This window comes from Nonomuraea purpurea (genome assembly GCF_042650645.1).
Lineage (GTDB): Bacteria > Actinomycetota > Actinomycetes > Streptosporangiales > Streptosporangiaceae > Nonomuraea > Nonomuraea purpurea.
Genome location: NZ_JBHSBI010000016.1, coordinates 1 through 113023, shown reverse-complemented (window position 1 = coordinate 113023; position 113023 = coordinate 1). Strand labels below are relative to the sequence as shown.

Annotated in this window: 105 protein-coding genes (1 of these 105 cut by a window edge); 62 read left to right on the top strand and 43 right to left on the bottom strand. The window is 70.6% G+C overall.

From position 1 onward, the window contains the following. From ACFOY2_RS29870 to ACFOY2_RS29860, 3 genes are all read left to right on the top strand, one after another. Nucleotides 1–1606, top strand: the 3' portion of a protein-coding gene (locus ACFOY2_RS29870) for an AfsR/SARP family transcriptional regulator (RefSeq protein ID WP_379531427.1). Its footprint begins 1244 nt before the window's first position; the window shows 1606 of its 2850 coding nt (coding positions 1245–2850); its start codon lies beyond the left edge, outside the window; the stop codon is at nucleotides 1604–1606. A gap of 101 nt (nucleotides 1607–1707) precedes the next feature. Continuing rightward, nucleotides 1708–2589: a hypothetical protein gene (locus tag ACFOY2_RS29865; protein ID WP_379531426.1), complete on the top strand. Its 882-nt coding sequence runs from the start codon at nucleotides 1708–1710 to the stop codon at nucleotides 2587–2589. Further along, entirely contained in the window at nucleotides 2586–3197 is a 612-nt protein-coding gene (locus ACFOY2_RS29860) for a hypothetical protein (protein ID WP_379531425.1), read from the top strand. Before ACFOY2_RS29865 ends, ACFOY2_RS29860 begins: the two co-directional genes overlap by 4 nt. Nucleotides 3198–3223: 26 nt before the next feature. Here ACFOY2_RS29860 and ACFOY2_RS29855 read toward each other — a convergent pair whose 3' ends face one another. Beyond that, complete coding sequence (locus ACFOY2_RS29855; RefSeq protein WP_379531424.1) at nucleotides 3224–3631, bottom strand: hypothetical protein; 408 nt, start codon at nucleotides 3629–3631, stop codon at nucleotides 3224–3226. Nucleotides 3632–3730: 99 nt separating this feature from the next. Between ACFOY2_RS29855 and ACFOY2_RS29850 the strand changes: the two genes are divergently transcribed. The 5 genes from ACFOY2_RS29850 (at nucleotide 3731) to ACFOY2_RS29830 (ending at nucleotide 10776) form a co-directional block, all read left to right on the top strand. Continuing rightward, the gene (locus ACFOY2_RS29850; protein ID WP_379531423.1) at nucleotides 3731–4699 is read left to right on the top strand and encodes a GlxA family transcriptional regulator; all 969 of its coding nucleotides are present in this window, start codon (nucleotides 3731–3733) and stop codon (nucleotides 4697–4699) included. A 50-nt stretch (nucleotides 4700–4749) separates the two neighbouring features. Continuing rightward, the gene (locus ACFOY2_RS29845; RefSeq protein ID WP_379531422.1) at nucleotides 4750–6510 is read left to right on the top strand and encodes a serine/threonine-protein kinase; all 1761 of its coding nucleotides are present in this window, start codon (nucleotides 4750–4752) and stop codon (nucleotides 6508–6510) included. After that, entirely contained in the window at nucleotides 6507–9593 is a 3087-nt protein-coding gene (locus tag ACFOY2_RS29840; protein WP_379531421.1) for an AfsR/SARP family transcriptional regulator, read from the top strand. The genes ACFOY2_RS29845 and ACFOY2_RS29840 overlap by 4 nt, the downstream gene beginning before the upstream one ends. 75 nt (nucleotides 9594–9668) lie before the next feature. After that, a complete protein-coding gene (locus tag ACFOY2_RS29835) occupies nucleotides 9669–10256 on the top strand; it encodes a hypothetical protein (RefSeq protein ID WP_379531420.1) in 588 nt (195 codons plus the stop codon). Beyond that, nucleotides 10240–10776, top strand: coding sequence for an OmpA family protein (locus ACFOY2_RS29830; RefSeq protein WP_379531419.1), 537 nt, complete (start codon nucleotides 10240–10242; stop codon nucleotides 10774–10776). Before ACFOY2_RS29835 ends, ACFOY2_RS29830 begins: the two co-directional genes overlap by 17 nt. Nucleotides 10777–10876: 100 nt before the next feature. Here the strand turns inward: ACFOY2_RS29830 and ACFOY2_RS29825 are convergent, their stop codons facing one another. Both ACFOY2_RS29825 and ACFOY2_RS29820 read right to left on the bottom strand, forming a co-directional pair. Beyond that, complete coding sequence (locus tag ACFOY2_RS29825) at nucleotides 10877–11953, bottom strand: S1C family serine protease (protein ID WP_379531418.1); 1077 nt, start codon at nucleotides 11951–11953, stop codon at nucleotides 10877–10879. 19 nt (nucleotides 11954–11972) lie between these two features. Further along, a complete protein-coding gene (locus ACFOY2_RS29820; RefSeq protein ID WP_379531417.1) occupies nucleotides 11973–13403 on the bottom strand; it encodes an AMP-binding protein in 1431 nt (476 codons plus the stop codon). Nucleotides 13404–13483: 80 nt separating this feature from the next. Here ACFOY2_RS29820 and ACFOY2_RS29815 point away from each other — a divergent pair, with 80 nt between their 5' ends. Continuing rightward, nucleotides 13484–14377: a hypothetical protein gene (locus ACFOY2_RS29815; protein WP_379531416.1), complete on the top strand. Its 894-nt coding sequence runs from the start codon at nucleotides 13484–13486 to the stop codon at nucleotides 14375–14377. A 63-nt stretch (nucleotides 14378–14440) separates the two neighbouring features. After that, nucleotides 14441–16681 carry an acyl-CoA dehydrogenase gene (locus tag ACFOY2_RS29810; RefSeq protein ID WP_379531415.1) on the top strand — a complete coding sequence of 747 codons (2241 nt, stop codon included), beginning with the start codon at nucleotides 14441–14443 and terminating at the stop codon, nucleotides 16679–16681. Here the strand turns inward: ACFOY2_RS29810 and ACFOY2_RS29805 are convergent. Beyond that, nucleotides 16614–18446: a hypothetical protein gene (locus tag ACFOY2_RS29805; protein ID WP_379531414.1), complete on the bottom strand. Its 1833-nt coding sequence runs from the start codon at nucleotides 18444–18446 to the stop codon at nucleotides 16614–16616. The two genes, ACFOY2_RS29810 and ACFOY2_RS29805, sit on opposite strands and share 68 nt — an antisense overlap. Before the next feature lie 78 nt (nucleotides 18447–18524). Between ACFOY2_RS29805 and ACFOY2_RS29800 the strand changes: the two genes are divergently transcribed. The 5 genes from ACFOY2_RS29800 (at nucleotide 18525) to ACFOY2_RS29780 (ending at nucleotide 26430) form a co-directional block, all read left to right on the top strand. Then, on the top strand, nucleotides 18525–20102 hold the full coding sequence (locus ACFOY2_RS29800) for a hypothetical protein (protein ID WP_379531413.1): 1578 nt from the start codon (nucleotides 18525–18527) through the stop codon (nucleotides 20100–20102). Between the two features lie 104 nt (nucleotides 20103–20206). Beyond that, nucleotides 20207–20341 (top strand): hypothetical protein, encoded by a 135-nt coding sequence (locus ACFOY2_RS29795; protein ID WP_276617307.1) that lies wholly within the window; start codon nucleotides 20207–20209, stop codon nucleotides 20339–20341. 10 nt (nucleotides 20342–20351) lie between these two features. Beyond that, nucleotides 20352–21155, top strand: coding sequence for a glycosyltransferase (locus ACFOY2_RS29790; protein ID WP_379531412.1), 804 nt, complete (start codon nucleotides 20352–20354; stop codon nucleotides 21153–21155). Further along, nucleotides 21152–22246 (top strand): glycosyltransferase family 4 protein, encoded by a 1095-nt coding sequence (locus ACFOY2_RS29785; protein WP_379531411.1) that lies wholly within the window; start codon nucleotides 21152–21154, stop codon nucleotides 22244–22246. The genes ACFOY2_RS29790 and ACFOY2_RS29785 overlap by 4 nt, the downstream gene beginning before the upstream one ends. Then, nucleotides 22243–26430, top strand: coding sequence for an alpha-(1->3)-arabinofuranosyltransferase domain-containing protein (locus tag ACFOY2_RS29780; protein WP_379531410.1), 4188 nt, complete (start codon nucleotides 22243–22245; stop codon nucleotides 26428–26430). The genes ACFOY2_RS29785 and ACFOY2_RS29780 overlap by 4 nt, the downstream gene beginning before the upstream one ends. On the opposite strand, the gene ACFOY2_RS29775 is transcribed toward ACFOY2_RS29780, so the two are convergent. Next, nucleotides 26357–27502, bottom strand: a complete 1146-nt coding sequence (locus tag ACFOY2_RS29775; RefSeq protein WP_379531409.1) for an acyltransferase family protein — start codon at nucleotides 27500–27502, stop codon at nucleotides 26357–26359. The two genes, ACFOY2_RS29780 and ACFOY2_RS29775, sit on opposite strands and share 74 nt — an antisense overlap. Before the next feature lie 167 nt (nucleotides 27503–27669). On the opposite strand from ACFOY2_RS29775, the gene ACFOY2_RS29770 reads away from it, so the two are divergent. From ACFOY2_RS29770 to tgmC (ACFOY2_RS29730), 9 genes are all read left to right on the top strand, one after another. Further along, on the top strand, nucleotides 27670–28590 hold the full coding sequence (locus tag ACFOY2_RS29770) for a DUF3068 domain-containing protein (RefSeq protein WP_379531408.1): 921 nt from the start codon (nucleotides 27670–27672) through the stop codon (nucleotides 28588–28590). 162 nt (nucleotides 28591–28752) lie between these two features. Continuing rightward, on the top strand, nucleotides 28753–29859 hold the full coding sequence (locus ACFOY2_RS29765; protein ID WP_379531407.1) for an NAD(P)H-dependent flavin oxidoreductase: 1107 nt from the start codon (nucleotides 28753–28755) through the stop codon (nucleotides 29857–29859). Between the two features lie 256 nt (nucleotides 29860–30115). Further along, on the top strand, nucleotides 30116–31306 hold the full coding sequence (locus ACFOY2_RS29760) for a helix-turn-helix domain-containing protein (RefSeq protein ID WP_379531406.1): 1191 nt from the start codon (nucleotides 30116–30118) through the stop codon (nucleotides 31304–31306). Nucleotides 31307–31399: 93 nt separating this feature from the next. Continuing rightward, on the top strand, nucleotides 31400–31705 hold the full coding sequence (locus tag ACFOY2_RS29755; RefSeq protein ID WP_379531405.1) for a hypothetical protein: 306 nt from the start codon (nucleotides 31400–31402) through the stop codon (nucleotides 31703–31705). A gap of 8 nt (nucleotides 31706–31713) precedes the next feature. Continuing rightward, on the top strand, nucleotides 31714–32427 hold the full coding sequence (locus ACFOY2_RS29750) for a putative ATP-grasp-modified RiPP (protein ID WP_379531404.1): 714 nt from the start codon (nucleotides 31714–31716) through the stop codon (nucleotides 32425–32427). A 5-nt stretch (nucleotides 32428–32432) separates the two neighbouring features. Further along, complete coding sequence (gene tgmB, locus ACFOY2_RS29745; RefSeq protein ID WP_379531403.1) at nucleotides 32433–33395, top strand: ATP-grasp ribosomal peptide maturase; 963 nt, start codon at nucleotides 32433–32435, stop codon at nucleotides 33393–33395. Beyond that, nucleotides 33392–34546, top strand: coding sequence for an ATP-grasp peptide maturase system methyltransferase (gene tgmC / locus ACFOY2_RS29740; protein WP_379531402.1), 1155 nt, complete (start codon nucleotides 33392–33394; stop codon nucleotides 34544–34546). Before tgmB ends, tgmC (ACFOY2_RS29740) begins: the two co-directional genes overlap by 4 nt. Before the next feature lie 654 nt (nucleotides 34547–35200). Next, nucleotides 35201–35653 (top strand): ATP-binding protein, encoded by a 453-nt coding sequence (locus ACFOY2_RS29735; protein ID WP_379531401.1) that lies wholly within the window; start codon nucleotides 35201–35203, stop codon nucleotides 35651–35653. A 1128-nt stretch (nucleotides 35654–36781) separates the two neighbouring features. Then, on the top strand, nucleotides 36782–37924 hold the full coding sequence (tgmC, locus tag ACFOY2_RS29730; RefSeq protein ID WP_379531400.1) for an ATP-grasp peptide maturase system methyltransferase: 1143 nt from the start codon (nucleotides 36782–36784) through the stop codon (nucleotides 37922–37924). 11 nt (nucleotides 37925–37935) lie between these two features. Here tgmC (ACFOY2_RS29730) and ACFOY2_RS29725 read toward each other — a convergent pair whose 3' ends face one another. The 4 genes from ACFOY2_RS29725 to ACFOY2_RS29710 form a co-directional block, all read right to left on the bottom strand. Next, nucleotides 37936–38634, bottom strand: a complete 699-nt coding sequence (locus ACFOY2_RS29725; RefSeq protein ID WP_379531399.1) for a hypothetical protein — start codon at nucleotides 38632–38634, stop codon at nucleotides 37936–37938. Nucleotides 38635–38730: 96 nt separating this feature from the next. After that, entirely contained in the window at nucleotides 38731–39369 is a 639-nt protein-coding gene (locus ACFOY2_RS29720; protein WP_379531398.1) for a response regulator, read from the bottom strand. A gap of 31 nt (nucleotides 39370–39400) precedes the next feature. Beyond that, complete coding sequence (locus ACFOY2_RS29715) at nucleotides 39401–40225, bottom strand: sensor histidine kinase (protein ID WP_379531397.1); 825 nt, start codon at nucleotides 40223–40225, stop codon at nucleotides 39401–39403. Nucleotides 40226–40860: 635 nt separating this feature from the next. Continuing rightward, the gene (locus ACFOY2_RS29710; protein WP_379531396.1) at nucleotides 40861–41670 is read right to left on the bottom strand and encodes a crotonase/enoyl-CoA hydratase family protein; all 810 of its coding nucleotides are present in this window, start codon (nucleotides 41668–41670) and stop codon (nucleotides 40861–40863) included. Between the two features lie 108 nt (nucleotides 41671–41778). Between ACFOY2_RS29710 and ACFOY2_RS29705 the strand changes: the two genes are divergently transcribed. From ACFOY2_RS29705 to ACFOY2_RS29685, 5 genes are read left to right on the top strand one after another with little or no spacing between them, the layout of a single operon-like run. Continuing rightward, on the top strand, nucleotides 41779–43326 hold the full coding sequence (locus ACFOY2_RS29705; RefSeq protein WP_379531395.1) for an acyl-CoA synthetase: 1548 nt from the start codon (nucleotides 41779–41781) through the stop codon (nucleotides 43324–43326). Then, complete coding sequence (locus ACFOY2_RS29700) at nucleotides 43310–44215, top strand: Zn-ribbon domain-containing OB-fold protein (protein ID WP_379531394.1); 906 nt, start codon at nucleotides 43310–43312, stop codon at nucleotides 44213–44215. The genes ACFOY2_RS29705 and ACFOY2_RS29700 overlap by 17 nt, the downstream gene beginning before the upstream one ends. Beyond that, a complete protein-coding gene (locus tag ACFOY2_RS29695; RefSeq protein ID WP_379531393.1) occupies nucleotides 44212–45237 on the top strand; it encodes a thiolase domain-containing protein in 1026 nt (341 codons plus the stop codon). The genes ACFOY2_RS29700 and ACFOY2_RS29695 overlap by 4 nt, the downstream gene beginning before the upstream one ends. Nucleotide 45238: 1 nt before the next feature. Further along, nucleotides 45239–46387, top strand: coding sequence for a thiolase domain-containing protein (locus tag ACFOY2_RS29690; protein WP_379531392.1), 1149 nt, complete (start codon nucleotides 45239–45241; stop codon nucleotides 46385–46387). Continuing rightward, nucleotides 46387–47976: an acyl-CoA synthetase gene (locus ACFOY2_RS29685; RefSeq protein ID WP_379531391.1), complete on the top strand. Its 1590-nt coding sequence runs from the start codon at nucleotides 46387–46389 to the stop codon at nucleotides 47974–47976. The genes ACFOY2_RS29690 and ACFOY2_RS29685 overlap by 1 nt, the downstream gene beginning before the upstream one ends. Here ACFOY2_RS29685 and ACFOY2_RS29680 read toward each other — a convergent pair. The 4 genes from ACFOY2_RS29680 to ACFOY2_RS29665 all read right to left on the bottom strand — a co-directional run bounded on the left by ACFOY2_RS29680 (nucleotide 47931) and on the right by ACFOY2_RS29665 (nucleotide 54599). Then, nucleotides 47931–52973, bottom strand: a complete 5043-nt coding sequence (locus ACFOY2_RS29680; RefSeq protein WP_379531390.1) for a hypothetical protein — start codon at nucleotides 52971–52973, stop codon at nucleotides 47931–47933. The genes ACFOY2_RS29685 and ACFOY2_RS29680 overlap by 46 nt on opposite strands. A gap of 87 nt (nucleotides 52974–53060) precedes the next feature. Beyond that, nucleotides 53061–53687, bottom strand: a complete 627-nt coding sequence (locus ACFOY2_RS29675; protein WP_379531389.1) for a LysE family translocator — start codon at nucleotides 53685–53687, stop codon at nucleotides 53061–53063. Between the two features lie 32 nt (nucleotides 53688–53719). Further along, nucleotides 53720–54214 carry a hypothetical protein gene (locus tag ACFOY2_RS29670; RefSeq protein WP_379531388.1) on the bottom strand — a complete coding sequence of 165 codons (495 nt, stop codon included), beginning with the start codon at nucleotides 54212–54214 and terminating at the stop codon, nucleotides 53720–53722. Then, entirely contained in the window at nucleotides 54162–54599 is a 438-nt protein-coding gene (locus tag ACFOY2_RS29665) for a hypothetical protein (protein WP_379531387.1), read from the bottom strand. The genes ACFOY2_RS29670 and ACFOY2_RS29665 overlap by 53 nt, the downstream gene beginning before the upstream one ends. Nucleotides 54600–54731: 132 nt before the next feature. Here ACFOY2_RS29665 and ACFOY2_RS29660 point away from each other — a divergent pair, with 132 nt between their 5' ends. Further along, a complete protein-coding gene (locus tag ACFOY2_RS29660; protein ID WP_379531386.1) occupies nucleotides 54732–55253 on the top strand; it encodes a cysteine dioxygenase family protein in 522 nt (173 codons plus the stop codon). On the opposite strand, the gene ACFOY2_RS29655 is transcribed toward ACFOY2_RS29660, so the two are convergent. Further along, on the bottom strand, nucleotides 55232–55870 hold the full coding sequence (locus tag ACFOY2_RS29655) for an alpha/beta fold hydrolase (RefSeq protein WP_379531385.1): 639 nt from the start codon (nucleotides 55868–55870) through the stop codon (nucleotides 55232–55234). The genes ACFOY2_RS29660 and ACFOY2_RS29655 overlap by 22 nt on opposite strands. A gap of 128 nt (nucleotides 55871–55998) precedes the next feature. On the opposite strand from ACFOY2_RS29655, the gene ACFOY2_RS29650 reads away from it, so the two are divergent. The 3 genes from ACFOY2_RS29650 to ACFOY2_RS29640 all read left to right on the top strand — a co-directional run bounded on the left by ACFOY2_RS29650 (nucleotide 55999) and on the right by ACFOY2_RS29640 (nucleotide 57496). After that, on the top strand, nucleotides 55999–56610 hold the full coding sequence (locus ACFOY2_RS29650; RefSeq protein ID WP_379531384.1) for a winged helix-turn-helix domain-containing protein: 612 nt from the start codon (nucleotides 55999–56001) through the stop codon (nucleotides 56608–56610). Further along, nucleotides 56610–56783: a hypothetical protein gene (locus ACFOY2_RS29645; protein WP_379531383.1), complete on the top strand. Its 174-nt coding sequence runs from the start codon at nucleotides 56610–56612 to the stop codon at nucleotides 56781–56783. Before ACFOY2_RS29650 ends, ACFOY2_RS29645 begins: the two co-directional genes overlap by 1 nt. Nucleotides 56784–57007: 224 nt before the next feature. Continuing rightward, the gene (locus tag ACFOY2_RS29640; RefSeq protein WP_379531382.1) at nucleotides 57008–57496 is read left to right on the top strand and encodes an NUDIX domain-containing protein; all 489 of its coding nucleotides are present in this window, start codon (nucleotides 57008–57010) and stop codon (nucleotides 57494–57496) included. Here ACFOY2_RS29640 and ACFOY2_RS29635 read toward each other — a convergent pair. After that, nucleotides 57493–58848, bottom strand: coding sequence for a dipeptidase (locus tag ACFOY2_RS29635; RefSeq protein ID WP_379531381.1), 1356 nt, complete (start codon nucleotides 58846–58848; stop codon nucleotides 57493–57495). The genes ACFOY2_RS29640 and ACFOY2_RS29635 overlap by 4 nt on opposite strands. 243 nt (nucleotides 58849–59091) lie before the next feature. On the opposite strand from ACFOY2_RS29635, the gene ACFOY2_RS29630 reads away from it, so the two are divergent. Then, complete coding sequence (locus ACFOY2_RS29630) at nucleotides 59092–60474, top strand: aspartate aminotransferase family protein (protein ID WP_379531380.1); 1383 nt, start codon at nucleotides 59092–59094, stop codon at nucleotides 60472–60474. A gap of 63 nt (nucleotides 60475–60537) precedes the next feature. Further along, nucleotides 60538–61647, top strand: a complete 1110-nt coding sequence (gene ald / locus ACFOY2_RS29625; protein ID WP_379531379.1) for an alanine dehydrogenase — start codon at nucleotides 60538–60540, stop codon at nucleotides 61645–61647. A gap of 27 nt (nucleotides 61648–61674) precedes the next feature. On the opposite strand, the gene ACFOY2_RS29620 is transcribed toward ald, so the two are convergent. The 7 genes from ACFOY2_RS29620 to ACFOY2_RS29590 form a co-directional block, all read right to left on the bottom strand. After that, on the bottom strand, nucleotides 61675–63060 hold the full coding sequence (locus ACFOY2_RS29620; protein WP_379531378.1) for a tetratricopeptide repeat protein: 1386 nt from the start codon (nucleotides 63058–63060) through the stop codon (nucleotides 61675–61677). 54 nt (nucleotides 63061–63114) lie between these two features. Next, the gene (locus tag ACFOY2_RS29615; RefSeq protein ID WP_379531377.1) at nucleotides 63115–63972 is read right to left on the bottom strand and encodes an urease accessory protein UreH domain-containing protein; all 858 of its coding nucleotides are present in this window, start codon (nucleotides 63970–63972) and stop codon (nucleotides 63115–63117) included. Between the two features lie 47 nt (nucleotides 63973–64019). Further along, entirely contained in the window at nucleotides 64020–64220 is a 201-nt protein-coding gene (locus ACFOY2_RS29610; RefSeq protein WP_379531376.1) for a hypothetical protein, read from the bottom strand. Between the two features lie 101 nt (nucleotides 64221–64321). Further along, nucleotides 64322–64693, bottom strand: a complete 372-nt coding sequence (locus tag ACFOY2_RS29605) for a VOC family protein (protein WP_379531375.1) — start codon at nucleotides 64691–64693, stop codon at nucleotides 64322–64324. Further along, a complete protein-coding gene (locus ACFOY2_RS29600; protein WP_379531374.1) occupies nucleotides 64677–65441 on the bottom strand; it encodes a class I SAM-dependent methyltransferase in 765 nt (254 codons plus the stop codon). The genes ACFOY2_RS29605 and ACFOY2_RS29600 overlap by 17 nt, the downstream gene beginning before the upstream one ends. 105 nt (nucleotides 65442–65546) lie before the next feature. Beyond that, the gene (locus tag ACFOY2_RS29595) at nucleotides 65547–66008 is read right to left on the bottom strand and encodes a Clp protease N-terminal domain-containing protein (protein WP_379531373.1); all 462 of its coding nucleotides are present in this window, start codon (nucleotides 66006–66008) and stop codon (nucleotides 65547–65549) included. 8 nt (nucleotides 66009–66016) lie between these two features. Then, nucleotides 66017–66220 carry a hypothetical protein gene (locus ACFOY2_RS29590; protein ID WP_379531372.1) on the bottom strand — a complete coding sequence of 68 codons (204 nt, stop codon included), beginning with the start codon at nucleotides 66218–66220 and terminating at the stop codon, nucleotides 66017–66019. Between the two features lie 51 nt (nucleotides 66221–66271). Between ACFOY2_RS29590 and ACFOY2_RS29585 the strand changes: the two genes are divergently transcribed. After that, on the top strand, nucleotides 66272–67705 hold the full coding sequence (locus ACFOY2_RS29585) for an FAD-dependent monooxygenase (RefSeq protein ID WP_379531371.1): 1434 nt from the start codon (nucleotides 66272–66274) through the stop codon (nucleotides 67703–67705). On the opposite strand, the gene ACFOY2_RS29580 is transcribed toward ACFOY2_RS29585, so the two are convergent. Continuing rightward, entirely contained in the window at nucleotides 67686–68333 is a 648-nt protein-coding gene (locus tag ACFOY2_RS29580) for a response regulator (RefSeq protein WP_379531370.1), read from the bottom strand. The genes ACFOY2_RS29585 and ACFOY2_RS29580 overlap by 20 nt on opposite strands. Next, entirely contained in the window at nucleotides 68330–69436 is a 1107-nt protein-coding gene (locus ACFOY2_RS29575; protein WP_379531369.1) for a sensor histidine kinase, read from the bottom strand. Before ACFOY2_RS29575 ends, ACFOY2_RS29580 begins: the two co-directional genes overlap by 4 nt. Before the next feature lie 95 nt (nucleotides 69437–69531). On the opposite strand from ACFOY2_RS29575, the gene ggt reads away from it, so the two are divergent. Next, entirely contained in the window at nucleotides 69532–71259 is a 1728-nt protein-coding gene (gene ggt, locus ACFOY2_RS29570; RefSeq protein WP_379531368.1) for a gamma-glutamyltransferase, read from the top strand. Here the strand turns inward: ggt and ACFOY2_RS29565 are convergent. Then, entirely contained in the window at nucleotides 71249–72703 is a 1455-nt protein-coding gene (locus tag ACFOY2_RS29565) for a flavin-containing monooxygenase (RefSeq protein ID WP_379531367.1), read from the bottom strand. The genes ggt and ACFOY2_RS29565 overlap by 11 nt on opposite strands. 142 nt (nucleotides 72704–72845) lie before the next feature. After that, a complete protein-coding gene (locus tag ACFOY2_RS29560; protein WP_379531366.1) occupies nucleotides 72846–73025 on the bottom strand; it encodes a hypothetical protein in 180 nt (59 codons plus the stop codon). 105 nt (nucleotides 73026–73130) lie between these two features. Between ACFOY2_RS29560 and ACFOY2_RS29555 the strand changes: the two genes are divergently transcribed. After that, nucleotides 73131–73913 carry an SURF1 family protein gene (locus tag ACFOY2_RS29555; protein WP_379531365.1) on the top strand — a complete coding sequence of 261 codons (783 nt, stop codon included), beginning with the start codon at nucleotides 73131–73133 and terminating at the stop codon, nucleotides 73911–73913. A gap of 3 nt (nucleotides 73914–73916) precedes the next feature. Further along, nucleotides 73917–74228 carry a DUF3817 domain-containing protein gene (locus ACFOY2_RS29550; RefSeq protein WP_379531364.1) on the top strand — a complete coding sequence of 104 codons (312 nt, stop codon included), beginning with the start codon at nucleotides 73917–73919 and terminating at the stop codon, nucleotides 74226–74228. Nucleotides 74229–74253: 25 nt separating this feature from the next. Here ACFOY2_RS29550 and ACFOY2_RS29545 read toward each other — a convergent pair whose 3' ends face one another. The 3 genes from ACFOY2_RS29545 to ACFOY2_RS29535 form a co-directional block, all read right to left on the bottom strand. Then, nucleotides 74254–74445 (bottom strand): hypothetical protein, encoded by a 192-nt coding sequence (locus tag ACFOY2_RS29545; protein ID WP_379531363.1) that lies wholly within the window; start codon nucleotides 74443–74445, stop codon nucleotides 74254–74256. 106 nt (nucleotides 74446–74551) lie between these two features. Next, nucleotides 74552–75613, bottom strand: coding sequence for a protein kinase domain-containing protein (locus ACFOY2_RS29540; protein ID WP_379531362.1), 1062 nt, complete (start codon nucleotides 75611–75613; stop codon nucleotides 74552–74554). Between the two features lie 39 nt (nucleotides 75614–75652). Then, nucleotides 75653–76507: an arylamine N-acetyltransferase family protein gene (locus ACFOY2_RS29535; protein ID WP_379531361.1), complete on the bottom strand. Its 855-nt coding sequence runs from the start codon at nucleotides 76505–76507 to the stop codon at nucleotides 75653–75655. Between the two features lie 73 nt (nucleotides 76508–76580). On the opposite strand from ACFOY2_RS29535, the gene ACFOY2_RS29530 reads away from it, so the two are divergent. From ACFOY2_RS29530 to ACFOY2_RS29505, 6 genes are all read left to right on the top strand, one after another. Next, the gene (locus ACFOY2_RS29530) at nucleotides 76581–77264 is read left to right on the top strand and encodes a response regulator transcription factor (protein WP_379531360.1); all 684 of its coding nucleotides are present in this window, start codon (nucleotides 76581–76583) and stop codon (nucleotides 77262–77264) included. Continuing rightward, the gene (locus ACFOY2_RS29525) at nucleotides 77261–80296 is read left to right on the top strand and encodes a DUF4153 domain-containing protein (RefSeq protein ID WP_379531359.1); all 3036 of its coding nucleotides are present in this window, start codon (nucleotides 77261–77263) and stop codon (nucleotides 80294–80296) included. Before ACFOY2_RS29530 ends, ACFOY2_RS29525 begins: the two co-directional genes overlap by 4 nt. An 8-nt stretch (nucleotides 80297–80304) precedes the next feature. Beyond that, a complete protein-coding gene (locus ACFOY2_RS29520) occupies nucleotides 80305–81831 on the top strand; it encodes an N-acyl-D-amino-acid deacylase family protein (RefSeq protein WP_379531358.1) in 1527 nt (508 codons plus the stop codon). 76 nt (nucleotides 81832–81907) lie between these two features. Continuing rightward, nucleotides 81908–82978 carry an alanine racemase gene (locus tag ACFOY2_RS29515; RefSeq protein ID WP_379531357.1) on the top strand — a complete coding sequence of 357 codons (1071 nt, stop codon included), beginning with the start codon at nucleotides 81908–81910 and terminating at the stop codon, nucleotides 82976–82978. Nucleotides 82979–82987: 9 nt separating this feature from the next. Further along, a complete protein-coding gene (locus ACFOY2_RS29510; RefSeq protein WP_357811489.1) occupies nucleotides 82988–83368 on the top strand; it encodes a RidA family protein in 381 nt (126 codons plus the stop codon). Between the two features lie 9 nt (nucleotides 83369–83377). Next, nucleotides 83378–84574 carry a hypothetical protein gene (locus ACFOY2_RS29505; RefSeq protein WP_379531356.1) on the top strand — a complete coding sequence of 399 codons (1197 nt, stop codon included), beginning with the start codon at nucleotides 83378–83380 and terminating at the stop codon, nucleotides 84572–84574. 6 nt (nucleotides 84575–84580) lie between these two features. Here the strand turns inward: ACFOY2_RS29505 and ACFOY2_RS29500 are convergent, their stop codons facing one another. Both ACFOY2_RS29500 and ACFOY2_RS29495 read right to left on the bottom strand, forming a co-directional pair. Continuing rightward, nucleotides 84581–85120, bottom strand: coding sequence for a TetR/AcrR family transcriptional regulator (locus ACFOY2_RS29500; RefSeq protein ID WP_379531355.1), 540 nt, complete (start codon nucleotides 85118–85120; stop codon nucleotides 84581–84583). A gap of 5 nt (nucleotides 85121–85125) precedes the next feature. Beyond that, a complete protein-coding gene (locus ACFOY2_RS29495; protein WP_379531354.1) occupies nucleotides 85126–85743 on the bottom strand; it encodes a LysE family translocator in 618 nt (205 codons plus the stop codon). 102 nt (nucleotides 85744–85845) lie between these two features. Between ACFOY2_RS29495 and ACFOY2_RS29490 the strand changes: the two genes are divergently transcribed. Next, on the top strand, nucleotides 85846–88587 hold the full coding sequence (locus ACFOY2_RS29490) for a helix-turn-helix transcriptional regulator (RefSeq protein ID WP_379531353.1): 2742 nt from the start codon (nucleotides 85846–85848) through the stop codon (nucleotides 88585–88587). A gap of 9 nt (nucleotides 88588–88596) precedes the next feature. On the opposite strand, the gene otnC is transcribed toward ACFOY2_RS29490, so the two are convergent. From otnC to ACFOY2_RS29475, 3 genes are read right to left on the bottom strand one after another with little or no spacing between them, the layout of a single operon-like run. Continuing rightward, nucleotides 88597–89214 (bottom strand): 3-oxo-tetronate 4-phosphate decarboxylase, encoded by a 618-nt coding sequence (gene otnC, locus ACFOY2_RS29485; protein WP_379531352.1) that lies wholly within the window; start codon nucleotides 89212–89214, stop codon nucleotides 88597–88599. Continuing rightward, nucleotides 89211–90458, bottom strand: coding sequence for a 3-oxo-tetronate kinase (otnK, locus tag ACFOY2_RS29480; protein WP_379531351.1), 1248 nt, complete (start codon nucleotides 90456–90458; stop codon nucleotides 89211–89213). The genes otnC and otnK overlap by 4 nt, the downstream gene beginning before the upstream one ends. A 60-nt stretch (nucleotides 90459–90518) precedes the next feature. Next, nucleotides 90519–91304: a hypothetical protein gene (locus ACFOY2_RS29475; RefSeq protein ID WP_379531350.1), complete on the bottom strand. Its 786-nt coding sequence runs from the start codon at nucleotides 91302–91304 to the stop codon at nucleotides 90519–90521. Nucleotides 91305–91920: 616 nt separating this feature from the next. Between ACFOY2_RS29475 and ACFOY2_RS29470 the strand changes: the two genes are divergently transcribed. The 7 genes from ACFOY2_RS29470 to ACFOY2_RS29440 all read left to right on the top strand — a co-directional run bounded on the left by ACFOY2_RS29470 (nucleotide 91921) and on the right by ACFOY2_RS29440 (nucleotide 97225). After that, complete coding sequence (locus tag ACFOY2_RS29470; protein WP_379531349.1) at nucleotides 91921–93084, top strand: DUF418 domain-containing protein; 1164 nt, start codon at nucleotides 91921–91923, stop codon at nucleotides 93082–93084. A 98-nt stretch (nucleotides 93085–93182) separates the two neighbouring features. Then, on the top strand, nucleotides 93183–93356 hold the full coding sequence (locus tag ACFOY2_RS29465; RefSeq protein WP_379531348.1) for a hypothetical protein: 174 nt from the start codon (nucleotides 93183–93185) through the stop codon (nucleotides 93354–93356). A 49-nt stretch (nucleotides 93357–93405) separates the two neighbouring features. Further along, entirely contained in the window at nucleotides 93406–93993 is a 588-nt protein-coding gene (locus tag ACFOY2_RS29460) for an Rv1733c family protein (protein ID WP_379531347.1), read from the top strand. Between the two features lie 49 nt (nucleotides 93994–94042). Beyond that, nucleotides 94043–94600 carry a hypothetical protein gene (locus ACFOY2_RS29455; protein WP_379531346.1) on the top strand — a complete coding sequence of 186 codons (558 nt, stop codon included), beginning with the start codon at nucleotides 94043–94045 and terminating at the stop codon, nucleotides 94598–94600. 80 nt (nucleotides 94601–94680) lie between these two features. Further along, complete coding sequence (locus tag ACFOY2_RS29450; RefSeq protein ID WP_379531345.1) at nucleotides 94681–95730, top strand: ABC transporter substrate-binding protein; 1050 nt, start codon at nucleotides 94681–94683, stop codon at nucleotides 95728–95730. Further along, nucleotides 95730–96554: an ABC transporter permease gene (locus tag ACFOY2_RS29445; protein WP_379531344.1), complete on the top strand. Its 825-nt coding sequence runs from the start codon at nucleotides 95730–95732 to the stop codon at nucleotides 96552–96554. The genes ACFOY2_RS29450 and ACFOY2_RS29445 overlap by 1 nt, the downstream gene beginning before the upstream one ends. Continuing rightward, on the top strand, nucleotides 96530–97225 hold the full coding sequence (locus ACFOY2_RS29440; RefSeq protein WP_379531343.1) for an ABC transporter ATP-binding protein: 696 nt from the start codon (nucleotides 96530–96532) through the stop codon (nucleotides 97223–97225). The genes ACFOY2_RS29445 and ACFOY2_RS29440 overlap by 25 nt, the downstream gene beginning before the upstream one ends. Here ACFOY2_RS29440 and ACFOY2_RS29435 read toward each other — a convergent pair. The 4 genes from ACFOY2_RS29435 to ACFOY2_RS29420 form a co-directional block, all read right to left on the bottom strand. Then, a complete protein-coding gene (locus ACFOY2_RS29435) occupies nucleotides 97216–98319 on the bottom strand; it encodes a glycosyltransferase family 4 protein (RefSeq protein ID WP_379531342.1) in 1104 nt (367 codons plus the stop codon). The two genes, ACFOY2_RS29440 and ACFOY2_RS29435, sit on opposite strands and share 10 nt — an antisense overlap. A gap of 68 nt (nucleotides 98320–98387) precedes the next feature. After that, the gene (locus tag ACFOY2_RS29430; protein ID WP_379531341.1) at nucleotides 98388–98966 is read right to left on the bottom strand and encodes a GDSL-type esterase/lipase family protein; all 579 of its coding nucleotides are present in this window, start codon (nucleotides 98964–98966) and stop codon (nucleotides 98388–98390) included. Then, nucleotides 98963–100060, bottom strand: coding sequence for a glycosyltransferase (locus ACFOY2_RS29425; protein ID WP_379531340.1), 1098 nt, complete (start codon nucleotides 100058–100060; stop codon nucleotides 98963–98965). Before ACFOY2_RS29425 ends, ACFOY2_RS29430 begins: the two co-directional genes overlap by 4 nt. An 85-nt stretch (nucleotides 100061–100145) precedes the next feature. After that, entirely contained in the window at nucleotides 100146–100835 is a 690-nt protein-coding gene (locus tag ACFOY2_RS29420; protein ID WP_379531339.1) for a TetR/AcrR family transcriptional regulator, read from the bottom strand. Between the two features lie 84 nt (nucleotides 100836–100919). Between ACFOY2_RS29420 and ACFOY2_RS29415 the strand changes: the two genes are divergently transcribed. From ACFOY2_RS29415 to ACFOY2_RS29390, 6 genes are all read left to right on the top strand, one after another. Beyond that, the gene (locus ACFOY2_RS29415; protein WP_379531338.1) at nucleotides 100920–101117 is read left to right on the top strand and encodes a hypothetical protein; all 198 of its coding nucleotides are present in this window, start codon (nucleotides 100920–100922) and stop codon (nucleotides 101115–101117) included. A gap of 327 nt (nucleotides 101118–101444) precedes the next feature. After that, the gene (locus ACFOY2_RS29410) at nucleotides 101445–104183 is read left to right on the top strand and encodes a tetratricopeptide repeat protein (RefSeq protein ID WP_379531337.1); all 2739 of its coding nucleotides are present in this window, start codon (nucleotides 101445–101447) and stop codon (nucleotides 104181–104183) included. Between the two features lie 293 nt (nucleotides 104184–104476). After that, nucleotides 104477–104983 carry a SigE family RNA polymerase sigma factor gene (locus tag ACFOY2_RS29405; protein ID WP_379531336.1) on the top strand — a complete coding sequence of 169 codons (507 nt, stop codon included), beginning with the start codon at nucleotides 104477–104479 and terminating at the stop codon, nucleotides 104981–104983. After that, entirely contained in the window at nucleotides 104980–106098 is a 1119-nt protein-coding gene (locus ACFOY2_RS29400) for a hypothetical protein (RefSeq protein WP_379531335.1), read from the top strand. Before ACFOY2_RS29405 ends, ACFOY2_RS29400 begins: the two co-directional genes overlap by 4 nt. Before the next feature lie 25 nt (nucleotides 106099–106123). Continuing rightward, nucleotides 106124–106558, top strand: coding sequence for a MarR family winged helix-turn-helix transcriptional regulator (locus tag ACFOY2_RS29395; RefSeq protein WP_379531334.1), 435 nt, complete (start codon nucleotides 106124–106126; stop codon nucleotides 106556–106558). Nucleotides 106559–106637: 79 nt separating this feature from the next. Then, nucleotides 106638–107126, top strand: coding sequence for a hypothetical protein (locus ACFOY2_RS29390; RefSeq protein WP_379531333.1), 489 nt, complete (start codon nucleotides 106638–106640; stop codon nucleotides 107124–107126). 6 nt (nucleotides 107127–107132) lie between these two features. Here the strand turns inward: ACFOY2_RS29390 and ACFOY2_RS29385 are convergent, their stop codons facing one another. Next, nucleotides 107133–107669, bottom strand: a complete 537-nt coding sequence (locus tag ACFOY2_RS29385; protein WP_379531332.1) for a carboxymuconolactone decarboxylase family protein — start codon at nucleotides 107667–107669, stop codon at nucleotides 107133–107135. 121 nt (nucleotides 107670–107790) lie between these two features. Here ACFOY2_RS29385 and ACFOY2_RS29380 point away from each other — a divergent pair, with 121 nt between their 5' ends. Further along, a complete protein-coding gene (locus tag ACFOY2_RS29380; protein WP_379531331.1) occupies nucleotides 107791–107982 on the top strand; it encodes a hypothetical protein in 192 nt (63 codons plus the stop codon). On the opposite strand, the gene ACFOY2_RS29375 is transcribed toward ACFOY2_RS29380, so the two are convergent. Next, nucleotides 107969–108748 carry a trypsin-like serine protease gene (locus ACFOY2_RS29375; RefSeq protein WP_379531330.1) on the bottom strand — a complete coding sequence of 260 codons (780 nt, stop codon included), beginning with the start codon at nucleotides 108746–108748 and terminating at the stop codon, nucleotides 107969–107971. The genes ACFOY2_RS29380 and ACFOY2_RS29375 overlap by 14 nt on opposite strands. A 143-nt stretch (nucleotides 108749–108891) precedes the next feature. Next, on the bottom strand, nucleotides 108892–109845 hold the full coding sequence (locus ACFOY2_RS29370; RefSeq protein ID WP_379531329.1) for a phage baseplate protein: 954 nt from the start codon (nucleotides 109843–109845) through the stop codon (nucleotides 108892–108894). Nucleotides 109846–110019: 174 nt separating this feature from the next. Here ACFOY2_RS29370 and ACFOY2_RS29365 point away from each other — a divergent pair, with 174 nt between their 5' ends. Further along, nucleotides 110020–110559 (top strand): DinB family protein, encoded by a 540-nt coding sequence (locus tag ACFOY2_RS29365; protein ID WP_379531328.1) that lies wholly within the window; start codon nucleotides 110020–110022, stop codon nucleotides 110557–110559. Here ACFOY2_RS29365 and ACFOY2_RS29360 read toward each other — a convergent pair. Continuing rightward, complete coding sequence (locus ACFOY2_RS29360; RefSeq protein WP_379531327.1) at nucleotides 110525–111007, bottom strand: GNAT family N-acetyltransferase; 483 nt, start codon at nucleotides 111005–111007, stop codon at nucleotides 110525–110527. The two genes, ACFOY2_RS29365 and ACFOY2_RS29360, sit on opposite strands and share 35 nt — an antisense overlap. Nucleotides 111008–111365: 358 nt before the next feature. On the opposite strand from ACFOY2_RS29360, the gene ACFOY2_RS29355 reads away from it, so the two are divergent. Further along, nucleotides 111366–112400, top strand: a complete 1035-nt coding sequence (locus ACFOY2_RS29355) for a trypsin-like serine peptidase (protein ID WP_379531326.1) — start codon at nucleotides 111366–111368, stop codon at nucleotides 112398–112400. A gap of 9 nt (nucleotides 112401–112409) precedes the next feature. Here ACFOY2_RS29355 and ACFOY2_RS29350 read toward each other — a convergent pair whose 3' ends face one another. Next, entirely contained in the window at nucleotides 112410–112595 is a 186-nt protein-coding gene (locus ACFOY2_RS29350) for a hypothetical protein (RefSeq protein ID WP_379531325.1), read from the bottom strand. Between the last annotated feature and the right edge of the window lie 428 nt (nucleotides 112596–113023).

Below are 113023 nucleotides of genomic sequence, written 5' to 3'. Positions count from 1 at the left end.
GGACGTCCTGCCGCTCAGGGACGGCACGGCGTTGTTCGCCTCGATCGCGGGCGAACGCGCGGCGGCCGAACCGGGCGCGGTCCTCGACGTGCTGCAACTGTGCGGGTTCCTGCCGCTGGCGGTGCGGATCGCGGCCGCGCGGCTGCACCACCGCCCGAGGTGGAGCGTCGCGTACCTGGCGGGCCGGCTGCGTGACGAGCGGCGCAGGCTGGCCGAGCTGTCCACGTCCGACAGGGGCGTCGCGGCCGCGTTCACCCTGTCCTACGAACACCTCGATCCCGCGGCCCGGCGGATGTTCCGGCTGCTGGGCACGCATCCGGGTCGCGACGTGGCCGCCCCCGCCGCCGCGGCGCTGGCCGACGTGCCCGTCGCCGACGCCGACGCGCTGCTGGAGGACCTGCTGGACGCCCACGTCCTGACGCAGCACGAGCCTGGCCGCTACACCTTCCACGACCTGCTGCGCGAGCACGCGCACGGCACCGCGGCAGCCGAGGAGAGCGACGAGGCCCGGCACGCCGCCCTGACCCGGCTGCTCGACCACTACCGAGGAACGGCGGTCGCGGCCATCGGCCACGTCTACCCGTTCGGAGGGCGGCGCAGGCCCGCCGTGCCCGCGGCGGAGAGCGTGCCGTTCCTGGACGCCGCCGAGGCGATCGCCTGGCTGGACGCCGAACGCGCCAACCTGGCCGCCGCGACCTCCCACGCGGCCAACAACGGATGGCCGGTCCACGCCGCGCACCTGGCGACCACGTTGCACCCCTACCTCGACGGCCACGCCCGCCACGCCGACGCGATCACGTTGCACACGAAGGCGCTGGAGGCGGCCCGCCGCAGGGGCGACCAGGCGGCCGAGGCGCTGGCGCTGCTCGATCTGGCGTGGACGTACTGGCGGCAGGGCCGTTACGAGGAGGCGTCCGGCGCCTGCGTCCCCGCCATGGAGCTGTGCCGGGAGATCGGCGACCCGCTCGGCGAGTCGCGGGCGCACAACACGCTCGGCAACGTGTGCCTGCGCCGGCACGCCTACGAGCGGGCGGAGCGCCATCTGACGCGGACCCTCGAACTGAGCCGCGAGATCGGCAACCCCGTCGGCGAGGCGTACGCGCTGGCCAACCTCGGCATCAGCCACGAGCGTCAGGGACGCCTCGAAGAGGCCCTCGGCCATCATCGCCGGGCGCTGGAGCTGCATCGCCGGCTCGGGAGCAGGAACGGCGAGGCCCGCGTCCTGGACCTTCTCGGCCAGGTCCACCGGCGGCGGGGAGAGCACGAGCGGGCCCGCGACCACCACCGGCAGGCGCTGGAGCTCTACCGCGAGCTGGGGACCAGGGGCGAGGAGGTCGCGCCGCTCAACGGGCTGGGGGAGGTCGCCCGCTGCCTCGACGACCCCGACGAGGCCGTGGCGCGGCACGGCGCCGCCCTGGCCATCGCACGCGAGCTGGGCGACCGGCCCGAGGAGGCGCGCGCCCACGAGGGCTTGGCCCGCGTCCACGGCGACGGTGGCCGGATCGACGCGGCCCGCGACCACGCCAAACGGGCGCTGGACCTGTACGCCGAGCTGGGCGTTCCAGAAGCTGACCAGATTGAGATGTTTCTAGCGGAGCTTGAGTGATCCTCGGGAGTTAGAAGGCAGATATCCTCTCCGTCACCAAAGATTGCTTTGCGTGTGCTTAGGTAGTCCTTGACTATTTGTGTGTCGGATGGGGTTGACGGGTGTCAGGGTTCGGCTGGCGTCACTCGGCGTTCGCGCCTGTGGTGAGCCTGGTGGTCTCCGCGCTGCTACTGGTGGCCGGAGTGGTGGAAATGTTGCTGGTGTCCGTGGGCGCGACCACGGCTCCGGTGGCCGCGGAGCTCGTGGTCACGCTCATCATCGCGGTGTTCGTGACCGCCGTGCTCCGGATCGTCAGGGCCGTGCCGGACATCCGGCGGGAGAGCGAGGCCACGGCTCGGGCCGTGGTGAACATCCAGACGGTCAAAGCAGGCGACGACACGCTCGTCGCGCGACGCCTCAAGCTGTTCAAGGAGGCGGCCGATGCGGGCAGCGACTGCGAGGCCGTGCTGAGCGCCCGCTCCGCGCTGGACGACAGCGAGATGGCCAACAAGCACCATCTCGATCACGCGCTCATCTGGGCGCTGCCGGTCTTCGGCTTCATCGGCACCGCGTTGACGATGGCCGCGATGGTGACCTCGTTCTCCGGCGCCCTCGATCGCCAGGGCGACCCCACCGTGCTGATCACCGCACTCAAGCAGCACGTGCTGCCCGAGCTGGCCTCCGCGTTCGGCGTGACCCTGATCGCGCTGTTCTTGAGCGTGGTCTCGTTCGGCGCGATGGCCCTGGTCGAACGGTACGAGCGGGCCAGCGTGGTGGCCGCCGACGAGGTGTTCCTGATCTACATCGCGCGTCTGCCCGGCAAGCACGCCGGGCCCGCCACGCAGGCCGCCCCCGCCATGCAGGGGCTCACGCAGGAGCTGGCCCACTCCAGAGGCAGGACGGAGGAGCTCGTCAAGGGCCTGGACGCGCTGCGCACCGCCGTGGAGCGGCTCAGCGCCGTCGAGAGCCGGCCGCAGAAGTACACGCTGGTGAGGGAGCCGTGAGGAAACGATCCGTCAGATCGTTCGCGCCACCGCTCGACCTGCGCTTCATCGACCTGTTCATGTCCATCGTGCTCGCGCTGTCGTTCATCGCGATCATGCTGACCATGGTGGCGCGGGTGTTGCCGACCGAGGACGCCACGCCGCCGCCGCGCCAGCAGAAGAGCGTGGCCCAGCTCGAACGGCAGCTTGACGCCGCCCTGGCCGCCAAGCAGAAGGCCGAGGCCGAGCTGCGCACCACCCAGGCGCAGATCGCCGAGCAGACCGCCTTCGCCCTGCCCTGGTGGCTGATCGGGTTCTGCGCGCTGCTGGGTGTGGTGTCGGTGTTCATGAGCTGGCGCCTGCGCCTGTGGAACAAGGGCAACCTGCCGCGCCTGCGAAGCTGGCTGATGGTGACGGTGGTGGTGGCCGTGGTCACGGTGGTGATCAGGTCGCTGAGCGACAGCGACGGCAACCTGCTGCTGGCCGAGATCCCCTGGTGGGCGGCCGACGCCCTCTGCCTGGGGCTGTTGCTGGTCGCGTACGTGCTGATCACCGACATCCGCGGCAACCACCTGCGGCTCGGCGAGATCAGGACCCGGCCGGGAGCCGGCTCGGTCCCCCGCGGCTGACCGATCTCCCCCTGAACGGCCTGAGATCAGTGGCAGGCCGCGTACTCGTCGAGGCGGCGCAGCATCGCGGCCAGCATGAGCGGGAACATCGCGACGTGCGAGACCATCATCAGCACGTCGCCGTCGATGAGGCCGAGCCAGAGCATGGGGAAGAGCGGCACGATCGGGACGAACATCGCGGCGCCCATCTCCAGCGTCGAGGCCCAGCTATGGCCGCGGATCCGCATCCAGACGGCCATGCCGACGGACATGTTGAAGGCCATCGCCAGATACGCCGGCTCGGGCTGCTCGTCGTAGGACAGCCCGAGCCCGACGGCCGACTGCAGCATGCCGAGCGCGAACATCCCGACGAACATCGCGATGATCATTTCGAGGTAGTGGAGGGCGAACCGGCCCCAGCGGCGGTTGGTCTTCGTGCTTGTCGTCGTGGTCATGTGCCGACTGTGTCCGGTACGGCGGCCCAGGGACAAAGGGGACAGCCATGGAGGTCCGGAAACTTGGGTTCTTGGTCCATCGGACCTAGAGTCGGCGCCATGGACGTACGACGGGTCGTGGTCGTGGCCTACGACGCGGTGGCGCTGATCGACGTCGCCTGCGTCACCTCGACGCTGGAGGAGGCCAACTGGCACGGCGCCGCGCCCTGCTACGAGGTGCGCGTGGCCGCGCCCGGAGGGCACGCCGTCACCAGCGGCACCGGCCTGGTCCTCCAGCCTCAGCAGACGCTGGAGCGCATCACCGGGCCGATCGACACGCTCGTGGTGTCGGGCGGCATCGGCTACGCGGACGCCGCCGCCAACCCGCTCGTCGTCGGCCACGTCCGCAGGCTGGCCCGCGAGAGCCGCCGGGTCTCCTCCGTGTGCACGGGAGCGTACATCCTGGCCGCCGCCGGGCTGCTCGACGGGCGCCGCGCCACCACACACTGGCAGCAGGCGCAGGACCTGGCGGCCCGCTACCCCGAGGTGACCGTCGACCCCGACCCGATCTTCATCCGCGACGGGAACGTCGCCACGTCCGCGGGCGTCACCGCCGCCCTCGACCTCACGCTCGCCTTCGTCGAGGAGGACAACGGCGCAGAACTGGCCAGGACGGTGGCCCGCAACCTGGTCACCTACCTGCAGCGGCCCGGCAACCAGGCGCAGATGAGCATGTTCGTCGGCACACCCTCCCCGGCCAACAGCCTGGTCAGGCGGACCGTCGAACACATCGGCTCCCACCTGCGCGACGACCTGAGCACGGTCACGCTGGCGGCCGAGGCGGGGGTGAGCGAGCGGCACCTCACCCGGCTGTTCCTCAAGCACCTGGGGCAGACGCCGGGGCGCTACGTGCGGCAGGCCCGCACCGAGGCCGCCGCCCACCTGCTGGCCTCCACGTCGCTGCCGCTGCCCGCGATCGCGGTGCGGTGCGGGTTCGGCACGGCCGAGACGCTGCGGCAGGCCTTCGTCGACCGGTACGGGATCCCGCCCTCGCGCTACCGCCTCACTCAGTCCTCGGTGGCCGGATAACCGCATCGGTGGGATGGGGAAAATGTCCGGAGCTGGCTAATCTGTCTGCGATGAACGAGGTCATTGGTGGGTACACGCTCCGGCGCCTGCTGGGGCGGGGCGGCATGGGCGAGGTCCACCTCGCGACCACGCCCACCGGCGGCCTGGCCGCGCTCAAGGTCATCCATCCGGCGCTGGCCAGAGACCCGGCGTTCAGGCGGCGCTTCGAGCGGGAGGTGGCCGCGGCCCGCAGGGTGGCCAGGTTCTGCACCGCGCCGGTGCTCGACGCCGGAATCGACGGGGACGTCGCCTACCTCGTCACCGAATACGTCAAAGGTCCGGACCTGGCGCAGGCCGTACGCGATCAGGGGCCGCTGTCCGGCGGGAACCTGGAGGCGCTGGCCGTCGGCATCGCCACCGCGCTGAGCGCCATCCACGGGGCCGGGGTGATCCACCGCGACCTCAAGCCCTCCAACGTGCTGCTCTCGCCGCTCGGGCCCCGAGTGATCGACTTCGGCATCGCCCAGCTCGTCGGCAACGACAGCCTGGCCAGCCAGGCGATCCTCGGGACGCCCGCGTTCATGGCGCCCGAGCAGGTGCGCGGGGAACCGCTCACACCCGCCGCCGACGTCTTCGCCTGGGGCGGGGTGATCGCGTACGCGGGCACGGGACGGCTGCCCTTCGGAGGCGGGGCGCCCGGCGGGGTGCTGTACCGGATCACCCAGCAAGAGCCCCAGCTGGACGGGCTCGACGACGGGATCAGGGACGTGGTGGAGCGGGCGCTCGCCAAGGACCCCCGGGCGCGGCCGACCGCTCAGCGGCTGCTGGCGGACCTGGTGGGCGGAACCCGCCTCACCACGGCCACCGAAGTCGTCGAACGCACATGGACGGGGACGACCGCGCCCGCGCCAAACCCCTCGGGTTCCCCGGGCTCTCAAGGCTCCCAGGGTTCTTCGGCTTCTCCTGGGGCGGCTGGGGCGGCGGCGCGCGCGGCGGGGACAGCCGGTCCTGGCAGCCCGGGTCCTGGTTCGGCCACGTCACCTCTCGGGGCAGGCACGCCGGGTCCCGGGCCAGCTGCGTCAGGTCCAGGAGCGGGTGCGTCGGGTCCGGAGGCGGGTGCGTCTGGTTCTGGTCCGGGTGTGCCGGGAGCCGGGACGGACGCGTCGCCCGCTGGGAGGGCGGGTAAGCGCGGGCGGCGGTGGCCGTGGGTCGTGGGGGCCGTCGTGGTCGCCGTGGCCCTGCTGGCCTGGGCTGTGGCGTCGGTGCCTGGACTGCGGCAGGAGAGTTGGCCGTACGAGGCGGACTTCGGCGAGGCATGGGCGATCGGCGCGTCGCAGGGCGGGAACGCGCGCCGCTCCGGCACCGCGTACGAGCTGACCGCCAAGGCCGGCTGGCGGCTGTGGAAGTCGGCCCCCAGGTACGAGCCGGACAGTGGCGTGGTCATCAGCGCGAACGCCACCCTGGAGGAGGGCGCGGGGGAGTACGGTGTGTGGTGTCACGGCTCCGCCGGCTCAGGCGACCGCTACGAGTTCGGGGTGAGCGACGCGGGCAAGGTCACGATCGTCAAGCGCCGCACGGGCACCCAGGGCAGGACCCTGTTCGGCCCCGCGGACGCCCGGCGCCAGACCGCCAACCGCATCGTGGCGGAGTGCGACCAGAGCGGGGGCAAGGTGACGCTGCGGATGTGGTTGAACGAGCGCCTGGTCGCCGAGGCCTCCGACACCAGTGAGCCCTACCGGCCGAACGAGGCGGGCGTCCACGCCGCCTCCACCGCCACCGAATCCGCGCGCGTGCGCTTCGACTCGTTCGCCATGAGACCGGCGGGCGGGTGAGCGTGCGCTTCGGCGTCCTCGGCCCGCTGCGCGTCGACGGTGGGCGGACGCCCGGACCGGCCAAACACCGGGCATTGCTGGCGGCGCTGCTGCTGTCGGCGCGCGAGCGGGTGCCGGTCGAGCGGCTGATGTCCGTGGTCTGGGACGACCGGCCGCCCGCGTCGGCGGAGTCGGTGCTCAGGGTGTACGTCAGCGCGTTGCGCAAGCTCGTGGACGGCATCCGTACCGTTCCGGGCGGCTACCTGTTCGAGGTCGAGCCGGACGACGTCGACTGCCATCGTTTCGAGCGGCTGGTCGCCGGGGCCAGGCAGGCACGGGCGGCGGGTCAGGTGGGGGAGGCGGCCGACGGGTTCAGGGCGGCGCTGGGGTTGTGGCGGGGTCAGGTGCTGGCCGACGTCGAGTCGTCGGTGCTGCGCAGGGCGTACGGCGTGCCCTTGGAGGAGCTGCGGCTGACCGCGCTGGAGGAACGCGTGCAGCTCGACCTGCGGCTGGGCCGGGGCGCCGAGGTGGTCGGTGAGCTGCGGGCGCTGGTCGGGGCACATCCGCTGCGCGAACGTGCCTGGGTACGTCTCATCGAGGCCCTCCAGCAGGCCGGGCGCAGGTCGGAGGCGCTGGGGGCGTACCAGGACGCGCGGCGGGTCCTGGTGGAGGAGCTCGGCCTGGAGCCGGGGGCCGAACTGGCGCAGGCCCACCACCGCGTCCTGACCGACGAAACCACCCACAGGGGCCCCGCCCAGCACGGAACCGGCGATGCGGGTTCCGCCTTCTACGGGCCTGCCCGCGAGGGTCCTGCCTTGTACGGGCCTGCCCATGAGGGTTCTGGTTCGTACGGGGCTGCCCCGAGTGGGGGGTTTCGTGTCGGGCGGGCGGCGGCCAATGAGCTGCCGCCGGATATTTCCGACTTCGCCGGGCGGGACGCCGTACTCGACTGGATCGCTGACACCGTCCGCGACCACGACTCCGCCCCCGTACACCTGGTCCTGCACGGCCCGCCCGGCTGCGGCAAGTCGGCCGTCGCGGTGCACGCCGCCACCGCGCTCGACGGCCCCGACGGCCGCCTCTACGCCTCGCTCGGCGCCAGGCCCCCGGGCGCGGTGCTGGAGGACCTGCTGCGCACGCTGGGCTGCCCCGACGGCGCGCTGCCACCGGCGCTGGACGAGCGCGTACGCCTCTACCGCAGCATGACGGCCCGCAGGAAACTGCTCGTCGTGCTGGACGACGCCGCCGACGAGGCCCAGGTTCGCCCTCTGCTGCCCACGGGGCCGGGCAGCCTCACCCTGGTGACGAGCCGGTCGCCGCTGGCCGGGCTGGAGGCGGCGCGGGCCTACGAACTGGGAGTCCTCGACGAGGATGAGGCCGTGACGATGCTCGGCGGGGTGGCCGGGCACGAACGGGTACGTGCCGAGCCCGACGCCGCGCGACGCATCGCCCAACTCTGCGGTTATTTGCCCCTCGCCCTGCGTATCGCCGGGTCGCGGCTGGCGCGCAAGCCCGGCTGGACGCTCGACCACCTGGCGGGACGGCTGAGCGACGAGCGGCGCAGGCTCGACGAGCTCAGCGCCGGTGACCTGGCCGTACGCGGCAGTCTCACGCTCGGCTACCGCGGCCTGCCCGACCCGGAACGGCGGCTGCTGCGTGCGCTCGGCGCGCTCTCGGCACCCGACTTCGCCCCCTGGGCGCTCGGCGCGGACCTGGAACCTCTGGCGGAAGCCGGCCTGCTGCAGTCGCGCGGTCTGGACGAGGCAGGTCAGGAACGGTACGGGTGGCACGACCTGACCCGCCTCTATGCCGCCGAACGCCTGGCCGAGGAGGACGGAGGGCCTGCTGCCGTTCTGGCGGCCAGGGCGGGGACGATCCTGGAACGTACCCGGCTGGCCAGGGAGTCCTTGCTACCCGCCGAGCCCGGTACGGGCCGCACCGAGGTCCACACGGACACACCCGCAGACCCGCCCGCCCCGTACAGCGTCCGGCCCGGCGAGGCGGGCATGGGTGCGACCGGAGTCGGATGGCTGGAGACCGGGCGGTTGCGGCAGGAGGCGCGGTGGTTGAGCGCGGAGCGGCGGTTCCTGGTGGCGACCGTCGAGGACTTCTTCCGCGCGGGCCTGTACGAGGAGTCCTGGCGCCTGGCCTTCTACCTGACGCCGCTGTTCGAGCTGGGCGCCCACCACGACGATTGGCACACCACGACGGCGACCGGTCTGGACGCGGCCAGGGCCGCCGGTCACCGGCACGGCGAAGCCCTCCTGCTACGCGGCCTGGCCGACCTGCACCGGGCCGAGGGCCGCACGGAGGCCGCCGCCGCAGCACTGCGAGCAGCGCAACCACTGGTCGAGGGCCTGGAACTGGCCAGAATCACCCTCCGCCTCGGCCTGGTCCAAGCAGAAGCACGCCCCACCCCAGAACTAACGAAGAAGACGCAGCCCGCCTCCGGACAGCCAGCGAAGGGACAACCTGGTCCTGGGCAGGCGGAGGGGTGGTCGGGTTTTGGGGGGTGGTTGGGGGAGGCTGAGCGGGCGTTCGTGCGGGCGTTGCGGGTTTTTGAGGAGGCCGGGGATCGGCGCGGCCGGGCGGACGCGTTACGAGCGCTCGGCGCCCTGCGCCAGGACGAGGCCCCGCTGAACGAGAGCCTGGCCGCCTACCAGGACCTGGGTGACCCGCGCGGCGAGGCCGAGGCGCTGCTGGACCTGGCCAGACTGCACCTCGCCGCCGGGCGGCACCCCCGGGCCCGCGACTGCGCGGAACGCCGGTTGCGGATCAACCGCCGTCTCGGTGACCGGTTGCCGGAGGCGGTGGCGCGGCTCGTCCTGGCTGAGATCGCGCTGGCGGAAGGCGTGCCGGACGTCGCCGCGCAAGAGGCGCGTGAGGCGCTGGAGACGTTCACCGCGTTCGGGAGCCGCAGGAGCACCGCGCACGCCCTTCTCACGCTGGCCAGGGCCGCCCTCGATCTCGACGACGCAGACGGCGCAGTTGATGCCCTTACGCGTGCTATGGGAGAGTTTGACGGCCTAGGTGACCCGCACAGCAGGTCCGAGGCCGAACGGCTCCGGACGGAGGCCCACAGGCGGCGTGGTCAGCGGATATAGCGGACTATGCGCATCCTGAAGGTCGCTTTCCTACGGTGAAGGCCACATCTCCGACGACGAAAGTGATCACAGAACATGCGAAAGACGATCGCCCTGGCGGTCGCGGCCGTCGCGTTGTCCGGTTGCGGCATGCTCCCCGGCCAGCAAGGCAGCGGCGGCGAGGAGCAGCAGCAGACGCAGGCCGCCCCCGAGCAGAAGCCCACGTCGAAGGCGCCGCAGCAGCAGGGAAGCAGCGCCCCTCCGCAGCAGAACGAGGTGATCGCCACCCGTGAGGCCAAGGTGAGCTCGGGCGGCATGTCCGGAAAGGCCCGTGCCGAGATCACCGCGCTCAAGCGCCAGGGCAGGACCGTCAGCCTCAACTGGACGATCACCGCCACCGAGGGCAAGGTCAACATGCACAACGGCATGAGCACCGGCACGCTCAACTACACGGTCTCGAACGTCTCGCTGATCGACCCCGTCAACGCCAAGCGCTACCGGGTCGCCCGCAACGGCACCGGGCCGGACGCCCAATGCGTCTGCTCAGGCACTCAGGGGCAGTTCCTGGAGTCGGGGCAGGCGTCCACGCTGTACGCGGTCTTCGCGGCCCCGCCCGCGGACGTCACGAAGGTCAACGTCGAGATGCCGATGATCGGCATGTTCACCGATGTTCCGATCTCTTAGCGTCGCCCTGGCCCTCGCGCTGTCCCCCACGCCCAGTACGCCGCCAGAGGCCACCGGCGCGGTCGAGAACCTGGTGCTTCCCGTCGAGGACATCATCGGTGAGATGGAGTCGATGGACGGCACGGAGAGCGAGACCAAGCAGGGGCGGCAGGTCACCGTCGCGCTCACCAGCGACGTGCTGTTCGAACTGGACAAGTGGCAGCTCACCGCCAAGGCTCGGCAGCGGTTGAAGCAGGTGGCCGAGAAGGTCGACGGCGAGGGCGCGGGCGGGGTCGTCAAGATCGAGGGCCATACGGACGATCAGGGCAGCGACTCCTACAACGTGACGTTGTCGCAGCGGCGGGCCCAGGCCGTGCAGACGGCGATGCGCGGGCTCCTGACCGGGGCGGGGGTGACGCTCGAGGCGAGCGGGTACGGCGAGAAACGGCCGACGGTGCCGAACATGGTCGACGGACGTCCGGTGGAGAAGAACCGCGCCAAGAACCGCCGCGTCGAAATCGTCTTCACCGCCAAGCAGTGACAGCCCAGGGACGCACGGACCTCTGGGCACGACGTGCACCACCACGCGGACTCTCGGCCCGGTCACGGGGACGATCCTCGGATGCGGTTGGCGGGTAGGGCTATTCGCCGGGTAGCTGGCTCAGCGTGACGGTGAGGGTTTGGCGGGTGCCGTCTGTGCGGATCACGCCCACCTGGGCTTTGGTGCCGGGTTTGAGGGTGGTGAGGGTTTCGGAGAGCGCGGCCATGGTCGGCGTCTGCTTGCCGTTGATCGACACGATGACGTCCCCGACCCGGATCCCCGCCTTGTCGGCGCCCCCGCCGGGCTCGACGCGGGCGACGCTGACCCCGATGGGTTGCCCGTCGATGTCGACGATGGTGCTGCCGCGGATGCCGAGCGCGGCCCGGTGGCTGTTGGTGACTTTGCCGTAGGTGATGATCTGGCGGGCGATGTCGGTGGCGGTGTTGCTCGGGATGGCGAAGCCGATGCCGGGCGCGGCGCCGCCTCCGAGGTCGGGGTTGATGGCGGCGAGCGTGGGGATGCCGATCACCTGGCCGGACAGGTCCACGAGCGCGCCGCCGCTGTTGCCGGGGTTGATGGCGGCCGAGGTCTGGATGGCGCCGGCGATGGTGGCTCCGGGTGAGCCGGGGTTCTGGGGTTCGCTGACCGTTCGGCCGAGGGCGGAGACGATGCCGTTCGTCACGCTGCCCGACAGGCCGAGGGGGTTGCCCATGGCGAGGACGATCTGACCGACCCGCAGCTTGGAGGAGTCGCCGAACCGGGCGGGTCGCAGTCCGTTGGCGTTGTCCACTTTGATCACGGCCAGGTCCCCGGCGCTGAACGCCTTGACCAGTTTGGCCGGGCGCGCCGTCCCGCCGGTGGCGGTGGTGACGTTCATTTCGGTGCCCTGTCCGACCACGTGCGCGTTGGTGATGATGTGTCCGGCCGAGTCGTACACGATGCCGGACCCGAGCCCGACCTTGGTGGTGATCTGCACGATGGAGGGCAGGACGTCGGCGATGACCTTCTCGTAGGCCGTCTCGATCGGGTGCAGGGGAGCCACGGCACTCGCCGTGGGAGATGCGGGCGCGGAGGGCGTGGGCGTGGCGGCAGTGGGCGTGGAAGAGGCGGGGGGAGGCGGCCCGCAGCCGGACGCCAGTGCGGCGGCAACGGCCAGCGCTGCGACGATCCCCTTCATGGGCAGATTCCTGCCCAACTCAGTCGGAAAGATACGCTTCCCGGACATTACGCCTGCTCAGCTTGCCTGTAGGCGTACGCGGCAACGACTCCCGGTACTCGATCACCCGCGGCTGCTTCAACCGCGCCAGCCGGGGTGCGCAGTGCCGCAACAGTTCGGCCGTCAGCTCGTCCCCGCCTGCCACGCCGTCCGCCGGCTGGACGAGCGCCACGACCTTGTGCCCCCATTCGGGGTCGGGCACCCCGATCACCGCCACGTCCGCGACCGAGGGATGTTCGAGCAGCGCGGCCTCGATCTCGGCAGGATAGATGTTCACGCCGCCGGAGATGATCAGGTCCGTCCGCCGGTCCAGCAGGAACAGGTAGCCGTCGGCGTCGAGGTAGCCGATGTCGCCGGGCGTGTAGTCGCGCCCGCGCATGGCCGCCGCCGTCTTGGCGGGGTCGCCGTGGTACTCGAACCGGTTGATCCCGCCGATGTACACCAGGCCCGGCTCGCCCGGCCCTGCCTCCCGGCCGTCCTCTCCGACGATCGTGAACGTCATCCCGTCGAGCGCCCTGCCGACCGTGCCGGGCCTGGCCAGCCACTCCCGCGACGACACCATGGTCGCCACGGCCGCCTCGGTGGAGCCGTAGTACTCCCACAGCACGGGCCCGAGCCAGTCGATCATCGCCTGCTTGACGGCCGGCGGGCACGGCGCGGCCCCGTGGTAGAGGTGGGTGAGGGACGACAGGTCGTACGACTCCCGCTCCGGCACCCCCAGCAGCCGGTGGAACATCGTGGGCACCATGAACGCGTTCGTCACCCGATGCCGCTCGATCAGCCGCAGCGTCTCGGCCGCGTCGAACCGCTCGGGCGCCACGATCGTGTGCCCGAGCTGCAGCGCCATCATGGCCTGCCCGTAGGGCGCGGAGTGGTAGAGCTGCGAGCACACCAGGTGCACCCCGCCGGCCGGCAGCCCGAAGTGCCGCCAGCTCTTACGCATGAGGATCGGGTGCAGCTCCTCGGGCGTCAGGTCGAGCAGCCGCCGCCGCACACCTTTGGGCCGCCCGGTGGTCCCCGACGTGTAGAGCATCATCGACCCGGCCCGCCGGTGCGCGGGCGCGGTGCCGGGGTGTCCTGCCGAAAGTTCGTCCACCGTGAGGGCGTCCGGCGAGATCACCACCTTGGCCTCGCAGTCGGCCACGATGTAGCCGATCTCCTCGGCGGTGAAGTGCCAGTTGACCGGGACGAGGTACGCGCCGACCTGGTACGTCGCCAGCATCATGGTCAGCGCGTCGAGGCCGTTCTTCAACACGGTCACCACGCGCTCGCCGGGCCCCGCGCCGCGCGAGAGCAGGCCGTTGGACGCCTGGTTCACCCGGGCGAGGAGAGCTCCGTATGAAATGCCCGGGTCTCCGAGGAGGGCGGGGCGCTCAGGGTCGTCGGCCGCGATCTCGAAAAAACCCCTCATGTCCGCTGACCATACAGAATTACGTTCTGCGAGGGGAGTAGTGGAAATATACCCCAGCGTGTTGGCGTAGCCTCAAGGTCATGGCGGACGTCGGCGACCAGACCCCTTCGATGGACTCACCCACCACCCCGTTCCGCAAGATCGTCCTGCCCGCCGCGGAGACGATCGGGACCGACCGGCCGAGCCAACAGCTCCCGCCACCACTGCCGCCGCCCCCGCCCCGCCGCCTCGGCGACATCCCGGTCAGGGTCGTCTACCTGTTCGGCGCCATCCTGGCCACCGTCCTGGCCGTCTTCCTGATCTTCACGCTCTTCTCCGGCGACGTGCCCGCCAACCAGAGTCAGGGCGAGCAGGTGGCACGCGTCGCGCCGCTGCCTTCGACGTCGGCCGCCCTGTCGTCGGTGACCCCGACCGCCTCCGAGAGCCCGGTCGTGCTGCCGCCGGTGCCGGAGAGCAAAACGTATGAGAACCTGCCGGGCACGGCGGCCGCGGTCATCGGGACGATCACCGACAAGGACACCGGGATCAGCTACCCGAGGCTGGCCGCCCCGTGGAAGGCCAGGTCGTACCCGCCCTACGCGGTCGCGCAGCGCATCGGCAAGGTGGAGCTGCCGTTCACGGTGATCGGCTCGGCCATGTTCCCCGGCGAGTCGCCGGAGAAGAAGCCCGCCACGAACGCCGACTACCGCGCACTGGCCGCCGAGGGCGTGCGCTGGACGATCCGCACGCAGTACCCCGCGGGGGCCACGCTCTCCTGGACCGCCTCGAAGAAGATCGCGGTCGGCAAGGGCTGGACGCTCGGCTATAAGGTGACCTTCACCCAGGACGGCAAGGAGCAGGTCGCCCAGGCCATGGTGACGGTCGTCGAGGTGGGCAAGACCAAGCCGGCCATGCTGCTGGCCTCGATCCCCGAGTCGGACAAGGCCCGCTGGCGCGACCTGAACACCCTGGCGGAGCAGGTGCGCCCGCTCTAGGCCAGAAACATCCTCTAGAATATGATTCTGGGAAGGCGTCAGGACCCGGCTGGAGGATGAGCGATGGCGATCGGATTGAGCGAGGAGCACGAGGCGCTCCGCGAATCGGTGAGCGGCTGGGCCGAGCGGAACATCCCCTCGGAGCTGCTGCGCGCCGGAGCCGGCGGGCGTCCCGCGTTCTGGCCGGGCCTGGCCGAGCAGGGCCTGCTCGGACTGCACGTTCCCGAGGAGCACGGCGGTTCCGGCTACGGGCTGCTGGAGGCGGCCGTGGCCGTCGAGGCGCTGGCCGAGCGCATGGCCCCCGGTCCGTTCGTGCCGACCGTGCTGGCCAGTGCCGTGATCAACGCCTCCAAACGCCCCGAGCACCTGGAGTCGTTCGCCGACGGCACGCTCACGGGCGCGGTCGCGCTCACCGGCACGCTGAGCGGCACCCGCACCGAGGACGGCTCCCTGATCGTCTCCGGCACCGCCGAACCCGTGCTCGGCGGCTCGCTGGCCGACTCGCTGGTCCTGCCGGTCGCCACGCCCGACGGTGAGGAGTGGATCCTCATCGACGCCTCCTCCGCCACCGTCACCGAGCTCAAGTCCCTCGACCTGACCAGGCCGGTGGCCAGGGTCGAGCTGTCGGAGGCGACCGTGCCCGCCGAGGGCATCCTGGGCGGCGTCCAGGGCTCCGACGTGCGTGACCTGGCCGCGATCCTGCTCGGCGCGGAGGCGGCGGGCCTGGCCTCGTGGTGCGTGCGGGCCGCCGCCGACTACGCCAAGGTACGCGTGCAGTTCGGCCGCCCGATCGGCCAGTTCCAGGGCATCAAGCACAAGCTCTCCCGCATGCTCGTCGCGCTGGAGCAGGCCCGCGCCACCGTTTGGGACGCCACCCGCGTGGACGGAAAGGAACGGGAGTACGCCGCCGCCATCGCCGGCGTGATGGCCCCCGACGCCGCCGTCCAGTGCGCCAAGGACGCCATCCAGACCTTCGGCGGCATCGGCTACACCTTCGAGCACGACGTCCACCTCTACTACCGCCGCGCCCTCACCCTGCGCGCCCTGCTCGGCTCGTCGGCCGAGTGGGCGGCCACGGTCACGGAGCTGGCCCTGCGGGGCGTCTCCCGCGAGATGGAGATCGACCTGCCCCACGACGCCGAGGGTCTGCGCGAGTCGATCCGCGCCGAGATCGCGGAGATCGCCCGGCTGGAGGGCAAGGAGCAGAAGCGGGCGCTGGCCGGGCGCGGCTTCGTCATGCCCCACCTGCCCAGGCCGTGGGGTCGCGCGGCGGGGCCGCTGGAGCAGGTGCTGATCGCGCAGGAGCTCAAGGCCGCCAAGGTCAAGCTGCCCCAGATGATCATCGGTGCTTGGGTGGTGCCGTCCATCGCCGCTTACGGCACCCCTGAGCAGCAGGAACGTTTCCTGCCCAAGACGCTCAGCGGCGAGATGATCTGGTGCCAGCTCTTCTCCGAGCCCGGCGCCGGGTCCGACCTGGCCTCGCTGCAGATGAAGGCGGAGCAGGTCGAGGGCGGCTGGAAGCTGACCGGCCAGAAGATCTGGACCTCGGTCGCCCACGTGGCCGAGTGGGGCATCTGCATTGCCCGCGACTCCAGCGAGGGATCCAAGCACGAGGGCATCACGTACTTCGTGGTCGACATGAAGGCCCCGGGCGTCACCGTCAGGCCGCTGACCGAGATGACCGGCGAGAACCTGTTCAACGAGGTCTTCTTCGACGACGTCTTCGTCCCCGACGACCTGGTCGTGGGCGAGGTCGGTCAGGGCTGGAAGGTGGCCCGCAACACGCTGTCGAACGAGCGCGTCTCGCTGTCGTCCGGCTCAGGAGGCACCGGCGCGTCCGTGCCCGACCTGCTCGGCCTGATCGGCCGGCTCGGCCGCGAGCTCACGCCGGTCGAGGCCCAGAAGGTGGCCGAGGTCGTCTGCGAGGGCCACTCGATCAACGCGCTGTCGCTGCGGGTCACGCTCAAGCAGCTCGCGGGGGCCGAGCCGGGCGCGGACGCCTCCGTCCGCAAGCTGCTGTCCACCTCACACGCCCAGCACGTCTCCGAGACCGCCGTGGAACTGCTTGGCGTCGCGGCCACGGTCGCCGCCGACATCACGCTCGGCGACCCCGGCTACTGGAACAGGGCGGTGCTCGCCACCAGGGCGATGACCATTTACGGCGGCACCACCGAGGTGCAGCTCAACATCATCGCCGAGCGCATGCTGGGCCTGCCCAGAGACCCGGAGCCGAGCTCTAACCCGGCACCGGCTGCGGGGGGATCGGCGCACCGGAGTCAGCCGGCACGGGAGCGCCTATCCTGATCTCGCCGACGCAGGAGCCGGGCCCGATCGCGCGGACGGCCAGCTCGGTGCCGCCACCGGTGATCGGGGCGAACGTCGTGCCCAGGTCCTTGCCGGCGGGTACGGCGATCTGCGCGAGCCCGAGCCGCACGTTCAGGGTGGTCGGGGCGCCGTTCAGGTAGGAGATCTGGACGGTGTGCTCGCCGCCCGCGATCGGCGCGGGCAGCCGGAAGCGCACCTCCGTCCGGCCGACGGGGGTGCAGGCGGATTTGGCGGGGATCGTGACGCCGTCCACGCCCACCGGCCGCAGCCTGCCCTGCTGGTCGAAGATCAGCGGGTTGGCCACCGGGCCGGACAGCCGCGTGGTCCAGGCGATCGGGTGCGGCGCGGCCGGGCCGAGCACCTTGGAGTGCCGGGCGTAGTCGTAGAAGAACGCGGGGAAGGCGACCTTGTCCGGCACGTGCGTGTCCAGGACGACCGCGCCGGCCGGCACGCGGGCCAGCGCCTGCGTGGCCGTCTCGACGTAGCTCTTGACGTTCACACCGAGCGGCCGGTCGGCGTAGGCGGCGACCGACCACAGCGAACCCGCCGCGAACACCGCCGCCGGCGGCACCCACACCCACCCGAGCCGGTGCGCCGGACGGCGCCATGGCTGCTGCTCGTCCGCGACCGGGATGAACGCCAGGCCGATGACGAGCGCCACGACCACGGCGGTGGAGGAGATGTAGCGCAGCTCGAACCCGCTCAGATCGGGACCGAGCAGCTCGACCCGCCCCAGCATGATCGGCACCACGTCGGCCAGCAGGAAGTAGCCCAGCAGCGTCAGCCAGGCCAGCCAGGCCCGCCGCCGCCAGATCACCGACACGGTCACGGCGGCGACCGCGACCGCCAGGCTCACCCAGACCAGCGCGGGTGGGGTGGCGGCCAGCGCGTAGTCCTCGCCGATCGGCTGCCACCGCCACGGCCCGCCCATCGACGTGGGCACGAGCGAGCCGGTCAGCAGCGTCCACGCCGACTTCGCGGCGACCTCGGCGCTGGGCAACGCCGGCTGGAACGTCTCGTTCGTGAGCTGCACCGAGGTGAAGAGCTGACGGAAGAACACCACCGCGTAGGGGACGAGCACGCCCAGGTAGAGCAGCCACGCGCGCCACAGCCGGCGTCCGCCGAGCCAGCCCAGGGTGAGCACGAACGCCAGCACAGGGATGAACGGCGCCTTGACGAAGAACACCATCCCGAACACCGTCCACCCGGCCGCCGCCACCGCGTGCCTGAAGCGCCCGGTGCGGGTGTAGAGCACGTGCGAGCCGAGCGCCATCGGCAGCGCGATCTGGAACGGCAGCGTTTCGGCCACCACCGCCCACCACGACAGCCCCGGGATCGTCATCGGCGTCAGCAGGGAGAACCCGAGCGGGACGAGGATGGCCGGGCGCGCGCCGAACAGCAGCTTCAGCAGCCGCAGCAGCGCCAGACTCGCCGCCGCCTGCAGGCCGATCGTGATCGCGTGCGCGAGCGCGTCGTTGTGCACGCCGAGCCGCCCCATCGCCCAGTGGAGCGCGAACGCCCCCGGCATCAGGTGGCCGAAGTCGATGCGCATCAGGTAGTCCCAGGAGAGCTGGTTCGCAAGCCCCCTGGCGATGAACATGAAGTCGTCCTGGCGGAAGTACGTCCGACTGACCAGGTCGAACTTCCACACGAGCTGCACCACGATCATGACGAGGCCGGCCGCCAGCACGGCGTCGCCGCCGTACACGCGCCGGCGGACCCCGGTCATCGTCGCGATCGCCATCACACACCCCCCGGCGAAGAGTAACCAGGGGCAGGGCGGTGGGGAACAGCCGTGTCGGGCTTGTGATGTCATAGCGGGATGCCGCACACGACCCGCGCCGGGCCCGTCTCCGCGCTCCTCGGGCTCGTGCTCGGCTGCCTGGCCCTCGGCCCCGCTCTGGGCTGGGGGTTCACGCTGCTGCACGACATGGTCTTCGTGCCGGAGCCCGCCTTCTCCGCGTGGACGTTCGGGCTGGCGGGCGGGGCCGCGCGGGTCGTGCCGAGCGACGCCGTGGTGACCGCGCTGTCGGCGGTGCTGCCGGGCGAGCTGGTGCAGAAGCTGATCCTGCTGGGGATCTTCGTGCTCGGCTGCAGCGGGGCCGCGCTGCTGGTGCCGTCTGACTCGCTCGGGCCGAGGCTGGTGGCCGGGGCGTTCTACGTGTGGAACCCGTACGTGGCCGAGCGGCTGCTGATGGGGCAGTGGGCGCTGCTGCTCGGGTACGCAGGGCTGCCCTGGGTGGTGCGGGCGGTGTGGTCCGGACGGCGGGTGGCTCTGGCGATGCTGCCCGCGGCCGTCGGCGGGTTCGCGGCGATGACGGTCACCGCGATCACGGCCACCGCGATCGCGACCGGGGCGCCCAAGGCTGTGCAGGTGGCTCGCTTGCCGGTGTTCGTGCGGGTGGCCGGGCTGCTGGCGCTCTTCAGCCTGCCCTGGCTGATCCCGACCGCGCAGCGGCCCCAGAGCATCGACGGCGATCCTGTCGGCGTGGACGCCTTCGCGGCCAGGGCCGACACGCCGTTCGGGGCAGTGGGGAGCCTGCTGTCGCTGGGCGGCATCTGGAACGCGCACGCGGTTCCGCCGGGCTACGACACGCTGCTCGGGGCGGTGGCCAGGTTGGTGCTCACGCTCGCCGGGGTGGTGTTCTTCCTGCGTGGCGCGGTGCCGTACAAGAAGGGGCTGGCCGTGGCGGGGGCGGTCGGGCTCGGCATCGCGCTCGTCGGCGTGAGCGAGCCGGGCAGGGAGGCGTTCAAGCAGCTCGTCGGGGTGTGGGGCGGGTTCGCGGTGTTCCGCGACGCCCAGCAGTTCGTGGCGCCGCTGGCGCTGGCGGCGGCGCTCGGGCTCGGCCTGCTGACCGAGGCGGTGGCACGCCACCGGGTCTGGGTGGGCGCGATGGTGCTCGTGCCGGTGGCCGTGCTGCCGACGATGGCCTGGGGCGCGCTCGGGACGCTCGGGTCGGTCTCCTACCCCGAGAGCTGGACGGCTGCCCGCGAGGCCATCAAGGGCGATCCCGAGCCGGGCGACGTGCTGGTGCTGCCGTTCGAGGCCTACCGGCGTTTCCCGTGGAACGGCGGGCGGCCGGTGCTCGATCCCGCGCAGCGCTTCTTCGCGGTGCCGGGGCGGCGGGTGGTCGCCAACGACGCCGTACGGGTCGGCGACATGGTCGTCAAGAGTGAAGACTCGCGGGCCCTGGCGGTAGAACACGTACTAGAAGGGCCTTCTCCTGATCTTCGGGGGGCCGGATTTCGCTACGTGATAGTCGATGCGGGGACAGGGGACGAACGGCGGCAGTTCGGTGTATGGCTACAGAGCGCGAGGGCCGTGGTCGACACGGGTGACCTGCGACTTTACCGATTGGACGGGCCGATCGCGGCGGTTCGGCCGGTACAAGCCCGCTGATCAGGCGATTTGTTAAAATTTCGTAGAGCTACTTCCGAGTAGCAAGAATTGGTTCTAGGTTGGGGAAGCCCCCGCTCCATTGCCCGCTCCGAGGAGGAACCCCCGTGATCAAGATCCTCTTAGCAGCGATCATCGGCGTCGCCGTGGCGGCGCTCGTGGCGACGGTCACCACGGTCTCCCTCACCGGCGCCACCGCGACACCGGTCAACCAGCCGCTCTACAACTACGGCGACCGGTAGACCGACCGCCATGCCACCCTCTCAACCTGGGGACGAGAGGGCGAGCCGACCACCACTGCTCGAGGTCGTGGTTCCCGCGCGCAACGAGGAACAGCGACTTCCCGGGGGGCTCTTGGAGCTGTGCGCGAAGCTTGCCCGAATGCCGTTCCCGACCGCCGTCATCGTCGTGGACAACAACAGCACCGACCGCACGGCCGAGATCGTCAAGAACTGGCCGCGCGGCGCCGTGCCCATCCGGCTCCTCCGGTGCGCGATCCCGGGGAAGGGCGCCGCCGTCCGCGCCGGGCTGCTCGGCACGACCGCGCCGTTCGTCGGCTTCTGTGACGCCGACATGGCCACCGACCTCGACGCCATCGACGCGGCCTGCGGGCTGCTGCTGTCGGGCGAGCGGGTGGTGATCGGCTCCAGAGGCCATGCGGGCTCCCACGTGGAGAACCGCCACAGCAAGATCCGCGAGCTGGGCGCCTTCGGGTTCCGCGCGCTGGCCGGCGTGCTGGTGCCCGGGGTGAGCGACACCCAGTGCGGCTTCAAGTTCTTCGACGGCGTGCTGGCCCGCGAGACCGCGGCGCTCCTGCGCACCCCCGGCTTCGCCTTCGACGTCGAGCTGCTCGCGCGCTGCGTCGGGCGCGGCTCGCCGGTGCGGGAGATCGCCGTGCGCTGGCACGACAAGCCGGGCTCCAGTTTCTCCCCTGCCAGGCACACCTTCGGCATCGTGCTGGAGCTCGGCAGGATCTGGCTCCGGCTGCGCGCCCAGTCGCGCACCCCGGCGCGCCCGGCCTGGGAACCACCGCTCGACCCCGTCGGATATCCGTGAGAATCGTTGTCGTCAACTGGCGTGACCCGTGGCATCCCCTGGCGGGCGGCGCCGAGACGTTCGCCTGGGAGCTGGCCCGCCGCTTCGCGCGGGCGGGCCACCAGGTGAGCTTCGTCACCGCCCGCGCGCCGGGGCAGAGCCGAGTAGAGAGCGCCGACGGGGTGCGCGTCGTGCGCATGGGCGGCGTGTTCACCGTCTACCCGCTGGTGCTCGGCTGGCTGCTCGTCCGCAGGGGCCGCTTCGACGTGGTGCTCGACTGCCAGAACGGCATCCCGTTCTTCACCCCCTGGGTGGTGCGGCGGCGGACCAGGGTGTTCTGCGTGGTGCACCACGTGCACGACCGGCAGTTCGGGCTGCACCTGCCGGGGTGGCTGGCGGCGTTCGGGCGTTTCCTTGAGGGGCCGGTGTCCCGGTGGAGCTACCGGCGGCACCAGAGCGTGGCCGTCTCGCCGTCCACGGTGCGGGCCATGCGGGAGCGGCTCGGGTGGACGGGGCCGGTGCACATCATTACGAATGGTGTGAGCATCGCTCAGCCAGAAAATGTCGTGAAAAGTCGGGTGCCGCGGCTCGTCTGCCTCGGCAGGCTCGTCGCCCACAAGCGCGTCCACCTGCTGCTCGACGCTGTTGCGGAGCTCAGGAAGCGCTGGCCCGACCTGGTCGTGGACATCGTCGGCCGAGGGCCGGGGGAGGCGGAGCTCCGGGCCAGGCTGCCGGAGGGCGTCACCATGCATGGCTACCTGCCGGAGGAGGACAAGGCCCGGCTGGTCGCCCAGGCGTGGGTGCACGTGAGCGCGTCGCAGGGCGAGGGGTGGGGGCTGAGCGTGCTGGAGGCCGCCGCCCTGGGGGTTCCGACGGTGGCGTTCGACGTGGACGGGCTGCGTGACGCCGTACGGCATGGCGAGACCGGGTGGCTGCTGCCCGAGGGGACGGATCTGGCCAAGGGCATTGCGGTCGCACTCGACGAGCTGGACCACACTTATACCGTGAAATGTCGGGCATGGGCTGACCGCTTCTCCTGGGACCGCAGCGCGGAACGTCTCACCGAGTTGATGCTCGGCCATGACGTCGAGCCGGGCTGGGAGGCACGGTGACCCGGATACCGCCGATCGATCGGCTGGTAGCCGGACGCCCCGAGCCGCCCCGCTCCGAGTCGTCCCGCTCCGAGTCGTCCCGGTCTGAGCGGACGCGTCCCGAGGTGCCCGCCGGTGAGCGGGCGCGGGTCAGGCCGGCGGTGAGCGAGCGGGCGCGGCAGCGGTGGTGGCTGCTGGTGTGCTGCTTCGGCTTCGGCCTGCTGGCGTTCACCACCAAGCCCGGCCACCTCATCTCCGACACCAAGATGGACCTGGCGCTCAACCCGGTCGGCTGGCTGGAGCGCGCCGCCCACCTGTGGGACCTGCAGCACTTCGGCCAGCTCCAGAACCAGGTGGCCGGCTACGTCTTCCCGATGGGCCCGTTCTTCGCTCTGGGCGACCTGGCGGGCATCGCGCCGTGGGTGACCCAGCGGCTCTGGCTGACGCTGCTGATGTGCGTGGCCTTCCTCGGGGTTGAACGGCTGGGCAGGCAGCTCGGCATCGGCACCCCGGGCACCAGGATCGTCGGCGCGCTGGCGTACGTGCTGGCTCCGCGCACGCTGTCGATCCTCGGCGAGATCTCGATCGAGTGGCTGCCCGCCGCGATGCTGCCGTGGATCCTGATCCCGCTGCTCACAGCCTCGGAGACGGGCCAGCGGGTGCGCGGGGCCATCAGGTCGGCGCTGGCGGTGGCGCTGTGCGGCGGCGTGAACGCGGTCGCGGTGCTGGCCGTGCTCGTCGCTCCCGTGCTCTACATCCTGACCAGGCCGCGCCCGGTGCCGCGCTGGCGGCTGTTCGGCTGGTGGACGGCCGCCGTCTCGGTCGCCACCCTGTTCTGGTGGCTGCCGTTGCTGCTGGTCGGCCGGTACGCGTTCTCGTTCCTGCCGTACACCGAGACCTCCGGCGTCACCACCCTGACCACCTCGCTCACCAACGTGCTGCGCGGCGCCTCCGACTGGGTGCGTTACCTGCCGCTGAGCGGCGTGTTCGAGCAGCCGCCCGGCTACGCGATCGCCACCTCGGCCGCCATGGTCGCCGTCACGGGCCTGCTGGCCGCGCTCGGCCTGGCCGGGCTCTGCCGCCGCGACCTGCCCGCCAAGGGGTTCGTGGTGGTGCTGTTCCTGGTGGGCGTGACGGTGATGGTCGCGGGGCACATCAGCGCGCTTGAGCCGATCGTGGCCGAGCCGGTGCGCTGGCTGCTGGACGGCCCGCTCGCACCGCTGCGCAACCTGCGCAAGTTCGACCCCCTCGTCCGCCTCGCGCTCGCCTTCGGCCTGGCCCACCTGCTGGTCAAGGCCAGGCTGCCGCTGCGGACGACCGCGGTGGCGGCCTTCGCCGCGCTCGTGCTGCCCGTCTTCAACCAGGGCCTGGCCGCGCCCGGCGACTTCAAGGAGGTGCCGGCGCACTGGCGCGAGGCGGCGACCTGGCTCGACAGGAACGCCGGTGACAACGGTGTGCTCGTCGTGCCGGGCGCCAAGTTCGGCGAGTACGTCTGGGGCCGTCCCATGGACGAGCCCATGCAGGCCCTGTCGAACGTGCGCTGGACCACCAGGCAGATCACACCCCCGGGCTCGGTGGGCCTGACCCGGCTGCTGGACGCGATCGAGCAGCGCCTGACGGCGGGCGAGGGCTCCCCTGGACTGACCGCCGTGCTGCGTCGCATGGGCGTGCGCTATCTGCTGGTCAGGAACGACCTGATCAGGCAGAACCTCCAGGGCGCCTGGCCCGCCCGGGTCTTCGAGGCGCTGCGCGAGTCGCCGGGCATCGAGAAGGTGCGCTCGTTCGGCGAGCCGATCGGCGACAGGGAGACCGACGACGCCGTCAACTCGCTGGACGCGCCGTTCCCCGCGCTCGACCTGTATGAGGTGGCGGGCGGCTCCGACCTGGTCTCCGTGCAGTCGGCGGCCGACGCCCTGGCCGTGCGCGGCGGGCCCGACTCCCTGCTTGCGATGGGCGACCTGGGCCTGCTGCGCGACGGACCCGTGCTGGTCAACGGCGACGCGGGCACGCGTGAGACCCCGACCGTGGTCAGCGACGCGCTGCGGCTGCGCGAGCGCTCGTTCGGCGAGATCAGGTCGAACTGGTCGCCGACCCTCACCGCCGACAGGAAGTCCGACTTCTCCGGGGTCAGGGAGCTCGACCTGCTGGAGGACGGCTGGCTGGACGGCACCGCGACCGCCGAGTACCAGGGCATCGCCGGCATCTCGGCCTCGTCGTCGGTGGCGGACCCGAACGCGATCGCCGGGATCAGCACCACGGGCCGCAGCCCGTGGGCGGCCATGGACGGCAACGCGGAGACCGGCTGGGAGAGCGACGGCTCCCAGCCGCCCCAGGGCGAGTGGCTCCGCGTGGACCTGCGGGGACGCTCGCCCATCCCGTACGTGAACGTCATGTTCACCCCTGACCTGCTGCTCGGCCAGGCCGTCAGGCGCGTGGCCGTGGAGACCGAGTCGGGGAGCCTGGCGCAGGACGTCCGGCAGAGCCAGGACCCGCAGCGGCTACGCGTCCCCGACGGTCCCACGAGCTGGGTGCGGGTCAAGGTGCTCGACACGGTCTCGCGACAGTGGAGCTACGGGCAGCGGGTCGGGATCATCGAGTTGTCGATCCCCGGCATCACGGCCGGCCGCACGATCAGGCTGCCGGGCCGGGGCGGCGACGTGTTCGTCATGGACCGGGGGCTCGACGAGCGGCCCGCCTGCATGCGCAACCAGGACCGGTGGATCTGCAACGACGTGGCGCTGGCCAAACAGGGCGAAGAGACCGGGTTCGACCGGACTTTCAGCGCGGAGTCCGCCGCGACCGTGAACGTGCGCGGATCGGCCATCCTGCGAAGCCCGGAGCTGGCCGACCGGTTCACCCGCATTGCTACCGGCCTGACCAGCGTGACCGGCTCGTCCGCGCTCACCGAAGACCCCGTGGTGGCGCCCAGGTCGGCCTTCGACGGCGACGCCAGCACCACCTGGATCCCGGAGAACGGCGACACCGAGCCGACGCTCACGCTGGCCTGGAAGGGCAGGAAGACCATCTCCCAGATCGGGATCGGCCGCCCGGGAGGCGACAAACAGCCGCTCGATGTCATCGTGACCGGCGACCGCGGCGTCGTCCGCGCCGGCCGGGTGGACCCGCAGGGCAGGCTCACGTTCAAGCCGATCTCGACCACCCGGCTCAAGCTCCGCTTCGTCCCGTTCTCCCAGCGGCTGCAGGTGACCGAGCTGGTCATTCCCGGGGTGAACCCGGTGAGCCGGCCGGGCGACGTCCCTCTCAGGCTCGGTTGCGGCCTCGGTCCCAAGATCGAGGTGGCCGGGCAGACGATCGACACCAAGGTTGCAGGAACCCACGCCGACCTGCTCGAACAGCGGCCCGTGCAGATCCTCGGCTGCTCGAAGGCGAAGCTGGTGGCGGGCGACAACCGGGTCAGGGTGGCGGGCTGGGATCCCTTCCAGATCGAGGACCTCGTGGTCGGCTCGCTGCCCGACAAGCCGCGCGGGGTGGAGGGCGCCGTCGTCCAGGGGGAGTGGACGCCGTCCGTGCGCGAGCTCAAGGTGAGCGCCCCCAAGGACGCCTTCCTTGTCGTCAACGAGAACCACAACACCGGCTGGCGGGCCCAGATCGACGGCAAGACGCTGCGTCCGGTGCGGATCGACGGCTGGAAGCAGGGCTGGGAGCTGCCCGCGGGCACGTCGGGGACCGTCAGGCTGGAGTACCTGCCGGACCGCGCCTACTGGTTCGCGCTCGTGTTCGGGCTGGCGGGGATCGCCCTGCTCGTGCTTATCGCGCTGGTCCTGCGCGGGCCGCGCCCCGAGCACGTCCGCGAGACCGCCGCCGCCTCGGCCTCGCGGCTGAGCGGCCTGCGCGCCCCGTACGCGGTCCTGCTCGCGCTGGCGTTCGGCGGCTGGGCGGCGAGCTGGCAGGGCATGCTCGCGGTGCTGGGCGCGGTCCTGGTGACGTTGCTGTTGCGCACCAGGGGACTGCCCGCGCACTGGCTGGCGGCGGCGGCCTTCGGCGCGGCCACGCTCTGCCTGGCGGCGGCGATGGCGCTGCGCGAGCGCGGAATCGACCTGGAGGTGCTGCGGGACCAGGCCCCGCAGCTCGCCGCCTGCGTGGCCGTGGGCGTGCTGTTCGGCCAGCTCGTCAGGCGAGCGGCGCCACCGGCGCCGGAGCCTGAGCGTCCGGCGGCCGAGCAGGTGCTGATCGGCGCGCGGTGAGTTTGAGGGCGGTGACTTCGACGAGATGGTAGCTGGCAATGCTGAGCAGGATCGTCACCACGAACGACACGATGGCCACGCTGGGGAAGTCGGCCTGGAAGGGCTGCGCGCCGGTGAGCTTGAGCTGCAGCGTGATCACCGGCGCGTGCCACAGGAAGAAGCTGTAGGAGATGCGTCCCAGGTAGGCGGTCACCGGGTTGCCGAGGAAGCGGTGCCGGAGCGAGCCGGGGTTGGGGGCCAGCGCGAACGGCGCGACCACCAGCACGGCCACCGCCGCCTCCAGGCTCACCCGCAGCAACGACTGCTGCATGGTCGGCAGCGCGAGCGTGCGCGGTCCGGCCAGGTCGGTGCTCAGCAGCGCGTACAGCAGCAGGGCCGACACCAGGAGCTGGGGGGCCAGCGCGTCGACGATCCGGCTGTGCCCGATCCACACCGACAACACCGCCATCGCCATCCCGCAGGCGAAGAAGACCAGGTTGTACGGCAGCCAGAGCGCCATCTGCGGCTGCTCGAACAGCCGGGCCACGACCACGCTCGCGACCGAGACCACCGGCAGCGCCGCGATGCCCGCCAGCAGCCTGACCGGCCGGTTGCCGCCGCGCGCCCACCGGTGCAGCGCCCAGGCCAGCACGGGCAGCAGCACGTAGAAGGACATCTCGATGGGCAGCGTCCACATCTGGTAGAGCCCGTCGACCGGGGGATCGCCGGGGAAGAAGTTCTGCAGCAGCAGCATCCACTTGACCCAGCCGAGCCAGTCGAGCGAGCTCCATGCCCACAGCGCCAGGCCCGTCACGATCCAGTAGACCGGCATGACCCGCATCACTCTGCGCCACAGGTAGCGCAGCGGCTTGGGTCGTGGCGTATCCTCGATCACCGCGCGCGCCCACGGGCGGTAGAGCAGCAGGCCCGACAGGAGGAAGAAGATTGGCACGGCGATGCCGAGTCGGCTCATCATCCAGGCGTACATGCCCTCCCGGTACATGACGCCGGTGTTGCTTCCGACATGCAGCAGCCAGACGCCGAGGGCGGCGAACGCGCGGAGGCCGTCGAGGGCGGCGTCCCTGCTCTTCATCGCTGCTTCCACTTTCCCGCTTTCGTCGACCAAACCACGATAGAACCTGTTTCTATCGATTTGGTTGCGGTGGCATACCCCCCAGTGACGCGCATCACTCACTGTCATACTTTGTTGCTCGACGCGGGCACCAGACGACAACACGTTCTACTAATGCGGAGGCCTCGATGGGTCGTATCTCCACGCTCGTCCTCATCGGGTTCGGTGCTTTCTTCATCGCCCTGGCGCCGCTGCTGAAATTCTGGGCGGCCGGGCAGATCGTCTCCGCGCCGGCGGCCCAGTTCGGCATCCTGCGACTGGAGGCCAAAGGCGCCCAGTACTTCTCGCTGCAGGACCTGAAGGTCCTCACCGGCGACCTGGACATCATCGTCACCACGCGCGGCGACGTGAAGGACGCCAACTCCCAGCGGGTCGTCTGGGACGAGGCCACGGTCGTCAACGACGTGACCAACAAGCGTCCGCAGATCGACATCTCCGAGCGGCGCAGCGCCTTCGACCGGTACACGGGACTGGGCGTGAACTGCTGCGGGAGCAGCATCAAGAAGGCGCCGGTGACACTCGAGGGGCAGATCTACAAGTTCCCGTTCGACGTGGAGAAGAAGACCTACAAGGTGTTCAACTCCACGGCCGGCAAGGCGTTCGACACGAAGTTCGTCCGCGAGGACAAGGTCAACGGCCTGCCCGTGTACGTCTTCGAGCAGACCGCGCCGCCCACCAAGACCGAGACCCGCACCGCGCCCGCCAACGTGCTGGGCGTCACGGGCACCACCGGCGACGTCCAGGTGGACCGCTGGTACGACGGCAAGACGACGTACTGGGTCGAGCCGGTCACGGGCTCGCCGGTGCGGCAGGAGATGCAGCGGCACGAGGTGCTGAAGACCCAGGACGGGATCGAGCGCAGCGTCGCCTTCGCCGCCACCGCGAAGATGACGGAGAAGACCGTGGACGACCTGGTCAAGACCGCCCAGGAAGGCAAGAACACGATCAACCTGCTGCGCAACATCATCCCGCTGGTGTTGCTGATCGTCGGCGTCGTGCTGGTCCTGGCCGGTGCGGTCCTGGGGCGCCGCCCGAGGGCCGCCGGGTAGTCCGCCGCGCATTCAAGGGGCCCGCGTCGGCGGGCCCTTTTTCTTTCTGTCGGAACGCCTTACTGGAACGTGTTATCGCTACATGTTACCGGTCGGTACCGACAAAAGGTTCTAGTCTAGAACGCGTTGCAGTTTGTTGTCGGGCGGACGTATTGTCGGGCCATGCGGACACGTGTCACGGACATGTTCGGAATCGAGCTCCCGATCTTCGCGTTCAGCCACTGCCGGGATGTGGTCGCAGCCGTCAGCCGCGCGGGCGGCATGGGCGTGCTCGGAGCGCTGTACTTCACGCCGGAAGAGCTCGAAACGGAGCTCAAGTGGATCGACGACCACGTGGACGGCAAACCGTACGGGGTGGACGTCGTCATGCCCGCCTCGTACGAGGGCGCCGACTTCGCCCCCGAGGAACTGGTCGGCCGCCTGCAGTCGATGATCCCCGACGGCCACCGGGCCTTCGTGGAGAACCTCCTGGCCAGGCATGGCGTACCGGCGCTGTCGTCCGACGCCGAGGCGGGCAAGGTCCTGCTCGGCTGGACGGACGCCACCGCCCGCCCGCAGGTCGAGGTCGCCCTGCGGCACCCCATCGCGCTGCTGGCCAACGCGCTCGGCCCGCCGCCCGCCGACGTGGTCGACCTGGCCCACTCCCACGGGGTCAAGGTCGCCGCCCTCGCCTCCACCCCCCGCCACGCGCTCAAGCAGGTGGAGGTCGGGGTTGACGTCGTGGTCGCCCAGGGCACCGAGGCCGGCGGGCACACGGGTGAGATCTCGACCATGGTGCTGATCCCGCAGGTCGTGGACGCCGTGGACGTCCCCGTGCTGGCGGCGGGCGGCATCGGCAACGGCCGCCAGATGGCGGCGGGGCTCGCCCTCGGGGCGGAGGGCGTGTGGACCGGCTCCCTCTGGCTCACGGTCGAGGAGGCGGACACGCCGGAGATGGCCAGGCGCCGCATCCTGGAGGCCACCTCCCGCGACACCGTCCGCTCCAGGAGCTGGACGGGCAAGCCCGCGCGCCTGCTCAGGAACGAGTGGACCGAGGCATGGGAGTCGGAGGAGTCACCGGGGACGCTGCCGATGCCGCTGCAGTTCATGCTGGTCTCGGACGCGCTGCGCCGGATCGGCCGCTCGGAGTCATCGGAACTGGCCACGTTCCCCGCAGGGCAGGTCATCGGCCTCACCAACCAGGTGCGCTCCACCAAGGACGTGGTCTTCGGCCTGGTGGAGGAGTACGGCGAGGCCCTGGACCGCCTGGACCGCATGACCGAGGACTGACCGGCCCCCGCGGATCGCCGGGTACCTACGGCCCGTCGGCCTTGAACCCTGAGAAGCGTCAGGTCAGTCTACGGTGAGTCCAGCGGACCGAAGGCACGCAGCGCGGCGCTCGACCCGAGGGGGTTCCCACAAGATTGAGCGAAAAGTCCGGTGCTGGCTCCACTACCGTCAGCCGTTATGTGCAGCGGGCGGCACGCCATCGTCTACGCGGCTTACTCTGAAGGCAGGCAGCAACCCACGGGCGAGAGGCGATCCCATGCCGCAGACCAAGCCGACGACGCCGGGACAGCGCATTCGTGGACTTCGCCTCCGGCGCGGTTACAAGCAGGCGGAGCTGGCCGAGCTTGCAGGGGTCAGCGTGGATCTGGTCTCCGCCCTGGAGCGGGACGTTAGGAAAGGCATGTCGTGGGCCAGCATGGTCAAGCTGGCACGGGCGCTGGACGTTGATCCCGGCGTCATCGCGGGCAAGGGGTCGTACTTGGAGCCGGTGCCAGGCGCTGCGGCGCTGGCGGTACGCGATGCCGTGATCAACCCCGGCCTGCTGCCGAAGATGAGCCCCGAGGGAGGCCAGGAGCAGCCTGACACGGCTGAGCTGTGGCGGCGTGTCGAAAGCGGATACGGCGCGTACTTCGGCGGCGAGTTCGGCGTCCTGGCCGCCGACCTGCCTGATCTGATCCACCGCTGCCGGGTCCTGCACTCCGCCGAGCGGGCGGCCGGAGCAGCCGTGTTGGCGCACGCGTGGCAACTTGCCGCCTGCGTCCTGGTCCACACTGGCCGAGACGATGCTGCCGCCATCGCGGCTGAGCGGGCGATCAGCGTAGGACAAACCGGTGACGACCCCTACCGACTGGCCACCATGTACGGCACTTATTCGTGGGTGATGCTGCACCAGGGCCGCCTGGCGGAGGCCGAGGAGATCGCCATTCGCACGGCCGAGGAGATCGAGCCGACCATGTCCAGGGCTGTCCCGAACCAGCTCACCGCATGGGGCGGTCTCGTCCTGAATGCTGCTGTCGCGTGCGGAGCCCGCGGGGACCGTGCGCAGGCTGAGGAGTATCTCAGCGTGGCCAGGGCTGGCGCGGCCAGAGTGGGGGCCGACCGGCACGACTACTGGGTGAGCTTTGGCCCTTCGCATGTGGGGGTCCAGACCACGCACATCATGACCGCACTGAACCGGCCTGACGTTGCGCTGAAGGCGAGTGGCACTGTCCGGCGTGAAGACCTTCTGCCGGTTCAGTGGGGTCGTCACCGGTTGAACGATGCGCGGGCTCTGCTGGAGCTGCATAAGTCGGACGCCGCCGAGGAGGCGGCAGCGGAAGCCAAAGCCGTGTCAGCGGAGTGGTTCCGTCACCAAGGGTTCGCCCGGTCTGTCGTTGATGATCTGGTTGACCATCGTCAGCGGCTTTCAGCTTCGCTACGCGACTTGGTCAGCGTTTTCGAGGGGTAACCCGTACGCAGCGTACGGGTAGCGGCCAAGACCGCTTCTAAAGCGTACGCACTGTCTGTGTATCGTTCGTTACTCTCGCCGTACCTTGTCGTCATGGGCGCACGAGGATTCGACCTGCATGGCTTTGGCCACTCCGAGGAGGAGGCCCCGGCGGCTGTAGATCTCGCCGCCGAGGCTGAGGCACTAGTGGGTCTGAAGGCCGGCTTCGGCACCAGGTACCACGTTTGGCGTGGCCTGAGCGAAGCGAAGGCGCTAAACGCCTGGTTCGCCATGCCGCGCGAGCAGATCATCGGCATCCGAGCGGGCGTGCTTACCGCCGATTGCCCCGAGGGCTTACGACTCCAGATCAAGGCGCAACTGGCCCAGATCGAGGGCCAGCCGGAGCAACAGGAGGAGTAGGCCGTGCAATGGGACCAGATTCGCCACCAAGCCGCGCTCCCCCCACTGGTGTGGTCAAGGAACCTGTCCTGAGGCGTGCGGTAATCCCACGTGTTCGATCTGCTTCCCCCCGGCGAAACCAGTACATATCAACTGGTCGCTTCGGCCTAATTCGCTGGCACACGATGACGACCACCCCGGCATTCAGTGCCACCGATAGCCGTCTTTCCGCACACGGAAGGACCGGGGCCGGTCAGACGGCCGCCTGTAGGCCGGCCCCAACAAGCCGTCCCCGGCGGGCGCGATGCGTTTGCCCCGTACTACGCATCTTGATGTCTTCCCCGAGTCCCGCCGGGGACGCTCATTGCTTCCTTCAGAACCGCACACCCGAAGTAGATGGAGGAGAACATGCAAGCGACCGATGCCCTCACCCCCGCAAAACTCGAGACAGGGCAGCGAGGAAACCTCCCCGTGGGCAGACCCCGCCCGTGGGGAGTGTCGCAGATGGCCCCGTTCCCAGACGAGATGAAGGCGTTCCCCACGTCCCCTATCGCGTCTACCTGGACCCCGTGACCCAGATGGGCGTCTACGCCGACCCGATCACCCACAAGCCGATCGAGGCTGCCAAGCACGGCACCAATGTGCAGAAGGCGAGCCCCACCGAGCCGCCGACCGGCGATGGAAGCGACGGCAACGCGCCCAAGGGCAAGCCGGACAGCACCACGGACTGGGTATCGGACTGATCCGGATGAAGGCACCTGTCTTGGTGGTCTCCTGCCTGGATGACCCAACCACTGACTTGGTGCTGGGCGAACTGCACGGCCGGGATGTCCCAGCCGTGCGGTTCGACCCCGGCGCCGACTTCCCCGACGAGATCGCCCTGTCCGCCTACTTCGACGGCCTGGGCTTGACCGGGTCGATCGAGACGCCCACGCGCCGCCTGGACCTGTCCAGTGTGAGCGCCGTCTACTGGCGTCAGCCCACGCCCTACAAACCCTCTCTGGAGCTGGACAAGAGCAGCGCAACATGGGTGGCCGAGCAAGCGCGCTATGGACTGGGCGGGGTTCTGGCGGCCCTTCCTGGTGCGTTCTACCTGAATCACCCATTCCGCAATCGGGATGCCGAGTACAAGCCGCTCCAACTCGTCACGGCCGCCACCTGTGGCCTGACCATCCCGAAAACCCTGGTCACGAACCGGCTTGACAGCGTCCGCGCATTCTCCTCGCGGCTCGCCGGCACCGTATTCAAGCCGCTGTGGTCCACGCCCTTCAAGAACGAAGATGGGAAGTGGCGAACCATATGGGCGCACCCCATCGATCCCAAGGAACTGGACGAGACGGTTGCCGAGGCGGCCCACCTGTTCCAGGAACAAGTGGAGAAGGTTGCCGACGTTCGGGTGACGATGGTGGGCGACCACGTCTTCCCGGTCCGCATCAACGGTGCCCCCGCGCTGGACTGGCGGCTGCACTACGACTCATTGTCGTACGAGCTGATCGAGGCTCCTCCGGCCGTCGTCAACGGTATGCGCGCGTACCTGGACCAGCTCGGTCTGGTCTTCGGGGCGTTCGATTTCTGCGTGACCGGCGACGGCGAATGGGTGTTCCTGGAATCCAATCCCAATGGCCAATGGGCGTGGTTCGATGACCGCATCTCCACCCAGATCGCCAGCGCCATCGCTGACGTGCTGATCAGCTCGAAAGGACCGTCATGAGCGCCGCCGCAAGACACCTACGCCAAGAGCTGGCCAAGCTGCTGGAGGAGGAGGGAGCCCTGACCGATCCGGGCTGGCGTCGGGCGGTGGAGAACGTGCCGCGCGAGATGTTCCTGGGCGAGGCCATCTTCTACCAGGACGAGGGGATGGCCGGTGACGAGTGGCGTTCCATGCTGCGAGGTCGCATGCCCAAGGAGAGGTGGCTGGAGATGGCCTACTCCGACGAGACATGGGTCACGCAGGTCAACGGAGTCCCGGCCGAGGCCGCCGGCACGACGATCGTCGGCGCTCCGACATCTTCCTCCACGATGCCCGGCTTGGTCGTCAAAATGCTGGAGCGAGCGGGCATCCGCGACGGTGACAAAGTTCTGGAAGTCGGAACTGGCACGGGATACTCCACCGCGCTCATGTGCGAGCGCCTGGGCGACAGGCAAGTGACCAGCATCGAGTACGACCAGCACGCGGCGGCTCGTGCCCGCCTGGCGCTGGACGCCGCCGGGTACGCGCCTACGCTCGTTGTCGGTGACGGCCTGGCCGGTTACGACGAGAACGCCGAGTACGACCGCCTGATCGCGACTTGTTCAGTGCGCTACATCCCGCTGCCGTGGATGGTGCAGGTCCGCGACGGCGGCACCATCACCGCGCCCTTGTCCGGGTGGATGCCGGGCAATGCGCTGGCGCACCTCACCCTGGCCGATGACGGAACCGCCAGTGGCCGGTTCCTGCCGGACAACGTCTCCTTCATGTACGCCCGCCCGCATGCCCGCCCGCCACGGGCGTCGTATGTGATCGGGATCGGCGACGAACGTGAAAGCGTGATCGACCCGAACATTCTGGCCGACTCAACGGGGCGATTCGTTGCCCAGCTCGGTGCACCTTCGGCCGAGAAGCTGGGGCTCGGAGACGAAGTCATCCTGCTCGATGTGGCAACCGGCTCCCAGGCCACCACGCGCCGCAATCCGAAGGGCGGGGGGTGGCTGGTCCGGCAGCACGGTCCGCTGAAGCTGTGGCACGCCGTGGAGGATGCCATCCTGACCTGGCAAGGCGCGGGCAGCCCGCACCAATCGGGCTTCGGGCTCACCGTGACGCGCGAAGGGCAAAGGGTGTGGCTCGGCGATTCTGACGGGCCTTCCTGGAATCTGCCCGCCTAGTTCGCGCGAGACCCACGGGCGCGGGCTGACCCACCGGCCAGGGTTGATCTTGCTATGCCAGGCCGCCGCCATGTAGGGGCGGCCTTCGGCCAGCGGGACGACCGCAATTTCCAGGATCGCCTCGTCCTGGTGGTCCTGGGCACCGGTCCCCTCGAGGTCGAGGGCGACGAGATCGCCGGCCGTCCACGGCTGGTCGTTCATGATGGGTTCTCCGGGAGTCGGCTTAGTCGTCTTCGTGGCGAGCGGCGGCGTGGCCTACGGCGAGGGCGAAAACAGCGATTCCCCTGCACGGAAGAAGGTTCGTCATGCCCAACAGCGCTCACGAAGTGCGACGAATGGCATACATGACGCAGTTTGCGGATGGCCTTTTTATTTTGTGCGTAAAAGCGGTCATTGCCGGCGGGCTCATCGGGAGGTGTCCCGATCTGCCGGTGCGGTCCCCCTCGGGACAGCGGCGGGCGCTTTGGGTTGCGGTCGAGAGATGCCGGGGCGATTGCGGCTTCTCGTGGGGGCGGTGGCGCCGGGCGCGTATCCCGGTGGCACGGAGCGATTCGGCGCTCAAGATCCTCGAGAGGGCGGTGTCGTAGTGGGCGTAGGCACGGTGGACAGGGCGGTGCGGATGGCGGCTTTGGCCAGGATCTGGGAGGACGCACGATGGGCACGCGGTTTCTCTCTGAGGTGGTGACCCCGGGCTTGGACTCTTCGGTGTCGCTGCTTCGGCGCTACGTCACGCTGGTACTGACGGCGGCGGGACACCGAGACCTGGACGCTGTGCTTCTCGTCCTTAGCGAGTTGCTCAACAACGCCGTGATGCATACCCGTTCAGGCGATCCTGGCGGGCTGGTCACGGTGGAGATCTCGGGCATCGGTGATCGCCTGGCGCGGATCGAGGTCACTGACGAAGGGGCGGGGACCGTTCCGCGTCCTCGTCAAGCGGGCGACGATGAGGATTTCGGGCGTGGCCTGCAACTGGTGGAGGCACTGTCCGCCCGGTGGGGTGCGAGGCGAAGCTTTCCCGGCTTCATGGTGTGGGCCGAGGTGCCCACCGTGGAGGATCAGCCGCCTCCTGCTGCGCCGTTGGTGTCGCTGGGAGTGGCGGCGGAGTGATGGCCTCGGATGGGCGGGTCGGTGGATTGGGGTGGATGCCGCGTCGGTGTTCCGGTGCTCACGTCATGCCGCTTGCGTCGCATGGCGATCGGCTCAAGTGGACCGTTCCAGGACGGTCCGAGCCTGACGGGTACGCCCTGCGGTGGACGTGCGACTGCGCAGGGGTCTTCTTCGAGTTGCGGCAGGTGGGCGGCTCGGCGTTCATTCGGCGGATTCGCAGGGAGCGTGGCGGCTGTGCGATCCATGAGACCGAGCGCTGGCCTACGGGAGTGGCGACGGCGTGGTGGACCGCCTTGCTGATGGGGCACGCCCGATGAGCCCGGTGCGTGCGGTGCATCGTCAACGTCGGCCAGGAGGCACCCTGCCCTGGCTCCGAATGGGATTGGCCAAAGGACGTACGGCGTTGGTCGGTTTCCTCACGCGACCTGAGCTATCTCGGACCTCCTCAACCAGGGAAACAGCTTTGCCCTCCTCCGCAATCACCGTGCGTGGGCGGACGGTGCCCCCGGTAGAGAGCCATGAGACGGGGTGTGGTGATTTGTTGGCGTCCCGCCCGGGACAGCGGGAGGTCAAGCCTGCCGGATCATCGCACCCTTCCGGGTGGCAACGCGGTTGATGCTCCCCACCGCCGCCGGGTTGAGTGCCCGCGTTGCCACCCGTGTGATCTCGTGGATCGATCGATAAGGATGTGATTACGGAAGAATAATACAAAAACAAGCCAATTATTTCGTTATGGGAAATCCCTGTGCCTTGTCGTATGGGTGAACGCGCGACAAGTCGCAGGGTCGCATTGTCGCGCATCCAAATAGCCCTCTATAATGCGCTGATGCTATCAGCATTATTGACAACTCTGTAGGTCGGAGTTAATGCTTGAGTGCGAGGATGGGGTGCAGTCGTCGTTGATTCCACCGGCGCACTTTGTGCTATCTGGACGTCTACTTTAGATCCGACCGAATTGGACGAGAGAGTGAGGTTCGCGCCGCACCTATTTCAAACTCGGATGGACAAGGCGGCGGATGGTCCGGTTTTTCTTGAATGTAGCCCCAATGGGCAATGGGAGTGGATTGAGGATGAAACGGGAGTAGCGATATCTGCCGCCATCGCCGATCTTCTCTTGGAGGATCTCAAATGAACACCCCGCAAAAGCCAACAGTGTTTCCTTCGCCTCGAAATGCTCTAGCCGATACCTTCAACAACTCTTCGTGGCGCCATGCGATTGATTTCGTCGCGCGTGAACTCTTCCTGGGAAATGCGGTCTTCCAGAGCACGGAGCGCGGGGATCGCTGGGATGTCATCAGGCGCGTTGACATGAGTGCGGATGACTGGCTGTGTCTGGTCTACCGTGATGTCACTTGGGTTACCCAGGTGAACGGCATCATGGCGGAGCAGGCGACCGGCCGGACGTCAGGCGTGCCTACCTCCTCGTCCACCATGCCCAGCCTGGTTGTCCGGATGCTGGAGGCTGCCCAGATCCGCGAGGAAGACAAGGTATTGGAGATCGGAACAGGAACCGGATACTCCACCGCTCTGATGTGTTACCGACTCGGAGACGGCAGGGTGACCTCGATCGAGTACGACCCTGCGGTAGCCGCTCGCGCTCACAATGCGATCCAAGCCGCCGGATATGCCCCGACGCTCGCTGTGGGTGACGGACTGGCAGGGTATGCGGATAACGCTGAATACGATCGCCTGATCGCCACCTGTTCCGTGCGCTACATCCCGGTGCCTTGGATGTGGCAGGTGCGCGATGGTGGGACTATTACGACCCCGATGGCGGGATGGATGGGCGGCGTCGCGTTCGCTCATCTGACCCTCGACGATGCAGGAAATGCAAACGGACGCTTTCTGAGTGATGATCTTTATTTCATGACCGCGCGTCCACACCTACCTCATCCTCTGGCGTCTACTCTGGTACCGCGAGGAGAGCCACGAGAGAGCAGGATTGATCCCAACATCCTCGATGACAGCACAGGATTGTTCGTCGCCCAGTTGGGCGCACCGTCGGCCCAGCGCGCAGGTCTGGGAGACGAGACAATTCTGCTCGATGTCGCCACCGGCTCACAAGCGAGCACCCGCAAAGCTGCGGATGGCGGGTGGGTGGTGCAGCAGCATGGCCCGTTGCGTCTTTGGGACGCGGTTGAGGACGCCATAGGGATATGGCGGCAAGCAGGCTCCCCTCATCAGTCCAGCTTCGGGTTGACTGTCACTCCAAGCTGGCAGCGTGTATGGCTGGGCGACGTTGATGGCCCCTCCTGGGACCTCCCCGCCTGACCAACGTCCAGCTAGCCGACGAGGCTGACCAGGGTGACGGCGGCGGCGATGGCGGCGGCCAGGGGATAAGTCCACCACCTGGGCGCCGGTCCCTGCGACAGCACCTTGATGCCGAGCGGGACGAGGGCGACGCACAATCCGGCCGCAGCGACGATCGACATCACGCCAGTGCCCTTGAGCACCCCGACAGGCATGGACGTCATCAACGCCAACCCCAACGACTGCACCCGTCCAAGCACGCCCGCGCGCCACGCACCGACCGCGAAGACGACCCAGCCCACCATCGTGGCCAGGTTGATCGTCTGGAAGACGTGGAACGAGCCGTACTGCTCGCTGATCGCCCGCTGTGCCGTACCCAAGCCTTGAACGTCCACCAGTTGGAAGGCCAGGTGGCTGACGCCGGCGTGGAAGGTGCGGGCGAACAGGCCTGCCAGGGTGAGGGCCAGGCCCCATTGGGCGAGGCGCGGGTGTGTGGCGCCGATCCTTCTGGCCACACCCAGGACAGCGGGGGACAGCAGCACGATCCCGGCGACGAAGCAACTGTAGGCGGCCGTCATCTGTGCGGGGCTGCCGGCGAAGGCGGCGAGTTGATCGGGGAAGAACGCGTCGTGGCCGAGCTTCAGCAGGACGCCGATCATTACCAGCATCGGCCCCAGGACCAACCCGATGCCTTCGATCCATTTGCCGGGGAAACCCTCGTTCGTCATCATGGCCACGATTCAACCGGCGCAGGTCGGAGCGCACATTGGCGGACAGGCGAGGGTTGGAGGTAGACCTGGCACTACCTCTCGGCCGGCTGCGGGGGGTCAGGCGTCCAAGTAGGTCAAGACGGCCAGGACACGGCGGTGGCCGTCGCTGGTGGGAGGCAAGTCGAGCTTGGCGAAGATGCTCGCGATGTGCTTGGCCACAGCGGCATCGGTGACGACGAGCTCCCTGGCGATGGAAGCGTTGGAGCGCCCCTCGGCGATCAACCCGAGAACCTCCAGCTCGCGTGGAGTGAGGCGCTGGAGAGGGCCCCGGCGGCGGCGCAGCAACTGCCGTACCACCTCAGGATCGACGACGGTGCCACCGGAAGCCACCCGAGTGAGGGCGTCGACGAACTCCGCCACCTCACCGACCCGGTCCTTGAGCAGGTAACCGACCCCGGCCCCGTCGCCGGACTCCAGGAGCTCGGCGGCGTAGGTCTGCTCGACGTACTGGCTGAGCACGAGCACGGGCAGCGGCGACTCCGCGCGGAGGGCGACGGCGGCCCGAAGGCCCTCGTCGCTGAAGCCCGGAGGCATGCGCACGTCGGTCACCACGACGTCGGGGCGATGCTCGCGAACCACGTCGGGGAGGGCGGCGGCGTCGCCGACGGAGGCGACGACCTCGTGGCCGAAACGGGAGATCAGCCCGGCGAGTCCCTCCCGTAGCAGCACATCGTCCTCGGCGATCACCACCCGCATGGGCATCCTTCCTCGATTCGAGCAAGCCCGGTCACGTGACCGGGATGTCGACACGGACGACCGTGGGGCCGCCCAAGGGGCTTGATACGGCAATTGTCCCGTCTACTACGGCGAGGCGGTCCGACAGGCCGATGAGGCCGGTGCCGTGGGCGGGGTCCGCGCCGCCTCTGCCGTCGTCCTCGATCTCCAGGGTCAAGGTCTCGGCCTGAATTCGGGCGCGGATCGACGCACGGTGGGCGCCGCTGTGCTTGGCGATGTTGGCCAGGGACTCCGAGACGGCGTAGTAGGCCGCCACCTCCACCGCTGTGGCGGGGCGTTGCTCGATGACCATGTCCACGTCCACGGGAATCGCCGACAGGCCGGCCGCCTCCCGGACGGCTGCGGGCAGGCCCCGGTCGGTCAGGACCTGCGTGTGAACGCCGCGGATCAGCTCGCGGAGTTCGTTGAGCGCACGCTTGGCCTCCTCGTGCGCCAGGGCGACTTGTTCCGCGGCGGGGGATTCATCCGGGAGGTCGAGTTTGGCCAGGCCGAGCCGCATCGACAGGGCCACCAGGCGCTGCTGGGCCCCGTCGTGGAGGTCTCGTTCGATACGGCGGCGTTCGACCTCGAAGGCGTCCACCAGGCGGGCGCGGGAGCGCAGGACCTCATCCAGCTCCGCGTCCCTGCCGCCCAGCAGCCCTCGGATCATCGCCCCCCGCGCACCCGCCCAGGCCGTGAAGGTGTAGACGGCCGGCGGGACCAGAAGCAAGCTCCCCACCGCCACCACCACCGCGGGGCCGGGCGGGATGGCTTCAGGCGGTTGCACCACGGGCGTGAGCATCAGCAGCACCGGCCCGCCGAAGGTAAGGCCGAACATGATCACGTCGATCCAGCTCAGCGCCAGCAGCGATGCCAGCCCCGCCCCCGCTACCCGCCATTCGAGCGCGCTTCGACCCCGACTGGGGCGGTCGGGACTGCTGTGGGCGTTGGTGGGTGTGGGATGGGCTGGGGTGGACGCGGGATGAGCCGGCGTGGGATGGGTTGGGGTAGGCGCCGAGGTGTTGTGGGTGACAGTACGGCTTGCCGTGGTGTCCACCCAGGTCAGGCGCCAACGCTCAAACAAACCCACAAAAGGTACGGCAACGCCGAAAGCCACCAGGCCAGCCGCGACCCTCACCTCGACGTGCTCCAGACTGCCGATCCCCACAGCCACCAGCGCCACGATTCCGCACAAAAGCGCACTGGACGCCAGGTAGCCCAAAGCCCGCCACGGCCATCGGGAGCCGAGGAATTCCATCGGCCGCAGCGCGATGGCTTCCAGCGCGGTGCGAACCCGCTCTTTCCTCCTACTCACGGACGCCAGTCTGCCGGGTGCCGTTTCCGGGATCGGCCTCGGGTGGTTGGGGGTCTCGCGCCTGGGTCGCAGTGGATGAGCGGGAGCAGGCAATCCGCACCGGCGCTCCTCAGAAGGTTCTCCGCACCCGAAGCTGCGTCGTGCGCAGGTACCTCGGGTCAGTGGGCGTGGTACGTCGGGGGGCGCTTCTCGCGGAAGGCGCGGGTGCCTTCCTTGGCGTCCTCCGAGCCGATCACCGGCCAGCCCAGTTCGTCCGACACCTTCAACGCCTCCACCTCCGGCATGCCGAGCGTGTCGCGGTAGGTCCGCAGGATGGCCCGCACCGCCAGCGGTCCTGAGGCGGCGACGTCTTCGGCCAGTTCGCGGGCCGCCGTCAGGGCCTGGCCGTCCGGGACCATGCGGTTGATCAGCCCCATCGACAGCGCCTCCGCGGCCGTGATAGCGCGGCCCGTGATCAGGAGGTCCATGGCGTGGCAGTAGGGGATCTGGCGGGGCAGCCGTACGGCGCTGCCACCCATGGGGAACAGTGCGCGCTTGGCTTCGAACAGGCCCAGCGTGGCCGACTCGGCCACCACCCGCAGGTCCGTGCCGACCAGCAGTTCCGTTCCTCCGGCGACCGCGTAGCCCTCGACCGCGCTGATGATCGGCTTGGTCGGCAGGTCCTCGCGCAGCAGGCCCTTCCAGTGGAAGTTGGGGATCTGGGCGGCCCTGGCCTGGACCTGCGGGTCCTCCGACGGCTGGCCCATGGCCTTGAGGTCGGCGCCCGAGCAGAACGTGCCCTCCGCGCCCGTCAGGATCGCCACCCGGATGTCCGGCTCCTCCGAGGCGTATGCCCAGGCCGAGGCCAGGCCGATCAGCATGTCCGAGGAGAGCGCGTTGCGGGCCTGCGGCCGGTTCATGGTGACGATGAGGACGTGGCCGTCGCGTTCGATCCGGCAGTGGGGGGTGCTGATCGGCAGGAGCTCCACGTACGCCTCCGCAGTGTCTAATCAAGCGCTTGCTCAGGATTGGCCCCAAGGATACGCTCCCAGCACAGAACGAGAACAGGTTCCTGTTTTCTGACCCGAGGAGCGGCAATGGGCACGCTCGGTTTCTGGAGGCTCGCGCAGGCGGATCCCGAGTGGATCGCGGCCGTCGATCCCGACGGCACGGAGCACCGCGCGGGTGACCTGCTGGCCCGCTCGAACCGCCTCGTCCACGGCCTGCGAGCGCTCGGGTTGCGGCCTGGCGACGGCATCTGCGGCCTGGCCCCGAACGGCGCCGACAGCCTGGTGCTCTACCTGGCGGCGCTCCAGGCCGGCTGGTACTTCACCCCGATCAACTGGCACCTGGCCGGGCCCGAGATCGCCTACATCGTCTCCGACAGCGAGGCCAAGGCGTTCTTCGTGCACCCCCGCTACGCCGAGGAGGGGAGGCGGGGCGCGGAGGCGATCGAGCCGGACCGCAGGTTCCTGCTGGGGGAGGGGATCGACGGGTTCCGTCCGGTGGGCGAGCTCGTCGACGGTCAGCCGGACGGCGCCCCCGCCGACCGCACCGCCGGCGCCACCATGCACTACACCTCCGGCACGACCGGCAAGCCCAAAGGCGTCAAACGCCCGCTGAACGGCCTGGACCCGGACGACTCCGCCGAGCTGATGACGTTCCTGCTCGGACTGTTCGGCATCACGCCGGGCCGCCCGAACGCCCACCTGGTCACCAGCCCGAACTACCACACGGCCGTCACCCAGTTCGGCGGGACCGCCCTGCACCTGGGTCACACGCTCGTCTACATGGACAAGTGGGACGCCGAGGAGATGTTGCGGCTGTGCGAGCGCCACGGCGTCACGAACTCGCACCTGGTCCCGACGCACTTCAAGCGCCTGCTCGCGCTCCCGGAGCAGACCCGCCGCGCCTACGATCTGTCCTCGCTCAGGTGGATGATCCACGCCGCCGCGCCCTGCCCGGTCCCGGTGAAGTGGGCGATGCTGGAGTGGTGGGGCGACTGCGTGTACGAGTACTACGCGGCCACCGAGGGCGGCGGCACCCTGGCCACGCCCGAGGGCTGGAAGGCGCACCCGGGCACGGTCGGCACGGCCTGGCCGATCAGCGAGCTGCTCATCGCGGATGATCAGGGCGAACCCGTCCCGACCGGCACTCCAGGCACGATCTACATGAAGATGATGGGCGTCCAGTTCGAGTACAAGGGCGACCCCGCCAAGACCGCCGCGAACCGCCTCAAGGACTACTTCACCGTAGGAGACATCGGTTACCTGGACGAGGAGGGCTTCCTCTACCTGTGTGACCGCAAGGTCGACATGATCATCTCCGGTGGGGCGAACATCTACCCGGCCGAGATCGAGAACGAACTCATGATCCACCCGAAGGTGGCGGACGTGGCCGTGTTCGGCATCCCCGACGAGGAGTGGGGCGAGCAGATCAAGGCCGTGGTCGAGCCCGCGCCGGGCGCCGAGCCCGGCCCAGAGCTGGCCGCGGAGCTGCTGGCGTCGCTGGAGGGCCGCCTGGCCAGGATGAAGTGGCCCAAGAGCATCGACTTCATCGCGGAAATGCCCCGAGAGCCCAACGGCAAGCTGCTCAAACGCAAACTTCGCGCCCCGTACTGGGAGGGACATGACCGTGCCATCTGACCCCCTGGCGGCCCAGCACGTCCTGGAGTTCCCCGGCGGTTACACGCGTACGACGGGTCCGGTGGTCGGCCGGTTCCTGAGCGAGTTACGCGCTCGCCGCATCGTCGGGGTCCGGACGAAGGAGGGCAGCGTGCTCGTGCCGCCTCTTGAGTACGACCCCGCGACCGGTGAGCCGGTCACCGGCGAGTACGTCGAGGTCGGTCCGGTCGGCACGGTGACCGCTTGGTCCTACGTGCACGAGCCGCTCGAAGGTCACCCGCTCGACCGTCCCTTCGCCTGGGCGCTGATCAGGCTGGACGGCGCCGACACCGCTCTCGTGCATGCGGTGGACGTCGGCAACGTCAAGCTGTTCAAGGCGGGCGCCAGGGTGTGGCCGATGTGGGCAGAGCGCCCCACCGGCCACATAACCGATATTTCGTATTTCGTGCCTGAGGTCACGCAGATCGTGTCCCCGGTGCGCTCCGAATACCGCCTCCAGGCCGGCGGAGCCCTGCGCGTCTTCCTGCGAGGTGTTGAACGCGGCGTCCTCCTCGGCGGACGCTGCGAAACCTGCGACAAGGTGTACGTGCCCTACCGCCTGGCCTGCCCCCAATGCGGTAGGACCATCGCCGAGCCGCTCGAACTGCCCGACACCGGCACGATCACCACGTTCGCCATCAACAACCTGCCCGACCCGCGCGCCCCCGAGGTGCCGTTCGTGTCGGCGTACATCCTGCTCGACAACGCCGACATCCCCATGATCGCCCTCGTCGGGGACATACCCGCCCACCAGGTGCGCCAGGGCATGCGGGTGAAGGCGGTCTGGGTCCCTGAGAGCGAGCGCACGGCGTCCATGGCGAACATCCGCTGGTTCGCCCCCACCGGCGAGCCCGATGCGGAGTTGTCATGAGAGATGTCGCCATCGTCGCCTTCGCCCAGACCCACCACACCGACCACGACACCGGCCTGACCGAGCCCGAGCTCATCCTGCCCGTGATCGACGCGGTCAAGGAGCGCACCGGGCTCGACCGGTTCGGCTTCACCTGCTCGGGGAGCTGCGACTACCTCGCGGGCGCCCCGTTCTCGTTCGTCTCGGCCCTCGACGCGCTGGCCGCCTGGCCGCCCATCTCCGAGAGCCACGTGGAGATGGACGCCGCCTGGGCCCTGTACGAAGCCTGGGTGCGCCTCCAGCACGGCGACGTCGACAGCGCCCTGGTCTACGGCTTCGGCAAGTCGTCGCTCGGCGACCTGCGCACGATCATGACGCTCCAGCTCGACCCGTACTATCTGGCCCCGCTCGGCCTCGACCTGCACTCCTACGCCGCGCTCCAGGCCAGTGCGGTCGGCGCGGACAGGAAGGAACTCGACGAGATCGTCCGGCGGAGCCGGGCGGACGGGCGCGGCAACCCGTACGCGCTCGACCTGCCCGAGCCGGAAACCACCGACGACCCGGTCGCGGTCCTGCCGCTGCAGGCCAGGGACGTGCCGCCCATCACCGACGGCGCCGCCGCGATCGTGCTCGCGGCCGGCGACCTGGCCAGGCAGCTGTGCCCCGATCCCGCCTACATCAAGGGCATCGCGCACCGCATAGAGCCGCACTACCTGGGTATGCGGGATTTGGCCCGGTCGGCCTCCGCGGCCGATGCCGGACGCGCCGCGGGGGTCGGCAAGGGTCCCGTCGAGGTGGCCGAGCTGCACGCCCAGTTCCCGCACGAGGAGATCATCCTGCGGGAGGCGCTTGAGCTGCCCGCGGACACCGTGATCAACCCCTCGGGCGGTCCGCTGGCCGCCAACCCCGTCATGGCCACGGGCCTCATCCGCATCGGCGAGGCCGCGCAGCGCATCATCGACCGCCGCGCGGGCCGCGCCGTCGCCCACGCCGCCGGCGGACCCTGCCTGCAGCACAACCTCGTCACGGTCCTGGAGGCGTGAAATGGGCAACCCTTGCGCGGTGATCGGCGTCGGGCAGACGCACTACAGGAGCAGCCGCAGGGACGTCTCGATCGCCGGGCTGGTGCGCGAGGCCGCCCTGCGGGCTCTGGAGGACGCCGGGCTGTCGTTCAAGGACATCGACGCCGTGGTCATCGGCAAGGCGCCCGACCTGTTCGAGGGCGTGATGATGCCCGAGTCGTACCTGGCGGACGCGCTCGGCGCGGCGGGCAAGCCGATGATGCGGGTGCACACGGCCGGCAGCGTCGGCGGCTCGACGGCGCTGGTCGGCGCCAGTCTCGTCCAGGGCGGCGTGCACGACCGGGTGCTGGTCGTGGCCTTCGAGAAGCAGTCGGAGTCGAACGCCACGTGGGCGCTGTCCACGCACCTGCCGTTCAGCGCGTCGCTGGTGGTGGGCGCGGGCGGCTACTTCGCGCCGCACATCCGCGAGTACATGCGCAGGTCCGGCGCGCCCGGCCACATCGGCTCGCTGGTGGCGGTCAAGGACCGGCTGAACGCGGTGCGGAACCCCTACGCCCACCTCAAGATCCCCGGCATCGACAGGAAGATGGTCGAGTCCACGCCGATGTTGTGGGAGCCGATCCGCTACCTGGAGACCTGCCCGTCCAGCGACGGCGCCTGCGCGATGGTCCTGGCCTCGGAGTCGGCGGTCACCGGCACCCCGGCCTGGGTCCACGGCGCGGCCATGCGCTCCGAGCCGATCTTCCGCGCCGGGCGCGACACGGTCAGCCCGCAGGCGGGCAAGGACTGCGCCGCCGACGTCTACCGCCAGGCCGGCATCGCCGACCCCCGGCGGCAGATCGACGTGGCCGAGACGTACGTGCCGTTCTCCTGGTATGAGCCGATGTGGCTGGAGAACCTGGGGTTCGCCGCGGACGGCGAGGGATGGAAGCTCACCGAGTCGGGGGCCACCACGCTCGACGGCGACATCCCCTGGAACGCCTCGGGCGGGGTGTTGTCGAGCAACCCGATCGGGGCCTCGGGTTTGATCAGATTCGCCGAGGCCGCGCTGCAGGTGCGCGGCATGGCCGGCGAACACCAGGTGGACGGCGCTCGCACGGCGCTCGGCCACGCCTACGGCGGGGGAGCCCAGTTCTTCGCGATGTGGATCGTCGGACGGGAGAGACCCTGATGGAGTTCAACCACGCCGACCTGTTCGAGGGGCTCGCGGACACGATCGGGGAGCGCACGGCCGTCGTCTGCGGCGAGCACCGGCGCAGCTACGCCGAGCTGGACGCCGAGGCGAACCGGCTCGCCCACTACCTTCTCGGCCTCGGCGTCCAGCCGGGCCAGCACGTCGGGCTGCAGCTCTACAACGGCATCGAGTACGTCGCCGGGCTGCTCGCCGCGCTCAAGATCAGAGCCGTGCCGATCAACGTCAACTACCGCTACGTCGAGGCCGAGCTGCTCTACCTGTACCGCGACTCCGACATCAGGGTGCTGGTCTACGACGTGGAGTTCGATGCCAGGGTGGCCGCGGTCGCGCACCAGACCCCGCTGCTTGAGCACCTGGTCTCGGTCGGCGGGCCGTCGGCGATCGGCTCGGCGGTGCCGTACGAGACGGCTCTGGAGCGGGGCAAGCCGGAACGGGGCTTCGCGCCGCGCTCGGGGCAGGACGTGTACATCATCTACACCGGCGGCACCACCGGCATGCCCAAGGGCGCGATGTGGCACGTCGAGGACCTGTTCATGGCCTTCGGCGGCGGCAACCCGTACGGCGAGCCGCGCGCCACCCCGCAGGAGGTCGTCGACGAGGCGGTCAAGGCCGGCCCGATGGTGATGATGGCGGCACCGCCGCTGATGCACGGCGCCGCGCAGATGGCCACGTTCATCGCCTGGGCGATGGGCTCGACCATCGTGTACGTCCGCAAGTTCGACGCCGACGAGGTGTGGCGGGCGGTGGGCCGCGAGCGCGTGTTCACCATGAACATCACCGGCGACGCCATGGCCAGGCCCCTGGCCGAGGCGTTGGAACGCGGCTCCTACGACGTCTCCTCGCTGGTGGTGATCAGCTCGACCGGCGCGATCCTGTCCGGCGCGGTCCGCGACCGCGTCCAGGAGCTGCTGCCGAACGTGATGATCCTCGACAACTTCGGCTCCACCGAGTCCGGCTACACCGCCTCTGGCGTGGCCGGGTCGTCGCCCGAGGCGGGTCTGCGGTACAAGCCGAACTCCGTGGTCAGGCTGGCCGTGCTCGACGAGCGCAACCGGCCCGTCGAGCCGGGCTCCGGGCAGCTCGGGACCCTGGCCAGGGCGGGACGGGTGGCGTTCGGCTACTACAACGACCCGGACAAGACGGCCCGCACGTTCGTCACCGACGACGAAGGCACCCGGTGGCTGCTGACCGGCGACCTCGCGAGCGTCGACCCCGACGGGACCGTGAACGTCTTCGGCCGGGGGTCGCAGTGCATCAACACCGGTGGTGAGAAGGTCTTCCCCGAGGAGGTCGAAGCGGTGCTCAAGGGGCATCCCTCGGTGTTCGACGCGGTGGTGACCGGAGTGCCGGACGAGCGGTGGGGCAACCGGGTCGCGGCCGTGGTCGAGCCGCGCCAGGGGGTCGAGCTGACGGCCGCCGAGCTGGACGCGCACTGCAGGAAACTGCTGTCGGGGTACAAGGTGCCACGGTCGTACGCGTTCGTGGAGGAAATGGTGCGTTCGCCCGCGGGCAAGGCCGACTACCGCTGGGCGCGGCGGACGGTCGAGTCCCTCGGCGACGCCTGAGGCGGCTCGGCGAGGGCCCGCAGCACGTCGCGGAGCAGGTCGGCCAGGCCCTCGTCCCGGTCGTCGGTCACCAGGTCGCGCAGCAGATCGGCCGAGACCCGCAGCGCGGCCTCCGCGGCGTCGTCCCTGCCGAGCTCCCGCTGGCAGAAGCCGAGCCGGGCATGCGCCACGGCCCTGGTCAGCGCGTCGCGGGTGACCTGCGTGCCACGGTGGAAGACGAGGCTCGCCTCCAGCGCCCTGCCCGCCTCCATGAGTGCGTCGCCCAGCATGAGCATCGCCCTGGCCAGCAGCCCGGACAGCGGCGGGCTCCCCGGCGCGTACCGCTCCAGCGCCGCGACCGCCTCACGCAGCGGCTTCACGGCGTCGGCCGCCAGGCCCCGCATCCGCAGCGCGGAGGCCAGCGTCAGGCAGGCCCCCGCGCGGCTGGTGTGCAGGGCCTGGGCGTTCATGCCCGAGGTCAGCAGCTCGTCGTAGATCGCGATGGCCTCTCTGGCCCTCGCCTCGGCCTCCGTGCCGCCGTCGAGCCGCAGCAGGGGCAGCAGCTCGGAGCTCTGCGCCAGCGAGTCGGCCAGGATCGCCCGGTACGTCAGGTCGTCCGGCCACCGCCTGGCCAGCGGGATCAGCTCCTCCACCAGCGTGTGCGCCTTGGCCGGCGCGCCGAGCATCATGTGGCACCTGGCCAGCCGCTGCACCGCCAGCGCGTGCTTGACCGTGCCCTCAGGGTGGCCCGTTGTGGCGATCACGGCGTACTCGGCGGCCTCCTCCGGCCGTCCACCGGCCAGGAGGTCGTCGGCGAGCACCGCGGCGACCTCGGCCGCGGCCTCCGGGTTCCGCAGCCGCGTGTGGATCCGCAGGGCCTCCGTGAGCTGTGCCAGCGCCTCCTGCTTCCTGCCGAGCGTGCGCAGCACCTGGCCCTCGACCTGGATCGCCTGCGCCCGCACGGCCGGCAGCTCCTGCCCGCGCTCCTTGGCCCGCTCCAGCTCGGCCAGCGACCAGGTGACCGCCTCCAGCGCCGCCTGCGGGCGGTCCAGCAGGGCCAGGCTGGAGCCGAGCCGGGCATAGGTGGTGGCGGCGACGGCCGGGTCGTCCAGCTCGTCGCACAGGTCGGCGGCCCGCTCGCAGTGCGCCAGCGCCTCCACGGCGCGTCCGCGTTCGAGCAGTTCGACCGCGTACGCGCCGAGCGCCGAGGCCAGCTCCCTGCTCTCGTCGCCGAGCAGGTCGACGGCCTGCTCCAGGGCGGTCAGGTCGGCGCGGTCCAGCTTGGCCAGGGCGGCCAGCGCCAGGCCGAGCCGGCCCCGGTAGGTGCCGGAGAACGCGGCCAGACCTCGGTAGACGTGCACGGCCAGCTTGGCGCCCAGGACCGCGCTCTTGGTGTCGCCCGCCCGCGTGGCGGCGGTGCCGAAGCGGGTCAGGCAGCGGGCGTACCGGTCGTGTAAATCAAGGTCGGCGCTCAGCGGCACCTGCCGTTCGAGCGCCTCGGTGAACGCGGTGAGCGGTGGCAGCAGCACGGCCGGCTCGGCGTCGCCCGACATGTCGGCCAAGTAGGTAGACAGTCCGTCGATGAGGGTTCTGAGCGCATCGGTCCCCGGCAGCGGACGCAGCTCCAGCAACTGGGCGTGCGGCGCAAGACCGGCGGCCTGGCCCTCCTCCAGCACACGCGGCCCGGCCGGCTCGGGTCCCGGCGAGGGGCTTGGTTCGTCCGACTCGGTCCTGGTGGCGGGCTCCTCGCCGTCGAGGGCGGTCGGCATCCAGCGTGGTTCCTCGCGCCGCTCCTGGCTCGGCGACCTGTCAAGCCTGGCTCGCACCTCGGCCAGGTGGCGCGTGTACCCGGCGCCTTCGTACAGTTCGGCTGCGACCTCCAGGTGGGCGTGGGCGTCGGCCGCGCGGCCGAGCTCGTCCAGGCACAGGCCCAGCAGATGCCGGGCCCTGGCCTGCGTGTGCGGCTCGGACGCCGCGCTCATGGCCTCTTGGAGCGGGTCGAGCGCCTGCTCGGGGCGGTCGTCCACGAGCAGCAGCTCGCCGAGGTCGAGGAGCCGGCCGGCCAGGCGGGGGCGGTGCTCGGCGGGTTCGAGGGTGACCAGGGCGCGTAGGTCGCGGACGGACTCGGCGGCCGAGCGGACGGCCGCGTCGAGGTCGTCCAGGTCGGCGTGCAGACGGGAGAGTAAGGCCGTGGCCTCGGCCAGCATGAACCGTAGCTCCGGCTCCTCCGGCGCGAGGGCACGCAGGCGCACGACGGCCTCGGCGGCGGGGGCCAGGGCGTCGGCCACCCTGCCGTGCTCGTGCAACCACGAGGCGAGCAGCCGCAGCCGGTGGGCCAGGTCGCGGTCCGTCGGCGCCGCGAACCTGACGGCCCTGGTCGCCGCCCCCGCCAGACAGGCGCCCAGCTCGGGCAGCGCCGCGTCATCCGCCTCCTCGAACGGCGCCAGCGGCTTGGGCAACACCCCACCACCCGGCTCCCCGAACGGCGCCGACGGTCCCACGACGCCTGGCTCCCCGAACGGTGGTGACGGTCTCTTGGTGTCCGGGTTCTCGAAGGGTGCCGGTTGCGGGGCCATGGACAGGACGTCTGCCAGGTTTGCCGCGAAGGCCGGGTCGCCGCCGGCCGTCTCGAACGCGGTGACGGCCTCGTGCGTCCGCCCGGCCTCCATCAGCGCGCACGCCAGGTTGTGGTGGGCTCGCGCGGCCCGCTCCGCGTACCGGGCGTCCTCCTCGGCCAAAATGCGGAACCTGGCCGCCGCCTCCTGGGCGGGTTTGAGCGCGCGGGACGCCTCACCGGCCAGCAGGAGGCAGGCGCCCAGGTCGTACAGGGCCTCGGCCCGTCCCACCGCCTCCTCGTACGGGGGAGCGGCGGCGAAGATCTCGACGGCTTCGGTCGCGGCGACGACGGCCTCGCCCACCCGGCCCACGGCCGCCAGCCGGCCGGACAGCGTCGTCAGCGCCCCGGCCAGCGCCATGGGCCGGTCGCCCGCCCGCAGGTGCCGCACGGCCAGCTCGCCGAGCGTCACGTCGAGGGCGCGCAGCCCCAGCCGCGTGTCCCGCCGCACCGGCAGCGCCGCCACGGCCGCGGCGATCCGCCGATCGTCGGCGAACAGCCCCAGCGCCGCGTTGAGCACGTCGCCGAGCCGGGTGGCGGGCGCCGCCGCGGCCTGCGCGACCAGGCTGGCGATCCGGCTCACGACCAGCGACCGCAGCGCGGACCTGACGCGTTCGGCGTCCGCGCACAGCCGCAGGACGTCGAGCAGTCGCACGAGGTGCCGGGTGGTGCGGCCCTCGTGATCGTGCACGGCGAGCACGAGCGTCTCCAAGCCCTCCGTCTCGGCCAGGAGCCGCTCGGCCACGATGTCCGGCCCGAGCGGCGCGGGCCGTTCGCCGCCGGGGAAGATCCGGCCCAGCCAGGCCGCCACGTCCAGGACCCGGCCGTTCAGGCCGCCGGGCGAGGACAGACCGGGAACGGCTGTCAGCAGCCCTGGCAGTTCGGCGGTCGTCGGGGCGGTGAGCGTCAGGAGCGCCGCCGCCTGCCTGGCCGTCGCCTGGTCAGGGCGGCCGTCCGGCCAGATCTGGGCCCATTGGTCCTGTTCGCGGGCGAGGAATCGGCCGACCAGCTCATCGTGGCTCCGCTCGTCCCCGTCGCGCAGGCGCACCAGGGCCGCCAGGTGGACGCGGAGCGGCAGGCCGTACTCGGGGTCGTCGAGCGGCGGTGGCGCGGGCAGCGCGGCCCGGCTGGGCGCGAACGCCTTCATGGCCGCCTGCGCGTGCTGCCGCCGCTCCGCCAGGGTGAGCGGATGGGCGTTGAGCTGGACGGTCGTGCTGTTGAGCCGCCGCAGCCAGCCGCCGGCGGCGGTGTCCAGGCGGCGCCACCACTCGCTCTCCGCGGGCTCGCGGGCCAGCAGCAGGAGCCGGACGCGGGGGTTGTGGCGGTGCTTGGCCAGGCGGCGTACCAGTTCGCCGACCAGCGGCGCGGACGGCTCGGCCTGGTCGACGACCAGCAGGGTCGGGCGCAGCGCGTCCAGGGTGGCGGCCGGGTCGGCCAGCGGGCCGCAGGCGGCGTCCAGCGGCAGGAACCCGCTCTGCCACCCCGCCTCCGCCAGCTCCTCGCACAGCTCGCCCGCCAGCCGGGTCTTGCCCGTGCCGCCCTGACCGGTCAGCACCGCGATCGAGAGCGCGGCGGGCTCGGCGGTCCACTCGCGCAGCCGCGCCAGCTCCTCGTCCCGGCCGACGAAGGGCACCACCGCGTGCCGCGGCATCAGCAGCGTCCAGTCGGGGCCGTCTTGTGGCAGGCGTTCGCGGGCGGGGACGGACAGGGCGGGCAGCAGCGTCGCGGGGTCGCCCTCCGCCACGGTTTCGAGCGTGCCGGGCGGCACGCCCGTCAGCTCGCGGAACCGCTGGTCGCTCAGCAGGGCGGTGACGGGGACGGCGTCCAGGCGGCGCTGGGCGTGCCCGTCGCGGCCGGCGGCGATCACGCCGATGAGCTGCCTGGTGGGCTCGGCCAGCAGGACGGCGCCCGACATGCCCTGCCAGAGGGAGACGGGGGTGTCGGGGGTGAGGACGGTGACCGCCAGCGCCTTCGACACCGCGCCGGTGGGGGCGTCGACCAGGCCCGCCAGTGTCTGCGCGTCCCTGAACCCGGCCCGCTGCCCCACCCGGGGAAAGCCCCTGGCCACGCAGCGCAGCCGGAACCGGCCCTCGACGTCGTCCGCCACCCTGGCCCAGCGGACGTGTTCGACGCCGGGCAGTTCGGCCCATGGGGAGTCGGGCACCCGCAGCAGCACCGCGCCCGTGCCGCCGCGTCCGCGCCACACCTGCTCGGCCGGTGACCAGCGGCCCGACCACGGCGCGCGGACCTGGCACGGCGCGTCGGGATCGACCACGTCGCAGGAGGACAGCACCAGATCGGCGCCGATCATGTATCCGGAGCCGGTCACGCCGACGAGGTCGTCATGACCGGAGTAGACCTCGACGACCCGTTCGAGCCCGAGGCGGTGTGGTGGCGTGTCCATGGGGTCCGCCCCTCAGCTACGTCCCGACGTGCCGTCTCCCCATCATGATCTCACTATGGCATTTCGGCCCGGAAATTTCCTGGCTTGTCAGGCCTTGGACGTTGTGAGCCACGCCGCCAGCCCGAGGTAGACGACCCCGCTGCCCACGTCGATGCGGCGGCGGGCACGGGCCGAACCGCGCACCCGCCCGGCCAGGGCCGAGGAGAGTAGCGCGTACGTGCCGTCGGAGGCCATCCCGAGCGCCAGCCAGATCGCCCCGAGCAGCAGGATCTGCGGCGCGATGGGGCCGGCGGCGGGGTCGGTGAAGTGCGGCAGGAACGACAGGAAGAAGATCGCGGTCTTGGGGTTGAGCACGTTGACCACGAACCCCTCCCAGAACAGCCGGCTGTTCGACTGCACGCGCAGCTCGACCGTCTCCTCGCCCTCGTCGCGCTGGATGAGCTTGCGCACGCCCAGCCAGACCAGGTAGGCGACGCCCGCGTACTTGACCACGGTGAACGCCGTGGCCGAGGCAGCCAGCAGCGCGCTGAGGCCCAGCGCCGCCGCCACGATGTGCACGATCGAGCCGACGTGCACGCCGAGCACGGAGATCAGGCCGGCGGGGCGGCCCTGGGAGACGCTGCGGGTGACGATGTACAGGACCGCGGGCCCGGGGACCACGAGCAGGCCGAGCGTGACCACGCAGAAGAAAGCAAGTGTTGAGATGTCCGGCATGGGGTCATCGTAGAGGTGGCGTCAAAGGCGTTTCATTGCCTGGCCTCCGGCGGACGGTCACCGCGCTGCCAGCCATCGGCGAACAGCTCCAAGACCGGCCCGAAGTCGGTGGGGTCGCGCTGCGAGCCGACGATCAGCCAGATCATCATGAAGATCGCGACCGCCATCAGGACGGCGCCCAGGGCGACGGCGTCCATCAAGAACGCGGCCGACATAACCGCGACCAAGGGGCCGAGCAGCACTCCTGCGGCGATTCGCCAGCCGCGCTTCGTCCTGCACCGGCGGCAGCGCGGCACCTCGACCGTGATCGTCCGCCAGGTGATCCGGGTCTGGTAGTACGCGGTGGTCTCGCGGTTGACGCCACCGTGCATGGGCACTTTTCTCGCGCACGCCTCGTCGGCGTCCTGCCCGCAGAAGAAGCAGGAGGCATAGGCGAGGTTGTCGTTGATGATCTTGATGTTCTTCTGCACACGGTCACGGACCGATTCCGTGTTCGCCAGGGCGAGGGCGGGCTCGAGGAGGTCCAAAGACCGCTGGTACCCCTCGGTCGTGTTGACCCTGGTAGGACAGCACCTCGATCGCGAGCCCTGGGTCGAACGGGTCGTTCATGTGCTCCTGGACCGTGATGCCGGCCTTGGTGAAGGTGTCCCAGGCCATCTCCAGGTAGCGGGTCATGACCCGGGACTCCCCGGGGAGTCGCCGCACCCGGCGATCGAGCCGCCAGATGCTCGTCACCACCTCGGCCACCGAGGGGCCGCGGAGACCGTCGTCCGGAATTTCCGCGGGCTTGTTCGCCACGAGACGCTCGAACGCCGCCAGGGCATCCTCGGGCCAGGCCGCGGCGTGGATGCGGAATTCCCTGGGGTGCCGTAGCTGCCGGACCCGCGCCCTTATGGAACTCAGCAGTGCCACGTCCGCACGTCCCTTCCCGCTTCTCGCCGCTGACCGATGCAAGGTAACGCCGGACATCCGGGACCGGTCCCGGGGTCACGGTCGCTCCCGTGGAAGGGGAAGAATGGAAGTATCCGCACTTAGGGGGATGTCATGAAGGCCACCACGACCAGGCCGGGCCTCGACGCCCTCGTGACCGGGATCTCCGCGATCGTCGCCCGCGGGCTCGACCGCAGGCACACCGCGTACGCCGTCGCCGACCTGCTCCGCGACCGGCTGCCCGGCCTCGACCTCCTCACGCCCGCCGAACGCGAGGGCTCACCCGACGGGTACGCCTCCCACATCCTCCACGCGCGGGAGGAGTTCTCGATCCTGGCGGTCGTGTGGCGGCCCGGCCAGGACACCGTGATCCACGACCACGTGTCGTGGTGCGCGTTCGGGGTCATCAGCGGCATCGAGCACGAAACCCTCTACCGCGACATGGGCGACCACCTGGTGGAGATCGGCCGCGCCGACAACCGGCCGGGCGAGGTCAGCGGGTTCGCCCCGCCCGGTGACATCCACGAGGTCCGCAACACCAGCGGGGAGACCGGGGTGTCGCTGCACGTCTACGGCGCGAACGTGCTCCGGCTGGGCAGCAGCGTGCGCCGCGTCTACGACCTGCCCGTGAGGTAGTCGGCCAGCTCGCGCGGCCTGGACAACATCACCATGTGACTGCCGTCGATCTCGTCGGGAACGACGCCGAGCCTGTCGCGCACGACCTCGCGCATGAACGCGGGCGTGAAGAACCGGTCGTCGCGGCAGAGCAGGAAACTCGTCGGCACGTCAGGCCAGCTCTCCAGCGGCCACGGCTCCCGCTCGGCCCTGCCCACCTGGTCGCGGCCTCGGGCAAGCGCCTCCTCGGCCAGTTTCTTGGGCACGTCGTGCATGAACAGCGCGATCTCGTCGTCCATGTCGCCCCCGGAAAAACCGGTGTTGCCCCACCAGTCGGACGGCGGCTCGCCGGGAGCCGGGATCATGGCCGCCACCAGCACCAGCCGGTCGGCGGGCACGCGGGCGCAGACGAGCGGGCCGACGAAGCCGCCCCACGAGTGCGCCACCACGACCAGATCACGGCGCTCGCCGACGGCCTCGACCACGGCGTCGGTGTAGTCGGACAGGCCCGAGGACTCCTTGTCGATCGGCAGGTCCACCGCCACCACGTCGTGCCCGCGCTCGCGCAGCTCCGCCGCCACCAGGTGCCAGTCCCACGCCGAACTGCCACCGCCGTGGATCAGCGCGAACGTCGTCATACTTGCTCTCCTTCGATCACCAGTTCGTTCATGACCCCTACCTTCGCATCCAGGACCGACACCGCAAACTGCCGGCGGCTTGCGAAAACTTATTTGCGCAAATTTTCTTTTGCTTCTACGGTTGGGGCATGGCCGCCGACAAATCCCATCGCGTCACAGACCTCGACACCCTCAAGGCGCTGGGGCATCCGCTGCGCATCAAGCTCTACCGAGCCCTCTACGTGGCGGGCACGGCGACGGCCTCGCAGCTTGCCGACGAGGTGGGTGAGGTCGTCTCCCTGGTCAGCTACCACCTGCGCAAGCTGGCGGCCCACGGCATCATCGAGGAGGCGCCGGAGGGCCGCGGCGACGCCAGGGAGCGCTGGTGGCAGCCGATCGCCCAGGGCATCAGCACCAGGGACGAGGATTGGCGCGACTCGCCGGAGGGGGAGGCCGTGCACACCGCCACGTCACGGCTGTGGGCCCGCCAGCTCGGCGAGATGTACGAGCACTACCTGGACACCAAGGACTCCTGGAGCGACGACTGGCGCGACGCGGCCTTCAACTCCGGCTCCATGATGTCGCTGACGGCGGACGAGCTGCGGTGTCTGGGGCAGGAGATCGAGGAGCTCTTCGCGAGGTGGCGGGCTCGTGCCAAGGATGCCCAGGAGGCGGGCGACGTGGCGGGCCGGGAGAAGGTCTCCGTGCACGTGCAAGGGGCCCCATACCGTACCGGATCTCCGCAGAGAGGCAGTTCCTGATGTATCCCGACTTATTCCTCTATGTCGAGCGAGTGCGCGCCCAGGAACTACGCGCCGAGGCCCGGCGCCACCGCCGTCCCCGCACCGGCGACACCTGGCGCACCCGCCTCGGCTGGATCCTGGTGGAAACCGGCCTGCGCCTCGTGCAACGCCGCCACGCCGCCCACGGGTGATCAGGGCACGTCCCCCGCCCGGTCCACGATCCCCGAGCCGAGGACTGCCGAATCCCCGGCGTCTGGCGGGAGGTCGCACCGCACTCCGGCGGCGCGTCCGCCCGGTTCTCCTGTCGCATCTGTTGTCTCTCCTGTGTCTGCGTCATGACACGGGTAATTGCCGCGAAGGCGGACGGCGGTTCCATGAATCTGTACGGTGGGCCGCACAGGAGGAGAGGGGTACGGTGCTGCGGCTTCTCACGCGGGTGTGGAGGTCACTGGACGGGCGTCTGCAGTGGCGGTTGGTGTGGCTGAAGCACGCCACGTTCATGATCGGCGTCACCGGCGTCGTGCGCGACGCGGAAGGGCGGGTGCTGCTGCTCAAGCACCGGCTGTGGCCGGAAGGCCGCCAGTGGGGATGTCCCACCGGCTACGCGAACAGGTCGGAGACCTTGGAGGACACCGTGGTGCGCGAGGTGTTCGAGGAGACCGGCCTGACCGTGGAGGTGGGGCGGCTCATCCGGGTGCGCAGCGGGTTCAGGCTGCGGGTGGAGGTGGCGTACGAGGCCGTGCTCACCGGCGGCACGCTCAGGATCGACCCCGTCGAGGTGCTGGAGGCGGCCTGGTTCAGCCCGGGTGAGCTGCCGGAGGGGACACAGGGCTCGCACCGGCTGCTCATCGAGGCTCCTGGTGCGGGAGGCGTGGGAACGCCTCCCGCACGGGCGAGCGGCTAGACGCCCAGCGCCGAGGGCAGGCTGAGCTCGCGCAGGAACAGGGCCTCCGTGGTGGCGACGCGGCGCAGCTCATCCAGGTTCACCCGCTCGTTCGGCGCGTGGATGGCCGCGTCCTCGTCCTCGGCGCCGAACAGCAGGATCTCGGCCGCGGGGAACTGCTTGAGCAGCGTGTTCACCAGCGGGATCGAGCCGCCCGCCCCGACGTCCCTGGGCCGGCGGCCGAAGGCCCATTCCATGGCCCTGTTGAGGGCGGAGCGGGCCTTGCCGCCCGAGTCGGCCTGGAAGCCCGAGCCGACGGTGAAGTCGCCGAACGACACCTGCACGCCCCACGGCGCCACCTGCCGCAGGAACTCCACCACCGCGTTGACCGTGGTCTTCGGGTCGCCTGCGGGAGGTACGCGGACCGTCACCCGCGCCCGCGCGGCCGGCTGCACCGCGTTGATCGCCCCCGACACCGTCGGCACGTCCAGGCCCGTGACCGTGATCGCGTACGACGACCACAGGCGGTCCGCCAGCGACCCCGACCCCACCAGCGAGACCCCGTCGAGCACCCCGGCCGTCTTCCTGAACTCCTCCTCCGACGGCCCCTGGCCGAGGAAGGCCCCCCTGGGCAGTCCCGGCACGCGGATGTCGCCGTTGTCGTCGTGGAGCGAGGTCAGCATGCGCATCAGCGCCGCCAGCGCGTCCGGGGCGGCGCCGCCGAACGAGCCGCTGTGCAGGGACTCCCGCAGGGTGCGGACCTCGACGGTGAAGGCGGCCATGCCGCGCAGCGAGGTCGTGACGGCGGGGTCGCCGACGCGGGGGTTGCCGGTGTCGGCCACCACGATGGCGTCGGCCCGCAGCAGGTCGGGGTTGCGCTCGACGAACGCCTCCAGACGCTCGCCCGCGTACTCCTCCTGGCCCTCGATGAGGACCTTGATGCCCACGGGGAACTGGCCCTGGAAGACCCGCAGGGCGGTGACGTGGGAAATGATGCCCGACTTGTCGTCCGCGCAGCCCCGCCCGTAAAGCTGGCCGTCGATCAGGGTGGGCTCGAAGGGCGGCGTGCGCCAGGCGTTCAGGTCGCCGGCGGGCTGCACGTCGTAGTGCGCGTACAGCAGGACCGTCGGCATGCCGGGCGGCGCGGGGGCCTCGCCGAAGACCGCGGGGAAGCTGCCCTCGACGGGAACCTGCTGGACGCGCGGCAGGCCGACCGACCGCAGCAGCTCCTCCGTCAGTTTGGCCGCGGCGAACACGGGCTCTTCCGGGTGGCCGGGGAAGGCGACGGAGGGTATGGCGGCTAGTCGCTTGAGCTCTTCGATCGCCTGTGGCATCGAAGCTGCCACGGCGCTCTCAATCTGATCAGGAGTCACGGACGGTCCCCCGGGGATCGTTCTTTACATAAGTGGACAGTTTGTTCTCATTGGATCACACCACGTTCCAATGTGCGGAAACGCTGGCTTGACCCGCGCGACAATCTACCTGCGGATTTCGTTGCCGTTACATGAGGGTTCTGCGGATCTCGATTATCTTGCACAGTGTCGCTACCGATTCGCTTGGCAAAGCGCAGGTGAACATGCAGACTGTGGGGAGTTCAGACACGAGGGAAGATAACCATGACGCAGCCGGAACACGACGTCCTCAAGGCCGCGCAAGACAACCTGTGGTTGCACTTCACCAGGCACAGCTCCTACCAGCAGTCCGAGATCCCCACCATCGTGCGCGGTGAGGGGTCCTACATCTACGACATCCACGGCAAGCGTTATCTCGACGGGCTGGCGGGCCTGTTCGTGGTCCAGGTCGGCCACGGGCGCCAGGAACTGGCGGAGGCCGCCGCCAAGCAGGCGCAGGAGCTGGCGTTCTTCCCGCTGTGGTCGTATGCGCACCCCAAGGCCGCCGAACTCGCCCAGCGGCTGGCCGAGCAGACCCCCGGCGACCTCAACCGCGTCTTCTTCACCACCGGCGGCGGCGAGGCGGTGGAGACCGCCTGGAAGCTGGCCAAGCAGTACTACAAGGAGATCGGCAAGCCGCTCAAGCACAAGGTCATCAGCCGTCAGGTCGCCTACCACGGCACCCCGCAGGGCGCCCTGTCGATCACCGGCATCCCGGCGTTCAAGCAGATGTTCGAGCCGCTCGTCCCCGGCTCCGTCCGCGTGCCCAACACCAACCACTACCGCGCCGACGAGATCAGCGGCGTCGCGGGCATGACCCCCGAGGAGTACGGCCGCTGGGCCGCCGACCGCGTGGCCCAGGCCATCGAGATGGAGGGCCCCGACACGGTGGCCGCCGTCTTCGCCGAGCCCGTGCAGAACGCCGGCGGCTGCCTCCCGCCCCCGCCCGGCTACTTCCAGCGCCTGCGCGAGATCTGCGACGAATACGACGTGCTGCTCGTCTCCGACGAGGTCATCTGCGCCTTCGGCCGGCTCGGCACCATGTTCGGCGGCCAGAAGTTCGACTACGTGCCCGACATCATCACCTGCGCCAAGGGCCTGACGAGTGGCTACTCGCCCATCGGCGCCATGATCGCGCACGATCGGCTGTTCGAGCCGTTCAAGAGCGGCGAGACGATGTTCGCGCATGGATACACCTTTGGCGGCCACCCTGTATCCTCGGCCGTAGCGCTGGCGAATCTCGACATCTTCGAGCGCGAAGACCTGCTGGGTCACGTGACGAAGAACGAGCCGCTGTTCCGGCAGACCCTCGACGACCTGCGCGACCTGCCGATCGTCGGCGACGTGCGCGGATCCGGCTACTTCTGGGGCCTTGAGCTCGTCAAGGACAAGGCCACCAAGGAGACGTTCTCCGCGGAGGAGTCGGAGCGGTTGTTGCGCGGATTCTTGTCGAAGGCACTGTTCGAAGCGGGCCTTTACTGTCGCGCCGACGACCGCGGCGACCCCGTCATCCAGCTCGCGCCCCCGCTGATCGCGGGGCCGAGGGAGTTCGACGAAATCGGGTCCATCCTGCGCGGCGTGCTCACGGAAGCGTGGGCTCGTTTGTAAAAAAATCGCCGTACCCCTTCATCCGGTACGACGAAGTACCGGTTCCCGAAAGGATCTACCACCATGAAGATCGGCGTCCCTGCCGAGGTGAAGAACCACGAATATCGTGTCGCCGCCACCCCGGCGGGGGTTCACGAACTGGTGCGCAATGGCCACGACGTGCTCGTCCAGCGGAGCGCGGGCCTGGGCTCGCACATCACGGACGAGGAATATCTCGCGGCCGGCGCGAAGATCCTCGACAGCGCCGACGCCGTATGGGGCGAGGCGGACCTGGTGCTCAAGGTCAAGGAGCCGATCGCGGAGGAGTACCACCGGCTGCGCGACGGGCTGATCCTGTTCACCTACCTGCACCTGGCCGCCTCCCGCCCCTGCACCGACGCGCTTCTCGCCGCCGGGACCACGGGCATCGCGTACGAGACCGTGCAGGTCGGCAACGCCCTGCCGCTGCTCGCCCCGATGTCCGAGGTCGCAGGGCGTCTGGCCCCGCAGGTGGGCGCCTACAACCTGATGCGCTTCAACGGCGGCAGGGGCGTCCTGCCGGGCGGCGTCCCCGGCGTGGCCCCGGCCAAGGTCGTCGTGATCGGCGGCGGCGTCTCCGGGCTGAACGCGGCCCAGATCGCCGTCGGCATGGGCGCCGAGGTCACCGTCCTGGACACCAACGTCGACCGGCTGCGCTTCATCGATGCGATCTACCAGGGCCGGCTCAAGACGCTGGTCTCGACCTCGTACGCGATCGAGCAGGAGGTCCTGCAGGCCGACCTGGTCATCGGCGCGGTGCTCATCCCGGGCGCCAAGGCCCCGACGCTGGTCTCCAACGAGCTGGTCGCGCGCATGAAGCCGGGCTCCGTGCTCGTCGACATCGCCATCGACCAGGGCGGCTGCTTCGAGGACTCGCGCCCGACCACGCACGCGGACCCGACCTACACGGTGCACGGGTCGGTCTTCTACTGCGTGGCCAACATGCCGGGCTCCGTGGCCAACACCTCCACGAACGCCCTGACGAACGCGACCCTCCCGTACGCCGTCAAGCTGGCCAACCTCGGCTGGCGCGAGGCGCTGAAGGGCGACGTCGCGCTCGCGGGCGGCCTCAACACGCACGGCGGCCGGCTCACCAACCGGCCGGTCGCCGACGCGCTCGGGCTGCCGTTCACGCCGATCACCGACGTGCTCTAATCGGCTGGAGAGTACGGCCCGCGATCGCTAGCGGACGCCCAGTCGCCGGCGAAGGTCGCGGGCCGTGGCCAGGACGTGCTGGATCTCGCCGGGGCTCGGCCACGGCGCGCTGCCGGGACGCAGGAGCGTGCCGCGTACCGACGCCAGATGCTCGATCGCGCTCGCGTGCACCCCGCTGCGCCCCACGAGCCACCCGATCACGTCCGAATGGTCGTGCAGCGGCCTGGTCACCAGGTCCCAGGTGGCCAGGACCTCCGTCAGGTCGGTCACCGACAGTGAGACGCCGCCCCTGCGGCCCGTGGCGGCCGCGGCCAGCTCCGCCCTGGCGGCCAGCTCCGGCTCGGCAGGGCGGCCCCAGGCGGCCGGAGGCGGGTCGGACAACCACTCCCGCGCCTCGTCCAGCTCGCCCGTCACCGACAGCAGCCCGCCCAGCTCCACGGCGGCCCGGTGGTGCCCCGCCCGCGCCGCCTGCCTGAACCAGTGCTGCCCGCCCGCCAGATCACCGAACTCGGCGATCAGCAACAGCCCATAGTTGAAGGCGGACTCGGCGTCCCCGCCGGCCGCCGCCCGGCCGAACCAGTGGCTGGCCGCCGAGCAGTCGCCCAGCTCCACGCAGACGAACGCGGTCATCCGCTGATCCTCCACGCGCCCGGCGTTCGCCGCCCGCTCGAACCAGGCGCGGGCCGTACGCAGGTCGCCTCTGGACAGCGCGATCCCGCCGAGCCGGGAGGCGGCGCCCGGATGCTCGTTCTTGGCCGCCAGCCGGTAGTAGACCTCCGCGCCCTCGGGGTCGCGGCTGGCGTGCAGGTAGAGGCCCATGCAGTACGCGGAGTCGGCGTGGCCGCCCCTGAGCGCGTACTCCCACCAGTGCACGCTCTCCTCGTCCTCGCCCGCGGAGTAGGCCAGGAAGCCCAGGTCGTGGGCGCTGGCCACGTCGCCGTCGCCGGCCGCCCTGCGGTGCCATTCGCGGGCCGCCGTCAGCTCGCCCGAGTCCTCGCACATCAGGGCCAGCCTGCGCGTGGCGCTCCGCGATCCGGCCAGGGCCGCGCTCTCGAACCACCTTTTGGCCCCCTCGGCGTCGCCGCACTGCTCCAGCAGGAGCGAGGCCAGGTTGGCCGCCGCCTCGGCGTCGCCGGTGGCGGCGGCGATCTCGTACCAGGCGACGGCCTCCTCCAGGCTGCCGTGCTTCTCGTGCCAGACGCCCAGGTTGTACGCGCTGTCGACGTTTCCTGCCGCCGCGGACAGTTCCCACCAGTGTTTGGCCGCCACGCGGTCGCCGTGCTGGGCGTAGAGCCTGCCGAGCCGATGCGCGGCCTGCGCGTCACCCGCCTGCGCGGCGGCCAGCAACTCGGGCTCGTCTCCCACGCGTGGCGCCGGAACGGACGGCGCCGCCACCTCTCCATGCCAGGGCATTCCGACAGCGTGGCACGTGATCGCCCGATCGCGAACAGTAATCGCCGACAGCCGCTAGGAGAAGTTGATGATTCCCGTGAACATGCCCATCCCGCAGACGTACCGCAGCGGCCCGGGAGGCTGGGGCGGCAGGCGGACGGTGGCCGGGAGCGCGACGTCGCGGCCGTCGATGGTGACGGTGCTCGTGCAGCCCCGCTCCGCCACCTTGAAGATCACCTCGACGGGCACGCCGGCGCGGGCCGTCACGAAGGCGGGCCGGTAGCCGTCACGGGTGGCCCACACGGTGACGACCCGAGGGGCGGGGGTGGGCGCCGACAGACTGGACGTCGACAAGGGGGCCGTGGTGTCGGTGGGGAGCCAGCCGCCCAGGTTGAGCCCGGAGCCGATGGTCCAGAGCCCGGCGGCCACCGCCACCACTCCGGCCACCCTGGCCAGGCGGGTGCGTGAGACGCGCCGCAACACGTACCCGAGCAGCGCGAGCGCCGGAGTCGTGCCGATCACGAACCCCGCCATGGCCGCCGCCCCCGCCAGCGGCGAGCCGGAGGAGACGGCGATCATCTCCATGCTGATCGTCACGCCGCACGGCACCAGGATGGTGGCCGCACCCAGCAGCGGCGCCTTGTACCTGGAGACCGGACGTTCGGACGGCGGCGCGCACCGGCCGCGCCTCATGAGCCTGACGGCGAACACGATCACCATGACCCCGGCCGCGACGAGCAGCGCCGCCCGCGCCCTCGGCGGCAGGCTGACGGCCGAGCCGAGCAGCCCGAGCAGCGCCCCCGTCGCGGTGTAGGAGGCCAGCCGCCCGGCCAGGAACCAGCCGACCAGCACGGGATCACGCCCGTGACAGCGGTCGACCAGGCCCATCAGCAGCCCGCCCTGCGCAGCGGCGCACGAGGCGGTCCCCGCCACCAGCCCGGCGGCGGCTCCGCCGGCGAGCAGGGCGGCGGCCTGGCCGCTCAGTGGACGAGCGCCAGGCTGTCCAGGGATCCGCTCTTGGCGGCCTCCACGATCGAGCTGAACTGGTCGAGGCTCATCTCCACACGCTGGCCGAAGTCGTCGGTGATGATCACCTGGCGCTCCTCGGGAGCCGAGTGGTCGACGAACAGCTCGGGGCACCCGCAGTTGCACGAACCGCAGAATCTGGCGATTGACCGCATTCCTGTCACCACTCTCTACGAAGCCGTATACGCAACGTAACGCGGCTTGATGAATGCGGCCAGTGACAGTTGTTGCACCCTTAGTAACGTTTGAGGGGATTCTAGGAGACGCAGAACTCGTTACCCTCGGGGTCTGCCAGCACGACCCAGTCGTCGTACGTGGCCAGCACCGTGGCCCCGAGCCCGGTCAACCGGGCGATCTCGGCGTCGAGGTCGTCGGCCCGCAGGTCGAGGTGGAGCCGGTTCTTGACGATCTTACGCTCGGGGACGCGCTGGAAGAACAGCCTCGGTGGGCCGCCCTCGACCAGCACCGTCGGGTCGTCCTCCGGGTCGTCGATCCCGTTGGCGCGCAGCCGCGCCAATTCCTCCTCGTCGTAGGGCGCCACGGCGTAACCGTCGAGCGCCGCCGCCCAGAACCGGGCCAGCGACGCCGGATGCCGGCAGTCGATCACCACGTCATGCAGGCCGGCCACCGTACCTCCGCGCCTCGATGAGGAAACGGGCGGAACGGGCGACGAACGGCCCCTCCGCCTCGATGCGTTCGTGCAGCGCCCGCAGCTTGTCGCGGTAACGCTCGACGGAGAACCCCGGCACGATCCAGATCACCTTCCGCAAGAAGTAGATCACCGCCCCGATGTCGCGGAACTCCATCCGCAACCGTTCTGAACGCAGGTCCACGACCTCAAAGCCTGCCGACTCGGCCGCCGCCCTGGCCTGTTCCGGGTCGCGGGAGGAGCCGTCGTGCGGCCCGATGAAATAGCCGGTCAGCTCGGTGACGCTCCACGGGCCGACCTGCTGGGAGAAGTACGTCCCGCCGGGGCGCAGCACCCGGGCGATCTCCTCCCACCACGTCGCCACGGGATGGCGGCTGGTCACCAGGTCGAAGACCCCGGTTCCGAACGGCAGGCGCGGCTCGTCGTCGTCGGCCACCACCCATGCCCCGCGCGGGCGCAACCGGGAGGCCGCCAGCCTCAGGTTGGGCGGCCACGACTCGGTGGCGACCGTCACCGGCGCCAGAGTCGGCAGAGCGGCCAGGATCTCGCCGCCGCCCGTCTGGAGGTCGAGCGCCGCCCGCGCCCCGGCCATCCGCTCGCCGAGAAGCCGGGAGTATCCCCATGAGGGGCGCTCCTCGGTGGCCCGGCCGTCCAGCCAGGAGAAGTCCCAGCCGTCCACGGACACGGTCTCCGCCTCGCGGACGAGATCGTCGTAGGTGCGCCGCATCCTCCGACCCTGTCAGCGCCGCCGCGCCCTCTTCAATCGATTTTCGCCCCACGACACCGGCAACAGGACAACCCTTTCCCCGACGGGGCCGGGCGGCGGTGTGGGTCAGGCAAGACGGCCGCGTACGGCCGCCCGATCGATGCTGAGGTGATCGATGAGCTGGGCCACCGGATCGGGGCGGCCCTGGGCGAGCAGGGCGAGGACGAGTTGGCGCGGCGCCTCGGCCGCCCGCGTCTTCATGGTCGTGGCCTTGACGGCCTGGTTGATGACCGCCCTGGCGCTGGAGGTGAGAGCGGTGCTGGGGACGGGCGGGTGTTTGCGCGGCGCCCGGGGCAGGTCGGCGGGCCCGGCGTCGAGGCCGAGCAGGCGCAGCGCCTCCCGGTCGAGGGCGTCGAGCCCGGCCCGCGCGTCGGCTGGGTCCACGCCGAGCGCCCGCGCGGCGTCGGGATCGTGCAGGACCCCCAGCAGCAGGTGCTCGGTGCCCAGCCGCCGGTCGCCCCGCTGCCTGGCCTCCTCGAACGCGGCCTTGACGACCACGTGGAAGGGGGTCTTCTTCGTGCCGAACATGGTGGCCCTCACTTCCCGTACTTGGCGTGCACCGACTGTCGTGACATGCCGAGCGCGTCGCCGATCTGCTCCCAGGTCCAGCCCTGCTCCCTGGCCGCCGCCACCGACGCCGCCTCGACCTGCTCGGCCAGCCGGTGCAGGGCGCCCACCGCCCGCAGGCCCATCGCGGGGTCGGTCGACCTGATCCGCTCGGACAGCTCTGTAACGTCCACGGTGTCAGGCTAGATTGACAACGGCGAAATTGTCAATCTAGCCTGACAGCCATGGACGACGTGCTGATCGTAGGGGCCGGGCCCGTGGGGCTCATGCTCGCGTGCGAGCTGAGTCTGGCGGGCGTCCGGTCGATCGTGCTGGACAAAAGGCCGCAACCCGGCGACATCCCCAAGGCCAACGGGCTGGGCGGGCAGATCATCGAATTACTGGACCACCGAGGGCTGCTGGAGCGCTTCAGCGCGGGCAGCCCGTTCTCCGGCCGCGCGCCGGGCTTCCCGTTCGGCGCGGTGCCGCTGAGCTTCGCCGGGCTGGACGACATCCCGATGCGGCTGCTGCTCATCCAGCAACCGCGCCTGGAAGAGCTGCTGACCGAGCGGGCGCTGGAGCTGGGGGCCGAGATCAGGCGGGGGTGCGAGGTGCGCTCGCTCGCCCAGGACGAGGAGGGGGTGACGCTCGACACCACCCGGGGCGAACTGCGGGCGAGGTACGTCGCGGGCTGCGACGGCGCGGGCAGCCGCGTCCGCGAGTGCCTGGGCATCGGCTTCCCCGGCGACACCGAGGAGGAAGGACTGCTGGTCGGCCACTTCAAGGCCGAGGCCGGCACGTTCGAGTCGCTGGAGCGCGACGGCCTGGAACCCGGCTGGACCCGCAGGCCGAACGGGCGCCTGCTGCTCACCTCGCTGCGCGAGGGCGTGCTCATCGCCGGAGTGCGTGAGCGGGGCGACCTGCCGGAGGGCCAGGTCTCCCTGGACGACTTCCGCGCCGCCGTGCACCGGGTGCTGGGGCGCGAGCTGCCGCTGGGGGAGCCGATCTGGATGTCGAGCACCCGCGCGCAGGCCAGGCTCGCCGAGCGTTACCGCGACGGCCGGGTGTTCCTGGCGGGCGACGCGGCGCACCTGTTCCCCGCGGGCGGTTCGGCGCTCAACGTCGGCATGACGGACGCGGTCAACCTCGGCTGGAAGCTGGCCGCGCGGCTGCGCGGGCGGGCCGGCGACCGGCTGCTGGAGACGTACGAGGCAGAGCGGCGGCCCGCAGGGGAACGCACGCTGCTGCAGACCAGGGCCCAGTCGGCGATCGACCGCGTGGCGGGCGAGGACGGCGCCGCGCTGCGCGCCCTGCTCGGCGAGGTGTTCGCCTACGAGCAACCGCTGCGTCACCTGGCCGGGCTGCTGCACGGTGCCGACACGCGTTACGGCGCCGCCGATCATCCGCTGGCCGGCCGGTTCGTGCCGGAGCTGGTGCTGGACGACGGGCGGCGGGTGGCCGAGCTGATGCGCGCCGCCCGTCCCGTGCTGCTGGACCTGGGCGGCGGGGCCGAACTGGACGACCTGGACGGCTGGATCGACGTCGTACGGGCCGCCGCGCCGGACCCGCCCGCCGACGCGCTGCTCATCCGCCCCGACGGCTACGTGGCCTGGGCGGGCGCGGAGGGGATGGCCGAGGCGGTGCGGGTGATGTGCGGGCTCACAACCAGCCGGGCCTGACCAGCCCCGACTCGTAGGCGATCACGACGAGCTGGGCGCGGTCGCGGGCGTGCAGCTTCATCATGGCCCGGCTGACGTGGGTCTTGGCCGTGGCGGGCGACATGAACAGCTTGGCGGCGATCTCGTCGTTGGTCATGCCGGTGCCGACCAGGCAGAGCACCTCGTGTTCGCGTTCGGTGAGCTGGTCGAGGCCGTCGGCGGCGACGGGCTCCTTGGCGCGGGAGGCGTACTCGGCGATCAGCCGGCGGGTCACGCTGGGCGACAGCAGGGCCTCGCCGGCGGCCACCACCCTGACCGCCTGGATCAGCTCGGCGGGTTCTGTGTCCTTGACCAGGAAGCCGCTGGCCCCGCCGCGCAGCGCCTCGAAGACGTACTCGTCCAGCTCGAACGTGGTCAGGATGATGATGCGCGGCCCCGGCGGCATCTGGCGGGTGGCGGTCAGGCCGTCGGTGCCGGGCATGCGGATGTCCATCAGCACCACGTCGGGGTGGTGTTCGCCGGCGAGCCGGACGGCCTGCGCGCCGTCGGAGGCCTCGGCGACCACGGTCATGTCGGGCTGCGCGTCGAGCAGCGCCTTGAAGCCCGCCCGGACCAGCGCCTGGTCGTCGGCCAGCAGCACGTTGATCATGAGGTCTCCTCGGGTAGGGGAAGCCGGGCCTCGACCTGGAAACCGGCGTCCGTCGGGCCGGCGACCAGGGTGCCGCCCAGCGCGGTGGCCCGCTCACGCATGCCGGGGATGCCGTTGCCGCTGCCGGACTCCGACAGTACGGCCGGTTTGGTCGCCCCGGTGTCGGTCACCTGGACGGTCAGTTCGTCCTGGCCGTACTCCAGGCGCACGTCCACCCGCGAGCCGGGCGCGTGCCTGGCGGCGTTGGTGAGCGATTCCTGGACGATCCGGTACGCGGCCCGCTCCACCTGCGGCGGCAGCGGCCGGGCGCCGACGCGTTTCAGCGCCACGTCCATGCCCGACCGCTCGATCAGGTCGTCGAGCCGGTCGAGCCCGGCGGTGGGGGAGCGTGGGGCGCCTTCGCGCAGAACGTTCAGGACCGAGCGCATCTCGCCAAGGACCTCCTTGGAGGCCGTCTTGATGGTGGCCAGGGCGGTTCTGGCCTGTTCCGGGTTGTCGTCGATGAGGTGCAGCGCGGTGGAGGCCTGGACGTGGATGAGCGAGATGTTGTGCGCCAGCACGTCGTGCAGTTCCTGCGCCATGGTCAGCCGCTCCTCGCTGGCCTGCCGCCTGGCCTCCTCCTCGGCGGTCCGCTCCTGGTCCTCCCGGCGGGCCCTGACGATCCTGGCCAGCTCGGCCACCACCATCAGCAGCAGGACGACGGTGAGGATCACCACGTCGTGCAGCGGGCTGCCGCCGCCGATCAGCAAGCCGTAGCTGACGAAGGACAGCACAGTCATCGCGGCCATGAACCAGGCGATCCGCCTGCGTCCCCGCGTGATCAGCAGGAACAGCAGGACCCCCGGGCTGATGAAGCTGGGCCCGTAGGCGTACCCGCCGACCAGGAACAGATCGCACGCCACCAGTGCGAAGACGGTCGACAGCAGCGGGAAGCGGCGGTGCAGGAGGATCGCCAGCGGGCCGACCAGCAGCAGCCCGAAGGCGTAGGGGTCGAGCGGCTCCCTGAACCCCCGCTGCCCCCAGGAGGCGCCCATGGCGATCACGAACTGCGCGGCGGCCACGATCAGGGCGAGGTAGGGGTCGAAACCGTACTTGCGGCGCACGTTCCTACGCTAGTCGAGGCCCTCTGACCTGCGCATCACCCCTGTGTGTGAATAGGCCCTACCACGACGGGCGTACCTGCGCCATCGTGGAGACCATGCGCCGAGTGATCGTTCCCGCAGCAGTTGTCATCGTCTCGCTCGCGTCGGCCCCGCCGGCGTTAGCCGAGCCGCAACAGAAGGTCCCGGTCGCCGAGGGGTACGGCGGCGCCGTCGCCACCGTCGACCTCGACGCCAGCAAGGCCGCCATCTCCGTGCTCAGGAAGGGCGGCAACGCCATGGACGCCGCCGTCGCCGCCGGTGCGGTGCTCGGCGTCACCGAGCCGTACTCCGCGGGCCTGGCCGGCGGCGGCTTCATGGTCTACTACGACGCCAAGCGGCGTAAGGTCTCGACGATCGACGGCCGCGAGACGGCCCCCAGGGCCATGACCTCGACCTCGCTCGAGGGCATCCCGTTCGAGGAGGGCGTCACCAGCGGCCTGTCGGCGGGCGTGCCCGGCACGGTCGCGAACTGGGACCTGGCCCTGCGAAAATTCGGCACGATCTCGCTCAAAGAGGCGCTCAAGCCCGCGATCGAGGTCGCCTCCAAGGGCTTCGTCGTCGACCAGACCTTCTACGACCAGACCGCCTCCAACGCCGCCCGCTTCAAGGACATCGCCTCCACGGCCAAGCTCTACCTGCCGAACGGCGCCCCGCCGCCCGTCGGGTCGACGTTCAAGAACCCCGAGCTCGCCGCCACCTACCGCGAGCTGGGCAAACGTGGCCCAGACTGGCTGTACGGCGGGCAGCTCGGCAAGGAGATCGTCTCCACCGTCAAGCGGCCGCCGCTCACCCCCGGCGCCACCCGCAACGTCAGGCCGGGCCTGATGGAGCTGTCCGACCTGCGCGCCTACCGCGCCCTGCTGCGCGAGCCCACCAAGGTCTCCTACAACGGCATGGACGTCTACGGCATGGCGCCCCCGTCCTCCGGCGGCTCGACGGTCGGCGAGGCGCTCAACATCCTCCAAGCCCTGCCGCAGGTGGGCCTGCACGAATACCTGGAGGCGTCCAGGCTGGCCTTCGCCGACCGGGGCAAGTACGTCGGCGACATCCCCGGCGTGCCCCTGGCCGAACTGCTGTCCGACGGATTCGCCAAGGAGCGGGCCTGCCTGGTCGGCGACAGGGCGATCGCCCACCCGGCCGCGCCGGGGAACCCGGACGGCTCCTACGACGGCTGCCCCCAGCCGACGGGCGAGTCCACCCCGGTCGCGAACGAAGGCCCCGAGACCACCCATCTCGTCGTCGCCGACCGCTGGGGCAACGTGGTCGCCTACAACCTGACCATCGAAGCCACCGGTGGCAACGGCATCGTGGTGCCGGGCCGCGGCGTGCTGCTCAACAACGAGCTGACCGACTTCACCTTCGGCCCGGCCCCCGGCGACCCGAACCTGCCCGGCCCCGGCAAGCGCCCGCGTTCGTCGATGGCGCCGACGCTGGTGTTCGACGGCGGCAAGCCGGTGCTGGCGGCCGGCTCGCCCGGCGGCTCGACGATCATCACGATCGTGCTGCAGATCCTGGTCAACCGCTACGAGCTCGGGATGCGGCTGCCCGAGGCGCTGGCCGCGCCGCGCGCCACGCAGCGCAACACCGAGCAGACGCAGGCCGAGCAGGCGTTCCTGGACCGTCACAGGGCCGAGCTGGAGGCCAAGGGCCACACCTTCGCCCTGAACCCGGAGATCGGCGCCGCCACGGCGCTGGAGTTCGTCGGGCGGGGCCGGATCCAGGCCGTGGCCGAGCCGGTCAGGCGCGGCGGCGGCAGCGCGATGGTGGTCTCCTCTAGTAGATGAGTTCGAAGGCGCCGGGTTTCACCTTCCTCGTACGCGCCCAGTACTCGAAGGTGAAGCCCGGCCAGATCGTCCGGTTGACTCCGTGTTCGTCCAGGTACCAGGACCGGCAGCCGCCCGCGTTCCACACCAGGGGGTCGAGCCGGGCACGCAGCCTGCGGTTGAACGCCCGCTGCGCGTCCGGCCTGACGTCCACGGCCCTGGCCCGGGTTCTGGACAGCAGGCGCAGGCACTCCATGACGTAGTGGACCTGCGATTCGATCATGAACACGACCGAGGTGTGCCCGAGGCCGGTGTTGGGGCCGAGCAGGAAGAACAGGTTCGGGAAGCCCGAGGTCGTGATGCCGTAGTACGCCTCGACGCCGTCCTGCCAGGCGTCCTGGATCTTCAGGCCGTCCCTGCCGACGATGCGCCGGCCGGTGAGCGCGTCCGTGACCCTGAAGCCCGTGCCGTAGACGATCACGTCCACCTCGTGCTCGACGCCGGCGGCGTCCACGATCGAGCGCGGCCTGATCTCGGTGATGGCGTCGGTCACCAGCGAGACGTTCTCCCTGGCCAGGGCCGGATAGTAGTCGCTGGAGATCAGGATGCGCTTGCAGCCGATCAGGTAGTCGGGCGTGAGCCTGCGACGCAGCTCCGGGTCGGGGACCTGCTCCTCCAGGTGCTTCAGCGCCAGCTTCTCGTGGGCCTTCATCAGGCGCGGGTCCACGGCGAAGCCGAGCGCTCTGCTCTCCAGGGCCCAGTAGAGGCCGTAGCGCATGGCCCTGGCCAGGCCGGGCAGGCGCAGCAGGCGCCGGGTGCGGGGCGGGAGGGCGAGGTCCGGTTTGGGGTGCAGCCAGGGGGCCGTGCGCTGGAAGACGGTGAGCCGGCTCGCGACGGGGGCGATCTGGGGGACGAACTGGACGGCGGACGCGCCGGTGCCGATCACGGCCACGCGCTTGCCGGTCAGGTCGGCCGAGTGGTCCCACTGGGCGGAGTGGAAAGCGGGGCCACGAAACAACTCACGTCCCGAAATTTCGGGGAATGACGGGATGTGCAGGGCGCCGATCGCCGACACCACCGCGTTCGCCCGCAGCCGCTCGCCGTCGCCCGTGGTGATCGACCAGTCCCGTCCGCCGTCGTCGTATTCGAGGGCGGTGACCTGCTTGCCGTACCGGATATGGGGCGTGATGCCGTACGTGTCGGCGCACGTGCGAAGGTAGTTCTGGATCTCCTGCTGCGGGGCGAACATCCGGGACCAGCCGGGATTGAGCGCGAAGGAGTAGGAGTACAGGTGCGAGGGAACGTCGCACGCGCAGCCGGGGTAGGCGTTGTCCCGCCAGGTGCCGCCCAGCTCGGCGGCCTTCTCCAGGATCACGAAGTCGTGGAAGCCTGCCTGCTTCAGCCTGATCGCCATGCCGATCCCCGCGAAGCCGGATCCGATGATCACCAACCCGCGCCGAGCCACTGGACCTCCCGGGACAGCGCTCTTATTGGACGTTCAATCCAATGTAAAGCGGCATTCCGGACAAGTCCAGGTGAAACCGGTCACATCCTGCGACGACTATCACCCGCCGCGGCTGCCGCGGCGGGTCGTCGTGCCCGTTGGGTTACTGCAGGAGGAGGAAGGCGGCGACGCCGACGATCGCGATCGCGAGCACGACGGCGATGATGGGCAGCAGAGGCGACTTCTTGGGTTTGGCCGCCTGCTGCTGCTCCTGCTCGCGCGCGTTCGCGAACGCGCGGAAGGCCTGGGTGTTGCCCGCAGGGTCGATATGCTGGTCAGACATGGTCAGCAGCCTAGCGTGATCGCTCGTGCCATTTATGCGCTTTGGCGGGATCTGTAGGGATGGGCTGATTAGGGGACCGCCCCACCCGGCCGATAACTTTGAGGCATGCTCAGGACCCTGTTCTCTCCCCGCATCATGGGGCTGCACCTGTTGACGATCGGGGTCCTGGTCGCGTTCATCCTGCTCGGGCGCTGGCAGCTCGGCGTCTTCCAGGATTCGGGGAAGCCGCACGCCGACACGGACCCCGCGCCCGTCGCGGTCGCCACGCTCACCCGGATCGGCCCCCAGCTCCAGGGTGACGTCGTGGGGCGCAGGATCTCCGGGGAGGGCGTCTACGAGGCCGGCCGCCAGCTCCTGGTGGCCGACCGGCGGGCCGACGTCGACGCCCCGGGCGGCAACGTCTCGCGCGACGACGGCTACTGGGTGCTGACGCCGCTCAGGCTCGACGACGGCACGCTGATGCCGGTGGTGCGGGGCTGGGTGGCCAAGAGCGACGACCCGGCGGTGGCGGCCGTGCCGCAGGGCCGGGTCACGGTGGGCGGGCGGCTGCGCCCGCAGCAGGGCACCGACAGCGTGCAGCGGCGCGCGGAGGGTCTGCCCCCCGGCCAGGTCCAGACGGTCTCCACCGGCGAGCTGATCAACCTGTGGACCGGGCAGAAGGTGCGTGCCGGCTTCGTCGTGGCGCAGCCGCCGTCCGGGTCGCTCACGCAGGTCAAGGTTGATCCGCCCGTGGTCGGTGGCACGCTGACGTGGCGTAACCTCGCTTATGCGGCTAATTGGTGGATCTTCGCCGGATTCGCCGTGTTCATGTGGTTCCACTTCGTACGCGATGCCGTACGAGCGGATCGGGACCGTGGCAAGTCCCCTGAGATGGCTCTGGAAGGTTGAAACGTGGAATCGGCTCTGAAGCCCTTCCGGGTGCTGGCCTACGTCGTCGGCGTCATGCTGCTCATCCTCTGCGTCGCCATGGTGCTGCGGTACGGCTTCGGCAACGCGGAGCTGTCGAAGATCACCGCGCCCATCCACGGCGGGTTCTACATGATCTACCTGATCGCGGTCATGAACCTGGGGATGAAGGCACGCTGGACGTGGCCGTACATGCTCGGCATCATGCTCGGCGGCACGGTGCCGTTCCTGTCGTTCTACGTGGAGCGCAAGGTGACCCAGCGCGTGCAGAACGCCTCGGCCACGGCGGAGGCCTGAGCGCAGGCCCCCGCCGCAGGGGGCCTCAGCTCCCGATGCCGCGCTTGCGGACCCTCTTGAGCCTTTCGCGCTGAGACGGGTCGAGCATCAGGTAACCGACCACCGGGGCCGCGATCAGGCCGAGGACGACCAGCAGGGTGACCCACCCCGGCAAGAAGATCAACGAGAGCAGAACCGCGGCGCCTGCGCCAATGGCGTACTTCTGAACTGGCGACATCCTCAACTTCCTCCGAACGCGGAGCGCGCGCCCCGCCTCACTCACATTCTGCGTCGCCAACTCCAACGTGCGAACTCACCACGTTGGTTCCGTGTCGCGATGTATCTCAATCGTTGTGGGCCATCGAGCCGAACTCGCGGCGCAACTCGTCCAGGGTGGGGCGCTCGGAGGGGTTGCCCGACAGCAGGCGGAACAGGACGGGCGCCAGCGGCCCCGCCCTGGTCAGCGACGCGCCCGGCGCGGGCGGCGCGCCCTCGACGGCGGCGAAGAGCGTCGCGCCCAGCGACCACAGGTCGGCCGCCAGGGTCTGGGCGCCCTCCGGCGCCGTGTACGCCGGGAGTGTCCCCGCCCCCAGCAACGGGAGCAGTCGGGCCCCGCCCGCGGGGTCGATCATGATGTTGCCGGGGTGGACCCCGCCGTGGAACGCGCCCCCCGCCCGCAGCCGGTCGATCACGGCCAGCCCGATCATCGCCACGTGCGCGGCCGGCAGCGGGCCCGACGCTTCGAGGACCACGTCCAGCGGACGGTCCACGGCCAGGCGTTCGAGCGTCTCGCGCACCACCTCCGTGTGCGGCGGCCCCGCAGGATGCAGCATGGCCCTGACCAGCGACCTGAGCGGATCGGGGCCTTCTGCGGCCACCTGTCCCGGCGGGCGGCCCTCGATCGCGAAGTGCAGCGTGGCGGCCAGCGACCACACGTCGGCCGAGGGCAGCATGCTCAGGCTCGGGAAGCCGAACCCGGTCAGCACCGCCCGGCCCGTCGGCGTCAGCAGCACCTTGCCGGGATCGACCCGTCCGTGCACGATGCCCGCCGCGTGCGCGGCCGTCAGCGCCGACAGCACGCAGACGCCCACCCTGGCCGCCTGCGCGACGGGGAGCGTGCGGCGCGAGCGTACGGTCTGCTCCAGCGACGCCCCGGAGACGAACTCCATGATCAGCCACGGCATGCGGTCCTCGACCACCACGTCGAGCACCCTGACCGCGAACGGGTGCCGCAACTCCGCGGCCCTGCGCGCCTCGTCGAGCGCGACGTCGCGTAACTCGATCGGGACCCGTAACTCCCTGACCGCCACGTCGCGGTGTTCGGACTCGTCGAAGGCCAGGCGTACGGATGCGCCCAGGGGGTTGAGCAGCCGGTAGCGACCGGCGAGCTTCCTGGTCTCTCCCATGTCGAATTGCACGATAGCGCCCGTCCGCGGGCTAGGTCATCATGCCGGTTCGCCGGCCAGCCAGGCCTCGTGGGCGTCGTGCAGCCGGCGCCAGAGCTTCTCCTTCTCCTCGGCGCTCACGTCGTCCAGCGGCAGCAGGAAGATGTCGGCCAGCGCCGCGTAGTAGTCGCGCTCGGTGGAGAGCGTGACCGAGTCGGCGCCGTGCCCGATGCGGCTCAGCCTGAGCCCGCGCAGGCTGTCCACGCCGTAGGCGTCGCGCCGCTGGACCACGGCCACGCGGACGAAGCCGGACGTCGGCGAGGTCGTCAGGTGCTGATGCATGTCGGTGAAGGCGGACATGTCCGTGGGTTCTTGCCCGAAGTCCATGCCGATGAACGAACCGGCGGGGTCGTGCTCGAAACGCCAGCCGCCCGGCGCGACCTCCGACGGGCGCAGCCCGTAGGTGAAGGGCCCCTGCTCGTACGTGCCCGCGACCAGCGGGAGCGGCTCGTGCAGCGCGTCGCCGAGCCCGAGGTCCACCAGCCACTCGCCGCCGGGATTGTCGTCGGAGGGCAGGCCGCGCGCGGTGAGCACCAGGTGGTTGGCGGTGATGCCGGGCTCGACGTCCCGGGTCTGCACACCGCCGACGTGCCTGGTCACGTCGTAGCCGAGCGCCGTGGCCAGCGCGGAGAACGCGCCGTTGAGGTGGTAGCAGTAGCCGCCCCTGCCGCCGATGATGCGCTCGGCCGACTCCAGGGGATCGACGGTCGTCGGCCGGCCCAGCCAGATGTTCAGCGCCTCGTAGGAGACGCGTTCGACCTGCGCGACGTGCAGCGCCCGCAGGTTCTCCGCGGTGGCGGGGGCGTCGAGCAGGTGGGGCAGGCCGAGGCGGCGCAGATAAGCGGCTGAGTTCACCCCGCCAAGTCTGCACCGTATGTGCACGAATTTGGGAGTGTCGTCTGCACAGGGCGCTTCTAGGCTTTCGTACGTGGCAGAGCAGCGACGCATCCTCGTGGTCGAGGACGATGAGACGATCGCGCTGGCCGTACGGAACCGGCTGGCCGCCGAAGGCTTCGACGTCAGAGTGGCCGGCGACGGGCATGACGCCCTCATCCAGTACGGCAGAGCGGAGCCTGACCTGGTCATCCTCGATCGGCTGCTGCCGGGTCTGGACGGGTTGGAGGTGTGCCGCCGGATGCAGGCGGCCAAGCCGGTGCCCGTCCTCATGCTGACGGCGCTCGGCGAGGAGACCGACGTGCTGGTCGGGCTCGGCGTCGGGGCCGACGACTACCTGGCCAAGCCGTTCAGCATGCGCGAGCTGGTGGCCAGGATCCACGCGCTGCTGCGCCGGGTCGAGCGGGCCGCCCAGCTCGCGGTCGAGGACACGGTGATCAGGGTGGGCGAGGTGGAGATCGACACCGCGGCCCGCAGGGTGTTCGTGCGGGGCGCGGAGGCGCAGCTCACCAGGACCGAGTTCGACCTGCTGCGCCGCCTGGCCGAACGACCGGGACAGGTCTTCGAGCGCGACAGGCTCCTGTCGGACGTGTGGGGCTTCTCCGAGGCCGCGGCGACGCGGACCGTGGACAGCCACGTCAGGGCGCTGCGCCGCAAGCTGGGCTCCGACGTGGTGCGCACCGTGCACGGCGTCGGCTACGCCCTGGTGCGGCGATGAGGCCGCTGGACTCCCTCGGCCGGATCAAGGTCAAGCTCGGGATCGTGATCGTGCTGGCCGTGGGGACCGCGTTCGTGGTGAACGAGGTCGGCATCAACTCGGGGGCCTCGCGCGAGGTCCGCATCGCGGTCGCCGTGGCCCTGGCGTTGATCATGGTGCAGGTCCTGGCCACAGGCATGACCAAACCGCTGCGCCAGATGGCCAGCGCCGCCCAGACGATCGCCAAGGGCAACTACACCCTGCGCGTGCGGGCCACCTCGCGCGACGAGGTCGGGGAACTGGCCAGGGCGTTCAACGCGATGGCCGGCGATCTCGGCGAAGTGGACAGACAGCGGCGCGAACTCGTCGCGAACGTCAGCCACGAGCTCCGCACCCCCATCACCGGCCTGCGCGCGGTCCTGGAGAACGTCGTGGACGGCGTCTCCGCGCCCGACCCCGTCACCATGCGCACCGCGCTCGCCCAGACCGAGCGCCTCGGCCGCCTCGTCGCCCAACTGCTCGACCTGTCGCGGCTGGACTCCGGGGTACGGCTGATCGAACCCGAGGCCGTCGAACTGGCGCCGCTGATCGAACAGGCGGTCCTGGAGGCGTCGCTGGCCCGCGAGGACGTGATGATCAGCGCCTCGGTCCCCGGCGGGCTGGTCGTGCGCGCCGACCCCGACCTGCTGGCCCAGGTGCTGGCGAACCTGCTCGACAACGCCGTACGGCACAGCCCGCCGCAAGGGGCGGTGACCGTGAGCGCCCAGGCGCAAGGGGACGGGGTACGCGTGGCCGTCGCCGACCCGGGGCCCGGGATTCCGGCCTCGGCCCGGGCGCGGGTCTTCGAGCGCTTCTCCCGGCTGGACGCGGGGCGGGCCGCCGATTCCGGAGGCGCGGGGCTGGGGCTGGCCATCGTGAAGGAGATCGTCGAGTTGCACGGGGGTTCCATTCGCATCGACGACTGCGCGGGGTGCCGCATGGTGGTCGATCTACCAGGGAGGACGACGATGGCGGACAGTCCGCTGGAGGGTGAACGGGGCATGGTGGACGAAGGGCGACCGGAACCAGACACGCTTCCCGCCGAGGACGGCCAGATCGCCGCCGAAGGCGCCGGTGTTACGGCCGGACGCCCGGTGGGGACGCTCAGCCCGGCCGCCTTGGCCGCAAGCGTCGAAGGCGAGACACCCTCCGAAGGCCCGAGACCGGAGGCTACGGCCGATGCCATGGCTGGTAACGGTGCTGGTGGGGGAGTTGGCGGTCAGTTCACCGGGGCGTCTGGGGCCGGGGGCATGGGGCCGTACGGGCCGGTTGCGCCGCCCACCGGCGGCGGTCTGGCCAGGATGTTCGCCGGTGGCGTCATCGGGCTGATGGTCGGCTTCCTGGTGGGCCTGTTCGCGGCCGTCTTCGTCAGCATCGCCGTGGGCGACGGGCTGGCTCTCTTCACCCTGGTCCTGTGCACCGCCGTCGCCGGCGCGATCGGGATGTCCATGGGGGCTGGTTCCGGACGCAGGGCCGCGGTGGCCTACCAGGCGTCCCAGGCGGCGCCGTACCGGAACCAGATGGGGCCGCCCCCGCCCTACGTGCCGCCGCCGCTCTTCCCCAGGCCCGAACTGCCCGAGGCGCCCCGCTGGCTGCTGCCGGCCGCGGCGGGGGCGGGAGTGTTCGCCGCCGTGGCGCTGCCGGAGGCGGAGATCGGGCTGGGGCTGGTGCTCGTCGCGCTGGTGCTGGGCGCGGCGGCGCTGCCCGCCGTGACGCGGCGGCTGACGCCGTGGACGGTGGCGTTCGGCGTGACGGCGTACCTGCTGATCTCCATGGCGGCGCTCCGCGACGCGGACTGGCTGGTCGCGATCCTGCTCGTGGCGGGGGCCGCGCTGGGCGCGCTGGCGGTCTCGGGAGCGGGCACGGGCTGGCTCGGCGTGATCAGGGGCGGCGCGTCCGTGCTGCTCGCGCTGGGCCCGGTGCCGTGGTTCCTGGCCAAGCCGCTCAAGCGGCTGACAGCCAGGCGGCGCGTCATGCCGACGCTCGCCGCTCTGGGCATCACGGCGGTGCTGCTGCTGGTGTTCGGGCTGCTGTTCGCCTCGGCGGACGCGGTCTTCGCCTCCTACCTGAAGCAGCTGACGACCACGCCCGACTGGGCGGAGTCCATGCCCGGGCGGATCTTCCTGTTCGTGCTCTTCGGCGTGTTGCTGGCCGCCATGGTGCTGGTCGCGCTCAGGCCCGTGGTCGATCCCGTCGCGCCGGAGACGAAGTTCGGTGTGAGCAGAAGTGTCTGGGTCGTGCCGCTCACGGCGGTGAACCTGCTGTTCGCCTCGTTCGTGGTGGTGCAGATCACGGCGTTGTTCGGCGGCAGCACCTTGGTGTTGAAGACCGCCGGGCTGACCTACGCCGAGTACGCCAGGGCGGGGTTCTTCCAGCTTGTGGTGGTCAGCGTGTTCGTGCTGGGCATCGTGGCGGTCGTCGCCGGGCTGCTCAGGGTCGAACGCCGCGAGCGGTGGCTGCTGGCCGGACTGCTCGGGGTGCTGTGCGCGCTGACAATGGTGGTGCTGGCCTCCGCCCTGCACCGCATGAACCTCTACACCGAGGCCTACGGCCTGTCCAGGTTGCGGCTGTCGGTGCAGGCCACGGTCTGGTGGCTGGGCTCGGTGTTCGCGCTGGTGCTGCTCGCGGGCGGGGCACGGCTCACCGGCAGGGCCTCCTCCTGGCTGCCCAGGACGGTCGTGCTGGTCACCGGGCTCGGGCTGGCCGCCTTCGCGTTCGTCAACCCCGACCTCCGGGTCGCGCAGACGCAGGTCGAGGTGCGCGGCGTCACCAAGATGGACTCCGACTACCTGGGCGACCTGGGCGCGGAGGCCGTGCCCGCCCTGGACAAGCTGCCCGAGCCGCAGCGCAGTTGTGTGCTGCGGGACGTGGTGGCGGCCAACGCGCTGGACCGGCCCGACTCGTGGAACGGCTGGAACCTGGCCCGCGCACAGGCCCGCGCGCTGCTGGCCGAGCGGCCCGCCGACAAGGCGGTCGAGTGCGGCACGGTGTCCTCGCGTACCTCCTCTGATTGAATCCAGGGGTGAGCTTCGACGTACTCATCAGCGGCGGGCGGGTGCTCGACGGGACAGGCGCCCCGCCGTACCGGGCGGACGTGGGGATCGACGGCGACCGGGTGACGGCCGTCGGAAGGCTCGACGGCGCCCCCGCCCGGACCGTGATCGAGGCGGCCGGGCGGTTCGTCGCGCCCGGCTTCGTCGACTGCCACGCCCACGGCGACGCGGTCGTGTTCGAGCCCGGGGTGCAGCTGGCCGCGCTGCGGCAGGGGGTGACGACGTTCGTGCTGGGGCAGGACGGGTTGTCGTTCGCCCCGGGGTCGGCCGAGACCGTGGCCTACGCCTCCCGCTACTTCGCCGCCGTCAACGGCGCCCTGACCGAGGGGCCGCTGACGGTGGCCGAGCTGCTCGGCGGCTACGACCGCGCGGTGCCGCTGAACACCGTCTACCTGCTGCCCCACGGCACCATCCGCTACGACGTCATGGGGCCCTCGCCCGACGCCGCCTCGCCAGGCGACCTGGCGAAGATGCGGCGGCACGTCGAGCGGGGCCTGTCCGAGGGCGCGGCCGGGCTGTCGAGCGGGCTCGAATACCTGCCGGGCCGCTACGCCGACGCGCAAGAGCTGGCCGCGCTCTGCGAGCCGCTCGGCGCGCTCCCGTACGTCACCCACATGCGCGCCTACGGCGTGCGGGCCGAGGTGGGCATGGCGGAGGTCGTGGACATCGCGACCCGCTCAGGCGCGGCCGTGCACGTCTCCCACCTGCACGGGCCCGCCCCCGTCCTGCTGCCGCTGGTCGAGGAGGCGCTCGGCAAGGGGGTCGACCTGACCTTCGACACCTACCCCTACCTGCGCAGCAACACGATTCTGGCGATGGTGGTGCTGCCGCCGTCCGTGCCGGGCGCCGAGACCGAGCGCGCGCTTGCGATGATCGCGTCGGGGGAACTGGACGACTGGTGGCAGGGCCTGGCCGACCTCTGGCCGAGGCTGACCGTCTCCCACGCCCCCGGCATGGAGTGGGTCGAGGGGCTGACCATGGTGGCGGCGGCCGATCGGGCGGGGGTCGAGCCCGCCGAGCTCTGCCGCCGCCTGCTGACGGAGACGCGGCTGCAGGCGGGCGTCGTCTCCGCCCGTCCCGACGAGGGCCCCGAGGGCGAGCAGTCCGTGCGCCGGATGTTGCGGCACCCGTCGCAGACCGGCGGCTCCGACGGCATCTATGTGGGCGGCCATCCGCATCCGCGGGGGTTCGGGGCGTTCGCCAGATTCCTCGGGCAGCACGTGCGCGAGTTGCGGGACTGGACCTGGGAGCAGGCCGTGGTGCACCTGGCCTCCCATCCGGCCCGCCGCTTCGGGCTGGCGGACCGGGGGCTGGTGCGCCGGGGCTTCGCGGCCGACCTGGTGGTGTTCGACCCGGCGGTGGTGGGCGACAGGGCGACGTACGCCTCGCCGCGCACGCTCGCCGAGGGCGTGGACGACGTGATCGTGTCGGGCGTGCGCGTGCTGGCCGGCGGCGAGCTCACCGGGGCGACCCCGGGCCGGGCCCTGCGGCCGTGAGGCCGCGGCGAACCGGGATCCGGCCGTGAGCCTGTGATGGACTGGGATAAGGTCGGACGCGGACGAAGGGGGTTTTGTGAGCCTCGGGCAGTCGATCTTCGAGAGCGAGCTCGGCTTTCCTCTGATGGTGGTGCACCGCGACGCGCTGGAGCACAACGTCGCGACGATGGCCGCCTTCGCCCGCGATCACGGGATGGAGCTGGCACCGCACGCCAAGACCCACATGTCCGCTGAGATCGCCGCCCTTCAGCTCGAAGCGGGCGCCTGGGGGCTGACCGTGGCGACGCCGCGGCAGGCCCGCACGGTCAGGGGGTTCGGGGTCGGGCGGATCATGGTGGCCAACCAGGTCGTCGACCCCGCGGGGCTGGCCTGGGCCGCCGGTGAGCTGGAGCGCGATCCCGAGTTCGAGTTCCTGAGCTTCGTCGACTCCGAGGCCGGGCTGGACGCTCTGTCCCGCCACGCTTCGTCCCGGCCGTTCCGGGTGCTGGTGGAGCTGGGGCACGAGGGCGGGCGGGCCGGCTGCAGGACGCTCGACGACCTGCTCAAGCTGGCCTCCCATGTGCAGACGGCGCCGGGGGTCGAACTGGCAGGGGTGGCCGGGTACGAGGGGGCGCTGAAGACCGCCGACCAGGTCCGGAAATATCTGGACCTGTTGCAGGAGGCCGTCGAGCACGTCCGCGTCAAGAGCCCCATCCTCAGCGTGGGCGGGAGCCAGTGGTTCGACGTGATCGGGCGCGAACTGGTCGCCACCCAGGCCAGAATCCTGCTGCGCAGCGGCGCGTACGTCAGCCACGACGACGGCTACTACCGCGAGCGCACGCCGTTCAACCGCATCGACGGCGAGCTGCGCCCGGCGCTGGAGGTGTGGGCCCACGTGCTGTCCACGCCCGAGCCCGGGCTGGCGATCGTGGGCATGGGCAAGCGCGACGCCCCCTACGACGAGGGCCTGCCCGTTCCGCGGCGCGGCGGCGTCACCATCGTCAAGCTGCAGGACCAGCACGCCATCGTGCGCGCCGACGGGCTCAGCCCCGGCGACCTGCTGGCTTTCGGCATCTCCCATCCGTGCACCGCGTTCGACAAATGGCGCGTGCTGCCTCTGGTGGACCGGGATTACCGTGTCGTTGGCACGATACGCACGAGCTTCTAGGGAGATTTCGTGAAAAAGGAGCTAAGGACCACCGAAGGCGCTGCCCCGATCGGCGCCTACTCGCAGGGTCTCGTGGTCGGCGACTTCGTCTACACCTCCGGCATGGGCCCGCTCGACCCGCACACCGGCGAGCTCGTCGGCGACGACGTGGCCACCCAGACGCACCAGGTCATGCGCAACCTCGGCGCCGTCCTCGCCGCCCACGGCCTCGGCTTCGACGACGTGATCAAGTCCACGGTCCACCTGCAGCACGTCAAGCGCGACTTCGCCGCCTACAACGAGGCCTACAAGTCGTACTTCAACGAGCCGTTCCCCGTGCGCACCACCGTGGGCTCCGAGCTGCTGGACATCCTGGTGGAGATCGACTTCGTCGCGCACAAGAGCGCTTAAGGTCTGGTTGTGGACAGTTCGGTTTACGTCTTCGTCGAGGACCTGCGCGGCGAGGGCGTCGAGCGGGTGCTCGACAGGGTCAGCGCGTACGGCGTGGCCGGCATCACCGTCGGCGCCGTGCACCACGCCTCGCGCGACGTCACCCCGCACGGGCTGTCCAGGCTCACCATCCGGCACGACGGGGCCCACTTCGTGCCGGCGGCCGACCTGTTCGCCGGGCTGCGGCTGAGGCCCGTCCCCGGCTACCTGGACGCCTTCGACGGGCTTCGGGACGCCTGTGCGAAACGGTCCATGAAGCTCCATGGATGGACGGTCTTCCTGCGCAACGCCGCGATCGGCGAGAAACATCCGGATGTGACCGTGCGCGACTGCTTCGGCGACCGAGGCTCGCTCACCGACCTGTGCCCGGCCCACCCCGACGTGCGCGATTACGCCGTCGCGCTGGCCAGGGCCGTGGCCAGGCTCGGGGTCGACAGCGTGGTGGCCGAGGCGCTGCACTTCAGGCCGCTCAAGGCGCAACGTTCTTTCGTGCCGCTCGGGCCGATGGACGCCTACCTGTTCGGGCTCTGCTTCTGCGACTACTGCATGCGCCGGGCCACCGACCTGGGCGTGGACGCCGAGGTGGCGCGCGACGAGTGCGCCAGGATCGTCGGGGGCGTGTTCGACGGCGACCCGCCCGCGCAGGGCGAGGTGACCAGGGCGGCCCTGACCGCCTACGCGGGGCCCGACGTCGTGGCCTACGCCCGTGCCCGCTCCGAGACCGTCACCACGCTGGTCTCCGAGGTGGCCTCCGCGGTGGCCGGCGAGGGGTCCAGGCTGGTGTTCATCGACTCGACCGGCGGGGTCAAGGGCTATGCGGACGGGCTGCCCACGCCGGGGCTGGCGGCTCATGACGCCTGGCAGCTCGGGGTCGATCTGGTGGCGTTGGGCGATCTGGTGCCCGCCTTCGGGGTGCTGGCCTATGCCAGGGACGCGGCTCGGGTGGCCGACGACGTCGGGGCCTACCAGCGTTCCGTGGGCAAGGACCGCGAGGTGCGGGCGGTGTTGCGGCCGGGATATCCCGACAGCGACTCCACCGACCGGCTGGTGGCCAAGGCGCGCGGGGCGAAGGCGGCGGGGGCGTTGGCGGTAGATTTCTATGCTTATGGGCTGGTGCCGCATCCGGTGCTCGACCGCATCCCCGCCGCTCTCTCCGAGACCCTCTGAGGGCTTTCAGACGCCGTCGAGCAGGGCCGCGACCGCCGTTTGCGCGAAGTCGTCGTTCACGCGCATGCCCCTGAAGACCGCCCGCATCCACACGGCCCCGGCCAGCAGGTCGACGATCAGCATCGGGTCGGCCGACGCCTTCAGCTCGCCCCGCCGTAGCGCGCGCTCGAAGATCTCGCGTTCCCTGGCGAACCGGTCGGCGAAGAAGCGGCGCGCGTCGAGCTCGGGATGGCGGACGGCGGCGCCCAGCGCGGCGACGGCGATGTCGCTGCCGGGCGGCTCGGTGAGCAGCCGCCTGACGCCCTCGACGAGGGCGACCAGGTCGCCGCGCAGGCTGCCCGTGTCGGGCGTCTCGAACCCCAGCACGTCGGCCTCCACCAGCGCGGCCCCGAGCAGCGCGGCCTTCGACGGCCACCACCGGTAGATCGTCGTCTTGTTGACGCCCGAGCGCTCGGCGACGCCCTCGACGGTCAGCCCGTCGTAGCCCTTCTCGGCGACCAGCCGCAACGTCGCGTCGAAGATCTCCTGCTGCTTCCTGGGCGCCATACGCCTCATTTTCTCCCGGCGAACGCCGTGATCACGCCCAGCCCGAGGTAGACGAAACCGCTGACGTAGCGCAGGGTCGCGGCCCTGCGGGCGAGCCGCCGGCCGAGGGCGCCGGCCATGTACGCGTACACGAGATCGGAGATCGTCCCCATGAGCAGCAGCGTGAAGCCGAACACCACCACCTGCAGCGTGGGCGAGCCCGCGGCCGGATCCACGAAGGCCGGCAGCAGCGCCAGGAAGAACAGGGCCGTCTTGGGGTTGAGCATGTTGACCAGCATGCCTTCGAGGAACACCTTGCGCAGCGGCTGCGGGGCCGGGGCGCCGGCGTCCTCGTGCCTGCCGCTGGTGAACGCGCGGATCCCCAGGTAGACGAGGTAGGCGACGCCCGCCCACTTGACGATCGAGAACAGCGTGGCCGACTGGGAGATCACGTACGACAGGCCCGCGGTCGCGGCGGCGATGTGCACGAGCGTCCCGGTCTCCACGCCGAGCGCACTGGCCAGGCCCGCCGTCCTGCCTTGGGCGAGCCCTCTGGCGGTGATGTAGAGGTGGTTCGGGCCGGGGATGATCACCAGGGCGATCGAGGTGGTCAGGAAGAAGGCGAACGTGCTTGGAGGTATCACGAAAGAGCAGCGTAAGATCCTTTTGGTCTGTTGATGAAGGCCAATTCCGGGCCAATTTCGTGGACCAATGCAATGTCGGCAGAGCGTGGCATAGTTGCCGACATGAACGGTCTTCTCGTCGGGCGCTCTGTTGAGCTGGCCAAACTCGTGCGGGTGCTGGGCTCCGCCGCCGAAGGCATGGCCGGTGTGGCGCTCGTCGGCGGCGACGCGGGCATCGGCAAGACCCGGCTGGTCACCGAGCTCGTCGCCCAGGCGCGCGAGCAGGGCTTCAACGTCCTGGTCGGCCAGTGCGCCGAGCTCGGTGACGCGTTGCCGTACCTTCCCTTGGCCGACGCGCTGCGCGGCGCCGAGCCCGCCGTGCGCGAGGCCGCCGCCGCCCATCCGATGCTGGGCCAGCTCCTGCCCGGCAGGGAGAGCGCGCCCTCGACCGGGCTCACCCAGCAGCGGCTGTTCGGCTCGCTGCTGGGGCTGCTGGCCGACGTGCAGCCGGTGCTGTTCGTCATCGAAGACCTGCACTGGGCCGACCGGTCCACCCGCGACCTGCTGGTCTTCCTCAGCCGCATGGTGCAGAACGAGCGGGTCTGCGTGGCCGGCACCTACCGCACCGACGACATCCACCGCCGCCATCCGCTGCGTTCCGTGCTGGCCGAGCTCAAGCGGCTGCCCACGGTGACGAACGTCGACCTGGGGCCGCTGGGTTCTGGCGAAATATCCGACTATGTCACCACTATGGGTGAGGTCGGCGCCCACGACCTGGGCCTGATCGTCTCCCGCGCCGACGGCAACCCGTTCTACGCCGAGGAGCTGTTCGCGGCCATGGCCGAGGGCGACAGCCTGCCCGACGGCCTGGCCAGCCTGCTGATGTCCAGGGTCGAGGTCCTGTCCGAGGCCGGGCAGCGGGTGCTGCGGGCCGCCGCCGTGGCCGGGCGCAGAGTCGAGGACGACCTGCTGCGCGAGGTGTCGGGGCTGCCGCTCGCGGAGTTCGAGGAGGCGGTCAGGGAGATCGTCTCGCGCGGGCTGCTCAAGATCAAGGGCAACGGTTACACCTTCCGCCACGCCCTGCTGCAGGAGGCCGTCTACACCGACCTGCTGCCCGGCGAGCGCACGCGGCTGCACGGCGCCTTCGCCCGGCTGCTGACCTCGCCCGCCGAGCTGGCCCACCACCACCTCGCGGGCCACGACCTGGCCGGGGCGCTGGCGGCCTCTGCCGAGGCGGGCCGCGAGGCCGAACGGCTGGGCGCGCCCGCCGAGGCCCACAGCCACTACAACCAGGCGCTGAGCCTGTGGGAGCGGGTGCGGGACGCGGCCGCGCTGGCCGGGGAGAGCCGGTCGGAACTGGCCTTCCGCAGCGCGGTCATGGCGGCCGACAGCGGCGACAACCACCGCGCGATCATCCAGCTCCGCGCCCTGCCGCCGACCTCCGAGGTCAGCGAGCGGCTCGCCTACTACCTCTACGAGACCGACGACCAGCCCAACGCGATCGCGGCGGCGGAGCGGGCCGTCGAGGCCGCCGACGATCAGGCGGCGCTGGCCAGGGCCCTGGCCACGTACGCCCGCACGCTCCTGTGGAGCCCCCGCCACCACGAGGCAGAGGGCCTCACCACGCGGGCGCTGGAGATCGCCCGCGCGGCCGGGGCACGCGACGCCGAGGTGGGCGCCCTGCTCAGCCTGGCCACCTACGTCGAACTCCTCGGCGACGTGACCAGGGCCCTCAAGCTGGTCGAGACGGCCTCCGCGGAGGCCAGCGGCGACCTGGCCATGGACCTGCGGGCCCGCTTCAACCACGCCCGCATCCACTACGAGCAGGGCCTGCTGGACCAGGCCGCCGAGATGGCCGACGAGGGCATCCGCATGGCCTTCGACACCGGCCTCAAATGGAGCACCTACGGCACCGACCTGCGATTTCTGCGCTTCCTCATCCACTACGTGGCCGGCGAATGGGACGAGGCCGAGGCGGTCGCGGCCGGCTTCGGCGCGCGGGTGGGCACCCTGCCGGAGGCGATCCTGTCGTCGTTCGCGCTGTTCATCGAGGTCGCGCGCGACCTGCCCGCCGTGGAGGGCCGGCTGAGCTGGCTGAGCCCCTTCTGGGACAACGAGCTGGCCGTCTACATGTCCAGAGGTCTGGCCGCCGAGCACGCGCTCTGGCACGGCGACCCCGCGGCGGCGCTGGAGCACGTCCACGCCGCGATCGCGCCGCTGGCCCAGGGCGAGTCCGGCCTCCAGCGGCTGGCCGCCATCGGGCTGTGGGCGCTGGCCGAGCTCGGCACCACCGAGGGCGCCGACGAGCTGCGGGCCCGCGCCCGCCTGGCCGTCGACTTCGCGCCCGCCGGGGAGCGCGGCCACCTGGGGCCAGAGGGGCTGGCCTGGGCCGCCAGGGTCGAGGCCGAGTGGCACCGCGTCCACGGGCGGCTGTCGGTGGAATTGTGGCGCGAGGTGGTGTCGGCGTTCGACTTCGGCTTCGTGTACGAGGTGGCGCGCGCCCGCTGGCGGCTGGCCGAGGCGCTGCTGGCCGCCGGAGACCGGGAGGCGGCGCAGGCCGAATGGGAGCTGGCCAGGGAGGTCGCGGGCAAGCTGCGGGCGGCGCCGTTGGAGGCGGCGCTGCTGGAGTTCGGCCGGCGGGCCCGCTTCGGTGGGGTTTCCGCCGGTGATGGCGGGCTGACCGGGCGGGAGGTCGAAGTGCTGCGGTTGGTGGCGGAGGGGCTGACCAACCGGGAGATCGCCGAGCGGCTGTTCATCGCGCAGAAGACCGTCAGCGTGCATGTGTCGAACATCCTGGGCAAACTGGAGGTCTCCACCCGCACCCAGGCCGCCGCGGCGGCGCGCCGGCGCGGCTTGCTGACCTGAGCGCGCGCTTCAGCCCGGTTCGAGGGCGCTGCGTTGTTCCGGGGTGAGTGGCCGGGTGCGCAGGCCCTGGAGGAGCAGGAACAGTTTGGCCGTCTCCTCCAGCTCTTCGATGGCGTCCATCGCCGCTCCCAGGGTGGCCCCGGCCACGATCGGGCCGTGGTTGCTGAGGAGCAGGGCCGAATGTGTGCGTGCCATGTCCTCGGCCGTTCGCTCCAGGCCGTGGTCACCGGGGGCGAAGTAGGGCAGGAGGGGCAGGCGGCCGACGCGCATGGCGAAGTACGCGGTCAACGGGGGGAGCGCGTCCTGCGGGTCGAGGCCGTCCATGCAGGAGACGGCGGCGGCGTAGGTGGAGTGCGTGTGCACCACCGCGTTCGCCTGAGGTCTGGCTCGCAGGAGGGCGGCGTGCAGGAACGCCTCCTTCGACGCCTTGGGGCCGTGCACGTGGGCGCCGTTGAGGTCGATCAGTGACAGATCGGGTGCTTCGACCGTGCCGAGGCTTGAGCCGGTCGGGGTCACCAGGACGCGGTCGCCGACCCGTACGGACAGGTTGCCGGTGCTGCCGTGGGTGAGGCCGCGCTGGAAGAGCGAACGGGCGGCGGCGATGATGGCTTCGCGTTCAGGGGTCATCGGGACGCCTCCAGCAGCAGGGCGGGCTCGCCGAAGTTGCCGGATTTCAGCAGCAGGGCGAGGCCGGACGTGGTCAGGATCCACGGGACGCCGCGGGCCGCCTCGGGGCCGATCAGCCCGCCGGGCACGCCGAGCGCGCTCACGACGGCCCCCGAGGTCTCGCCGCCCGCCGAGATCACCCGGGTGACACCCCGTTCGACCAGGCCCCGGGCGATGCGCCCGATCGCCGACTCCAGGATCGCGGCGGACCGTTCCGCGCCCAGGGCCCGCTGGACCTGGCGCAGCGCCTCGGGCTCGAGCGAGGAGTAGATGAGGGGCGCTTCGGTGTTAGGCGTGAGGGTGTCGTACCAGGCCAGGGCCTTTTCTGCGAGCGAGGCCGGGTCGGGGTCGGCCTGCGCGTCCAGCCGGTACGCGGGCCTGCCCGCCTCGATCATGGCGCCGACCTGCTCCAGCGTACGGGCGGAGCAACTGCCCGCCAGCACCGCGGCCACCCCTTCGGGGGCGGAGGCGGGCGGTTCGTGGTGGTCTGCCGGCGTGCGGGCCGCCGCGAGCCCGCCCGCGAGCCCGGCCGCGCCCGCGACCAGCGGTTCAGCCGCCAGAGCCCGGCCCGCCGCAGTGAGGTCGGCGTCGTCGATCGCGTCCACCAGGGCGTAGCGCACGCCCTCGGCTCGCAACTCGGCCAGCCTGCGCGCGATGCCGCCCTCCTCCCGCACCCGCGCCAGCGGCACGACGCCCGACCTGTGGGCGCTCTGGGCCTCCATGACGCGCGGGAGGCAGGAGTCGGTCATGGGGGTGAGCGGGTGGTGGCGCATGTGCGACTCGCTGAGCAGTACGTCGCCGACGAAGAGGTAGCCATGGTACTGCGTGCGGCCGTGCTCGGGGGAGCTCGGCGTCATGGCGACCACGGGCACGTCCATCGCGTCGGCCAGGGCGTCGAGCACCGGGCCGATGTTCCCGTCCGGCGTGGAGTCGAACGTCGAGCAGTACTTGAAGTAGATCTGGCCCGCCCCGCGCGCCCGCAGCCAGTCCAGCGCCGCCAGCGACCGCGCCACCGCCCCGGCCCTGTCGATCGTGCGCGTCTTGAGGGCGATCACGATGGCGTCGTGGTCGGGGAGGTCGCTTCCCTCCGGTGGGACGTCGAAGAACAGGACGGTACGGATGCCGCGCCGGCGCAGCGCGATCGCGACGTCGGTGGCGCCGGTGACGTCGTCGGCGATGGCGCCGATGGTGCTGCTTTCAGACATATGCCGACGTTATCCGCGTCAAATGACCGAATTGTCCCTTGGGGGGTTGGTCGCGGGTTGTCAGCTCGTGACGGTCAGGTCGCGCCGTATGAGGTACCCGGCGGGGTCGGTATGCAGATACACGAGGTACTTCGCGGCATCCGCCTTGCCCGTCTTGTCGGTGGTGACGATCGTGATGACGACGTACTTCTTCGCATAGGTCGAAAGGATCTTGCCGTAGGCGAAGTTGCGGTGGCCGTAGTCCCGCTTCCAGGTGACGGCGCGGTCGGAGCCGAGTTTCTTCAGGCGGGCGGCGGTGTTCTTGGCGTCCTGCTCACTGGGGAAGGATGCCATGATCAGTATGGCCTTGACGTGCCCGTTCTTGGCCGAGTACGCGATCTGCACGGCACGTTCGCAGTCGTTGTCCGCCAGCACGCCCTCGGCGTCCACCGGGTCGCACGAGTTGTACGTCCAGCCGGCGACCTTGTCCGCGCTGAGTTTCACGCCGCCCAGGGAGAAGTTCCAGTCCTTGAACTCGGTGTGGGTGAGCGGCGAGCCCGCCTCCACCCGGCTGGAGGTGCTCGGGCGAGGGCTGGTCGGGGTCGGGGACGGCTCGTAGGAGGGCGGGGCCGTCGTCGCCGGATCGGACGGGGGAGTCGACGGCGGGTTGGACGGGAAAGCCGATGGCGGCTCGGTCGGAACGGTGCTCTGGAGGGCGAGCGTCGGGGCCGGGCCCGGTTGGCTCAGGTAGACGTACGCGCCGATGCCGCCGGCGCCCAGGAGCAGCACGACGATGCCGGCGACCAGGGTGACGATCAGGGCGATGTTGTTCCGCTGCTGGGGAGCCTGCGGGTGCGTCGGCTGCATGCTCAGGTACGTGCCGGGGCCGTACTGGAGCGTGGACGGCCCGGACGCCGCCCCTTCCTGCCCATAGGCCAGCGTCTGCCCAGGCGGTCCATAGGCCTGCGTCTGTCCGGGCTGGCCGTAGACCGGCGGCTGCCCAGGCGGCTGGCCGTAAGCCTGCGTTTGTCCGGGTGCCCCGTAAGCCTGCGTCTGCCCGGGTGGCCCGTGGGGAGGTGTTTGTCCGGGTGGCCCGTAAGCCTGCGTCTGTCCAGGCGCCCCGTGGGGCGGCGTCGGAGGGCCGTACCCCGGTGGTGGGGTGGGCGTGCCCTGCCCTGGCTGGCCGTGACCCTGTGGCGGCGGTGCTCCCTGCCCAGGCGGTCCGTACGCCGGTGCCGGCCCCGTCCCCTGCGGCCCGTGCGGGCCTTGAGGTTGGGGTTGGGGAGGCTGCGGAGGGTACGCCATGCACTCCATTGTGGGGTAGTTAGGTCACTTGTGCCCCACTGACCCCAATAAAAGGCGACTGTGTGTTATCAGGCGAGTAGCGAGAGTTCGGTCTCCAGCGGGATGCCGCCTTTGGTCGGGCCAGGCCCAGACCAAGGTTCGATGCCGGGGCGTGCACGCCGCTCATAGCGTCGAACGCATGGTGGAAAGACGTGCGGTGGACATCGGCTCGCTCCCGGCCGGCCGCGTCCACGAGATCGATGTGGTGCGCGGGTTCGCGCTGGCGGGCATCCTGGTCGCGAACATCGGCTTCTTCGCCGATCCCGGCCAGGCCCTGGAGGGCGGCCTGCCCATGCCGGACGACCCGGTGACCAGGGCCGTCATCGCCTTCGTCCTGACCAAGTTCTACGTGATCTTCTCGTTCCTGTTCGGGTACTCCTTCACGCTGCAGATGCGGGCCGCGGAACGCGCGGGGGCGAGCGTCACGGCGCGCACCCTGCGCAGGTGCCTGGGGCTACTGGTGATCGGCGTGCTGCACGGGATCCTGCTGTGGATCGGCGACATCCTCACCCTGTACGCGGTGCTCGGCCTGATCCTGCTGGCACTGCGGAACATCAGGCCGAAGACCGCCGTGATCATCGGCTCGGTCATCGTCGGCGTGCTGACCCTGCTGATGGCGCTGCTGGCCTGGCTGACCACGCTGGACCCCGCCGCCGCGCAGCCCCCCGTCCAGGACGCCGCCGCGGCGGCCAGGGCGCTGGCCATGGCCACCGGCGGCCCCGGTGACTTCCTGCGGCTGCAGTTCGAGCTCTATCCGTCGCTCGTGGGGATGATCTGGCTCTTCCAGGGTCCGATGGCGCTGGCCCTGTTCCTGTTCGGGCTGGCGGCGGGCAAGTCCAGGCTGCTGGAGGAGCCCGAGCGCTGGTCCCACCTGCTGCCGAGGATCCAGTGGCTGGGGTTCGGGCTCGGCGTCCCCGGCGGCATCCTGTACGCCTGGACCGCCGACGCGGCGGGCACGGCCGAGCTCGTGGGCCTCGCCGTGAGCACCGTCACCTCGCTCCTGCTGGCCGCCGCCTACGTGGCGACCCTGCTCAGGCTGGTCAGGCGTGTCCCGGCCGTCGGCCGCGCGCTGGCTCCTGCGGGCCGGGTGGCGGCCTCGAACTATGTGGGTCAGTCCGTCCTGGCTTGTCTGGTCTTCACCGGTTACGGCCTGGCGCTGGCGGGCACGTTGTCGCCGATCGCCGTGATGGGCGTGGCCCTCGTGATCTACATGGTCCTGCTGTGGCTGAGCGCGCGCTGGCTGCGTCACCACCGTTACGGCCCCGTGGAGTACGTCCTGCGCCGCCTCACGAACTGGGGCTGACCGCACGCGCCGGGCGCAGCGCGCGGTGCGATTCATGACAAGAGGCCCTTCCTCGTGATACGCCCGGAGAAGCACGGCAATCCCGCGGAAAGGAAGTCATGAACCAGGAGAAGAATCCCGGCGGCATGGGTCTGGGCATCGCCATCGGGATGGGGATGGGCCTCGTCCTCGGGTTGGTCTTGGACAACCTGGTGCTCGGCCTCGGGATGGGCGTGGCCCTCGGCATCGCCATGGCCGCCGCGTACAGCGCCAGGAAGAAGGACGGATCCTGAGACTTTCCGCTCCGCCGGGGTAGGACGTGATGGCGCAGGGAGGTGCGCTATGAAGCCCGCAGTCGGTTCGATCGCCCGGTACACGCGCAGGTACCGGCTGGACGGCAACCCGTTGCGCCGTCGTGCCGATCGGCTGGAGACATGGGCCCTGATGGGAGCCGTGCTCCTGGTCCTGATCGGCATCTGGCCGGCGATCCTCGCCGGACGCCTGGCCTATGACAGTGCGCTCGCCGACAGCCGTGTCGGGCCGGGCGCGCGGCAGCAGGTGGCGGCGACGCTGCTGGCGGACGTGCCGAGGGCCCAGGTGACGTTCGGGACGGTCGCCGTCCGTCCGCCGCAGGTGATGGCCCGCTGGACGGCGCCCGACGGCCGGACGCACGTCGGGTACGTGCCCGCGCCCCAACTGGCCGGGGCGGGCACCGCGATCCCGCTCTGGGTCGGCCCGGACGGCCTGCCCGCCACCGCGCCCGTGTCGCCGGCGATGGCCGGGTTCAGGGGTGCCGGCGTGGGGCTGGTCATGGCGATGACCGCGGCGTCGCTGGCGCTCACGGCGTTCCTGGTCGTTCGGTGGCTGCTCGACCGCCGCCGCGACCGCGACTGGGACGTGGCCTGGGAACGGGCGACGCCCGCGCGTTGAGGCGGTGCCGGGAAGCTGGGCCGGGGTGGTCGGTGGCAGGGTGATGCCCATGAGGTTCGGGATCCGGCAGTTCGAGCTGACCTTGATGCATCGCATGCGCGACCTCAACGCGGCGAAGGTCGAGGACGCGCTCACGGAGATGGGCGTGTCACGGGCGCAGTTGCGGGCCGCGCACACCCAGTGGACGCGGATGGCGCACTCCCCTCGGGGGCCGAAGGGGCTGGCGGGGATGCGGCGGGTGCTCGGGCCGCCGTCGTATGAGGGGGTGCGCCCGGCGGGCAGCCTGATCTGCGAGGTCGCCAGGTGGCGGCTGCCGTCGTGGCCGGAGTTGGAGTTCGAGGTGCTGGCGGGCCCCGGCGGCGAGGTGTGGAACCAGTGGTTCGTGCGGCCGGGCGACGGTGAGGGGGTCGTGCTGGGGTTCGAGGAGCTCGTGCCCTGGCGGTGCGTGGTGGCCGACGTGGGGGCCAGCTTCGCCGGGGCCGTTCAGGGGGAGGGCGGGGCGCCGCAGCACTGGGTGGCGGAGTTCGTCCATGAAGGCAGGAAGTATCGGGCGCGGTTCGTGTACGGCCTCTACCAGCGTTTGGATAAAAACCTAGAAAACCTGTAGGGAATGTTGATTTCTCTGCCCTGGCATGCCTATCGTGGGTGCGGGCTTCATCCCGCCGCACGTCGAAGGGCCTTTTCCGCATGCCTTCCTCCCCCTTGCCACGATCGCTGCTCGCCGTCCTCCTGATGGCCGCGCTGACCGCGTGCGCCCCCCAGGGCGGTGAGCGGGCCGCGGCGGCGCTCGCACCGGACGCGCCGCTGCCGACCTCCGTCCCCAAGGGCACCAAGCTGATCGTCGGAGACCCCTCCACCAAGGTGGCGCTCCAGCTCTCCGGCGAGATCGACAAGTTCTCGTTCGACATCGAGTGGGCCAACCTCAGCGGCGGGCCCCAGACGAGCGAGGCGTTCAGAGCCGACGCGCTGGACGTGGGGGCGGTCGCGGAGATCCCGGCCATCCACGCGACCTGGACCGGCCTGCCCGTGAAGATCGTCGCCTCCAAGTTCCGCAAGGACGCGCTCGACCACCCGACGTACGAGCTCGGCATCGCCCCCGGCACGCACGTCAAGACCCTCGCCGACCTGCGCGGCAAGCGGATCGCCTACAGCCCGGGGCAGGCCCAGGGCGCGCTGGTGCTCAAGGTGCTCAAACAGGCCGGCCTCACGAAGGACGACGTCACCCTGGTCGAGCTGCCGAGCACCGGCGACGTCTATCCCAACGCGCTGGCCTCCGAACAGGTGGACGTGGCCCCGATCGGCGGCGTCAACATCAAGCGCTACACCACCAAGTTCGGCAAGGACGGCGCCACCACGATCCGCCACGGCCTGCGGGACGATCCGGCCCACCTGTACGTGCGCACGGCCACGCTGGAGGACCCCGCCAAGGCCGCCGCGATCCGCGAGTACGTCGCGGCCTGGGCCCGCGCCTCCGTCTGGGCCTACGAGCACCCGAAGGAGTGGATCGACGGCTACTACGTCAAGGACCAGGGGCTCAGCGCCGCCGACGGCCAGTACCTGGTGGACCTGGCGGGCGAGCCCGACCTGCCCGCCGACTGGTCGGAGGCCATCGCCAGGCACCAGGAGACCATCGACATCCTGGCCAAGGAGACAGGAAACGAGGCGCTCAAGGCCGAGGACCTGTACGACCTGCGCTTCCAGACCGTCGGCGCCGACGCGAGCAAGGGCGGTGTGTGATGACCCTCGTCACCCCCCGCCCCGCGACGGCCGCGGAACCACGCAAGCGCCGCCGCCTGCGACCTGGACGGCCGATCAGGTTCGGGTTCCTGATGGGGCCGCTGCTGTTACTCGCGGCCTGGGCGGCGGCCTCCGCCACGGGCTGGCTCGACCCCAGGTTCCTGTCCGCGCCGTGGACCGTGGTCACCACCGCCCACGAGCTGATCGAGAACGGCCGCCTGCAGACCAACCTGCTGACCTCCGTCCAGCGGGTGGCGCTGGGCCTGGCCATCGGCGTGCCCCTCGGCGCCGCCCTCGCCCTGGCCTCGGGGCTCAGCCGGTGGGGCGAGGCCGTGATCGACGGGCCGATCCAGATCAAGAGGGCCATCCCGTCCCTGGCGCTGATGCCGCTGCTCGTCCTGTGGCTGGGCATCGGCGAGGTGATGAAGGTGACCGTGATCGCCGTCGGCGTGCTGGTGCCCATCTACATCCACACGCACAACGGGCTGCGCAGCATCGACAGCCGCTACGTCGAACTGGCCGAGACGGTCGACCTGCGGCGCGGCGCGTTCATCAGGAAGGTGGTCCTGCCGGGGGCGCTGCCCGGGTTCCTGCTCGGCATGCGGTTCGCGGTCACCACCGCCTGGTTGTTCCTGGTGGTGGCCGAGCTGATCAACTCCACCAGCGGCATCGGCTACATGATGGACCTGGCGCGTACGTACGGGCAGACCGACGTCATCCTCGTCGGCATCGTCCTGTACGGCCTGCTCGGACTCTTCTCCGACGCCGGAGTGCGGCTCATCGAAAGGAGAGCGTTGTCATGGCGACGGACGTTGGCGAGCTGATCAGGGTCAAGGGCCTCACCCGCCGGTACGGGGGCCGCATCGTGCTCGACGAGCTGGACCTGGAGATCGCCCCCGGCGAGTTCGTGGCGCTGCTCGGGCAGAGCGGGTCGGGCAAGAGCACGCTGTTGCGGGCCTTGGCCGGGCTCGACGCGGACGTGGCGGGCGACGGGCTGGTCGAGGTGCCCGCCCAGGTGTCGGTGGTCTTCCAGGACGCCAGGCTGCTGCCGTGGCAGCGGGTGCTCGACAACGTCGTGCTCGGCCTGGACGGGGCGCACGCCAGGGGCCGCGAAAGCCTGGCGGAGGTCGGCCTGGCGGGACGCGAGCGCGCCTGGCCCAACGAACTGTCCGGCGGCGAGCAGCAGCGCGTCGCGCTGGCCCGATCCCTCGTACGCGAGCCGCGCCTGCTGCTCGCCGACGAACCGTTCGGCGCCCTCGACGCCCTGACCAGGCTCAAGATGCACGGCCTGCTGCGGCGGCTGTTCGAGGAGCACCGCCCCGCCGTGCTGCTCGTCACCCACGACGTGGACGAGGCGATCGCGCTGGCCGACCGCGTGCTCGTGCTCGACCACGGCAGGATCGCGGCCGAACAGCGGCTCGACACGGTCAGGAGCGCCGGCGAGATCCGGGCAGAACTGTTGTGGGCGCTCGGCGTGACAAAAGATCACACGTGAACCGGTTCGCCCGCCGCCAGGACGTCGCGGTAGTGGCCGATCAGGTCCTCGCACACCGTGGCCCAGGCGCGCTCGCGTACCGACGGCCTGGTCTGATCCGCCAGGCGCTCCCTGAGCAGGCTGTCGGAGGCGAGGGCGGAGACCGCGGCCCGCATCGGCGCGGGCTCGCCCGGCGCATAAAGCAGGCCGTTGACGCCGGGGTCGACCAGGTCGAGCGGCCCGCCCGCCGCCGGTGCCACCACGGGGACGCCCGACGCGAGCGCCTCCTGCACGGCCTGGCAGAACGTCTCGTTGGCCCCCGTGTGCACGAACACGTCGAAGGTGGCCAGGATGCGCGCCAGGTCGGTCCCGGTGCGCAGGCCGAAGAACTCCGCGTCCGGCAGCAGGCGGCGCAGCCGGCCCTCGACGGGCCCCGTGCCGACGACGGCCAGCCGGACGCCCGGCAGGTCGGCCAGCGCCCGGAGCAGGTGGGGCTGTTTCTCCGTGGCCAGGCGGCCCGCGTAGCCGACGACGATCTCCCCGTTCGGGGCCAGTCGCCTGTGCAGCGACGGCGAGCGACGGTCAGGGTGGAACAGATCGAGATCGACCCCGCGCCCCCACAGCGACAGCCGGGGGATGCGGTGGGCGCTCAGTTCCCGCAGGGTCGCCGTGGACGGCGCCAGCGTGCGGGCGGAGGCCCGGTGGACGCGGCGCAGCCACCACCAGATGAACGCGTCCGCGCCCCGCAGCCCGTACCTTCGGGCGAACCCCGCCAGATCGGTCTGGAACACCGCGACCGCCGGAGCGTCGAGCCGCCGGGCGGCCAGGCTCAGCACGGCGGGTGAGGCGAGGTGGACGACGTCGGGCTTGAACTCCCGCAGCACGCGGGTGGCCTGCCTGCCGGGCACGCCGACGGAGAAGGAACGGTAGAAGGGCATGCTGAGGCTGCGGACCCGGTGGACGGGGAAGCCCGCGTACGACGGGGGAGCCGGGGCCGGGGCGACGACGACGGCCTCGTGCCCGGTGGCGGCGAGATGGTCAAGGATGCGGCATACCGAGTTCGTGACCCCGTTCACCTGGGGCAGGAACGACTCCGCCACGATTGCGACCCTCATGTCCTCGTTCATCCCTGCGGTGTGCGACGCCCAGCTCACGAGCAGTCGCATGGACGGCGAATTCCACATCAACGGGGCCCTGCCAGACCTCCCTGGCTACGAGCCAGGCGAACGCCGGCAGGAAGTCCCAGCACCTCCGCGCCAGCCAGGCCGTGCCCGCGGTGGCCAGCCAGAGCGCGCTCGCCCACCGGCTGGGCACCGCCCCGGTCGGTTCCGGGCCGGCCCGCCAGCCCGGTCACGATCGTGTTGATCGTGCGGACGCGGCGGGCCAGCGGGCGGCGCAGCAGCTCGGGGATCCGCAACATCAGGCCGGGGTCCGGGAGGGTCGCGGTGAGCACCCTCGCCCGCGTCGCGGTCAGGCGGGCCAGCACGACGTCGAGGTCGGCGGCGATCCCGACGGGGTCGAAGTCGCCGCGCAGGGTGTCGTTCACGCCGACGAGCAACGTCACGAACGACGGGCGCAGCGCGACGGCCCGGGGCACCTGGTCGCGGAGCACGTCGGCGACGCGGGCGCCGTTGACGGCGAGGTTGGCCAGGTCGGCGGGGGCCAGCGCCTCGGCCAGCAGAGCTGCCCAGCCGCGTCCCGCCACCGAATCGCCGACGCCCACGGTGACCGAGTCGCCCAAGGCGGCGATCCTGGCCCTCATTTCGGGCCCGCCGTGCGGTGCACGTGCAGGAATCCCTCGACCGCCGCGGGCCAGCCGTACCGCTCGGCCCTGGCGCGGGCGACCCGGCGGCGCGGCGGGCCCGACAGCAGCAGCTCGATCGCGTCGGCGTACGCGGCGGGGTCGTCGTCCACGGCCATCCCCGCAGGGCCGACGACCTCGGGCAGGGCGCTGTCGCGGCAGGCCACGACGGGGGTGCCGCTGGCGAGCGCCTCCAGCGCGGCCAGGCCGAAGGTCTCCACGGGGCCGGGGGCCAGGGCCACGTCCGCAGTGGCGAGCAGGCGGGCCAGCCGGTCCCGGTCGGCGACGTGGCCGAGGAAGAGCACCGGCAGGCCCACCGCCTGGCGTGCCAGCCGTTGACGCAGCGGCCCGTCGCCCGCCACGGCGAGCACCGCGGGGACGCCCCTGCGGCGCAGCTCAGCCAGGGCGCCGATCGAGCGGTCCGGCCGTTTCTCCGGCGAGAGCCTGCCGCAGTGCACCAGCAGCGGCTCGCCCGGGCTGACCAGGCGCTCCCGCAGGTGCGCGTCGTGCCGGTCCGGGCCGAACGCCTCCAGGTCCACGCCGAGCGGGACGCGGACCAGGTTCGGCACGCCGAGCCTGCTGAACTCGGCCGCCGCCCATTCCGTCGTGCACACCACGGTGTCGAACTGGGCGGCGGTGGAGCGGTTGAGCGCGTCGGCGAGCCGGTTCGCCGGGCCGTACAGGCGCAGCAGCGCCGACAGGCTTTCGTGGGAGACCATGACCGACGGGATGCCGCCGGCCCGCGCCCATGCCCCCGTCCAGCGAAGGGTGGTGCGGTCCGACACCTCCAGCCGGTCGGGCCGCAGCTCGCCCAGCAGCCGGCGCAGCGGTTGCCGGGCGGCGATGACGCGGTAGCCGCCGAGCCCGGGGACGACGGGGCCGGGCACGGTGATGACCCGTCCGGCCGGGGTGTCCTGGTCGTCGGCCGTGCTGCCGGGGATGACGAGGACGGGCTCGTGGCCGGAGGCCGCGTATCCGGCGCCGAGCTCGTTCATGGCGGTACGGAGTCCGCCCGACGTGCGGGTGACAAAGTTCGCTAACCGGACGATGCGCACATCCGGATGGTCGCCCCGCGCCCGTTACGGCGGGCTAATGCCGCATGAAGGAGTCGGGAACCCTGGCCGACAACGCTCAGCCGTGTTAGGGCAGCAGGGCCGCGATCCCCGCCGTCAGCATGGTGATCACCGACTCGAACAGCACGTCGGGTGACTCCGGCGCACCCGCGTCGGCCAGCCGCCGCAGGTGCGGCGTCTCGTCCCCCACCGGCGCCCCCGTCCAGGACGTCGTGTCGCCTGCAGCCGGCGGGTGGTCGTGCCAGGAGTCCCACACCTCGGCGAACCCGGCCACCTGCAGCACGGTGATCGTCCAGGCCCGGTAGGCGTCGCGCGGGCTCAGCCCGATGTCCAGGAAGAAGCCCACGAGCGCGTCGTCGGCCCGCAGCAGCCCGGGGGCGGCCAGGTGGGTGAGGTCCTCGGCACGGGCCAGGGCCAGCATGCCGGGATGCGCGCGGTACCAGGCGCGCAACTCCCTGCAGTAGCCGGCCAGGCTCTCGCGCCAGCGCTCCGGGTCGAGCCGGGGCTGCGGCCGGGCCGCCTGGCAGACGTCGATGACCTCGCGCAGCAGGTCGTCGCGGTCGGCGACGTAGTTGTACAGGGCGCGCGGCGAGACCTGGAGGTGGGCGGCGAGGTTGCGCATCGTCAGCTCGGCCGGGCCGAACGCGCCGAGGATGCGCAGGGCGGCGTGGGCGATGCGCTCCCTGGTCAGGGTGGGTCTGCCCTTGCGAGATTGGGGACGTCTGCGTCGCTGGACAGCCTGATCTCGCGTGGACACGGGGACCATGCTAGCTCTCTTGAATTTCACACATCGTTGACTTTAAGCTCTCGCGGGAAACGGCGACGAGAGAGCGAGAGCGACATGCGGTGGTCCCTGGTCTTCGGGTACGCGTCCGCCTACGGGCTGGCGATGAGCGTGCTGTTCAGCGCGGGGGTGCTGATCGGCGGGGCGTTGAGCAGGGACTTCCTGCTCGACGACTATCCACGGGCCATCCAGGAGCGCTACGGCAGGCCCAAGAGCGAGCGCGGACGGCGGGTGGCGACCTGGTTCGGGGCCTGAATACCGCGACCTGGCCTTCCACGTGGTCGCCGCCCTCAAGGGCAGCCCGTTGATCGCCGTGGTGGGCCTGGGTCGCGGGAGGAGCGGTCGCGGGGATCGAGGCCATCGCCTGAGCTGTTTGTCGGTTCGCCCTGCCAGGATGAACCGGTCAATCACTGAGACAGCAGGGAGGCATCGTCCGTGTACCTGACCCGGCGACAGAGGGAGCGCACCCGGACCCTGGCAGAAAGGGCCGGGCGAGTCGGATGGCGGCGCGCCGACCACGAAGGGCCAGGTGCGGAGTTCGTCCGGGATGACGGTGAGGGAGCGGCACGGTGCGCGTACCTGGTGGGTGAACCGGGTCTTCCCGCGCCGGAGATGCTCTGCCTGAACGTCTCCGTCGACGGCCGCGCCGTCGAACTCGCCGGGGTGGTGCCGGACGGGGACAAACTTCAGGACGAACACGGTCGCGAGGCGTTTGCCCGGCTTGTCGGCCTGCTGCTCGCCGGCCCCGAGATGATCGCCTCGGGGGCCGTCGGCCCCTGGCTGGACCGAGTCCGGCGCGAGACGCACATGTACGCCCGGGACGCGGACGGTGAGTGGCTCTCGCTGGGACGCGGGCCAGGGCGCACCCGGACCCCGGCGGAGGTTCCGGCGGCCACGCCTCTCCTGGCGGCGCTGGCCACGAACCCCGCACCGGTGGTGGCCGGGATCACGCCCTCGGCCGACGAGGCGCGGGCACGGGCACGAACGTGGGCCGAGGCGATGGGCCGAGGCGGCTGGCGGAACATGGCCGGTCGGGCAAAGGGCAACGAACTCGGGATCGAGGTGCTCGCGGAGGTCGCGTACAAGCACCCCGACGGGCCGCGCCAGCGGTGTGCCTATGTTCTGACCGGGGACCCGCGGGTGCCCGAGGCCCTGTGGTGGCGGTCCGACCAGTTGTACGACTGGCGGAAGTTCGACTTCCTGGTGGACCTGCGCGGGCTCGACGATCCGCGGCTGCCCGTGGACGCGCCGTCCGGAGACGCGTCCACGCGGGCGGCGAAGGCCGTGGACATCCTGGCGCGCACGGCGCCCAGCGCCGGGGACCGGGCCGGGGCGATGAGCGTTCTGCGTGCTCTGACCACCGTCGCCTCCGTGCACGAGCGCGGGTGGAACCTGCCGAATCGCGTCTCCGTCTTCGGCGACTTCGCGGGGAGGCCACGTCCCGCCGCGCGCGACCTCGACGAGGTCACGGCGGCGCTCCGCGACAGTCCCGAAGACGGCGAACTGTGGTTGGAGACCGGGTTCGCCGCGTACGGCGCGCACCTGCTCCATGTGGCGGACACCGCGTTCCGGCGGGCGACGGACCTCGGTGCGGGAGGCGGGACACCCCGGCTGTGGCGTGCGTGGCTGTCGATCCACCACGATCCGCACGGTGCGCTCCGGGAATGGGAGGTGTCCGCGACCGAAGGGGGAGTGACGGGCGCGGCCCGGCATATGCAGGCGTATGTCCACGACGTCCTGCTCCACGACCCGGACACGGCACTGGAGCACTACGCCCAGGCGACGGCGGACGACTCCGGGCGCGCGTACGTCTGGATCAAACGTGGGGAATTGCTGCTGCGTGAGAGCAGGTACGACGAAGCGGTCCAGGTCTTCACCGAGGCGCTGGAACGCCATGCGGACGGCCCGCTCTGGCACTGGCTGGGCTACACCCGGCTACTGATCGGTGAGACGGAGGCGGCAATGGACTGTCTGGAGCAGGCGGTACGCCTCCGGCCCGGGATGGTCAGGGAGATCGTCGACGACAAGGACCTCGCCCCCCTGAGTGACCATCCGCGCTTCCAGGCCCTGCCCGGGCTGGCCGAGGAGTACGAAGGCCCCTATCACCGTGCGGTTCGCGCGAACCTGCGTCCGGACGGCGCGAACGCCGCACCCCGCCTCGACCCCGTCGCGGTCGAGCGGCTGCGAGACACGTACTGCAACTACGAGCCGCGTCCCGTGGAACCGACGCGCTTGTGCCACTCCGTCACCGATCCCGCGCTCCGCGCGATCCTCACGGACGTCGGACTCCCCGGACGCATGGGCACCTTCATGGTCGACCACAAGATCGCCTACGGCGATGACCGAGCGCCGCGGCGGTATCGGGCGGACCAGATACGCGGTCGGGGTGGGATGCCCGATGGCTGGGGCGGGCTGCTGGAGCTCGGTACGTTCTACGAGCGTCCCTACGGCGACAACGACGAGGTGGCCGTCGACGGCGAGACCGGCGAAGTCTTCGTGACCCAATACGACCGAGGGCTGCGCTACCTCGCCCCCGACGTCGGGACCTTCCTCGCCGCTCTGTGCGAGGACGCCGGCGAGCGCGAGTTACGAATCGCCCCCGGCGGCCTGGGCCGGCTGGACAACATGTCCGGGATCCAGGACGGCCGACTCCACCTGGTGGTCGAGGGGCTCGACGGCGACGACCGCGAGCGGCTGCTCGGCTTCCTGACGCGGCACGGCACCCTGCTGCGCCGCCTCGTCCTGAAGCGTGGCCGGCTCACGAGCACCGAGTTCGACTTCTCCGACTTCGACTTCTCCGCTCGCTGCCCGAACCTGCACACACTGGACCTCACAGGCGCGACGGTCAACGAGTCCGTGTTCGCGCATCCCACCCTGGAGGAATTCACGCTGCGCGAGGGCTCCTACAAGGGCGTGCGCGACATCCGCATCGGCACCCTCGCCGACGCCGACGATCAGGACGGAGCCCTGCTCCGGCGGGTGTTCTTCGAGGACTGCGTGGTCGAGGCCGACACACTGCTGGTCGGGCCCTACGCGCGCCTTGAGGCCTTCACCAACGTGATCGACGAGGACTACGGCGGAGTCTTCCCCGAGCACCTGGAGTTCGCCGATTGCGAGGACCTCGGCGAGATCTACATCAACGCGGACGCGGCGTGCTGGGAGTTGACCCTGCGAGGCCACCTCCCGAAGTTGTACGAGATCAAACAGGACGCCACCCCGTACGGCCGGTTCACCAGCACCGTGGCGGACGCCTCCGCAAAAGACGAGGCCCGCTATCGGCGTCTGATCAAACGTGGGAAGGACTTCACCAAGCGCTGGTGAACCGGCCCGACCAGGTAACCGGCTGCCGCAGGGAAACCACCGTGAACCGGCGTCCGCCGATTCGGTCAGCATGAGCCGTACATCCGCCTGTATCGCTCCTGGTACAGGCCCTCGCCATCGCCGAGCATGGGCACACGGTGTAATCCCATCTCCCCGTACCGCTCGCGTCATTTGGGCACCAGCGCAGGGTGGTTTCAAAGTCGGATGGGTCACGCCTGGCCGCGATCAAGTGAGTTGGCACTGCAACCTTTTGCCCGGCGGGTGGCGTTGGGAACGGGCGAGAGGAGTTCACATTGGATCGTCACGACGGCTTCCGCGAGTTCGTGCTCGCCCGCCAGCAAGCGCTGATGCGGACCGCGTACCTGCTCGTGGGAGACGCCCACCTCGCCGAGGACCTGTTGCAGAGCGTCCTGACGAAGGTCGTGGGGCAGTGGCCGCGCCTGGCCAAGGGCGGCAACCCCGAGGCGTACACGCGCAAGGCCCTGGTCAACCAGTACATCTCGTGGCGGCGCCGGCCGGCTCCCGAGATGCCGAGCGCGAATCCGCCCGAGCACGGCGTCTCCTATGACGACGCCGCGCTCGACCGGATCGTGCTGCGCCAGGCGTTGGCCAGGCTGACGCGTAAGCAGCGGGCCGTGATCGTGCTGCGTTACTGGGAGGACCTCACCGAGGCGCAGACGGCCGAGGTGCTCGGCTGCTCGATCGGCAACGTCAAGAGCCAGACCCATCACGCGCTGGCCCGGCTTCGGGCGCTGGCACCCGAATTGATGGACTCGCACTTTCAGGAGGTGGCCGGATGACCAGGCTGCGTGAGGCGTTGAAGGACATCGCCGAGGAGGCGCCCCTGGTGCACCTGGCCGACGTGGCGGTCAAGGGGCATCGGCGACGGCGGCGGGCCACGGTGGCGCTCGCGGCCGTCTCGACGGTCGTGGTGCTGGGCGTGGCCACGGCGGGCGTGTCGGTGGTGACCGCGTCCCGTGACATGGTCAGGGACGCCGACGCGCTCGCCCCATCCGCGATGTCGGACACCGTGTCCGATCTTCCCGCAGGCGCGGTCGGGGTCCTCAGCCACGCTTACCAGACGAACTGCATCATCAAGAAAGAGGAGAGGAAGGCCGACTGCGGCAAAGTCGAATGGCGGGTGGTCACGCGCGAGGGGAAGACGTACCGGCTGGCCGAGGCGCTCGTCAGAACCAAGAAGAACCAGGGCACGCCGATTGCCCTCAGCCGGGACGGGCGCATGGTCGCCTACTACAGCCGCGAGGCGCAGACGTACGTGGTCCGCGACCTGGTGAGCGGCACCGAGGTGACCTCTCCCGTCAAACTGAAGGAGGAACGCTTCGGGCTGGCGGCGATGCTGGTGCTCTCCGATGACGGACGTCACCTCGTCTTCGACCCGAGCGAGGGCACCAAGGACCCCGGGCTGGTGATCGACATGAAGACCGGCGCGACGTTGTGGGTGCCCGGCGTGTACGAGCCGATCAGCGTCAAGGGCGGCGTCGTCGAACTGGTCCGGTACGTCAAGACCGACCTGCTGCTCATGCCGGTCACCGGCGGGGGCCAGCCGGTGAACTTCAAGGGGCCGTACATCTTCTTCAGCGAGCTCGCCCCAGACGGGCGGACGGTGGTCGCCGTCAAGTGGACGAGGGACAACAGGTTCGACGAGCTCTCCCTGCTGGACGTGAAATCCGGGCAGGTCAAACGGAAGGTGCCGATCAAGGGCCTGCCGAAAGGCGCGGGCTACTCCAGTACCGAGCTCTGGCGCAGCGCCTCCGAGATCGTGATCACCACGCTGGGCAAGGGAGGCCGCCGCGCCTACGCGATCGACGTCAACACCGGGCGCGCCCAGTTCGTGACCGACTACAAGGACGGCGGCAAGGGGAATCTGGTGCTGCCGGGAACCGCGAGTCAGTGACCCGCCCGTGGGGGAGACTGGGGCGGTGACATTCGACGACAGCCGCCCCGCTCCGCCCACGACCAGCACCTCCGTCATCGTGTTGACGCTGGCGCGCAAGGTCGAGAGTGAGCTGGGTGCCGCGCTGGCGCCGCTCGACCTCACCGTCGGCAGGCTCGGGCTGCTCGGGCACATCGCGGGCGTGCCGGGGGCCTCGTTCAGCGATCTGGCGCGGATGTCGGGGATCACCGTGCAGAGCGTGCATGCGGCGGTGAAGGCGCTGGCCGGAGCGGGGCTCGTCCGTGACAACACCGCCCGTGCCGGCTCCGCGTCGGCCATCGAGCTCACCCCCGAGGGTGTCCGTCTGCTGCGGGCCGCGCAGGACGTGCTGGCCGAGGTCGACGAGCGCATGTTCGGCGCGGCGGCGGATCCGATCCTGCGGCAGGTCGGGGCTTCCGTGCGCACGGCGTTCGGGGCCTGAGCCCCCGGCCTTCAGGGTGCCTGAAGCTTGCGGTAAGCTTCAGGCACCCTGAAGGTTGCTCGCGTGCCGGGAGGACGTCGTGGAAGGCCTGTTGTTGTCGGTGCATGTGCTCGCCGCCATCGTGTTCGTCGGAGGCTCGGCGGTCGCGACGAGTCTTTTCCCCCGGTACGCGCCCGTCGCCGTACCGGCCGGGACCGTACCGGCGGCACCGGTCGCCGCGCCGGTCGCGGCATCGGGTGAGCGCGACCGCGCCGTGGCCGTCGCGATGCACCGCATCACCGGCGGCTACAGCCTCTTCGGCCTCCTCGTCCCGGTCGTCGGCATCGCCCTGGCCATCGTCCAGGGCCGCATGGGCGAGATCTGGATCAACGTGTCCATGGTCCTCACCATCGCCGCGGGCGGGCTGCTGGGCCTGCAGATCTACCCGCGCCAGCGCGCCGCCCTCGCCGAGCCGGGCGGCCGCGACGCGCTGCGCACCCTGTCCATGCTGGCCGGCGTCTACAACCTGCTGTGGGCGATCGTCGTCGTGCTGATGATCGTACGTCCCGGCTCCGCCGAGGGAGCGTGAGATCGCCTAGTCGCGCAGGTAGCCGTGGGCGACGATGTGGGCGGCGCGATGGGCGTAGAGGGCGGGATCGTCGGGGGCGGTGGTGCCCAGGCCGTCCACGTAACGGTTGAACATGCAGAACGCGGCGGCGATCAGCACCGTGTCGTGGATCTCGGCGTCGGTGGCCCCGGCCTGCCTGGCCGCCGCGACGTCCTGCGGGGTGACGGCGCTTCCGCCGTCCCGCACGGCCGCCGCCACACGCAGCAGCGCCCGTAGTTTGCCGGAGACGGGCGCGGTGTCGGGGGCGGAGCAGGCGTCCGCGACGACCGATTCGCCTCCGGGGAGCTGGGCGGCGGCGAAGGCGCCGTGGGACATCGCGCAGAAGCGGCAGCCGTTGAGCGTGGAGACGTAGGAGGCGATGAGCTCGCGCTCGCCCCGCGACAGCGTGTTGTCGCCGCGCAGCAGGACCTCGGCCAGTTCGCTCAGTACCTTGCCGGTCTCGGGGCGGTAGCGCAACAGCCCGGTCATGCCCGGAGCGTCGTTGCCCAGCTCGATGTACGGCATCGCGTTCCTCTCAAAGGGGGTGGAGATCACCTCCTTGAGTACCCCGAGGGACGCGGCCGTGATCCGAAAGCGGGAACGCTCGTGACCCGCCCTTGGTGGCCGCGTCAGTACGCTCCCGACCGTGGCCGATGACAAGAGCCGAAGCAGGCGGCGTATCAGCATCGACGGGGCGGGCATCGAGAGGCGCAGGACGGCGGTTCAGACGCTCGTCGACCAGGCTCCGCCGCCGGCCGATCGCGTGGCGGCGCCGAGCCCCATCTTCCCCACGGGCAGCGCCGAGTCGCCCCACCCGTCCGCGATCAGGGAAGGGTGACGTGCTTGCCGAGGAACTTCCTGGCCGAGGCGGAGTCCAGGCGGTAGTCGTAGTTGGTCGACTTGCAGGCGTCGTCGGCGCCGCTGATCGAGGTGGCGACCAGGAGGTGCGAGGTGGGCCCGCCCAGGAAGTTGGGCCCGCCGGAGTCGCCGAAGCAGGTGCTGCCGTCGCCCTCGTTGCTCAGCGACAGGTCCAGCCACCGGCGTGACAGGCCCTTGAACGAGATCGTCGTCTGGTGGCGGATGTCGGTGTAGTGGTAGCCGCTGCGCTCGGGCCCCTTCTGCTTGGTGGGGTTGAGCGAGCCATACCCGACAGGGGTGAAACGTGAAGTCTGCAGGGTTTTGTCGGCCTTGAGGCGGTCGAGCAGGCCCGCGGGCGGAAGCTGGGCGGGCTTGATGCCCGGGACGGGCTTGTCGAAGACGACCACGGCCATGTCGTGGAGTTCGGCCTTCGGGTCGAACCGGGAGTCCTGGATGAAACGGCCGGTGTAGAGCGTTGAGCCGCGCTTGTAACGCTTGTCGAAGGTGACCCTGGCGGTCCCCTGGTCCGCCTCTCCGCAGTGGGCGGCCGTCAGGAATACCGTCGGCGAGATAAGGGTTCCGGTGCAATATGTCCAGGTGCGGTCGGGGTTCGGCTTGTCGTCGACCAGTGCCCCGACCTCCGGGTGAGCGTCACCGTCGGCGATGCCGTTGGTGATGGCCGCTGCGGGCGTGGTTATACACACGAGTGTCGTAGCGACAATCGGGACAAAAAGGGCATAACGCATCCCGAAAGTGTAGGTGTATGTGGGCTTAATATGGCGATTTGCCGGAAAAGATCTACTTTGGGGTTTTTGTTAATTATGGGGCAATTGTGGCGTCCCGCACCTGCGCGATCGGGACGGGACGCCTGATTCGGCCCACGTCCGCCTCAGATCAGCTCGCTCTTGTAGAAGATGCTGGCCAGGCGGGCCGTCCTGACACCCGAGGCCAGGCCGAGGCACAGGCGGGGCGCGCCGGAGACGATCTGGATGCCCATGCCTTCCGGCTCTCGATAGTCCAGGGACTTGCCGGCCTGGCTGCGCGCCCGCTGGACCTGCTCGCCTGTGCGCAGGTCAAGGCAGGTGATGTAGGTGTTGCCCGGCGGCGGGTTGTCGTCGCCGTACGCCGTGCCGGTGAGCATGTAGACGAAGTTTCCGTAGGCCGCGTACCCCTGGAAGGTGCCCAGACCCGACGGCTGGGCGATGTCGAACAGCGCCTTGGGTGAGCCCGCCTTGAGCTCCGCCAGCGAGTAGACCGCGTAGCGGAAACTGCTCCCGTCCGAGTACCGCATGGCCAGCCGGTTCGTGGAGGGGTCGATCGCGCACGTGGTGTTGTCCGCGTCCGCGATCGGCTTGTACTTGGTCAGCGCCGACGACGACGTGGTCAGCGTCTGGCCGTTGACGAACTTGAACCTGGCCAGCTTCGTGCCACGGGAGCTCTCGTCGTTGCTCACCCCGTCCGTCTCCGTCCACAGGTAGGCCGACGTCCCCGACGGCTCGACCCCGAACTGGACGCCGTGGCCGAAGCCCATCAGGTACATGTGGCCGAGGACCGTGCCGGTGAGGCTGAGCTTGGACAGGCACAGGTGGCCCGCCGCGTTGGAACCGGCGCCGTTCTTCACCTGCAGTGTGTAGATGTGGCCGTTCTGGTTGTCGAAGGCGATCGACTGCAGGACGGTCTCGTCCTGCAGGGCCTTCTTCCAGATCAGCGAGGTGGACGGGGCGGTCAGCTCGAACCGGCCCTCCGCGGCGGCCGCGGGCTGGGCCGCCAGCGCTGCGGTCGCGGCGACACCGGCGCCGAGCTTGAGGAGCCCTCTGCGGGAAACGCGTACGTGAGAGGTCATATCCCCTTGTTCGCCTCCTTGGCGGGCATGTGATGAGAAGAGTTTCGGGCAGCCGTACGTGACACGTCAGCATTTTCGGCTGTCATGAAGCTGCCCTGGCATCATGCTGCGCGGGTTTGCGCTCCGCCGTAAGGCGGAGCAGAGGTCACCCGGTGGACCCTAGACTGACCGCTCGTGACCGAACTGGACGAGCACGGCCGCCCCGAACCCCCACTCGCGGGTGACGAAACGGCGACCCTCCTGGGCTTCCTCGACTACCAGCGCGCGACCCTGGCCTGGAAGTGCGCGGGCCTGGACGCCTCCGGCCTGAAGACCACCGCCGGCGTCTCGCCGATGACCTTGGGCGGGATGCTCAAGCATCTGGCGTACGTCGAGGAGCACTGGTTCTCACGGCGTCTGCACGACCACGACCTTCAGCCCCCATGGGACACGGTGGACTGGGACGCCGACCCCGACTGGGACTGGCACTCCGCCGCCGAGGACTCGCCCGATGAGCTCCGCGCGTTCTGGCAGGACACCGTGGCCCGCTCCCGCGCCCTGGTCGCGCTGGCGCTCACCGAGGGCGGGCTGGAGCAGCCGGCCAAGCGCGCCTGGCCCGACGGTCGCGCGCCGAGCCTGCGCTGGATCGTCGTCCACATGATCGAGGAGTACGCGCGGCACAACGGCCACGCCGACCTGCTCAGGGAGTCGGTGGACGGGCAGACGGGCGAGTGAGGCTCTGACCCGCAGGCGGGCTCACGTAGTGGTGCAGCAGAGCCGGCTCGCCGGCGGCGTTGCGCCACGTGGCGCGGGTGCTGGCGACCCTGCGCCAGCCCCTGCGTTCGTAGAACACGATCGCGGCCCGCCCCTCGGACGAGACCTCCAGTTTGAGCGGGCCGTCCGCGGCGGCACGGACGGTGTCGAGCAGTCGGGCGGCCAGGCCGCGACCGCGGGCCGCCGGGCTGACGAACAGGCGGGTGACCTCCAGGTCCCCGGTGAGTGCCACATGGCCGAGCACGGAGCCCCCTTCGACCGCCACCCAGGCCAGGACGAGACCCTTTGGCGTCAGCCACCCGGCGGGGTCGTCCGGCCAGTCCACCGGGTACCGGTCGGCGGCCTGGACCTGGGCGAGGGCGGCCACGCAGGCGTCCATGTCCTGCGGGGATCTGGGGCGAATGTCCATGCGCGCCAGGGTACGGGCACCGGCGCCGACCCGGACGCGCGGCGGCCCATGGCCTCCCGGCTTGCGCGTCCGTCCTGAGTCATGCGATGTCATGATTTTTGGGTTTATGGCGGCGAAAATCCATATTCTGGTTCGCCGAACGAATAACCCGATCAAAACGTCCGAATTCGGCAGGACGTACATCGAATACGGAACTCTGTCCTGACTGTCATTTCCTATCATCCCGCTTTCCGTTCGCGAAAATCTGCCGCCGTACTCTTCCCATTCGCCCCCGCCATCCTCAAGATGAAAAAGTTCGCCAGAACCGCCTTCACCAGGAAGGAAGATCATGAGCACACGCTCAAGGCATGCCGCAATCGTGTTAGTCACGTTGCTGGCCGTCTCGGGGATGAGCGCGGCCCTCTCCACGCAGGCATCCGCGGCGGAGAAGAAGCCGTCCGCCTCGGCGACGGGGGTGGTGAACTCCGCCAGTACGAAGAGCCTCCTCGACTTCTGGACAGACGAGCGCATGCGCGCGGCCACGCCGGAACCGCTGCCCGCGCTGCCGGCAGGGAAGCAGGCGCCGGAGCAGGTCGAGAACGTCCTGCCCGGCCTCGCGTCCGAGGGGAGCCTGCCGACCAGGAAGGTCAGCGGCCCGACCGGCCCGAAGGCCGGGTTGCTCGCCGGATCCCGCGCCGAGCGCTGGGGACGGCAGGGGAGCATGCCCGCCATCACGATCGGCAAGATCTACTACACCCGCAACAACGGCACGCCCGGCTACTGCAGCGGCAGTGTGATCAACGGCAGTAACAAGAACACGGTCTGGACCGCCGGCCACTGCATCCACGCCGGTGGCGGGGGCGCCGCCAACTGGTTCCGCGACTTCGTCTTCGTCCCCGACGCCGACAACGGCAGGGAGCCGTGGGGCCGCTGGACGTGGCGGTACGCCAACACCACCAACGGCTGGTTCAACGACCGCAACTGGAGCTACGACATCGCGGCCATCGCGTTCAACCCGCAGTCGCAGCGCGGCAACCTGCAGGACTGGGTGGGCTCGCAGGGCTACAAGTTCAACCAGGGCCAGGCATGGACCGGCATCAACGCCTTCGGCTTCCCGCAGGACGGCTTCAACCGGACCGACATGACCGGCAACGACCTGTGGTACTGCTTCGGCAACACCACCCGCGCCGGCGCGTTCGACGACCGCATGCACATGAACTGCGACATGTTCCACGGCTCAAGCGGCGGCCCCTGGCTGCAGGACCTCCAGTTGAGCCGAGGCTGGGGCTACATCATCGGCGCCAACAGCCACCGCGACGTCGACGGCAACCAGAACCCGGTCAACATCGTCTACAAGTCGCCCTACCACGGTGACGGAGCCATCAACGTCTACAACGACGTCTCCGTCCGCTGAGGTCTCGGCTCAGCCGGGGCTGGCCCGGCGCATACGTTCGGTGGTCCAGTAGGAGGCGACGTCCTCGGGGGAACGATCGTTGCTGATCCCCTGGGCCGCTTCGTCGGGACCGCTGACACGGATGATCACGATGACGGCCGCCACCACCACGAGCACGGTGGCGGCCGTTGCCATCGCGACGGCTCGTCGGCTCATGCCCCCATCGTACGGATATGGAGGCGGCCATAAAAGATTCTGGCCACCAACCCTTCCGGAAGAAATGCACGAGCAGGAGGGTCTGCGTGACGTCTACGGGCTCGATTCTTTTGGATTCGCCGAATTAAGGGTGCAGTGTGGGGACTTCGCTCGCATCATCACGGCGGCGGCAGGCTGCCGTTCGTACAGCGAATTCAAGACGCTATATCAGCGCGCGCACACGATCACCGCGCCGAGGTGACGCCGATCATCGAGTAAACCTCACGTGAGTAAGACGTTCATCCTGGCGACCGGTTCGCGTTGGTCAGTCCGTGCTCGGGTCGCCTTGCGTCTGGGCGGTGAGCAGGGCCTTGCGGGCGATGCGCTGGGCGGTCAGGGCGTCTTGGCGGGTTTGGGCTTCGGTGAGGGCGTCGATGTCGAGGAGGTTC

Bases quoted from the DNA above. Each gene is read 5' to 3' on its own strand.
- ACFOY2_RS29855 (WP_379531424.1), bottom strand. From the start codon at position 3,631: ATGACCACGACGACAAGCACGAAGACCAACCGCCGCTGGGGCCGGTTC.
- ACFOY2_RS29850 (WP_379531423.1), top strand. From the start codon at position 3,731: ATGGACGTACGACGGGTCGTGGTCGTGGCCTACGACGCGGTGGCGCTG.
- ACFOY2_RS29845 (WP_379531422.1), top strand. From the start codon at position 4,750: ATGAACGAGGTCATTGGTGGGTACACGCTCCGGCGCCTGCTGGGGCGG.
- ACFOY2_RS29835 (WP_379531420.1), top strand. From the start codon at position 9,669: ATGCGAAAGACGATCGCCCTGGCGGTCGCGGCCGTCGCGTTGTCCGGT.
- ACFOY2_RS29830 (WP_379531419.1), top strand. From the start codon at position 10,240: ATGTTCCGATCTCTTAGCGTCGCCCTGGCCCTCGCGCTGTCCCCCACG.
- ACFOY2_RS29825 (WP_379531418.1), bottom strand. From the start codon at position 11,953: ATGAAGGGGATCGTCGCAGCGCTGGCCGTTGCCGCCGCACTGGCGTCC.
- ACFOY2_RS29820 (WP_379531417.1), bottom strand. From the start codon at position 13,403: ATGAGGGGTTTTTTCGAGATCGCGGCCGACGACCCTGAGCGCCCCGCC.
- ACFOY2_RS29815 (WP_379531416.1), top strand. From the start codon at position 13,484: ATGGCGGACGTCGGCGACCAGACCCCTTCGATGGACTCACCCACCACC.
- ACFOY2_RS29810 (WP_379531415.1), top strand. From the start codon at position 14,441: ATGGCGATCGGATTGAGCGAGGAGCACGAGGCGCTCCGCGAATCGGTG.
- ACFOY2_RS29805 (WP_379531414.1), bottom strand. From the start codon at position 18,446: ATGGCGATCGCGACGATGACCGGGGTCCGCCGGCGCGTGTACGGCGGC.
- ACFOY2_RS29800 (WP_379531413.1), top strand. From the start codon at position 18,525: ATGCCGCACACGACCCGCGCCGGGCCCGTCTCCGCGCTCCTCGGGCTC.
- ACFOY2_RS29790 (WP_379531412.1), top strand. From the start codon at position 20,352: ATGCCACCCTCTCAACCTGGGGACGAGAGGGCGAGCCGACCACCACTG.
- ACFOY2_RS29775 (WP_379531409.1), bottom strand. From the start codon at position 27,502: ATGAAGAGCAGGGACGCCGCCCTCGACGGCCTCCGCGCGTTCGCCGCC.
- ACFOY2_RS29770 (WP_379531408.1), top strand. From the start codon at position 27,670: ATGGGTCGTATCTCCACGCTCGTCCTCATCGGGTTCGGTGCTTTCTTC.
- ACFOY2_RS29765 (WP_379531407.1), top strand. From the start codon at position 28,753: ATGCGGACACGTGTCACGGACATGTTCGGAATCGAGCTCCCGATCTTC.
- ACFOY2_RS29760 (WP_379531406.1), top strand. From the start codon at position 30,116: ATGCCGCAGACCAAGCCGACGACGCCGGGACAGCGCATTCGTGGACTT.
- ACFOY2_RS29755 (WP_379531405.1), top strand. From the start codon at position 31,400: ATGGGCGCACGAGGATTCGACCTGCATGGCTTTGGCCACTCCGAGGAG.
- ACFOY2_RS29750 (WP_379531404.1), top strand. From the start codon at position 31,714: ATGGGACCAGATTCGCCACCAAGCCGCGCTCCCCCCACTGGTGTGGTC.
- tgmB (WP_379531403.1), top strand. From the start codon at position 32,433: ATGAAGGCACCTGTCTTGGTGGTCTCCTGCCTGGATGACCCAACCACT.
- tgmC (WP_379531402.1), top strand. From the start codon at position 33,392: ATGAGCGCCGCCGCAAGACACCTACGCCAAGAGCTGGCCAAGCTGCTG.
- ACFOY2_RS29735 (WP_379531401.1), top strand. From the start codon at position 35,201: ATGGGCACGCGGTTTCTCTCTGAGGTGGTGACCCCGGGCTTGGACTCT.
- tgmC (WP_379531400.1), top strand. From the start codon at position 36,782: ATGAACACCCCGCAAAAGCCAACAGTGTTTCCTTCGCCTCGAAATGCT.
- ACFOY2_RS29725 (WP_379531399.1), bottom strand. From the start codon at position 38,634: ATGATGACGAACGAGGGTTTCCCCGGCAAATGGATCGAAGGCATCGGG.
- ACFOY2_RS29720 (WP_379531398.1), bottom strand. From the start codon at position 39,369: ATGCGGGTGGTGATCGCCGAGGACGATGTGCTGCTACGGGAGGGACTC.
- ACFOY2_RS29715 (WP_379531397.1), bottom strand. From the start codon at position 40,225: ATGTTCGGCCTTACCTTCGGCGGGCCGGTGCTGCTGATGCTCACGCCC.
- ACFOY2_RS29705 (WP_379531395.1), top strand. From the start codon at position 41,779: ATGGGCACGCTCGGTTTCTGGAGGCTCGCGCAGGCGGATCCCGAGTGG.
- ACFOY2_RS29700 (WP_379531394.1), top strand. From the start codon at position 43,310: ATGACCGTGCCATCTGACCCCCTGGCGGCCCAGCACGTCCTGGAGTTC.
- ACFOY2_RS29695 (WP_379531393.1), top strand. From the start codon at position 44,212: ATGAGAGATGTCGCCATCGTCGCCTTCGCCCAGACCCACCACACCGAC.
- ACFOY2_RS29690 (WP_379531392.1), top strand. From the start codon at position 45,239: ATGGGCAACCCTTGCGCGGTGATCGGCGTCGGGCAGACGCACTACAGG.
- ACFOY2_RS29685 (WP_379531391.1), top strand. From the start codon at position 46,387: ATGGAGTTCAACCACGCCGACCTGTTCGAGGGGCTCGCGGACACGATC.
- ACFOY2_RS29680 (WP_379531390.1), bottom strand. From the start codon at position 52,973: ATGGACACGCCACCACACCGCCTCGGGCTCGAACGGGTCGTCGAGGTC.
- ACFOY2_RS29675 (WP_379531389.1), bottom strand. From the start codon at position 53,687: ATGCCGGACATCTCAACACTTGCTTTCTTCTGCGTGGTCACGCTCGGC.
- ACFOY2_RS29660 (WP_379531386.1), top strand. From the start codon at position 54,732: ATGAAGGCCACCACGACCAGGCCGGGCCTCGACGCCCTCGTGACCGGG.
- ACFOY2_RS29655 (WP_379531385.1), bottom strand. From the start codon at position 55,870: ATGACGACGTTCGCGCTGATCCACGGCGGTGGCAGTTCGGCGTGGGAC.
- ACFOY2_RS29650 (WP_379531384.1), top strand. From the start codon at position 55,999: ATGGCCGCCGACAAATCCCATCGCGTCACAGACCTCGACACCCTCAAG.
- ACFOY2_RS29645 (WP_379531383.1), top strand. From the start codon at position 56,610: ATGTATCCCGACTTATTCCTCTATGTCGAGCGAGTGCGCGCCCAGGAA.
- ACFOY2_RS29630 (WP_379531380.1), top strand. From the start codon at position 59,092: ATGACGCAGCCGGAACACGACGTCCTCAAGGCCGCGCAAGACAACCTG.
- ald (WP_379531379.1), top strand. From the start codon at position 60,538: ATGAAGATCGGCGTCCCTGCCGAGGTGAAGAACCACGAATATCGTGTC.
- ACFOY2_RS29620 (WP_379531378.1), bottom strand. From the start codon at position 63,060: ATGCCCTGGCATGGAGAGGTGGCGGCGCCGTCCGTTCCGGCGCCACGC.
- ACFOY2_RS29610 (WP_379531376.1), bottom strand. From the start codon at position 64,220: ATGCGGTCAATCGCCAGATTCTGCGGTTCGTGCAACTGCGGGTGCCCC.
- ACFOY2_RS29600 (WP_379531374.1), bottom strand. From the start codon at position 65,441: ATGCGGCGCACCTACGACGATCTCGTCCGCGAGGCGGAGACCGTGTCC.
- ACFOY2_RS29595 (WP_379531373.1), bottom strand. From the start codon at position 66,008: ATGTTCGGCACGAAGAAGACCCCCTTCCACGTGGTCGTCAAGGCCGCG.
- ACFOY2_RS29585 (WP_379531371.1), top strand. From the start codon at position 66,272: ATGGACGACGTGCTGATCGTAGGGGCCGGGCCCGTGGGGCTCATGCTC.
- ACFOY2_RS29580 (WP_379531370.1), bottom strand. From the start codon at position 68,333: ATGATCAACGTGCTGCTGGCCGACGACCAGGCGCTGGTCCGGGCGGGC.
- ggt (WP_379531368.1), top strand. From the start codon at position 69,532: ATGCGCCGAGTGATCGTTCCCGCAGCAGTTGTCATCGTCTCGCTCGCG.
- ACFOY2_RS29560 (WP_379531366.1), bottom strand. From the start codon at position 73,025: ATGTCTGACCAGCATATCGACCCTGCGGGCAACACCCAGGCCTTCCGC.
- ACFOY2_RS29555 (WP_379531365.1), top strand. From the start codon at position 73,131: ATGCTCAGGACCCTGTTCTCTCCCCGCATCATGGGGCTGCACCTGTTG.
- ACFOY2_RS29545 (WP_379531363.1), bottom strand. From the start codon at position 74,445: ATGTCGCCAGTTCAGAAGTACGCCATTGGCGCAGGCGCCGCGGTTCTG.
- ACFOY2_RS29540 (WP_379531362.1), bottom strand. From the start codon at position 75,613: ATGGGAGAGACCAGGAAGCTCGCCGGTCGCTACCGGCTGCTCAACCCC.
- ACFOY2_RS29525 (WP_379531359.1), top strand. From the start codon at position 77,261: ATGAGGCCGCTGGACTCCCTCGGCCGGATCAAGGTCAAGCTCGGGATC.
- ACFOY2_RS29500 (WP_379531355.1), bottom strand. From the start codon at position 85,120: ATGGCGCCCAGGAAGCAGCAGGAGATCTTCGACGCGACGTTGCGGCTG.
- ACFOY2_RS29490 (WP_379531353.1), top strand. From the start codon at position 85,846: ATGAACGGTCTTCTCGTCGGGCGCTCTGTTGAGCTGGCCAAACTCGTG.
- otnC (WP_379531352.1), bottom strand. From the start codon at position 89,214: ATGACCCCTGAACGCGAAGCCATCATCGCCGCCGCCCGTTCGCTCTTC.
- otnK (WP_379531351.1), bottom strand. From the start codon at position 90,458: ATGTCTGAAAGCAGCACCATCGGCGCCATCGCCGACGACGTCACCGGC.
- ACFOY2_RS29475 (WP_379531350.1), bottom strand. From the start codon at position 91,304: ATGCAGCCGACGCACCCGCAGGCTCCCCAGCAGCGGAACAACATCGCC.
- ACFOY2_RS29470 (WP_379531349.1), top strand. From the start codon at position 91,921: ATGGTGGAAAGACGTGCGGTGGACATCGGCTCGCTCCCGGCCGGCCGC.
- ACFOY2_RS29465 (WP_379531348.1), top strand. From the start codon at position 93,183: ATGAACCAGGAGAAGAATCCCGGCGGCATGGGTCTGGGCATCGCCATC.
- ACFOY2_RS29460 (WP_379531347.1), top strand. From the start codon at position 93,406: ATGAAGCCCGCAGTCGGTTCGATCGCCCGGTACACGCGCAGGTACCGG.
- ACFOY2_RS29455 (WP_379531346.1), top strand. From the start codon at position 94,043: ATGAGGTTCGGGATCCGGCAGTTCGAGCTGACCTTGATGCATCGCATG.
- ACFOY2_RS29450 (WP_379531345.1), top strand. From the start codon at position 94,681: ATGCCTTCCTCCCCCTTGCCACGATCGCTGCTCGCCGTCCTCCTGATG.
- ACFOY2_RS29445 (WP_379531344.1), top strand. From the start codon at position 95,730: ATGACCCTCGTCACCCCCCGCCCCGCGACGGCCGCGGAACCACGCAAG.
- ACFOY2_RS29440 (WP_379531343.1), top strand. From the start codon at position 96,530: ATGGCGACGGACGTTGGCGAGCTGATCAGGGTCAAGGGCCTCACCCGC.
- ACFOY2_RS29435 (WP_379531342.1), bottom strand. From the start codon at position 98,319: ATGAGGGTCGCAATCGTGGCGGAGTCGTTCCTGCCCCAGGTGAACGGG.
- ACFOY2_RS29430 (WP_379531341.1), bottom strand. From the start codon at position 98,966: ATGAGGGCCAGGATCGCCGCCTTGGGCGACTCGGTCACCGTGGGCGTC.
- ACFOY2_RS29415 (WP_379531338.1), top strand. From the start codon at position 100,920: ATGCGGTGGTCCCTGGTCTTCGGGTACGCGTCCGCCTACGGGCTGGCG.
- ACFOY2_RS29400 (WP_379531335.1), top strand. From the start codon at position 104,980: ATGACCAGGCTGCGTGAGGCGTTGAAGGACATCGCCGAGGAGGCGCCC.
- ACFOY2_RS29385 (WP_379531332.1), bottom strand. From the start codon at position 107,669: ATGCCGTACATCGAGCTGGGCAACGACGCTCCGGGCATGACCGGGCTG.
- ACFOY2_RS29375 (WP_379531330.1), bottom strand. From the start codon at position 108,748: ATGCGTTATGCCCTTTTTGTCCCGATTGTCGCTACGACACTCGTGTGT.
- ACFOY2_RS29370 (WP_379531329.1), bottom strand. From the start codon at position 109,845: ATGACCTCTCACGTACGCGTTTCCCGCAGAGGGCTCCTCAAGCTCGGC.
- ACFOY2_RS29360 (WP_379531327.1), bottom strand. From the start codon at position 111,007: ATGGACATTCGCCCCAGATCCCCGCAGGACATGGACGCCTGCGTGGCC.
- ACFOY2_RS29350 (WP_379531325.1), bottom strand. From the start codon at position 112,595: ATGAGCCGACGAGCCGTCGCGATGGCAACGGCCGCCACCGTGCTCGTG.